This is a genomic window from Neptuniibacter halophilus, from assembly GCF_030295765.1.
In the GTDB taxonomy this organism is placed as follows: Bacteria; Pseudomonadota; Gammaproteobacteria; order Pseudomonadales; family Balneatricaceae; genus Neptuniibacter; species Neptuniibacter halophilus.
Genome location: NZ_AP027292.1, coordinates 1,499,462 through 1,614,804 on the forward strand (window position 1 = coordinate 1,499,462; position 115,343 = coordinate 1,614,804).

At 54.5% G+C, this 115,343-nt stretch carries 97 protein-coding genes, 2 tRNA genes and 3 rRNA genes (1 of these 102 cut by a window edge); 36 read left to right on the forward strand and 66 right to left on the reverse strand.

The window, feature by feature from the left end; all coding sequences use genetic code 11:
- Positions 1 to 45: 45 nt before the first annotated feature.
- A complete protein-coding gene (locus QUD59_RS06985) occupies positions 46 to 1,593 on the reverse strand; it encodes a phosphoenolpyruvate carboxykinase (RefSeq protein WP_286240449.1) in 1,548 nt (515 codons plus the stop codon).
- 163 nt (positions 1,594 to 1,756) lie between these two features.
- Entirely contained in the window at positions 1,757 to 2,629 is an 873-nt protein-coding gene (gene hslO / locus QUD59_RS06990) for an Hsp33 family molecular chaperone HslO (protein WP_286240450.1), read from the reverse strand.
- Between the two features lie 115 nt (positions 2,630 to 2,744).
- Here hslO and QUD59_RS06995 point away from each other — a divergent pair, with 115 nt between their 5' ends.
- The gene (locus QUD59_RS06995; RefSeq protein WP_286241005.1) at positions 2,745 to 3,533 is read left to right on the forward strand and encodes a phosphatase PAP2 family protein; all 789 of its coding nucleotides are present in this window, start codon (positions 2,745 to 2,747) and stop codon (positions 3,531 to 3,533) included.
- Here the strand turns inward: QUD59_RS06995 and hslR are convergent.
- Both hslR and yrfG read right to left on the reverse strand, forming a co-directional pair.
- The gene (gene hslR / locus QUD59_RS07000) at positions 3,530 to 3,940 is read right to left on the reverse strand and encodes a ribosome-associated heat shock protein Hsp15 (RefSeq protein ID WP_286240451.1); all 411 of its coding nucleotides are present in this window, start codon (positions 3,938 to 3,940) and stop codon (positions 3,530 to 3,532) included. The two genes, QUD59_RS06995 and hslR, sit on opposite strands and share 4 nt — an antisense overlap.
- Entirely contained in the window at positions 3,940 to 4,593 is a 654-nt protein-coding gene (yrfG, locus tag QUD59_RS07005) for a GMP/IMP nucleotidase (RefSeq protein WP_286240453.1), read from the reverse strand. The genes hslR and yrfG overlap by 1 nt, the downstream gene beginning before the upstream one ends.
- A gap of 31 nt (positions 4,594 to 4,624) precedes the next feature.
- On the opposite strand from yrfG, the gene nudE reads away from it, so the two are divergent.
- Together nudE and cysQ are read left to right on the forward strand one after the other, a co-directional pair.
- The gene (nudE, locus tag QUD59_RS07010; protein ID WP_286240455.1) at positions 4,625 to 5,185 is read left to right on the forward strand and encodes an ADP compounds hydrolase NudE; all 561 of its coding nucleotides are present in this window, start codon (positions 4,625 to 4,627) and stop codon (positions 5,183 to 5,185) included.
- Positions 5,186 to 5,230: 45 nt separating this feature from the next.
- A complete protein-coding gene (gene cysQ / locus QUD59_RS07015) occupies positions 5,231 to 6,046 on the forward strand; it encodes a 3'(2'),5'-bisphosphate nucleotidase CysQ (protein WP_286240456.1) in 816 nt (271 codons plus the stop codon).
- Positions 6,047 to 6,068: 22 nt separating this feature from the next.
- On the opposite strand, the gene QUD59_RS07020 is transcribed toward cysQ, so the two are convergent.
- Entirely contained in the window at positions 6,069 to 6,350 is a 282-nt protein-coding gene (locus QUD59_RS07020) for a hypothetical protein (RefSeq protein ID WP_286240457.1), read from the reverse strand.
- 281 nt (positions 6,351 to 6,631) lie between these two features.
- Between QUD59_RS07020 and QUD59_RS07025 the strand changes: the two genes are divergently transcribed.
- Entirely contained in the window at positions 6,632 to 7,213 is a 582-nt protein-coding gene (locus QUD59_RS07025; protein WP_286240458.1) for a superoxide dismutase, read from the forward strand.
- Between the two features lie 63 nt (positions 7,214 to 7,276).
- Here QUD59_RS07025 and QUD59_RS07030 read toward each other — a convergent pair whose 3' ends face one another.
- Positions 7,277 to 7,882 carry an arylesterase gene (locus QUD59_RS07030; protein WP_286240460.1) on the reverse strand — a complete coding sequence of 202 codons (606 nt, stop codon included), beginning with the start codon at positions 7,880 to 7,882 and terminating at the stop codon, positions 7,277 to 7,279.
- A 10-nt stretch (positions 7,883 to 7,892) separates the two neighbouring features.
- Between QUD59_RS07030 and QUD59_RS07035 the strand changes: the two genes are divergently transcribed.
- Positions 7,893 to 8,582, forward strand: a complete 690-nt coding sequence (locus QUD59_RS07035) for an ABC transporter ATP-binding protein (protein ID WP_286240462.1) — start codon at positions 7,893 to 7,895, stop codon at positions 8,580 to 8,582.
- A complete protein-coding gene (locus tag QUD59_RS07040; protein WP_286240463.1) occupies positions 8,579 to 11,035 on the forward strand; it encodes an ABC transporter permease in 2,457 nt (818 codons plus the stop codon). The genes QUD59_RS07035 and QUD59_RS07040 overlap by 4 nt, the downstream gene beginning before the upstream one ends.
- A 42-nt stretch (positions 11,036 to 11,077) precedes the next feature.
- On the opposite strand, the gene QUD59_RS07045 is transcribed toward QUD59_RS07040, so the two are convergent.
- Both QUD59_RS07045 and QUD59_RS07050 read right to left on the reverse strand, forming a co-directional pair.
- Positions 11,078 to 11,272 (reverse strand): hypothetical protein, encoded by a 195-nt coding sequence (locus tag QUD59_RS07045; protein ID WP_286240465.1) that lies wholly within the window; start codon positions 11,270 to 11,272, stop codon positions 11,078 to 11,080.
- Between the two features lie 279 nt (positions 11,273 to 11,551).
- A complete protein-coding gene (locus tag QUD59_RS07050; RefSeq protein WP_286240466.1) occupies positions 11,552 to 14,371 on the reverse strand; it encodes a DUF748 domain-containing protein in 2,820 nt (939 codons plus the stop codon).
- A gap of 598 nt (positions 14,372 to 14,969) precedes the next feature.
- Between QUD59_RS07050 and QUD59_RS07055 the strand changes: the two genes are divergently transcribed.
- On the forward strand, positions 14,970 to 15,368 hold the full coding sequence (locus QUD59_RS07055) for a heavy metal-responsive transcriptional regulator (protein WP_286240467.1): 399 nt from the start codon (positions 14,970 to 14,972) through the stop codon (positions 15,366 to 15,368).
- A 4-nt stretch (positions 15,369 to 15,372) separates the two neighbouring features.
- Here the strand turns inward: QUD59_RS07055 and QUD59_RS07060 are convergent, their stop codons facing one another.
- Positions 15,373 to 16,773 carry a sigma-54 interaction domain-containing protein gene (locus QUD59_RS07060; protein WP_286240468.1) on the reverse strand — a complete coding sequence of 467 codons (1,401 nt, stop codon included), beginning with the start codon at positions 16,771 to 16,773 and terminating at the stop codon, positions 15,373 to 15,375.
- Between the two features lie 190 nt (positions 16,774 to 16,963).
- Here QUD59_RS07060 and speB point away from each other — a divergent pair, with 190 nt between their 5' ends.
- The 4 genes from speB to QUD59_RS07080 all read left to right on the forward strand — a co-directional run bounded on the left by speB (position 16,964) and on the right by QUD59_RS07080 (position 22,571).
- Positions 16,964 to 17,920 (forward strand): agmatinase, encoded by a 957-nt coding sequence (speB, locus tag QUD59_RS07065; RefSeq protein ID WP_286240469.1) that lies wholly within the window; start codon positions 16,964 to 16,966, stop codon positions 17,918 to 17,920.
- 80 nt (positions 17,921 to 18,000) lie between these two features.
- Positions 18,001 to 19,407 (forward strand): YjiH family protein, encoded by a 1,407-nt coding sequence (locus tag QUD59_RS07070; RefSeq protein WP_434025545.1) that lies wholly within the window; start codon positions 18,001 to 18,003, stop codon positions 19,405 to 19,407.
- A 79-nt stretch (positions 19,408 to 19,486) separates the two neighbouring features.
- Entirely contained in the window at positions 19,487 to 21,103 is a 1,617-nt protein-coding gene (locus QUD59_RS07075) for a 5-guanidino-2-oxopentanoate decarboxylase (protein WP_286240470.1), read from the forward strand.
- Between the two features lie 16 nt (positions 21,104 to 21,119).
- A complete protein-coding gene (locus tag QUD59_RS07080; RefSeq protein ID WP_286240472.1) occupies positions 21,120 to 22,571 on the forward strand; it encodes an aldehyde dehydrogenase family protein in 1,452 nt (483 codons plus the stop codon).
- An 85-nt stretch (positions 22,572 to 22,656) separates the two neighbouring features.
- Here the strand turns inward: QUD59_RS07080 and rpiA are convergent, their stop codons facing one another.
- Positions 22,657 to 23,328, reverse strand: a complete 672-nt coding sequence (rpiA, locus tag QUD59_RS07085; protein ID WP_286240473.1) for a ribose-5-phosphate isomerase RpiA — start codon at positions 23,326 to 23,328, stop codon at positions 22,657 to 22,659.
- A 158-nt stretch (positions 23,329 to 23,486) separates the two neighbouring features.
- On the opposite strand from rpiA, the gene ilvA reads away from it, so the two are divergent.
- On the forward strand, positions 23,487 to 25,004 hold the full coding sequence (gene ilvA / locus QUD59_RS07090) for a threonine ammonia-lyase, biosynthetic (protein ID WP_286240474.1): 1,518 nt from the start codon (positions 23,487 to 23,489) through the stop codon (positions 25,002 to 25,004).
- Between the two features lie 15 nt (positions 25,005 to 25,019).
- Here the strand turns inward: ilvA and QUD59_RS07095 are convergent, their stop codons facing one another.
- The gene (locus QUD59_RS07095) at positions 25,020 to 25,946 is read right to left on the reverse strand and encodes an RluA family pseudouridine synthase (RefSeq protein ID WP_286240475.1); all 927 of its coding nucleotides are present in this window, start codon (positions 25,944 to 25,946) and stop codon (positions 25,020 to 25,022) included.
- Positions 25,947 to 26,026: 80 nt separating this feature from the next.
- Here QUD59_RS07095 and QUD59_RS07100 point away from each other — a divergent pair, with 80 nt between their 5' ends.
- Positions 26,027 to 26,851 carry a substrate-binding periplasmic protein gene (locus QUD59_RS07100; protein WP_286240476.1) on the forward strand — a complete coding sequence of 275 codons (825 nt, stop codon included), beginning with the start codon at positions 26,027 to 26,029 and terminating at the stop codon, positions 26,849 to 26,851.
- Here the strand turns inward: QUD59_RS07100 and QUD59_RS07105 are convergent.
- The 4 genes from QUD59_RS07105 to QUD59_RS07120 form a co-directional block, all read right to left on the reverse strand.
- Positions 26,830 to 27,330, reverse strand: a complete 501-nt coding sequence (locus tag QUD59_RS07105; RefSeq protein WP_286240478.1) for a hypothetical protein — start codon at positions 27,328 to 27,330, stop codon at positions 26,830 to 26,832. The genes QUD59_RS07100 and QUD59_RS07105 overlap by 22 nt on opposite strands.
- 167 nt (positions 27,331 to 27,497) lie before the next feature.
- Positions 27,498 to 28,895 (reverse strand): TRAP transporter large permease, encoded by a 1,398-nt coding sequence (locus tag QUD59_RS07110; protein WP_286240481.1) that lies wholly within the window; start codon positions 28,893 to 28,895, stop codon positions 27,498 to 27,500.
- On the reverse strand, positions 28,895 to 29,482 hold the full coding sequence (locus tag QUD59_RS07115; protein ID WP_286240482.1) for a TRAP transporter small permease: 588 nt from the start codon (positions 29,480 to 29,482) through the stop codon (positions 28,895 to 28,897). Before QUD59_RS07115 ends, QUD59_RS07110 begins: the two co-directional genes overlap by 1 nt.
- Before the next feature lie 211 nt (positions 29,483 to 29,693).
- Positions 29,694 to 30,677 carry a TRAP transporter substrate-binding protein gene (locus QUD59_RS07120; RefSeq protein WP_286240483.1) on the reverse strand — a complete coding sequence of 328 codons (984 nt, stop codon included), beginning with the start codon at positions 30,675 to 30,677 and terminating at the stop codon, positions 29,694 to 29,696.
- 527 nt (positions 30,678 to 31,204) lie between these two features.
- On the opposite strand from QUD59_RS07120, the gene QUD59_RS07125 reads away from it, so the two are divergent.
- Positions 31,205 to 32,815: a methyl-accepting chemotaxis protein gene (locus tag QUD59_RS07125; RefSeq protein WP_286240484.1), complete on the forward strand. Its 1,611-nt coding sequence runs from the start codon at positions 31,205 to 31,207 to the stop codon at positions 32,813 to 32,815.
- Between the two features lie 84 nt (positions 32,816 to 32,899).
- On the opposite strand, the gene QUD59_RS07130 is transcribed toward QUD59_RS07125, so the two are convergent.
- Together QUD59_RS07130 and QUD59_RS07135 are read right to left on the reverse strand one after the other, a co-directional pair.
- Positions 32,900 to 34,264 (reverse strand): sigma-54-dependent transcriptional regulator, encoded by a 1,365-nt coding sequence (locus tag QUD59_RS07130; protein ID WP_286240485.1) that lies wholly within the window; start codon positions 34,262 to 34,264, stop codon positions 32,900 to 32,902.
- A gap of 19 nt (positions 34,265 to 34,283) precedes the next feature.
- Positions 34,284 to 36,554, reverse strand: a complete 2,271-nt coding sequence (locus QUD59_RS07135) for an ATP-binding protein (RefSeq protein ID WP_286240486.1) — start codon at positions 36,552 to 36,554, stop codon at positions 34,284 to 34,286.
- A 140-nt stretch (positions 36,555 to 36,694) separates the two neighbouring features.
- Here QUD59_RS07135 and pyk point away from each other — a divergent pair, with 140 nt between their 5' ends.
- Together pyk and gshA are read left to right on the forward strand one after the other, a co-directional pair.
- Positions 36,695 to 38,131, forward strand: coding sequence for a pyruvate kinase (gene pyk / locus QUD59_RS07140; protein WP_286240488.1), 1,437 nt, complete (start codon positions 36,695 to 36,697; stop codon positions 38,129 to 38,131).
- Between the two features lie 142 nt (positions 38,132 to 38,273).
- Positions 38,274 to 39,839 (forward strand): glutamate--cysteine ligase, encoded by a 1,566-nt coding sequence (gene gshA / locus QUD59_RS07145; RefSeq protein ID WP_286240490.1) that lies wholly within the window; start codon positions 38,274 to 38,276, stop codon positions 39,837 to 39,839.
- Positions 39,840 to 39,903: 64 nt separating this feature from the next.
- Here the strand turns inward: gshA and QUD59_RS07150 are convergent, their stop codons facing one another.
- Positions 39,904 to 40,305 carry a flagellar basal body-associated FliL family protein gene (locus QUD59_RS07150; RefSeq protein WP_286240491.1) on the reverse strand — a complete coding sequence of 134 codons (402 nt, stop codon included), beginning with the start codon at positions 40,303 to 40,305 and terminating at the stop codon, positions 39,904 to 39,906.
- Between the two features lie 257 nt (positions 40,306 to 40,562).
- Here QUD59_RS07150 and rsd point away from each other — a divergent pair, with 257 nt between their 5' ends.
- Positions 40,563 to 41,036, forward strand: coding sequence for a sigma D regulator (gene rsd, locus QUD59_RS07155; protein WP_286240492.1), 474 nt, complete (start codon positions 40,563 to 40,565; stop codon positions 41,034 to 41,036).
- A gap of 5 nt (positions 41,037 to 41,041) precedes the next feature.
- Positions 41,042 to 42,019, forward strand: a complete 978-nt coding sequence (locus QUD59_RS07160; RefSeq protein ID WP_286240493.1) for a WD40 repeat domain-containing protein — start codon at positions 41,042 to 41,044, stop codon at positions 42,017 to 42,019.
- 61 nt (positions 42,020 to 42,080) lie between these two features.
- Here the strand turns inward: QUD59_RS07160 and QUD59_RS07165 are convergent, their stop codons facing one another.
- Together QUD59_RS07165 and QUD59_RS07170 are read right to left on the reverse strand one after the other, a co-directional pair.
- Entirely contained in the window at positions 42,081 to 42,791 is a 711-nt protein-coding gene (locus QUD59_RS07165; protein ID WP_286240494.1) for an FKBP-type peptidyl-prolyl cis-trans isomerase, read from the reverse strand.
- Positions 42,792 to 42,894: 103 nt separating this feature from the next.
- Positions 42,895 to 43,398, reverse strand: coding sequence for a TIGR02444 family protein (locus QUD59_RS07170; protein ID WP_286240495.1), 504 nt, complete (start codon positions 43,396 to 43,398; stop codon positions 42,895 to 42,897).
- Between the two features lie 22 nt (positions 43,399 to 43,420).
- Between QUD59_RS07170 and QUD59_RS07175 the strand changes: the two genes are divergently transcribed.
- On the forward strand, positions 43,421 to 45,355 hold the full coding sequence (locus tag QUD59_RS07175) for an ATP-binding cassette domain-containing protein (RefSeq protein WP_286241007.1): 1,935 nt from the start codon (positions 43,421 to 43,423) through the stop codon (positions 45,353 to 45,355).
- A gap of 53 nt (positions 45,356 to 45,408) precedes the next feature.
- On the opposite strand, the gene QUD59_RS07180 is transcribed toward QUD59_RS07175, so the two are convergent.
- Entirely contained in the window at positions 45,409 to 46,695 is a 1,287-nt protein-coding gene (locus tag QUD59_RS07180; RefSeq protein ID WP_286240496.1) for an HDOD domain-containing protein, read from the reverse strand.
- A 96-nt stretch (positions 46,696 to 46,791) separates the two neighbouring features.
- Between QUD59_RS07180 and ggt the strand changes: the two genes are divergently transcribed.
- Positions 46,792 to 48,585 (forward strand): gamma-glutamyltransferase, encoded by a 1,794-nt coding sequence (gene ggt, locus QUD59_RS07185; RefSeq protein WP_286240497.1) that lies wholly within the window; start codon positions 46,792 to 46,794, stop codon positions 48,583 to 48,585.
- A gap of 30 nt (positions 48,586 to 48,615) precedes the next feature.
- On the opposite strand, the gene spoT is transcribed toward ggt, so the two are convergent.
- The 3 genes from spoT to gmk form a co-directional block, all read right to left on the reverse strand.
- Positions 48,616 to 50,754 (reverse strand): bifunctional GTP diphosphokinase/guanosine-3',5'-bis pyrophosphate 3'-pyrophosphohydrolase, encoded by a 2,139-nt coding sequence (gene spoT / locus QUD59_RS07190; RefSeq protein ID WP_286240498.1) that lies wholly within the window; start codon positions 50,752 to 50,754, stop codon positions 48,616 to 48,618.
- A gap of 153 nt (positions 50,755 to 50,907) precedes the next feature.
- Positions 50,908 to 51,120: a DNA-directed RNA polymerase subunit omega gene (gene rpoZ, locus QUD59_RS07195; RefSeq protein WP_286240499.1), complete on the reverse strand. Its 213-nt coding sequence runs from the start codon at positions 51,118 to 51,120 to the stop codon at positions 50,908 to 50,910.
- 61 nt (positions 51,121 to 51,181) lie between these two features.
- Complete coding sequence (gmk, locus tag QUD59_RS07200; protein ID WP_286240500.1) at positions 51,182 to 51,796, reverse strand: guanylate kinase; 615 nt, start codon at positions 51,794 to 51,796, stop codon at positions 51,182 to 51,184.
- A gap of 255 nt (positions 51,797 to 52,051) precedes the next feature.
- Between gmk and QUD59_RS07205 the strand changes: the two genes are divergently transcribed.
- Positions 52,052 to 53,443: a peptidoglycan DD-metalloendopeptidase family protein gene (locus tag QUD59_RS07205; RefSeq protein ID WP_286240502.1), complete on the forward strand. Its 1,392-nt coding sequence runs from the start codon at positions 52,052 to 52,054 to the stop codon at positions 53,441 to 53,443.
- Here QUD59_RS07205 and QUD59_RS07210 read toward each other — a convergent pair.
- The 6 genes from QUD59_RS07210 to peaA all read right to left on the reverse strand — a co-directional run bounded on the left by QUD59_RS07210 (position 53,440) and on the right by peaA (position 61,675).
- On the reverse strand, positions 53,440 to 55,392 hold the full coding sequence (locus QUD59_RS07210; RefSeq protein ID WP_286240504.1) for a sigma-54-dependent Fis family transcriptional regulator: 1,953 nt from the start codon (positions 55,390 to 55,392) through the stop codon (positions 53,440 to 53,442). The genes QUD59_RS07205 and QUD59_RS07210 overlap by 4 nt on opposite strands.
- 236 nt (positions 55,393 to 55,628) lie before the next feature.
- Positions 55,629 to 56,969: an alginate export family protein gene (locus tag QUD59_RS07215; protein WP_286240506.1), complete on the reverse strand. Its 1,341-nt coding sequence runs from the start codon at positions 56,967 to 56,969 to the stop codon at positions 55,629 to 55,631.
- Between the two features lie 116 nt (positions 56,970 to 57,085).
- Positions 57,086 to 58,231 carry a quinohemoprotein amine dehydrogenase subunit beta gene (peaD, locus tag QUD59_RS07220; protein ID WP_286240508.1) on the reverse strand — a complete coding sequence of 382 codons (1,146 nt, stop codon included), beginning with the start codon at positions 58,229 to 58,231 and terminating at the stop codon, positions 57,086 to 57,088.
- Between the two features lie 17 nt (positions 58,232 to 58,248).
- The gene (gene qhpC / locus QUD59_RS07225; RefSeq protein ID WP_286240510.1) at positions 58,249 to 58,575 is read right to left on the reverse strand and encodes a quinohemoprotein amine dehydrogenase subunit gamma; all 327 of its coding nucleotides are present in this window, start codon (positions 58,573 to 58,575) and stop codon (positions 58,249 to 58,251) included.
- A gap of 1 nt (position 58,576) precedes the next feature.
- Entirely contained in the window at positions 58,577 to 60,007 is a 1,431-nt protein-coding gene (peaB, locus tag QUD59_RS07230) for a quinohemoprotein amine dehydrogenase maturation protein (RefSeq protein ID WP_286240512.1), read from the reverse strand.
- A 66-nt stretch (positions 60,008 to 60,073) separates the two neighbouring features.
- A complete protein-coding gene (peaA, locus tag QUD59_RS07235) occupies positions 60,074 to 61,675 on the reverse strand; it encodes a quinohemoprotein amine dehydrogenase subunit alpha (RefSeq protein WP_286240513.1) in 1,602 nt (533 codons plus the stop codon).
- 496 nt (positions 61,676 to 62,171) lie between these two features.
- Between peaA and QUD59_RS07240 the strand changes: the two genes are divergently transcribed.
- The 4 genes from QUD59_RS07240 (at position 62,172) to QUD59_RS07255 (ending at position 67,766) form a co-directional block, all read left to right on the forward strand.
- Entirely contained in the window at positions 62,172 to 63,671 is a 1,500-nt protein-coding gene (locus QUD59_RS07240; RefSeq protein ID WP_286240514.1) for an aldehyde dehydrogenase family protein, read from the forward strand.
- A 259-nt stretch (positions 63,672 to 63,930) separates the two neighbouring features.
- Positions 63,931 to 64,788: an HAD-IIB family hydrolase gene (locus QUD59_RS07245; protein ID WP_286240515.1), complete on the forward strand. Its 858-nt coding sequence runs from the start codon at positions 63,931 to 63,933 to the stop codon at positions 64,786 to 64,788.
- A gap of 2 nt (positions 64,789 to 64,790) precedes the next feature.
- Positions 64,791 to 66,011: a glycosyltransferase family protein gene (locus QUD59_RS07250; protein WP_286240516.1), complete on the forward strand. Its 1,221-nt coding sequence runs from the start codon at positions 64,791 to 64,793 to the stop codon at positions 66,009 to 66,011.
- 12 nt (positions 66,012 to 66,023) lie between these two features.
- Positions 66,024 to 67,766, forward strand: coding sequence for a sugar phosphorylase (locus QUD59_RS07255; RefSeq protein ID WP_350227798.1), 1,743 nt, complete (start codon positions 66,024 to 66,026; stop codon positions 67,764 to 67,766).
- A 34-nt stretch (positions 67,767 to 67,800) separates the two neighbouring features.
- On the opposite strand, the gene QUD59_RS07260 is transcribed toward QUD59_RS07255, so the two are convergent.
- Both QUD59_RS07260 and QUD59_RS07265 read right to left on the reverse strand, forming a co-directional pair.
- Positions 67,801 to 68,352, reverse strand: a complete 552-nt coding sequence (locus tag QUD59_RS07260) for a hypothetical protein (protein ID WP_286240517.1) — start codon at positions 68,350 to 68,352, stop codon at positions 67,801 to 67,803.
- A complete protein-coding gene (locus tag QUD59_RS07265) occupies positions 68,345 to 68,695 on the reverse strand; it encodes a winged helix-turn-helix domain-containing protein (RefSeq protein ID WP_286240518.1) in 351 nt (116 codons plus the stop codon). Before QUD59_RS07265 ends, QUD59_RS07260 begins: the two co-directional genes overlap by 8 nt.
- Before the next feature lie 241 nt (positions 68,696 to 68,936).
- Here QUD59_RS07265 and gcvA point away from each other — a divergent pair, with 241 nt between their 5' ends.
- From gcvA to aguB, 4 genes are all read left to right on the forward strand, one after another.
- Positions 68,937 to 69,830: a transcriptional regulator GcvA gene (gene gcvA, locus QUD59_RS07270; protein WP_286240519.1), complete on the forward strand. Its 894-nt coding sequence runs from the start codon at positions 68,937 to 68,939 to the stop codon at positions 69,828 to 69,830.
- Between the two features lie 178 nt (positions 69,831 to 70,008).
- Complete coding sequence (gene aguA, locus QUD59_RS07275) at positions 70,009 to 71,115, forward strand: agmatine deiminase (protein ID WP_286240520.1); 1,107 nt, start codon at positions 70,009 to 70,011, stop codon at positions 71,113 to 71,115.
- Positions 71,116 to 71,150: 35 nt separating this feature from the next.
- Positions 71,151 to 72,242, forward strand: a complete 1,092-nt coding sequence (locus QUD59_RS07280) for a polyamine ABC transporter substrate-binding protein (RefSeq protein WP_286240521.1) — start codon at positions 71,151 to 71,153, stop codon at positions 72,240 to 72,242.
- A 55-nt stretch (positions 72,243 to 72,297) separates the two neighbouring features.
- Positions 72,298 to 73,161 carry an N-carbamoylputrescine amidase gene (gene aguB / locus QUD59_RS07285; RefSeq protein WP_286240522.1) on the forward strand — a complete coding sequence of 288 codons (864 nt, stop codon included), beginning with the start codon at positions 72,298 to 72,300 and terminating at the stop codon, positions 73,159 to 73,161.
- A 64-nt stretch (positions 73,162 to 73,225) separates the two neighbouring features.
- Here aguB and QUD59_RS07290 read toward each other — a convergent pair whose 3' ends face one another.
- Positions 73,226 to 74,089 carry a YicC/YloC family endoribonuclease gene (locus QUD59_RS07290; protein WP_286240523.1) on the reverse strand — a complete coding sequence of 288 codons (864 nt, stop codon included), beginning with the start codon at positions 74,087 to 74,089 and terminating at the stop codon, positions 73,226 to 73,228.
- 101 nt (positions 74,090 to 74,190) lie between these two features.
- Here QUD59_RS07290 and rph point away from each other — a divergent pair, with 101 nt between their 5' ends.
- Positions 74,191 to 74,961 carry a ribonuclease PH gene (gene rph, locus QUD59_RS07295; RefSeq protein ID WP_286240524.1) on the forward strand — a complete coding sequence of 257 codons (771 nt, stop codon included), beginning with the start codon at positions 74,191 to 74,193 and terminating at the stop codon, positions 74,959 to 74,961.
- A 67-nt stretch (positions 74,962 to 75,028) separates the two neighbouring features.
- Here rph and QUD59_RS07300 read toward each other — a convergent pair whose 3' ends face one another.
- A complete protein-coding gene (locus tag QUD59_RS07300; protein WP_286240525.1) occupies positions 75,029 to 75,796 on the reverse strand; it encodes an exodeoxyribonuclease III in 768 nt (255 codons plus the stop codon).
- 177 nt (positions 75,797 to 75,973) lie between these two features.
- Here QUD59_RS07300 and pyrE point away from each other — a divergent pair, with 177 nt between their 5' ends.
- A complete protein-coding gene (pyrE, locus tag QUD59_RS07305) occupies positions 75,974 to 76,615 on the forward strand; it encodes an orotate phosphoribosyltransferase (protein WP_286240526.1) in 642 nt (213 codons plus the stop codon).
- Between the two features lie 25 nt (positions 76,616 to 76,640).
- Here the strand turns inward: pyrE and QUD59_RS07310 are convergent, their stop codons facing one another.
- From QUD59_RS07310 to QUD59_RS07450, 29 genes are all read right to left on the reverse strand, one after another.
- Entirely contained in the window at positions 76,641 to 77,105 is a 465-nt protein-coding gene (locus QUD59_RS07310) for a hypothetical protein (RefSeq protein ID WP_286240527.1), read from the reverse strand.
- Positions 77,095 to 77,997: a PulJ/GspJ family protein gene (locus QUD59_RS07315; RefSeq protein WP_286240528.1), complete on the reverse strand. Its 903-nt coding sequence runs from the start codon at positions 77,995 to 77,997 to the stop codon at positions 77,095 to 77,097. The genes QUD59_RS07310 and QUD59_RS07315 overlap by 11 nt, the downstream gene beginning before the upstream one ends.
- Positions 77,997 to 78,527 carry a prepilin-type N-terminal cleavage/methylation domain-containing protein gene (locus tag QUD59_RS07320; protein ID WP_286240529.1) on the reverse strand — a complete coding sequence of 177 codons (531 nt, stop codon included), beginning with the start codon at positions 78,525 to 78,527 and terminating at the stop codon, positions 77,997 to 77,999. Before QUD59_RS07320 ends, QUD59_RS07315 begins: the two co-directional genes overlap by 1 nt.
- A complete protein-coding gene (locus tag QUD59_RS07325) occupies positions 78,508 to 79,125 on the reverse strand; it encodes a prepilin-type N-terminal cleavage/methylation domain-containing protein (protein WP_286240530.1) in 618 nt (205 codons plus the stop codon). The genes QUD59_RS07320 and QUD59_RS07325 overlap by 20 nt, the downstream gene beginning before the upstream one ends.
- 12 nt (positions 79,126 to 79,137) lie before the next feature.
- Positions 79,138 to 79,665 (reverse strand): pilus assembly FimT family protein, encoded by a 528-nt coding sequence (locus QUD59_RS07330; protein WP_286240531.1) that lies wholly within the window; start codon positions 79,663 to 79,665, stop codon positions 79,138 to 79,140.
- A gap of 80 nt (positions 79,666 to 79,745) precedes the next feature.
- Positions 79,746 to 80,279, reverse strand: coding sequence for a type II secretion system protein (locus QUD59_RS07335; protein WP_286240533.1), 534 nt, complete (start codon positions 80,277 to 80,279; stop codon positions 79,746 to 79,748).
- Entirely contained in the window at positions 80,272 to 81,504 is a 1,233-nt protein-coding gene (locus QUD59_RS07340) for a type II secretion system F family protein (RefSeq protein WP_286240534.1), read from the reverse strand. The genes QUD59_RS07335 and QUD59_RS07340 overlap by 8 nt, the downstream gene beginning before the upstream one ends.
- A gap of 3 nt (positions 81,505 to 81,507) precedes the next feature.
- Entirely contained in the window at positions 81,508 to 83,295 is a 1,788-nt protein-coding gene (locus QUD59_RS07345) for a GspE/PulE family protein (RefSeq protein WP_286240535.1), read from the reverse strand.
- A gap of 11 nt (positions 83,296 to 83,306) precedes the next feature.
- Positions 83,307 to 84,626 (reverse strand): tetratricopeptide repeat protein, encoded by a 1,320-nt coding sequence (locus QUD59_RS07350; protein ID WP_286240537.1) that lies wholly within the window; start codon positions 84,624 to 84,626, stop codon positions 83,307 to 83,309.
- Entirely contained in the window at positions 84,623 to 85,525 is a 903-nt protein-coding gene (locus QUD59_RS07355; RefSeq protein ID WP_286240538.1) for an ExeA family protein, read from the reverse strand. Before QUD59_RS07355 ends, QUD59_RS07350 begins: the two co-directional genes overlap by 4 nt.
- 10 nt (positions 85,526 to 85,535) lie before the next feature.
- Positions 85,536 to 87,098, reverse strand: coding sequence for a pilus (MSHA type) biogenesis protein MshL (gene mshL / locus QUD59_RS07360; protein ID WP_286240539.1), 1,563 nt, complete (start codon positions 87,096 to 87,098; stop codon positions 85,536 to 85,538).
- Positions 87,099 to 87,120: 22 nt separating this feature from the next.
- Complete coding sequence (locus QUD59_RS07365; RefSeq protein WP_286240540.1) at positions 87,121 to 87,456, reverse strand: hypothetical protein; 336 nt, start codon at positions 87,454 to 87,456, stop codon at positions 87,121 to 87,123.
- Positions 87,449 to 88,135 (reverse strand): type II secretion system protein M, encoded by a 687-nt coding sequence (locus QUD59_RS07370; protein WP_286240541.1) that lies wholly within the window; start codon positions 88,133 to 88,135, stop codon positions 87,449 to 87,451. The genes QUD59_RS07365 and QUD59_RS07370 overlap by 8 nt, the downstream gene beginning before the upstream one ends.
- On the reverse strand, positions 88,128 to 88,727 hold the full coding sequence (locus QUD59_RS07375) for a hypothetical protein (RefSeq protein ID WP_286240542.1): 600 nt from the start codon (positions 88,725 to 88,727) through the stop codon (positions 88,128 to 88,130). The genes QUD59_RS07370 and QUD59_RS07375 overlap by 8 nt, the downstream gene beginning before the upstream one ends.
- The gene (pilM, locus tag QUD59_RS07380) at positions 88,724 to 89,647 is read right to left on the reverse strand and encodes a pilus assembly protein PilM (RefSeq protein ID WP_286240544.1); all 924 of its coding nucleotides are present in this window, start codon (positions 89,645 to 89,647) and stop codon (positions 88,724 to 88,726) included. Before pilM ends, QUD59_RS07375 begins: the two co-directional genes overlap by 4 nt.
- Before the next feature lie 244 nt (positions 89,648 to 89,891).
- Complete coding sequence (fabI, locus tag QUD59_RS07385) at positions 89,892 to 90,662, reverse strand: enoyl-ACP reductase FabI (protein WP_286240545.1); 771 nt, start codon at positions 90,660 to 90,662, stop codon at positions 89,892 to 89,894.
- Positions 90,663 to 91,097: 435 nt separating this feature from the next.
- A 5S ribosomal RNA gene (gene rrf / locus QUD59_RS07390) occupies positions 91,098 to 91,213 on the reverse strand.
- A 141-nt stretch (positions 91,214 to 91,354) separates the two neighbouring features.
- A 23S ribosomal RNA gene (locus QUD59_RS07395) occupies positions 91,355 to 94,239 on the reverse strand.
- Positions 94,240 to 94,435: 196 nt separating this feature from the next.
- A tRNA-Ala gene (locus tag QUD59_RS07400) sits at positions 94,436 to 94,511 on the reverse strand.
- A 233-nt stretch (positions 94,512 to 94,744) separates the two neighbouring features.
- Positions 94,745 to 94,821, reverse strand: a tRNA-Ile gene (locus tag QUD59_RS07405).
- Between the two features lie 71 nt (positions 94,822 to 94,892).
- Positions 94,893 to 96,433, reverse strand: a 16S ribosomal RNA gene (locus QUD59_RS07410).
- The 16S, 23S and 5S rRNA genes sit together here with 2 tRNA genes alongside, the layout of an rRNA operon.
- A gap of 611 nt (positions 96,434 to 97,044) precedes the next feature.
- A complete protein-coding gene (tatC, locus tag QUD59_RS07415; protein ID WP_286240546.1) occupies positions 97,045 to 97,854 on the reverse strand; it encodes a twin-arginine translocase subunit TatC in 810 nt (269 codons plus the stop codon).
- Positions 97,851 to 98,222 carry a Sec-independent protein translocase protein TatB gene (tatB, locus tag QUD59_RS07420; protein ID WP_286240548.1) on the reverse strand — a complete coding sequence of 124 codons (372 nt, stop codon included), beginning with the start codon at positions 98,220 to 98,222 and terminating at the stop codon, positions 97,851 to 97,853. The genes tatC and tatB overlap by 4 nt, the downstream gene beginning before the upstream one ends.
- Before the next feature lie 12 nt (positions 98,223 to 98,234).
- Entirely contained in the window at positions 98,235 to 98,486 is a 252-nt protein-coding gene (tatA, locus tag QUD59_RS07425) for a Sec-independent protein translocase subunit TatA (protein WP_286240549.1), read from the reverse strand.
- Positions 98,487 to 98,607: 121 nt separating this feature from the next.
- A complete protein-coding gene (locus QUD59_RS07430) occupies positions 98,608 to 98,937 on the reverse strand; it encodes a phosphoribosyl-ATP diphosphatase (RefSeq protein WP_286240551.1) in 330 nt (109 codons plus the stop codon).
- Positions 98,938 to 99,024: 87 nt separating this feature from the next.
- Positions 99,025 to 100,659 (reverse strand): ubiquinone biosynthesis regulatory protein kinase UbiB, encoded by a 1,635-nt coding sequence (ubiB, locus tag QUD59_RS07435; protein ID WP_286240552.1) that lies wholly within the window; start codon positions 100,657 to 100,659, stop codon positions 99,025 to 99,027.
- 48 nt (positions 100,660 to 100,707) lie between these two features.
- Positions 100,708 to 102,297: a GGDEF domain-containing protein gene (locus QUD59_RS07440; RefSeq protein WP_286240553.1), complete on the reverse strand. Its 1,590-nt coding sequence runs from the start codon at positions 102,295 to 102,297 to the stop codon at positions 100,708 to 100,710.
- A gap of 143 nt (positions 102,298 to 102,440) precedes the next feature.
- Positions 102,441 to 103,064, reverse strand: coding sequence for a thiol:disulfide interchange protein DsbA/DsbL (locus QUD59_RS07445; protein WP_286240555.1), 624 nt, complete (start codon positions 103,062 to 103,064; stop codon positions 102,441 to 102,443).
- Positions 103,065 to 103,177: 113 nt separating this feature from the next.
- Positions 103,178 to 103,783 (reverse strand): c-type cytochrome, encoded by a 606-nt coding sequence (locus QUD59_RS07450; RefSeq protein WP_286240556.1) that lies wholly within the window; start codon positions 103,781 to 103,783, stop codon positions 103,178 to 103,180.
- Between the two features lie 215 nt (positions 103,784 to 103,998).
- Between QUD59_RS07450 and yihA the strand changes: the two genes are divergently transcribed.
- Positions 103,999 to 104,658, forward strand: coding sequence for a ribosome biogenesis GTP-binding protein YihA/YsxC (yihA, locus tag QUD59_RS07455; protein ID WP_286240558.1), 660 nt, complete (start codon positions 103,999 to 104,001; stop codon positions 104,656 to 104,658).
- Between the two features lie 198 nt (positions 104,659 to 104,856).
- On the opposite strand, the gene QUD59_RS07460 is transcribed toward yihA, so the two are convergent.
- The 3 genes from QUD59_RS07460 to polA form a co-directional block, all read right to left on the reverse strand.
- A complete protein-coding gene (locus tag QUD59_RS07460; protein WP_286240561.1) occupies positions 104,857 to 107,067 on the reverse strand; it encodes an ATP-binding protein in 2,211 nt (736 codons plus the stop codon).
- On the reverse strand, positions 107,064 to 108,398 hold the full coding sequence (locus QUD59_RS07465; RefSeq protein WP_286240563.1) for an ABC transporter substrate-binding protein: 1,335 nt from the start codon (positions 108,396 to 108,398) through the stop codon (positions 107,064 to 107,066). The genes QUD59_RS07460 and QUD59_RS07465 overlap by 4 nt, the downstream gene beginning before the upstream one ends.
- 225 nt (positions 108,399 to 108,623) lie before the next feature.
- Positions 108,624 to 111,371, reverse strand: coding sequence for a DNA polymerase I (gene polA / locus QUD59_RS07470; RefSeq protein WP_286240564.1), 2,748 nt, complete (start codon positions 111,369 to 111,371; stop codon positions 108,624 to 108,626).
- A gap of 84 nt (positions 111,372 to 111,455) precedes the next feature.
- On the opposite strand from polA, the gene QUD59_RS07475 reads away from it, so the two are divergent.
- From QUD59_RS07475 to QUD59_RS07490, 4 genes are all read left to right on the forward strand, one after another.
- Entirely contained in the window at positions 111,456 to 111,734 is a 279-nt protein-coding gene (locus QUD59_RS07475) for a DUF2782 domain-containing protein (RefSeq protein ID WP_286240565.1), read from the forward strand.
- 39 nt (positions 111,735 to 111,773) lie between these two features.
- Positions 111,774 to 112,730, forward strand: coding sequence for a homoserine kinase (locus tag QUD59_RS07480; RefSeq protein WP_286240567.1), 957 nt, complete (start codon positions 111,774 to 111,776; stop codon positions 112,728 to 112,730).
- A gap of 102 nt (positions 112,731 to 112,832) precedes the next feature.
- A complete protein-coding gene (uvrD, locus tag QUD59_RS07485; RefSeq protein WP_286240568.1) occupies positions 112,833 to 115,046 on the forward strand; it encodes a DNA helicase II in 2,214 nt (737 codons plus the stop codon).
- Positions 115,047 to 115,101: 55 nt separating this feature from the next.
- On the forward strand, positions 115,102 to 115,343 hold the start of the coding sequence (locus QUD59_RS07490; RefSeq protein ID WP_286240570.1) for a substrate-binding periplasmic protein. The gene runs 478 nt beyond the window's last position; the window shows 242 of its 720 coding nt (coding positions 1-242); its start codon is at positions 115,102 to 115,104; the stop codon falls past the right edge of the window.

The window sequence follows — 115,343 nt, forward strand, 5'->3', positions numbered from 1 at the left end:
AAACCGCGTTATAAAACGCGGTTTTTTTAGTTCACAAAGAGGTGATTACAGCTTAGGACCGGCTGCAACAATCTCTTCAGACACGCCTTCAAACTTTTTGAAGTTCTCAACAAACTGACCGATCAGGTCTTTCGCGGTTGCGTCGTAACCGGCTTTGTCTGCCCAGGTATCACGTGGATTCAGCAGTGCAGAATCAACACCCGGTACCGCAGTTGGTACTTCCAGGTTCAGACCTTCCAGCTTCACGGTCTCCGCATCGTTCAGGGAACCGTTCTGGATTGCAGAGATGATGCCACGGGTCGTCGGGATGCTGAAACGCTCACCTGTACCGTAAGAACCACCCGTCCAGCCAGTGTTAACCAGATAAACCTTAGAACCGAACTCTTCGATACGCTTCATCAGCAGCTCAGCGTAAACGTGTGCCGGACGCGGGAAGAACGGCGCACCGAAGCAGGTAGAGAAGGTAGACTTGATACCGCCACCGGAACCCATTTCAGTAGAACCTACCAGCGCAGTGTAACCAGACAGGAAGTGGTACGCAGCGGCTTCTTTGCTCATGACAGAAACCGGCGGCAGTACACCCGTCAGGTCGCAGGTCAGGAATACAATCGCGTTTGGCTCGTCACCCATGTTGGTTTCGGAGCGCTTCTCAACGTGCTGCAGCGGGTAAGCACAACGACCGTTCTCTGTCAGAGAAGTATCGTCGTAATCCGCCGTACGCTGTTCGTTCAGAGTCACGTTCTCAACGATCGCGCCAAAACGGATCGCATCCCAGATGATCGGCTCATTCTTCTTGCTCAGGTTGATGGTCTTAGCATAGCAACCACCTTCCAGATTGAAGACAACACCTTTACCCCAACCGTGCTCGTCGTCACCAATCAGGTAACGCTCAGGGTCAGCAGACAGGGTCGTTTTACCGGTACCAGAAAGGCCGAAGAACAGCGTAGTGCTGCCATCTTCACCGATGTTAGCCGAGCAGTGCATCGGCAGTACATCTTTCTCAGGCAGCAGGAAGTTCTGCACAGAGAACATCGCTTTTTTCATCTCACCGGCATAGCGCATACCAGCCAGCAGTACTTTGCGCTTGGCAAAGTTGATGATCACGCAGCCATCGCTGTTAGTGCCATCACGTTCCGGATCACATTCAAAACCCGCAACGTTCAGAATCTGCCACTCTTCCTTCGCTTTCGGGTTGTACTCCGCAGGACGGATGAACAGGTTCTGACCAAACAGATTCTGCCACGCAGTCTGCGTTGTCATACGAACAGCTAGGTAGTGGTTAGGATCGGAGCCAACGTGTACGTTGGACACGAAGTGCTCTTTATCCGCCAGGAACTCCTCTACACGAGTCCACAGCGCATCAAACTTGTCAGCATCGAACGGGCGGTTGATCGAACCCCAATCGATGGAATCAGACGTACTTGGCTCTTCAACAATGAAACGGTCCATTGGTGAACGGCCGGTACGTTTACCTGTTGTCACGACCAGGGCACCCGTGTCGGCGAGCGTACCTTCACCATTTGCGATGGCTTTTTCTACCAGTTCAGCAGGGCTCAGGTTTTGGTGTGCAATATTAACAGAATCTTTGGTCATTACTGGGTTCCCTTGGCATAGGCGCCAATAACGTTACCTAATAAGGCGTAAGGCTTGTGTATCATAATTATAAGGAGGCGTATTATGCACAAAAATCACACGATACGCCATTTTTGCAGTCAATTCCCATTCAACTGCGCTGAAAGTCGTCAGAATCCCCTGATCAGTGCAACTGCTCGCTTTGCGAACCCGCACTGCCTTCAGCAAAAAGTGCTTCTACATCAGTCAGATCGAACGGGTAGTGAGCATTACAGAACTGGCAGTTCACATCGATCTGTCCACGCTCCTCAATCACCTCCAGCAGCTCTGCCTTGTCCATCATCTTTAATGAGGCAGCACTGCGCTCCCGGGAACAGGTGCAGCGGAACTGAACCGGGTCAGGTTCGTAGAGGCGACACTTTTCTTCGTGGAACAGACGGAACAGCAGGGTTTCATTATCCAGTTGCAACAGCTCTTCGCTCTTCAGGGTCGCGCCAAGGTAACTGATCCGCTCCCAGTCCTCTTTACCCGTGCCTTTAGCCGGCAGCACCTGCAGCAGCAAACCTGCAGCGCTTTCACCGTCAGAAGCCAGATGCACCTGGGTCGGCAGTTGCTCAGAACTGATAAAGTAGCTTTCCAGACATTTCGCCAGGCTCTCGCCCTCCAGCGGGACGATGCCCTGATAACGATTACCCTGCTCCGGCTCGATGGTCAGTACCACCTGCCCTTTAGGTAACAGTTCCGCAAAGCTGGCATGTTCCGGCAGTTCACCATCAAACCGCGCGATGGCACGCATCTCATTACGATGGTTACACTCCGCCATCAGCACCCGGACATTGCCCTGGCCCTGCGCCTGCAGGATCAGGCGTCCGTCAAACTTGAGGTTGGAGCTGAGCAGGCTGACTGCCGCCAGCATTTCGCCCAGCACCTGCTGAATAAGGACCGGGTAGTCATGGTTTTCAAAACAATCTGCGCAGGTTTGTCGCAGACCGGTCACAACACCGCGAATATCCAGTTCGTCGAACAGGATACGCTGAATCTGATCAGGGTTACTCATCTAAGGGGGTCTTCGGTTGTTCGGTGAAAATTTGCACACCTGGATAGGTATCCAACTCAGTGCGGGTATTTTATCATAGCCGATCCACAATTCGGGATAGTATTAATTGCATACCATGAACGATCTCAGCGTTTTTCGTCAGGGCTGGAACCTTAAAGCCCTGCTGTTCAGCCATCTGTTTGCGTTTGCCTGGCTAGGTTTCTTTCTGACTGACACCGGCTTTAACTTCTGGCGCAGCATCGACCACAACCTGTTCTTTATCCTTAACGGCACCCTCGCCGAAGCGGATAACTGGACCCGTTTCTGGGCCTGGGCTAACGTGCGCATTTTCGATCTGGTGCCGTTACTGATTATGCTGGTCAGCCTGACTTTTCCGGGTTTTGGGATTAAACGGGATCGCCTGCAACAGGCACTGATCGGCTTTATTCTGTTACTGGTGCTCATGTTCCCGATCCGTGAATCGGTTTACGAATACGCCCGGGCTATCGGCCTCAGCGGCGCCAGCCCTTCACTGATGCTGGAACCGGCTTTCCGCTTCAGTCAGATCGTACCCGATATCCCGGCGAAAGATTCCGCCGGCCACAGTTTCCCCGGCGATCATGCGGCGGTGGTTCTGACCTGGGCCGGATTTATGATCCTCAACGCCCGTAGCTGGCTCTCTGTGTCAGCACTGCTGCTGGCGATGCTGTTTATGCTGCCGCGCATTGTTGGCGGAGCACACTGGGCAAGTGACAATCTGGTGGGCGGCGCGTTTTCAGCAATGATCACCCTGAGCTGGGCGTTTAACACACCGATTATGCATAAGGCGACCCTGCTGGCTCATAAGGCGCTGCTGCCTCTGATCCGCCTGATTGCCAGAATTCCGCTGTTGAACCGACTTCCGATTCTCAGCAGCAGCCGTTAACCTTTATCGAAGATTCCCCGCTCGCCATCTTTAAACGAGCGGATCTGTCGCCGCTCCTTTTTATTGGGGCGGTTACGCGGATTCAGACTGCTGCCCATCGCCTTACGCTGGGCAGCATGTTCTTCACGCTTCCTGACGCTGGTTTCGGTCTCTTCATAAAGTTTTTGTGCTTCGCCAGCACCACGGCGCTGATCAGACAAGGCGATCACCACCACCTCTTTCTCATCAAACCCCTGCCGTACCTGCAGAGTCGCACCGATCTCGACATGACGGCTGCACTTAGTGCGCTGACCGTTATAGTGAACCTTGCCGCCATCGATCATCTGTTTGGCAATCGCGCGGGTTTTGTAAAAGCGGGCCGCCCATAACCATTTATCCAGGCGAACCTTTGCATCATCGTGGGTCATTACTTGGGACTAATCTCATTAAAATGCTCAATCGCAGCAAACGCTTCAATCTCGCGCTTCGGCTGCTGACTGTCGGGCTGGTAAATTGACAGCAGGTAGTGGATACCGTACCCGCGGGCGCTCTCCAGTACAGACAAACTGTCGTCCACCAGCAGGGTATGTTCCGGGTTAAACGGTTCAACCTGTTGCAACTGTTGCCAGAACGCCTGATCTTCTTTCGGCAGCCCAAAATCATGGGAACAGATTACCCGGTCTACCAACTGATCCAGCCCGGTTTTCTGAATTTTCAGTGCCAGACTGTCCTGATGGGCATTGGTTACGATCACGGTGCGAATACCTTTTTCCCGCAACGCCGCCAGAAAATCCTGTACGTGAGGGCGAAAAGCGATCTTATCCGCAATCTCATGCTTCAGCTCAGTAATCGGTACTTTCAGCTCCCGGGTCCAGTAATCCAGACAATACCAATTGAGAGAACCCTGCTGTTCTATGATACGCTCGTGTAACCAGCGGCGCGCCTCATCCGGGGCCATCGCGTGGATCTGGGCATAGCGCAACGGCAGATGCTCCAGCCAGAAAAAAGTATCAAAGTGAAGATCAAGCAGGGTGCCGTCCATATCCAGCAGGACGGTTTCTATCTGTTGCCAATCAAACATCGTACAGGCCAGTCAAAGAGGAATGTTCAGTATGCCGGTTAAACCCGAGATTTTGAAGGTCAGCCGAACCGCTCAGAGCCGCTTATTTAAAGTTGAGGAGGTAGAACTGCGTTTCTCCAATGGCGCAGAACGGACCTACGAACGACTGGCGAATCGCGGCCGCGGCGCGGTAATGATCATCCCGGTCACGGAAAACAACGAGGTGCTGCTGATCCGTGAATATGCTGTCGGACTGGAAGATTACACCCTGACCCTGCCCAAAGGCCTGATCGATCCCGGCGAGGATGCACATCAGGCGGCTGACCGCGAACTGAAAGAGGAAGCCGGCTTCGGCAGTCATCACCTGATCACGCTGAAGAAGATGTCATCGGCGCCCAACTACATGGGCCATATGATCACTGCGGTGCTGGCCCGCGATCTTTACCCCTGCCGCCTGCAGGGTGACGAACCGGAAGAGATGGAGGTGGTTGCCTGGCCACTGAACGATCTGCAAAGCCTGCTGCAGGACGAAAACTTCACCGAAGCACGCGCCATTGCCGCGATGTATATGACCCGCGATTTTCTCGCCGGGGAAATCGCAGAAATGATCTAGACTTGTGAATAGAACACACAATAACAAGGGATAAAGGTAGAGATCATGGAACAACAACACCTTGTGGATGCACTGCTCGTCACCTGTCGAAAAGCGGCTGAGGCCATACTCAGGGTTTACCAGCAAAGCGATCATCAGGTGCAGTCAAAACAGGACAACTCCCCCGTCACTGCAGCCGATCTGGCGGCACACAAAATTATCTGCCGGGATCTGGCGAAGCTGACCCCGGATATTCCGCTGCTGAGCGAAGAGGATGCAGAGATCAGCTTTGCTGAACGTAATCAGTGGCAGCGTTTCTGGTGTATTGATCCTCTGGATGGCACCAAAGAGTTTATCCAGCGAAACGGCGAGTTCACCATTAACATCGCTCTGATTGAAGCGAACCAGCCCCTGCTCGGGATCATCTATGTGCCATTAACCGGTACCGCCTACTGGGGTAGTCTGGAGCTGGGCGCCTGGAAACAGAAAACCGGCGAACCCGCTGCGCAGATCCGCAGCCGGCCGTTAGGTGATGAACTGGTGGTAGCGGCCAGTCGCCGACATGGTCAGGAAGCCAATGCCAACCTGCTTAAGCCAATTCAGGATCGCTTCCGTCTGGTTGAAAATCTGGGCATTGGCAGTTCACTAAAGATGTGTCTGATCGCCGAGGGACGGGCCGACTTTTATCCCCGACTGTTTCCGACCAGTGAATGGGATACTGCGGCCGCCCAGGCAATTGTTGAAGCCGCCGGCGGCAGGCTAGTCAATGCCCGGAATCTGCAGCCACTGACCTACAATGCACGGGAGTCTCTGGAGAATCCCTATTTCTTTGCCTGTGGAGACCCCCAGTTTCCGCTGGAGGAGTTGCGTCTGAGCGCCTGAGCGCTCAGACCCATGATTCAGCTTACTCGGCTGCGCAGGACTGAGAACCGCTGCGCACCACCTCTTCTACTTTCTGTTTGAAATCCGGATCGCTGACCTGCCCCGCCATAATCAGCTTCACTTCATTATCGCTGAAATGTTTGTGTACATATTTGGCCAGACACTCACAGCGAGCCTCTGTCGCCCCTTCGCCCTGCATACAGCCTTCTTTGAAAGGTCCGTAGGTGCTGGAAGTCAGCAACTGGGTTTTAACCGCCAGAATCGCCAGCGCAACTAAAGAGATCCAGATTAAAACTTTATACATGGTAAGGCGTCACTTTATTATCGTTATAGGAATTGAAGCCCACCATTCTAGGGGGAATACCCGGCGCTTGCAGCAAACTTTAGTCGCAGCTCTTTAATTCCCCCGGGGTGCCCCAATATAGAGGGTTAGCGCCAGAAAAAAGCACACTTTTTGTACCATGAAATGATCAGACTGGAGTGCTATTATTTCTGAGCTTTAGGTTTTTAACGGTTGTCGGCAGGTGAGCAAGACCAGGCGGACAATCCTGATTATGTCTAAGACTGACAAACAAGGTGACACTTATGAGCTTTGAACTTCCGCCGCTGCCTTATGCAAAGGACGCTCTGGAACCACACATCTCTGCAGAAACTCTGGACTTCCACCACGGCAAGCACCACAACACTTACGTGGTTAAGCTGAACGGCCTGGTTCCTGGTACTGAGTACGAAGGTAAAACTCTGGAAGAGATCATCACTTCCGCTCCTGCTGGCGGCGTTTTCAACAACGCAGCTCAGATCTGGAACCACACATTCTACTGGAACTGCCTGTCTCCGAACGGCGGTGGCGAGCCAACTGGCGCGATTGCTGATGCAATCAACGCTAAGTGGGGTTCTTTCGCAACTTTCCAGGAAGAACTGAACGACAAAGCAGTGAACAACTTCGGTTCCAGCTGGACCTGGCTGGTTAAGAACGCTGACGGTTCTCTGGACATCGTTAACACCAGCAACGCTGGCTGCCCTCTGACTGAAGGCCAGACTCCACTGCTGACTGTTGACCTGTGGGAACACGCTTACTACATCGATTACCGTAACGTTCGCCCTGACTACCTGAAAGCTTTCTGGGCGCTGGTAAACTGGGAATTCGTTAACGCTAACTTCGCTTAATCAGCGATTTTGCGTCATTAAAAAGGCACCCCCGGGGTGCCTTTTTTAGTTATCAGCAAACCATTAATCATCCAGCAGTGGCTGCAGATGGGGCCATACGGTTTCCAGCAGATAAGGCTGGCCTTCTGCACTTGGATGAATTCCATCATCCTGCATCCGCTCCGGCGCCAGAGCCACCTGCTGCATAAAGAACGGCACCAGTGCGACCTCTTTATCCTCAGCGACCTGCGGATAGATCTCGCGGAACTTATCGGTATAGGCAGCACCATAATTGGCGGGCAGTTGTATGCCCAGCAGCAAAACCCGGGCACCGGCATCCTCAGCCATATCAATCAGCCGGTTCAGGTTACGCCGGATCGCCATAGGAGGCGTACCGCGCAGCCCGTCGTTACCCCCCAGCTCAATTATCACAATCTCCGCATCGGTTTGTTGCAACAGCTTTTTAAGACGGGCAATGCCATTTTGAGTAGTATCACCACTAACACTGGCGTTCACGACCGGGAGCGTATAACCCTCAGCACGCATCTTTTCGTCAAGCAGGCTGACCCAGCCCTGCTCCTTATCCATCTGATAGGCAGCGGAAAGACTGTCTCCGAGCACAATCAGGGAACCAGCCTGAACCGGAAAGGTCAGTATTACGAATAAACACAGGGAAATCAGTCGAATCATAGGATTACCAATGGATCAGTTAGCAGATACAGCGATCAGTGCACAGGATCTCGCAAAACATTTCAGGACTCAAGCCGGTACGCTGGATCTGTTCAAAGGGATCAATCTGGAGATCAGACGTGGCGAAAGCGTGGCGATTATTGGCCCCTCCGGTACCGGCAAATCCACCCTGCTGTCACTTCTGGCCGGGCTCGATCAGCCCAGCTCAGGGCGGATACTCCTGAATAATACAGACCTGACCGAACTGAACGATCAACAACGGGCGGCCTTCCGTAACCGCCACATCAGTTTTGTGTTTCAGGCATTCCATCTGTTACCGGATCTGACCGCACTGCAGAATGTTATGCTGCCTCTGCAGATCCGTAACCATAAACAGGCCGAAAGTGAAGCCCGTGGCTGGCTGGAAAAAATTGGTCTGGGCGACCGCCTGCAGCATAAACCGGCTGAACTGTCCGGCGGCGAGCAACAACGGGTAGCCATCGCCCGCAGCTTTGCCACTGAACCCAGTCTGCTGTTTGCTGACGAGCCTACCGGTAATCTGGATGAGCAGACTGGCGAGCAGATTATCCGGCAGTTGTTTGGCCTGAATCAGGAACAGGGCACTACCCTGATCCTGATCACCCATGACCCCTCACTTGCCAAACGATGTCAGCGCTCTCTTCGTCTGCATAACGGTGTTCTGACGGAGATCGAACTATGATCGGCTCCGCCACCCTGAAGCTGGCCGCACAACAAAGCATCAGCAGCCTCAAGCTGAGTGAGTGGCGCGCGCTGCTGATGGCCCTGCTGCTGGCGATCAGTATTGCCAGCCTGATGGCGGTGCTCGGCGAGCGAATCGAGCGTACCCTGATGCGTCAGGGTAGCGAACTACTGGGTGCCGATCTGATCCTAAGCAGCAGCCGACCGCTTAATCCGGCAGCGATTACTCAGGCACAACAGCTGGGGCTGGAACACAGCGAAGTGACCCAGTTGGCCACCATGGCCAATTTTGAGGATCAGTTCCTGCTGGTCACGGTGCGTGCGCTCAGCGCTCCCTACCCCCGTGGCCAGATTGAACTGGATCAGCCTGCAGACGAACTACCCGCCCCGGGGGAAGCCTGGGCTGAAGCGGGCGTATTTGAACGCCTGAATATGCAGCCCGGAGACGCGATTACTCTCGGTAACCAACAGTTTACCCTGAGCCGCCTGATTCAATCCGCCCCGGACCGGGGTCGCGGTTTTATCAGCTTTAATCCACAACTGATCGTGCGACAGGGTGAGCTGGAAAGCACCGGCCTGTTCGGCCCCAGCGCCCGGTTAAGGTATCGCCAGCTATTTGCCGGTGATCCGCAGGCCATTGCCCAGTTCGAGCAGAGCCTGCGCCCCGGCCTTGAAACCGGCCAGCGCCTGATCTCTCTCGGCAGTGAGGAGACCCAGCAAAACAACGCGCTGAGCAAAGCATCCTCCTATCTGCGTCTGGGTGCGTTATTCGCGCTGCTGATATCCGCCATGACCATCTTTCTCAGCCTGCGGCGCTTTACCTACAGCCAGTACAAACGTGCCGCTTTGTTGAAAAGTCTGGGGCTGAGTGACCGGGAACTGCTGAAGCTGTATCTGGCACAGCTGGGTTTCGCCTGGCTGTTTGCCGCCACGCTGGGCTGCGCACTGGCCTGGCTGCTGGAACGCAGCGGTCTGAGTCTGCTGCAGGGGCTATTACCCCAGCCGGTGCCGGAAGCCTCGCCCTGGACCTACGCCAGCGGGCCTCTGCTGGGCTTTTCGATCCTGATCTGTCTCGGGCTGCCGGCGCTGCTGAAGTTACAGCAGAGCAACCCTGCGCAGTTGTTTCAGGGCCAGAGCGGGCAATTACGCTGGGGCAGCAACCTGCCTTATCTGCTGGCACTGATCCTGCTGCTGGCAATGACCAGCCTGTATCTCAACAGCCTGTCGCTGACCCTGCTGCTGGCCAGTGTACTGCTTCTGCTGGGCTCGGCACTTGGCTGGCTTGGTGCCGGTGTCTGCGCCCGGATCGCCCGTCAGTTGGCCAACCGCTACCCGCTGGGACAACTGCTACTGAGCCGGGTGCAGCAACAACAACGCTGGTACCGGATCCAGATCCCTGTCATCAGCCTGCTGTTTGCCCTGCTCAGCATCAACCTGATCGCCCTGAACGATCTGCTCGGTCGCTGGCAGTCCCAGCTACCGGAAGACACCCCGGACCATTTCCTGATCAATATTCAGGAGTGGGAAAAGCCAGAGCTGCAAACCCTGATGGCTAAACACCAGCTCGACAGTGAACTCTGGCCGATCTATCGCGGCCGCCTGACTAAAGTGAATGACCGACCGCTGGCCGAGGTACTGACACCGGAACAGCTGGCACAGCCCTCCCTGAAACGGGAGCTTAACCTGACCAGTGCCACCGGCATCCCTGAGCACAATAAACTGATCGCCGGTGAATGGATGAGTAAAGGCGGCGTATCCATAGAACAGGAGGAGGCCGCAGAACTGGGGCTGGAGATCGGCGACCGGATCAGCTTTGATATTGCCGGCCGTGAGGTCAGCGCCGAGATCAGCAGCATTCGTGCGGTGCGCTGGGACTCATTCCAGCCGAATTTCTACTTCATCTTCTCACCCGGTATTCTGGAGGAGTTCTCCGCCAGCTACCTGACCAGTTTCCATCTGGGAGAACGCAGCGCCGGCGTCAGCCGCGAGCTGATCCAGAATTTTCCGACACTTACCCTGATCGATGTCCGTCAACTTCTCGACCAGTTACAACAGCTCCTGAGCCGGTTGTCACTGCTCTCGAGCCTGCTGATGCTGCTCACCACCGGCGCCGGGCTGGTCCTGCTCTATGTCACCCTGACACAGGAGCTGGAACAGCGTCGCTATGAAAATGCATTATTACTCAGCCTCGGTGCCAGTCAGCGTCAGTGCCGGCAACTGGACAGAATGGAGATGGGTCTGATCGGGCTGGTCAGTGGAGGGCTGGCGGTATTGCTGACGGAGCTCAGCCTCTGGCCGATCCACCAGCAACTATTGAAGCTGGAAGCAACGGTACACCCCTCACTCTGGCTGGTATTGCCAGTGCTGAGTGCGTTGCTGTTTGTGGTGATCAGCAGCGTAAGCCACCGTCAACAGAACCTGAGCCAGAGCTATCAGACCCTGACCTCAAACTAGCTGAACGGAAAAAGCGGCGAGGCTCGCCGCTTTTCTGATCCGCTATCGGTTTTTAAGCGCCATCAGCAGCGCCATATAGAGCCGGCTTTTTTTGTCCTGCGGCTGCTCCTGTACCAGCGCAGATGCAGGCTGTTCAACCGCTTGTGTTTCGATCTGTTTTACCGGTGCGGCATCCACCCGGGGTGCCGCCAGCAAAACCGGAACCAGCAACAGGGCTGGCAGGGTTACAGATTTCATGATGACCTCCGCATAATCAACTATGCGAGATCCTCAAGCAGACAACTCCGTCAGTATAACTTTCCCTCAGCACAGCGACGGGCAGTGTAATCTGCCTCTGTTGTGCGCTGCGCTCTTTGCCCCTTCGAGAAAGGATCTCAGACAACAAACCCATCAAACATGCGTTTGTTTCAGAGCCAGTATAGCAGCAGATCGTACATTTTTTGAACAAACGCTAATTTTCAGAGTAAAAAACAGCGCAGAGGCATGAATAAGGCGGCCGTAGCCGCCTTCAGAGGTTCAGAAGCCCAGCATCACCCGCGGCGCTTCCTGATCCTGCAAGTTGGCTTTCGGGTAACAACTGAACAGACGCTCCACATCAATACCCTGATTCAGCAGTGCCTGTTTAACCTGATCACTACGCGACTCGGCCAGCGCCAGCATACGTTCTTCCAGCTCAGCCTGAAGCGCTGCTTCTTCCAGCGGTTGCTTACTTTTTTCATTATCCTTCAGCAACTGCTCCCAGAGCAGAGGTTGATCGGCCGCCACCGCAAGACCACAAATATTCATGCGAATGCCCTTACGCTCGTTCATCAGCCCGGCCAGCTTCTGCATGTAGGCATCCGATTCACTATTCAGCTCGGCTCCGGCAGGCACAAATTCGACCGGTTGCAGGGTGATAAAAGAACCACTGCTCTGTGCATCCATGACCATCCGGCCAATCGAGATCAGCGCACCAAACGGCTGTAATGCATTACCCAGATAACCAAGCGCAGCGTTTTTCAGGCCTTTACCCGCCAGCTTGTTGATCACACTCTGGTAGCCAAACGACGGGTCATCCAGTGATCCATCCAGCGGAATATCCAGATCGATATTATCCTCATTATCCTGTAACACCATGATCGCGGTACCCAGTGGCATAGACACCTTCTGGTCAAACGAATCACTGCGCGCCTTGTTCTGCGCTTCCACCTGCAGTTTGTTCAGGCGAATATCATTGCTGCCTTTCAGGTTGCGGTCTTTAATGGTGCCCGAACTATCCAGACTTAACTGCCCGCTCTGCAGATAGTAGCCGGTATAGGCCAGTGCATAGGGGCTCATGTGCTGGAGGTCGAGCCCTTTAACCCGTGCCTGCCAGTGACCGCCGTAGTTGCCACTGAACAGTTCAATCGCCCCGTCACCGCTTAACTCAGAAAAGTTACTCTTAGCTTTAAATTCAAATCCGGTCTCGCCTTTGGAGCCTGTGTCCAGTTGTTTCAGGCGCAGATGGTAGAGATCAAGTTTGGTCTTAAAGACCGGCCTGACGCCCTGATCCTGAAACTCCAGCAGATTACTGCCCTGCAACGCCAGCTGATCAATACGTACCCTGAAATCAGACGCCTTATCATCTCCTGCCGAAGCCTTCGCCTTCGCCGGTTGCTGCGGAGCCAGACGGGCCAGCAGCCAGTCCAGATCCGGCAGGCCTCGCTTATCCGACAGTCTTACCCGGCTCTGGCTTGGCCCCAGCGTCAGCCGGGCAATACGCAACTGCTGCAAGTGTTGCAGGGTCAGCTCGTCCACGCCAATAGTCTGCCACTGGGTCAGCGGGGCCTGCTCTCCCTCCACCCGGAGCTTATTCAGCCTGAGCGCTGATACCGCAATACGTTCCGGATGTTGTACCTGAATCCCTTTAACACTGGCACCGGCCACACTCAAAAGCGGTGTCTGCTGATGAGTGAGCTGCAGATCATTAATCGCCAGATCAGGCGCTGTGACGTTCCACGCGGCCATATCCGGGCTGTTAACGGAGCCGCTCAGATCCAGACTACCAACGCCTAACTGCTGTTCTGCCTGAGCCAGCGCCAACTGTTTGAGGCTTACCACCAGTTGTTCCAGTTTCAGAGCGCCGTCAGCCGCCCGCTGCAGATCACCGTTCAAGGACAACTGCTGCAACTGCACGGATTCACCACCACTGGCGGCCACGGACAACCCTGTTGTGTTGAGCGGAGCAACACGCGCCTGCCATGTAGCCAGATCCGGAGTATTAACCGTTCCCTTCAACCCCAGACTAGTCGCTTTAATCTGCTGCCCGGCAACCTGCAAATCCACTCCGGAAGCATTCAGATCAAGCCCCCGGGCCTGTATGTTATTCACCCCCTGCATCTGCAACTGGTCTTTAAGATTCAGTCCGGCCAGACGCAGTCGGGTATCGGCCAGATCCAGCGCCAGCCCCTGCAAGCGGGTATCCCCCTGATGCTCCAGGCTCACCAGTTGCGAACCTTTTAACTTGAGCCTGAGCTGTCCATCCCAGGCCAGACTTTCCTGATTCAGATTAAGATCATCCTGATTGAACCTGAACTGCCGCAGGCGAACAGAACCACTCTGGATGAGCTGGCTTTCGACATTGTTCAGATTGCCTTCGGCCTGAATTTTCAGGTCGAGGTCGATATAACCGCGCAGGGAGGGCAGAAACAGTGCGGTCACGCTGTGCAGGGGAAAGTTATCCAGTTTCAGGCTCAGCTCGGAGCTTTTATCGTCCGGCAGAGGTTTGGAACTGGACGCTAACTGTAATGGCGCGCCGTTAAATTCACCGTCCAGATCAAGCCGGACCGGTTGTTCCTGATCCCAGAGATAGAGGTGGGCAAGCTCACCCTGATTGAGCTGCAGACGATGGGTCAGTCCGGCCATTTCGGCCTGCCACCGAATCCGCTCCAGACTCAGTTGATCTAAGCCAAAACTCCATGCTGAGGGTTCCTCTGACGCAGTGTCTTCAGCGCCTCCTGAGGAGAGACTGTTCAGGTCCAGCGGGCCCAGCCATAGTTGCTCAGCCTGTTCACGGATACCGATATTAATTCCGCTCAGTTGCAGGCTGGACAGACGAATCCGTTTCTCTGTCAGTTGCTGGTAATCGAGATCAACCGCAATTCTTTCCAGCTCCAGCGCCGGTTTACCTTCCGCTGCCGCATGCAGCCCGCGAAGCTCGACCTGCCCACGCAACCAGTCCACCTCCAGCGCCGTCAGACGCGCCTCCTCTGCGCCGTTATCCAGCAGCCAGAGCACGGCCTGATCACGCACCAGCAGCGGGAGGTTATGCAGCAATAACGCAACAACAATCACAAAACAGACTAGAAACCTAAGCATGATCCTTTCGCTCATCTTTTCGCGGATAACAGCGGTTATGATAATCCAGATTCATATACAGGGTAGAGTCTGAACGGCGGGAAAAGCAAAATTCCCTGACCACCGCAATTGGCTTTATTTCTTTAATGATCAATACCTACTATCAATACCTAAATTAACGATATATTCCGCCTATCAAAATTTAACCAGCCCTGATAAAATTCCGCGCCGAATCTATACGATCAGTGGGCCCTGCTACCGTTTACGGCCAGATAGCGTTCGCCGATCAATAAAGACAGTTCTATGCAACTTTAACCACTAAGCAGACGCTCTGTGGCCAGATCCCAAACAAGAAGCGCACAAGTGCTCAACCCTGGGATGAAGTAACCCGCTGTTTACTTCGCCGGCCCGACACAGATACTGCTGCCTGAAATTTGAGGGTGACTTTCATGGCTGATAACGAAAACTTCCGCGACTCTTCTGGCTTTGGCTGGATCCTGATCAATCTGGTAGCACTGGCATGGATTACTATGCCTGCCAGCATCGCTGTAAGCCGCGTGGTACTGTAATTACAGACCACGTCATTGAGCGAACATACTGCCTGTGTTAAACAGGCAGTATGAAACAGCTCAAGATCGGCCAGGTGGCCAAACAGTCCGGCATCAGTGTCGAGACCATCCGATACTATGAAAAGCGCGGTCTGATTCCGGAACCGCAGCGTCTTGAATCCGGCTACCGGGTTTATTCAGAACACACCCTGCAACGACTGCACTTTATCCAACGAGGCAAAGAGCTTGGTTTCTCCCTGCAGGAGATCGGCGAACTGCTCTCGCTTCAGGTCCAGCCTGATTCAAGCTCCGCTCTGGTTAAACAACAGGTCGAACATAAAATCGATCTGGTGCGCAGCAAGATCAGTGAACTGCAGAAAATTCAGCACTCGCTCGAACAACTGTCAGAGCGCTGCTGTGGTGAAGGGCCGGTCTCTGAGTGCCCGATCATCGACTTCCTTCAGCATTGAGCCTTCAGCGCAGCCCGGTTTTGAGACCATGTTTGCGTAGCCTGCGAAACACGGTCGGCTGGCTCAGGCCCAGAGATTCCGCCAACTGATAGGTGGTATCACACTGCTTAAGTGCTTCCTCCAGCAACTGCTTTTCGTAGGCGTCCAATGCCTCATTCAGGCTTCGCCCGGACAGACCTGCCGCCGGCACCACGACCGGCGCCACCGGGGCAGGCATGGGCTCAGCACCGGCCTGAGCATAAACCGGTAACTCGCACTGAATCAGATTGCCCGGGCTGGCCACGTAGAAGCGCTCCAGCAGATTCTCCAGTTCACGCACATTACCTTGCCAGGGATACTGAACCAGTTGCTGCCGGGCCTGCTCATCCAGCACTTTATCCTGCTGATAGCGCTGATTCAGACGCACCAGCACATGATCCAGCAACACCGGGATATCCTCGGGTCGTTCGCGCAGCGCCGGAATCATCACCGGCATCACATTCAGCCGGTAATACAGATCCAACCGAAACTCTCCGGCGACGACCTGATCATGCAGATTCTGGTTGGTCGCACTGACCAGACGAAAATCGATATTGGTAGACGTGGTGCTGCCGATTCGGGTCACGACTCCGTCCTGCAGAACTTTCAGCAGTTTCGCCTGCATCGCCAGCGGCAGCTCCCCTACTTCATCAAGGAACAGGGTGCCCCCATCTGCCTGCTCAATCAGGCCCGGTTTACCCTGCCGTGAGGCACCGGTGAAGGAGCCGGGCGCATAACCAAACATCTCCGACTCAAACAGACTCTCCGGAATCGCACTGCAGTTTACTTCGATAAAAGGGGCTGCCGCGCGCGGACTGAGGCGATGACAGAGCTGAGCAATGGCCGTTTTGCCCACCCCGGATTCCCCCAGCAGCAGCAAACTGGCATCGGTCGGGGCTACCCGCTGCAACAGTTCATAGATCTCTTTTAAGGCCTGACTTTTAAAGCAGAGTTCATCTACCTGTACCGTTTCACCCGCAGGATAACCACGCCGGGCCAGCTTCTGTTGCAGCAACTCATACTCCTGCTGCAGCAGTTGCAGATCGGTCAGATCCTGCGAGAAGCTGATCACACGAACCAGTTGTTCCTGCTCATCAAACACCGGAAAACCTTCCGCCATGACCGTGCGCCCGGTACGGGTCGCCTGCATCAGTTGCACGGGTTTACGCTGTTGCAGTACCTGCGCGGTTACCGAAGGCTTAAGTACCCCTTCCTGCTCCAGCTCATAGATCGATGCACCGAGCATCTGCTCCAGCGAGCGACCATAAATCTGGGCACAATTACTCCCCGCCTGCAGGATCACACCGTTGCCATCGGCAATCATGATGTTGTCGCGGGACTTCTCCAGCACCAGCTCCAACGCTCTTTCGCTAATTGATCGATTCACCTGCCCCTGACCTCTTGCCGCCGCATACTATCAAAAATGAATCATAATTCATTTAAGAATCAAATCCCAGCACACCGCAATTCAATAATGAATCAAAAGATTACAACTTATTGAAAAACAATAAAAAATAAAATTGGCACAGTTCTGGCTAAAACTCCTTATGACAAGAAATTCACATAAGGATAACGCCATGTCTGAACGCCGTTTTAACCAGCCCCTGGGGGGCAACGAGATGCCACGCTTCGGCGGCCCGGCCACGTTTATGCGCCTACCTACCGCCGAACCCTCAGCCGATCTGGATGCGGCGTTTATCGGGGTCCCCTTTGATATAGGCACCTCCAACCGCCCGGGAGCACGTCTGGCTCCCCGTCAGATGCGTGATGAATCGCGGATGCTGCGCCCTTTCAATGTATCTACCGGTGCCGATCCGTTTAACAGCATTCAGGTGGCCGACATCGGTGATGTGCCCATCAATACCTTTAATCTGCAGGACAGTATCCGGATTATCGAAGCGTTCTACGACAAGGTGCTGGAACATAACATCGCCCCTCTGACGCTGGGCGGCGACCACACCATCGCCCTGCCGATCCTGCGCGCACTGAAAAAGAAACACGGCCCGGTTGGCCTGATTCACGTCGATGCTCACGCCGATATCAATGACCACATGTTTGGCGAAAAAATCGCCCACGGCACGCCGTTCCGCCGTGCAGTAGAAGAAGGCCTGCTGGACTGCGACCGTGTGGTTCAGATCGGCCTGCGTGGCACCGGCTACTCCATCGACGAGTACGACTGGTCCCGTGATCAGGGCTTCCGCGTCGTCACGGCCGAGGAGTGCTGGCACAAATCTCTGGAACCCCTGATGGCCGAAGTGCGTGAAAAAGTCGGCGGCGGTCCGGTTCATATCAGCTTTGACATTGACGGCCTCGACCCGGCCTATGCCCCGGGCACCGGCACTGCCGAAGTCGGCGGTCTGACCACGCCACAGGCACTGGAGATCATCCGTGGCTGTCGCGGTCTGGATATCGTCGGTGGCGATCTGGTGGAAGTCTCTCCGCCTTACGACAACAGCGGCAACACCGCCCTGCTTGGCGCCAACCTGCTCTACGAAATGCTCTGTGTTCTGCCTGGCGTGAACTACCAGGGCTAACTTTTTTCGGGCCCGTTAGCTGTCAGTGCATACGGCCGGGCCCGGTTATGCCAAAATAACTACAAGACGAAGGTTAAACCATGAATCAACATCTTGATCAAACGGAAGCAGAGAGCGTACTGCTGACCGACAAGGATGAAACGCACCGCAAGCACAGCCTCTCCACCTACCTGAAGTTCATCATCCCCTCTGTGGTCGGGGTGCTGTTCTTTCTGACACCGGTCATGGTGGATGGCAAAGTCACTATCGGCATGGGCGTGCTCGCTGACGAACTGAAGGCCCTGACCAAGGACTACCTGCCTGCGTTTGCTACGTCCCTGCTGGTGCTGTCAGCACTGGTCTCACTCTATGCTGCACTGCTGAAACCCCGCTGGGCCAGTAAAGACAGCACACTAGTTGAAGTGTTCACGCCTAAAGGCCTGTGGCTGGCCCTGCGGGTCATTGGCGCTGCGTTTGCAGCCATGACTCTGTTCGAGGTGGGCCCGGAGTGGGTATGGAACCGCAACACCGGCGGCGTAATGCTGCTGGATCTGGCACCGGTCCTGATCACCTTTTTCTTCTTTGCTGCGATTCTCCTGCCGTTTCTGGTGGACTTCGGTTTTATGGAGTTTATCGGCACGCTGGTGCGGAATATTTTCCAGAAGGTCTTCCGTCTGCCGGGCCGCTCCTCCATCGATGCGGTCGCCTCCTGGCTGGGTTCCGGTACCGTTGGGGTACTGATTACCACGCAGCAGTATGAGCAGGGCTTCTACTCTCAGCGTGAAGCATCCGTCATCGCGACTAACTTCTCCATCGCATCGATCGCCTTCAGCCTGCTGATCAGCAGCTTTATCGGTCTCGATCACCTGTTTATCCCCTTCTACCTCACCGTGGTTGTAGCCGGTCTGATCGCAGCCGTGATCACCCCGCGTCTGCCGCCGTTGAGCTGGAAAAAAGATGAGTACAGCAGCCGCGGAAAACAGATTAAAGAAGTGGTGCCAAACGGACACTCCCTGTTCTCATGGGGACTGGAACAGGCACTGCGCCGTGCCGCCAACGCGCCGGGTGCAGCAGCACTGGGCCGAAGCTGCCTGCTGAATGTCACTGATATCTGGTTTGGTCTGCTGCCTCTGGTGATGGCGATCGGTACGGTTTCGCTGGCGCTGACTGAGTTTACTCCGGTCTTCACCTGGCTCTCATACCCGTTTATCCCGCTGCTGGAACTGCTGCGCCTGCCAGAGGCAACCGCTGCAGCTCCTGCGATGCTGGTTGGCTTTGCCGACATGTTCCTGCCGGCGGTATTGGGTAAAGGTATCGAGAGCGAGCTGACCCGATTCGTAGTTGCCTGTGTCTCACTGACCCAACTGATCTATATGTCTGAAGTGGGCGTACTGCTGCTGAAATCCAAGATCCCGCTGAACCTGCTGGAACTGTTTATCATCTTCATCCTGCGCACCCTGATCACCCTGCCGATTATTGCGCTGATCGCCCACACACTGGTGTTCTGATCTGACAGAGCAACCCCAGACGCCGCTCCGGGTTCCGGGCGGCGTCAGTCTTAAACCCGACTTTATTCAGGAGATAACCATGACCACTTGCGGAGAGGTTCTGGTAGAACTGCTGGAAGCCTATGGCATCAATACTGTTTTCGGTATTCCCGGCGTACACACCGTAGAACTGTACCGGGGCCTGCCGAACACCCAGATACAACACATCACCCCCCGGCATGAACAGGGGGCCGGATTTATGGCCGATGGCTACGCCCGTGTCACCGGCCAGCCCGGCGTCTGCTTTATTATCACCGGTCCGGGCATGACCAATATCGCCACCGCCATGGGTCAGGCCTATGCGGATTCGATCCCTATGCTGGTGATCTCCAGCGTCAATCATCGCTGTGAACTGGGCATGGGCGATGGCCGCCTGCATGAGCTGCCCGGTCAGCGCGAGATGATCAGCGGAGTCTCCGCATTCAACCATACCCTGATGCGTCCGGATGAGCTGCCTGCGGTACTGGCACGCGCATTTGCGGTCTTTAACAGCGCCCGACCACGCCCGGTACATATTGAGATTCCGCTGGATGTAATCACCGCTCCCGCGGATCACCTCAGCCGTAAACCCGCAGCTCTGCCGCACCGTCCGGGCCCGTCCCCTGCAGCCATCGAACAGGCTGCAGAGCGTCTGCGCCAGGCAACTTCGCCGGTAGTCCTGCTCGGCGGTGGCTGCACGGATGCAGCACAACCGGCACAGCAACTGGTTGAAGCACTGAATGCACCGACCCTGCTGACCATCAACGCCAAAGGCGTACTGCCGCCGAACCACCCCCTGAGTCTGGGTTCCAATCAATCTCTGGAACCGGTCCGGGAGATGGTGAAACAGGCAGATCTGGTACTGGCGGTTGGCACAGAGCTGGGCGAAACCGACTATGACGTGGTTTTTGATGGCGGCTTCGCAATTAATGGTGAACTGATCCGGATCGATCTGGATGCCGAGCAGCTCAACCGCAATTTCCCGGCCGATCTGGCGATTCTCAGTGATGCCGGACTGGCACTGGAAGCCCTCGCACAGACGCTGCAACACACACCTGTGGATAACCAAACCGATGGCCCGGCACGGGTTGCAGCGGTTCAGGCAGAACTGGATCAGCAGTGGCCAGCCGAATGGAGCGCTCAGCAGCAGGTTCTGAAAACCGTGCAGGAGAGCCTCCCCGGCGTGATTATCGCCGGCGATTCCACGCAACCGGTTTACTCCGGTAACCATCTGTATCAGGCCACGGCGCCGCGTAGCTGGTTTAACTCCTCTACCGGCTACGGCACGCTCGGTTACGGTCTGCCCGCGGCCATCGGCGCCAAACTGGCAGCACCGCAACAGCCTGTTGTCGCCCTGATTGGTGACGGCGGCATCCAGTTCACGTTGCCGGAGCTGGCCTCGGCCGTAGAAGCCGGGGCACCGATTATCATTCTGCTGTGGAACAACAGCGGCTATGGCGAGATCAAGCACTACATGGAGCGTCGGGATATACCGACCATCGGCGTGGATATCTACACCCCGGATTTCCAGACCATCGCCCGCGGTTTCGGTTGCCACAGCGAAACTGCCGAAAGTTTCAGCCAACTGGCCGAACTGCTGCAACAGGCCGCACGAAGCGACCGACCTACCCTGATCGAAGTGCGTGAAGACGCCGCGTTTCTGCAAGCCGAAGCCTGAGAACGGAGTAAACAGAATGGAGATTCAACCTAACCATCAGTTGTTTATCGACGGCGAGTGGGTAGCAGCAGAACAGGCCAACCACCTCGAAGTGATAAACCCGGCTACCGAGCAGGTGATAGCCCATGTGGCTGCGGCTTCCTCAGCCGAGGTGGATCGTGCGGTCTGCGCAGCACGCAACGCTTTTGGCCAGTGGTGTAACACTAGTGGCCGGCAGCGTGCGGAGTATCTGCGTGCAATTGCCCGCCAGATCGAACTGCGCGCAGCAGAACTGGCGGCCCTGTCCAGCCTGAATAACGGCAAGCCGCTGTTTGAGGCGGAGATCGATATCGCGGATGCGATCGCTTGCTGGGATTACTACGCCGATCAGGCAGAGCTGCTGGATACCCGGCAGAACAGCCCGGTAGCACTGGCGGCTACCGATTACCAGTCACAGACCCGCCTCGAACCCGCCGGCGTTGCCGCGCTGATCGTGCCCTGGAACTTCCCGTTTGTGACCACCGCCTGGAAGGTGGCGCCTGCGCTCGCCGCCGGTTGCTGCGTAGTGCTCAAACCATCGGAGATCACGCCACTGCTGGAGCTTGAGCTGGGCGTAATCGCACAGCAGGTTGGCCTGCCAGCCGGGGTGATCAATATTATCTGCGGCGACGGCATCAACGTTGGTGCACCGCTGACCAGCCATCCGGGTGTGGATAAGATCTCCTTCACCGGCAGCAATGCCGTAGGCGAAAAAGTGATGCAGAGCGCCGCCACCCAGATGAAAAGTGTCAGTCTGGAACTGGGCGGTAAATCACCGATGCTGGTGTTTGAAGATGCCGACATAGATGCCGCGGTTGAGTGGATCATGGGCGGTATCTTCTACAACTGCGGCCAGATGTGTTCTGCCACCTCGCGCCTGCTGGTCGCTGAGTCGATTGCGCAGCCTCTGCTGCAGCGCCTGAAACAGGCCACTGAGGCACTGCAACTGGGCGGTGCTTTTGATGAAGGCGTACAGATGGGCCCACTGACCAGTAAAACCCAGTATCAACGAGTGCTCGAATACATTCAGCAGGGCCGCGACAGTGGGCTGCAACTGCTGACCGGCGGAAATCCCGCCGAGGGCTTTGCACAGGGTTATTTTATCGAACCCACCATCTTTACCGACGTCCCTGCCGACCATCCATTATGGCGTGAAGAGATCTTTGGTCCGGTACTTTGTGTGCGCAGTTTCAGCACGGAAGAGGAAGCGATTGAGCTGGCCAATGACAGCGAATTTGGTCTTGCAGCAGGCATAATCAGCGCCGATCCGTCACGGGCGCAGCGGGTGGCTGAACAGCTTCAGGCCGGACATATCTGGATTAACAGCCTGCAGGTGGTGTTTGCCGAAACCTCCTGGGGTGGCTTCAAGCGTAGCGGAATCGGCCGGGAACTGGGGCCCTGGGGGATGAGTGCTTATCTGGAGGTTAAGCACATTACCCAACCAACCTGAGCATTCTGATTGTTATACAGCACCATCCGGAGTCTGTATCTTTGCCCCGCACCGCAGGTGCGGGGCTTTTTTGCCTCAGAGAGGATCAGAGGGTGATGGTTTCCACGCCTTCAGGCGTACCCATCAGCACTACATCGGCACCGCGGTTGGCAAACAGGCCGTTAGTGACCACGCCAACAATATTATTGATCTGCTTTTCCAGCTCTTTCGGGCGCATGATCTCCAGATCGTGCAGGTCCAGAATCAGGTTACCGTTATCGGTGACAAAACCCTCACGCCATGCCGGCATACAATCCAGTTTTACCAGTTCGCGGGCCACCTGAGAGCGGGCCATAGGGATCACCTCAACCGGCAACGGGAAGCCCCCGAGAATGTCGACTTTTTTACTGCTGTCGACGATACAGACAAACTCTTTTGCCACCGCCGCAACGATCTTCTCACGGGTCAGGGCACCGCCGCCCCCTTTCACCAGATTCAGACCGGAATCGAACTCATCAGCACCGTCCACATACACCTCCATGGAGGCTACATTGTTCAGATCATAAACCGGGATGCCGTGGCTCTTCAGACGTTCTGCTGTCGCTTCAGAACTGGCGACTGCGCCATCAAACAGGTGCTTGATCTCCGCCAGTGCATCGATAAAGAAATTGGCGGTAGAGCCGGTACCTACACCAACAATACTCTCTTCGTTCAGTTTAGGTTTGATGTACTCCACAGCAGCGTCGGCTACTGCTTTTTTCATCTCGTCCTGGGTCATGATAGGCACCTGTAGGTTGCGGGTTGGCGAGGTTCGCCATGAATGGGTCAATTTGCGCAAATTATACGCAGCTTTTGCCCCCTGTTGTAGACGTAACAGGGGGTTTGGCTTTACCATTTCCGGCCAACTTTTATTCAGACGAAATGCAGGCGATTCAGATGCCAGATCGATATATCAAGAAAATACTCGAAGCCCGCGTCTACGACGTGGCGGTCGAGACACCTTTGGAAGAAGCAAAAGGCCTTTCAGAGCGTCTGAATAACCGAATTATGCTGAAACGGGAAGATGAACAGCCGGTTTTCTCGTTTAAGATCCGTGGCGCTTACAACAAACTGTCGAACCTGAGTGAAGAGGAACGCGCCTGTGGCGTGGTTGCCGCGTCCGCAGGTAACCATGCTCAGGGACTGGCGATGTCTGCCCGCAAGCTGGGTGTTAAAGCCACCATCGTCATGCCGAAAACCACCCCGGACGTGAAAGTAAACAACGTCAAACGTCTGGGCGGTAAAGTGGTACTCCACGGTGATGCGTTTGATGAGGCCTCCGCACACGCCCAGAAACTGGTCGCCGAAAAAGGCATGACCTACGTCCACCCGTTCGACGATCCGGATGTGATCGCCGGTCAGGGTACGGTAGCCATGGAGATCCTGCGTCAGGAATCCGGCCCGATTGAAGCGATCTTTGTACCGGTGGGCGGTGGCGGTCTGGTGGCCGGTATCGCGGTCTACAGCAAGTATCTGCGCCCGGAAACCAGGATCATCGGCGTTGAGTCAGAAGACTCCGCCTGTCTTAAAGCAGCAATGGACGCCGGCAAACGCGTGACACTGGATCAGGTGGGTATCTTTGCCGATGGCGTCGCCGTGGCCCTGATCGGTGAAAACACCTTTGAGCTGGCACAGCGTTACGTAGATGAGGTCGTCACTGTCTCTACCGATGAGATCTGTGCCGCCATCAAGGATATCTATGACGATACCCGTTCTATCTGCGAGCCGGCCGGCGCACTGGGCGTTGCCGGTATGAAGAAATATGTTGAGCGGGAACAGGTTGAGGACAAAACCCTGATCGCGATCGACTCCGGGGCCAACGTCAACTTTGACCGTCTGCGCCACATTGCCGAGCGCTCTGAGCTGGGTGAAAAACGTGAAGCGATCATCGCCGCACAGATCCCGGAACAGCCAGGCAGTTTCAAGAAGTTCTGCTCCGCGCTGGGCAAACGTAATATCACCGAGTTCAATTACCGCTACAGCGATTCCAGCGAAGCGGTTGTCTTCGCCGGCGTACAGCTCAAAGCCGGTGGTGATGGCCGTGAGGAGATGGTCAGCGAACTGCGTGGGCAGGGTTATCAAGTCGAAGACCTCAGCGACAACGAGATCGCCAAGATCCACGTTCGTTACATGGTCGGCGGTCATGCCCCGGAGAATCTGGAAAACGAAGTGATCTATCGCTTCGAATTCCCGGAGCGTCCCGGCGCGCTGATGAACTTCCTCAGCAAACTGGGCGGTAAATGGAATATTTCCATGTTCCACTACCGTAACCATGGTGCAGCCTATGGCCGGGTTCTGGTCGGCATGCAGGTGCCACCCGCTGAACGACCACAGGTTGAGCAGTTCCTCGAAGAGATCGGTTACAACTACTGGGAAGAGACTGACAATCAGGCCTACCAGTTGTTTCTTGGCTGAACGCCTGACACCGGTTCAGTAGCCGCAATCCGGGGGGCAGTGGATACACACACTCCCCTGCGGCAGATTCAGCTCCAGCCCCCAGGCCAGCAGTAACTGATGCCCGGCACCCAGTCGGGCAAAATCTTCCTCCTGCAGCGGCTGCTGTAATCGCTGCAGATAATAACGCCCACCATGGGAATAGATCTTATCGCCAATCACCGGATAGCCGAGATGGGCCAGTGAGGCCCGGATCTGATGCTTACGCCCGCTAAACAGTTCACACTCCAGCAAACTTTTCCCTGACTCACGGCGTAATACGCGAAAGCCGGTTTTACTCAGTTTGGGTTTCGGGTAAGCCTCCGGCTGTAACGGGTCAACCACATAGACCTGACTGCGGATCGCGCTACCCACCTTTTCCGAAAGCTCAACTTCCAGCAGTTGTTGCTCCCACTGCGGCTCCCCGCTGACCCAGGCCCGGTAAAGCTTACGCCTGATCAGTTGCGACAGTTGCGGTTTATAACGCTTATCCGCTGCTTTATCTTTGGCCAGCAGAAGCAGCCCGGCTGTTTCGGTATCGAGTCTGTGCAACAGTTGCGCTTCACAGTACTCGGTCTCTCGCCGCACCAGCGAGATCAAGGTGTTATACAAGTTCCGTGTCGTGCGACTGACCGGCAACAGCGCCGGCTTGAACACCACCATCAACGCGTCATTCTCCCAGAGCAAACGCCACCGGGTATCGGTCTCCTGCTCATAATGCCCGGGCAGTTCCACGTCCACCCGGCTCCCTGAGCAGAGGGGCTGATCAGCCACAGCCACCTTCCCCTCAACCCGTATCCGCCCCTGTTGCCAGAGCTCCGGTAACTGACTGATATGTCCCCGCGCCAGAGATTTCTGTAATAATGCCTGCAAAGAGCGGGTCGCTGTTCCTGCCCGTAATTGCAGCCTGAAGCTATCAGCCATCTGTCTGCTTACCGATTATTCCGCCGTGGCCTCTGTGTCTTGAGCTAAACTCAGAGAATGGCCCTGAAGGTTATCTGTTTATGTCACTAACCAAGAGTTTACATCAGCGCTGGCTGAGTGTTCTGTTTATGCTCTGCTTCTCTGTGCAGGTCTCTGCAGAGTTACTGTTCTATTCCGAGAACTATCCACCGTTCAACTTTAAGGAGAACCATCAGCCACGAGGCATATCGGTGGAACTGCTGGATCTGATCTTCAAAGATATCGACGCCCCCTACAGCATCCGGAATATCCAGATGGTGCCCTGGCCCCGCGGCTATGAACGGGTTCAGCGTCAGGCTGACAGTGTGTTATTTTCCACCTTCCGGACACCGGCGCGCGAAGCGATGTTCAAGTGGGTAGGGCCTATCGCCACCACCCAGAACGTACTGATCGGAAAGGCCTCAGAGCGGTTCCCCCTGACAGATACTGCACAGCTTCAGGGTTATCGGGTCGGTGTTATCCGCAACGACATTGGCGGCCTGCTGCTGGAAGAGATGAACGTGTCGGGCCTGACCATTATTACTCTGTCGGACCCGGATACCGCCGCAAAAATGCTCGATCTGGGCCGTATCGATCTCTGGGCATACGACCTGAATGTAGCCAATTCAATTCAGAATCGGCTGGGGTTACGCTCCGATCTTTATCAGGTGGTACTACCGCTTGGCGAGCCGGGAGAGCTGTACTTTGCCTTTAACCCGGCCACAGATGACCAGATCGTCAACACCTATCAGCTATCCCTTGAACGGGTGAAACAGAAACACAATATGCAGGGACAGAACCTGTTTCAGCAGATTCTGCAACGTTACCACTATCAGTCGCCTGCGCCCCTTCCTGAGGTAAAGGCTCAGGGCATCTCCGGTGAATGATCAAAACGATCACCGAAAAACGCCTGCAGCGTAAACAGCAACAGTGAGCTCAGGCCCCAGATCAGGCCCGTCACCACGCCAAGATCAACGATACCGCGCCAGGGTTGTTCCAACTGATGCACCAGCAGCACCATACCGATAATTCCGCCGGTCAGGCAGTAGGTGACGATCATTCGTTTGCGGACAATGGAGAAGAAGCCCATACAGAACAACGGTGCCAGTATCAGGCGGGGCAAAGTAACATGCTGTGAAAGATAGAGAATGCGTGCCGCAACCCGGGGCGACCAGGCCTGCTGGAAGCCACGGTAGCCTTCGGCAAAACCCATAAACAGCACACAGACCACCAGCGCCAGCCAGTGATACCAGGTGAGTTCATAACTAAAGGTCTGCCAGCCGATCGCGCTTAAACGATAGATCGCACTGCCCAGTAACAGACAGATCCCACTAATCCCCCACAGCGCGGCAATGTAACCCAACACGGCGACTCGATCCCCCAGTAAAAAAGAAGGGCGATTATACCCGCACTGCTGCCCGCAGCCCAATTTTCAACCAAAAAAAACCACCGCAAGCGGTGGTTAAAGCACTAATCAACAGATTAAAGCGGGAGGCGTTGAGGAATGCCTCCCGGACTTTCGGGTTGATAGGGTTAGTATCCTTTCAACTGATCGATATATTCCGGCAGGAACAGCGAGATCTGCGGAACGTAGGTAATCAGCATCAGGAAGCCCAGCAACAGGCAGAGCCATGGCAGACATGCCTTGATAACCCAGACCATGTTCTGCCCGGTTATCCCGGCGGTCACAAACAGGTTGAGCCCCACCGGCGGTGTCAGCATACCGATCTCCATGTTCACCACCATGATGATACCCAGGTGGATCGGATCGATACCCAGCTTCATTGCGATCGGGAACAGGATCGGCGCCATAATCAGCAGGATCGCAGACGGCTCCATAAAGTTACCGGCGATCAGCAGCAGAATATTCATCACAATCAGGAAGCCCCATGCAGGCAGGCCCCAGGCGATAATCGTTTCTGCAATGGTGTGCGGAATACGCTCGGTAGTCAGCACGTGAGCGAACAGCATCGCATTGGCGATAATGAACAGCAGCATCATGGATACTTTAGACGCATCCAGAATCACCTTGCGTACTTCCGGATCGGTAATCGATTTCGGGAATGCCCAGAGAATCTGCAGGCTGTTACGTACCACCGCAGACGGCAGCGCTTCGCCCTCTTTACGCCATGGCGAACCTTTCATCGGGCCGATATCACGATAACCCATCACCGCAATCAGATAGCCGTATACGGCAGCCACTGCAGCAGCTTCGGTTGGCGATGCAATACCACCGTAGATAGAACCCAGTACGATGATGATCAGCATCAGACCACCCAGCGCGATCAGGCCGGATTTAGCCAGTGCCTTGAAGCCCGGGAACGGCTGTGATGGCAGCCCCTTGATCCGCGCCACAATGTAGATCGCGATCATCAGAATCAGACCCATCATCAGGCCGGGGATAAAGCCCGCCATGAACATCCGCGAAGCAGATACTTCCGTTGCCGCCGCATAAACCAGCATAACGATAGACGGCGGAATCAGAATACCCAGAGTACCCGCATTAGCGATAACGCCCGCAGCGAAAGACTGTGGATAACCGGAGCGAACCATGCCGGCAATAACAATAGTACCGATCGCCGCTACGGTTGCCGGGGAAGAACCGGATACCGCCGCAAACAGCATACAGGCCATAACCGAAGCCATCGCCAGACCACCTTTAATATGACCTACGGAATCAACCGCGAAGTTGATCAGACGCTTAGCCACACCACCGGTAGAGAGGAATGCAGAAGACAGAATAAAGAAAGGAATCGCCAGCAACGTATAGTGTTCAGACGTCGCTTCAAACAGTTTCAGGGCAATCGAAGCCAGTGAGTCATTGGAGAACAACAGAATAGTTGTTACCGATGAAAGACCCAGCGCGATTGCGATCGGCATACCGATCAGCATGCAACCAAACAGGGTGATAAAGAGTACCGCGATAGTCATTATTTATCCCCCTCGGTTTTGTTCGCTTTATTTTTGTCCGGATCCTGAGCCAGTGCTGTCTCTTCCAGCTCTTTAGCCAGCTCCATTGATTCCTCAGCTTCATCCGCGAAGTGGAAACCTTCGGCCTGATCGGTCACAACTTTCCAGCCAAGCTGGAGAAAACGCACGATCAGCAGGACAAAACCGATTACCAGAATACTCATCGGAATCCACTTCGGCACCGGCAGATCTTCCAGTTCGATACCGATCATCTTCATCTTGCTCAGGTAGATCCAGGAGCCGTAAAGAAACAGGCCGCAATAAATCAGGCAAAGCCCGACAGCAACCAGAGTGATAAAACGATGGGTGTTGTGCGGCATCATTTTGACAAAAACATCGACACCGATGTGAGCACCCACTTTCACGCCATACGAGGCGCCAAAAAGAACAAACCAGGCTGCCAGCAGAAGAGTGACCTCCTGCGCCCAGTGAATACCGGCGTTAAAACCGAAGCGGGCCACCACTTCAGCGAACACCAGCAAAGTCATTGAAACCAGAAGAACGGAGAGAAAACCCTCTTCCAGTTTTGTCACGAGATTACGTACCATAACGGCCCCCGATGCGACTACTCGTCGTTATCATTATGCTTGCGTTGAACACTACTCACAGGACAGCTCCCGTTGCTTCGGCATTGGATCCGAAGCTCTCCTCTGAGTGTTCCGGGAGGAGAAAACCGGGTGGGAGGAGCGAACGCCCGACCCGGTTTATTGCCTTTACAATTAAGTCACGACAGCCTGAAAAACAGCCTGCCGACAAGACTTAGTTGTTAGACGCTTCAGCAGCCTTGATCAGGTCAGCGCCGATCTCATCTTCGAATTTCTTCCAGACAGGCTTCATCGCTTCAACCCACTGCGCACGTTCTGCGTCAGTCAGGCTCAGCACTTCAGAGCGCTTGGAATCGATGATCTGCTGCTTATCGGAATCCGCTTTCTGCGCAGCAATATCGTTACCGTGCTTGATCGCTTCGTTCAGCGCTTTCTGGATATCAGCCTGCAGGCCTTCATCCAGACCCATCCAGAACTCAGCAGAGGTTACAACCAGGTAGTCCAGAACACCGTGGTTAGACTCGGTGATGAACGGCTGTACTTCGAAGAATTTTTTCGAGTAGATGTTAGACCAGGTGTTTTCCTGACCATCGATCGCTTTAGTCTGAAGCAGGGTAAATACTTCAGAGAATGGCTTTTTCAGAGGTACCGCATCAACCGCTTCGAACTGCGCCTGCAGTACATCAGAAGTCATGATACGGAACTTCTTACCGGACGCATCTGCCGGCGTTTTCAGCGGAGAGCTGGCAGACAGTTGCTTCATACCGTTGTGCAGGTAACCCAGACCCACCAGACCTTTCTTACGCAGGGAGTTCAGCAGCTCCTGACCTTCAGGGCTGTTCTGGAACTTCTCTACCGCAGCCATGTCTTTGAACAGGAATGGCAGGTCGAAGATCTGCAGTTGTTTGGTGTACTTCTGGAATTTGGACAGGGAAGGTGCAGCCATCTGCACATCACCCAGCAGCATCGCTTCCAGTACTTTGTTATCGCCGAATAGCTGAGAGTTAGGGAACACCTTAACTTCTACTTTACCCGCCAGGCGCTCATCAACCAGTTCTTTGAACTTGATTGCCATCTGGCCTTTAGGGGTGTTTTCTGCCACTACGTGGGAGAACTTAATCTCTACCGGGGCAGCAACGGCAGCCTGGGCGCCAAGAGTCAGGGCAAGGGAAGTGACAGCAGCAGTCAGTAAACGCATCTTTGCATCTCCTGTTATTTTGACTTTGTGATTTATCGTTGTTTTGTTTGAAATTCAGAGCCTCTGTTTTAGCAGCAACAGATTTTTTGAATTTGCACCCCAGATAAGAGCAAGATAGAGGCCAACTAACAAAGAAATGCCAAAATAAAATTTTAAGGCATTGATTTAAAAGCAAATAAATCAAATAAATCTTTTCAGGACGCTCAGCAAAGCCTCTGTTATTTTGGCGGAATTCCGCCAAAATCACGCTCCAACGGAGGGGGATCTTCACCCATTACCCGACCAAAAAAAGCACCACAGGCATCCAAACAGACCAAATAGCCGTTTTATTGATCTAAATCCCGCTATCGTCTCAACGGGGGGGTATACGAACTATTGTCTTGGCCTTATGATTAGGAAACGTGCGAACGGGTTACGCAGGTATGCTGCTGGCTTCAGGGCCTGCGGCGCACTCAAGCAGACTGATTCGCAGGTTCCTTAGACCACAACTATGATAACTACGACGTGTTACGAGCAGGAGCTGTGCAGTGAAACTGGAAGGCTTATCCATTCAAACGAAGGTCAATCTATCCCTTGCGGTTGTATTCCTCATCATTCTTGCCAGTTCCCTCACTGCGATCTACCGTAGCGAGTCAGGTCTGGTCGCTGAGGTTGTCACGAAAAATACCACGGATACTGCAGACTCCTACTTCGACAGCATCAACATCCTGATGCTCAGTGGCGCCATGGCCAACCGACAGACTCTGCAGAACAAAATTCTTGCCAACCCGGATGTAATGGAAGCCCGCATCATCAGGGGCGATCTGGTGACTAACGTTTATGGCCCCGGCACCCCGGACTCAAAAATCATGGACGATCTCGACCGTCGTGCCATGCAGGGTGAACACGTTGTAGAAGAGTTTGACGATGAGAAGGGCCACCGCCTGACCGTCGTCACGCCTATGAAAGCGCTGCCAGATTACAAAGGCACTAACTGCCTGCTCTGCCACCAGACCGAAGAGGGCAATGTGCTGGGTGCTGTGCGTGTCACCTACTCTTACGAAAATCTGGATAACACCATCCGCAGCAACCTGATCAGCGTGGCTGTGGCGGAGATTATCCTGTTTATTGTCGGTTTGTTACTGATCAGCTTCCTGCTGGGCCGTCTGGTCGTGCGTCCGGTGAAGAAGATGGGTAAAACGATCCACACGATCCATGAAAACTCCGACCTGAAACTGCGTATCGATGTGAACTCCAAAGATGAGATCGGAGTGATGTCCAACGCCCTGAATGTGATGCTGGAAGATTTCCACGGCAGCCTCAGCAAAGTCAGTTCCACAGTCCACCAGCTCAGCACCTCGAGTACCTCGATCAATGAGATTGCCGATCTGGCAAACAGTGCGGTGAACAACCAGCAGATGCAGACCAGCGCCGTCGCCTCCGCGATGGAACAGATGGAAGCCGCAACACGCAGTGTCGAAGCCAGCGCCGAAAACACCGTTTCGGCCTCTGACCTTGCCCTTGAGCAGAGTCAGGCAGGTACCGCGATCACCCATGAAGCGATCAACGCGATTGAAGCGCTGAAAAACAACATCGACAAGGCACTGGCAGTTATCAACAAACTGGATGAACAGAGCCAGAGCGTTGGCACCGTACTGGAAGTGATCCAGAAGATTGCCGAACAGACCAACCTGCTGGCGCTGAACGCCGCGATCGAGGCCGCCCGTGCCGGTGAGCAGGGCCGGGGCTTTGCCGTGGTAGCCGATGAGGTACGTACCCTCGCCAGCAAGACCCGCAACTCAACCGAAGAGATCAACGCGATTATCGAAGAGCTGCAACAGGACGCCCGCGATGCTGTGGCTGTCATGGATGAAGCTCATGTCAGTGCCGAGGCCGGGGTCGCCAAAGTTCAGGAAACCTCCGACGCGTTGACCAAGATCGCCGAAGAGGTTCGGATGATCAACGATATGAACCATATGGTCTCCTCCTCCGTGAAAGAACAGACCGAGATGGCCAGCAGCGTGGAAGCCAGCGTGCATGAGATCGCCCAGACGGCTGAGCACACCTCATCCCGGGCAGGTAAGCTGAACGATGTAGCCCATGAGCTGAACACACTGGCCAGCCAGTTGGAAGTGATGGTACAGCGCTTTAAGCTGTAATCTCAGACGACGATCAGCAAAAAGCCCCGCTGGCACTGCCGGCGGGGCTTTTTAGTATGCGACAGGTGCGATGCAGTCTGAGCGTTACTTGTAATCGTTCTTATCCAGACCGTACTTTTTCATTTTGTCGTACAAAGTTTTGCGCGGCAGCCCCAGACTGACCAGCGTTTCTTTAATCGAACCGGCGCAACGGGACAGCTCCGCCTGAATCAGCATACTCTCGAACTGCTCTACCTTTTCCGGCAGCGTCATTTCAGCACGGCCGTTCAGTTCGGTGATCGGTTTATTCTCAAAGTCAAAGGTGCAGCCCTCGCCCAGCAGTACATACCGCTCGGCCAGATTACGCAACTCACGCACGTTACCGGGCCAGTCGTGGGTCATCAGGCTGTGCATACGCTCGGCCGAGAGCAGTGGCACCTCGCGCCCGTAAAGCGAAGAAGCGATCAGGGCAAAGTGCTGAAACAGCAGGCCAATATCTTCACGGCGCTCGCGCAACGGGGGGATATCCACCCGTACCACATTCAGACGGTAGTAGAGATCCTCCCGGAACTCGCCCCGCTCGGATGCTTCACGCAGATCCACCTTGGTCGCGGCAATCACCCGGATATCCAGCGGGATCAGTTCATTCGCACCGAGCCGCTCGATCGCCCTCTCCTCAAGTACCCGCAGCAATTTAATCTGCAGGGTCATCGGCATGCTTTCGATCTCATCCAGAAACAGGGTGCCACCGTCAGCATGCTCAAATTTACCAATACGCTGCGCCTTGGCATCGGTAAATGCGCCCTTTTCATGGCCAAACAGCTCTGACTCAATCAGGTTTTCCGGCACTGCACCGCAGTTAATGGCAACAAAGTTTTTGTCCCGGCGGTTGCTGTGCTCATGGATATAACGCGCCATCAGGTCTTTACCGGTACCGGTTTCACCCAGAATCAGAATATCTGCCGGTGTATCCGCAATTGCATGAACCAGCCCGCGTAGCTGAGCCACCACCGGCGTATTACCGATCACCCTTGGGCCGGGTGCGCTCTGCGCTTCGAGCTCCTGACGCAATTGCCGGTTCTCCATAACCAGATTGCGCTTTTCCACCGCCCGGCGAACCACATCCAGCATCAGCTCTGAAGAGAACGGTTTCTCTATAAAGTCATAAGCCCCGTCACGCATCGCGCCCACCGCCATGGTGATATCCCCGTGACCGGTAATCAGAATCACCGGCAGGGTCGGGTCCTGCGTCACCACCCGTTTCATCAGCTCCAGACCGTCGATACCCGGCAGGTTGATATCGGTAATCAGAATCCCGGGCCAGCCGTTGTTGATATAGTCGAGCGCCTGCTCAGCACTCTCCACGGTGGTGACCTCATAGCCACCCAGCTGCAGGGCCTGGCCTGCCGCCAGACGAATATGCTCCTCGTCATCCACCAGCAGAATCGGCAACTGACCGTTATCACTCATGCAAGATTCCTGTATTCACTTAACCTATGGTTTGACCCGTAACATTAGCAGGCGCCGACGCACGGGGTAAACGGAGGCGGAACAGCGCGCCGCCTTCCGGATGATTTGAAACAGAGAGCTGTCCGCCCATACTGGCAATAATCCGATGGGAGATGGACAAACCGAGCCCCAGCCCCTGCCCCGCTTTCTTAGTGGTATAGAACGGTTCAAACACCCGGTCGAGATCCTGCTTCGGAATCCCCGGACCAAAATCCCGTACCTCAATACAGACTTCACTCTCTGATTCCGCCAGACTGATTTTGATCACCGGCATCTCCAGCGCTTCCATCGCCTGCAGGGCATTACTGATCAGGTTGACCAGCACCTGCTCCAGACGCACCGTATCGCCCATCACATAAACCTGTCGCAGGTTGTCCGGCCAGTTCACCTCGGCCTGCACTTTGCTCAGGCGGCCATACATGATCGACATCGCCCCGTCGCGCACGGTTTGCAGACAAACCGGTACCGGTGTGCCGGACGTTTTGCGCGAGAACTCTTTCAGCGGATGAATGATTTTGGCCATCCGATCGGTCAGCAGGCTGATCTGATTCAGGTTCTGCTCCACCGGCTGCATCTGATCACGCTGCATAAACGCCCGGGCGTTATCAGCATAGGTGCGAATCGCCGTCAGCGGCTGGTTCAGTTCGTGGTTGATACCCGCCGACATCTGCCCCAGCACCGCGAGCTTAGCGGTTTGAATCAGTTCGTTCTGGGTATCTTTATGCTTTTCGATCTCATCCCGCAGCTTCAGGTTGGCATCGGTAAGGTCGGCGGTACGTGCTTCGACCCGGTGCTCCAGCAGATCACGGGCATGCTGCAGCTCCTCCTCGTACTGTTTACGCTGAGTAATATCATGGATAGTGACGATAAACCGTTTAATCGCCGCATAATCCATATGCCCGATAATCAATTCAATCGGGAACGACGAACCATCGGCCCGCATCCCCCGGGCTTCGGTAAACAGCTCCTCCTGACGATCATCATCCGGTGCGGTCAGATGCTGCCAGAACAAGGCCCGATCCGCCTGCGAGAGCAGTTTACTGAAATACTCCAGACGGCTTTCATCCTCACTGTAGCCAAATAGTTTTTCAGCCATCGTGTTCATACTTTCGATCCGGCCCTGCGCATCCAGCGTAATCAGACCCGCCTGCGTATTATCGATAATCGCCCGAACCCGCTCTTCGTTAGCCTCCAGTGCCTGGGTCTCCTTCTGCTTGAAGCGGGCCCGTTCGCGGGTGATGCGCTGCCGGGTGGATAAAAACAAGACCAGCAGCACCAACGCAACAAAGATAAACCCGGTGGTCAGCGCCGTGTAGAACATCCTCAGTTTCACCGGTTTGGTACTGGCCAGCACCACCACCGTCAGGCCACTGTCTTCCAGTTCCCGGCTCTGTAGCAGAAACTCTCGCGCCTTGATGCCGTCCAGCGCCTTATTATCGATCTGCTGGCCATCGACCAGAGTAATCAGTGAGCCGCCTTCGGGCCCTGGCTGGCGTGATACGATATCCAGCGCGGTCAGCTTGTGATCACCATAACGCAGGCTTTCGGCGATCCGCTGGACATCCGCCTGAGTCAGCGGGCGCAGGGTTCGGAATTTCCAGTCTTCACGGGTGGAGATAAAGATCACCCCATCCTCGTCGGTGACCAGAATATCCAGATCAGGATCTGTCCAGTCTGACTCAATCTCATTCAGATCGATCTTCACCACCACAACGCCGATAATTTTGCTGCGCAGATGCACGGGGTAAGAAAAGTAGTAACCGCGTTTTTTGGAAATAGTCCCTAACGCAAAGTAGCGGCCCGGCTTACCCACCACAGCATCCTGAAAATAGGGCCGGAAAGCATAGTTATTACCGACAAAGGAACGTGCATCCGCCCAGTTGCTGGCAGCAATGGCGGTGCCCTCCATATTCATCAGATACACATCGGCCGCATTGATGGAATGATTGACCTGCTCCAGATAGACACTCGCCTGCCCGGTATAGAACGGGTCTTCCTGACTATCCAGCGCATCGATCAAAGTGGAATGGGACGAGAGCAGAGCCGGCAGGTCTTTATACCGATCCAGTTTCTGCTGCAAGCTGAGCAGATAACGGTTCAGGTCAGCGCCGGAACGCTGTTTCAGGGTCTGATACCCCTGAGAGCGGCTGATCGTGGTTGTCTGTGCCACCACAAGCACAAAGCTGAAAGCGAGGACAACAAAGAACAGCAGGCGATAACGACGCCAGCGTTGTGAGTGATTGTGGTGCATAAACAAAGCCAGTTAGTGCCGTCAGTCGGTTCGGACAGAGAATTTACCGCAGCAGCCGGGATAAAGCTTAATTTCTTAATCCGAGTCGCTCTATACTAAGGTACTATCGAGCAATCTCATATACGGGGCAAGTTTTTCTCATGCTGAAAAGAACCAAAATTGTTGCCACACTCGGCCCATCGACCGATCAGCCTGGTGTACTGGAGGAAATTCTGCGTAATGGCGTTAATACCGTACGTCTGAATTTTTCTCACGGCAGTGCTGATGACCACCGCGGCCGCGCGGCTGAAGTCCGGAAAACAGCTCGCAAACTGGGCCTGTCGGTTGCCATTCTGGGTGACTTGCAGGGGCCCAAAATCCGCATCGCCCGTTTTAAAGAGGGGCCGATCAGACTGGAAGTCGGCGACCGCTTCGCGCTGGATTCTGAGCTGGGGAATACCGACGGTGATCAGACTCAGGTCGGTATCGACTACAAAGCACTGCCACAAGACAGCTCACCCGGTGATATCCTGCTGCTGGATGATGGCCGCGTACAGCTCAAGGTGATCGAGGTTAACGGCAGCCGCATCGACACCGAGGTGCTGATTGGCGGGCCACTGTCCAACAACAAAGGGATTAACCGTCAGGGCGGCGGCCTTTCTGCGGCCGCACTGACCGACAAAGATCGCCGCGACATTAAAGTTGCCGCCGATATTGATATGGATTACGTCGCGGTCTCCTTCCCGCGCAGTGCTGCGGATCTGCGTGAAGCACGTGAGCTGCTGGATCATGCCGGGTGCCGTGCTGAGATTGTCGCCAAGGTCGAACGGGCTGAAACCGTGGCCAGTGCTGACGCGCTGGATGAGATTATCCTCGCCTGTGACGGCATCATGGTGGCACGTGGCGATCTGGGTGTTGAGATCGGTGATGCCGAGCTGATCGGTGTACAGAAACATATCATCCGCCGTTCCCGCGAGCTGAACCGTTTTGTCATCACCGCCACTCAGATGATGGAATCGATGATTGAAAACCCGATGCCGACCCGCGCCGAAGTATTTGACGTCGCCAACGCCATTCTCGATGGCACCGACGCCGTCATGCTCTCTGCAGAAACCGCGGCCGGCAAACACCCGGTTGAGGTGGTCGCCTCCATGACCTCCATCTGTCAGGGCGCGGAGAAACACCAGTTGTCCCGTCCGGCACCCACCAACATCTCACAGAAACTGGAACGTTTTGACGAAACCATCGCCCGCTCAGCGATGTATACCGCCAATCAACTGGCCGGCGTAAAAGCGATTATCTGTCTGACTGAATCCGGCTCTACGCCTCTGTGGATGTCCCGTATCCGTTCAGGCCTGCCGATCTATGCACTGACCCGTAACGAACGGACTATGCGCCGTACCGCGCTTTACCGCGGCGTTGAGTCAATCTTCTTCGATGCGACCCAGATCGCTCAGGATCGCCTCAACGAAGAGATTCTCGCCGGACTGAAAGCCCGTGGCCTGCTGCAGGTAGGTGATCTGGTGATCCTCACCCGGGGTGCTTATCTCGGCGAAGATGGCGGCACTAACTCCATGCAGGTACTGACCGTCGCCTGAGTATTTCCGCAACGGAGCCCCCGTTGCGGAATTTTTTCCCCTGCGCCGGGTCTGAGCAAAGGCTGTCGTAATCGTTACAGCATTTTACCAACAGCTCAATTATAATGAGCCCCCTCCACAGCGTGATTGAAAGGACGAGCGTTTGTCTTCCACACTTGAGCAGAAGCTAAACTGGCTGAAAGAACAGGGCCATGCCCCTTTGCTGACCAAACTGCAGCACGGGCTGGAGAAAGAGGGCCTGCGGGTCGACCCACAGCGTAAGCTGGCGCAAACTCCGCACCCGGAATCCCTGGGGTCTGCCCTGACGCACGGTAATATCACCACCGATTACTCCGAAGCTCTGCTGGAGTTTATTACCCCGGTTTTTGAACAGTCCTCTGACGCGCTCGCGTTTCTGGCTGACCTGCACCGCTATACCTTCAAGAATCTGGGTGAAGAACAACTCTGGCCCGCCAGCATGCCCTGCATCCTGCCCGCTGAAGCCGATATCCCTATCGCCCGCTATGGCAGCTCCAATGTAGGTACCATGAAGTACGTTTACCGGGTGGGTCTGGAACATCGCTACGGCAAGGTGATGCAGACAATCGCCGGTATCCATTACAACTTCTCCCTGCCCGAGGCGTTCTGGCCGGTGTATCAGGAGTACTGCGAGGATCACCGCGAACTGCAGGATTTCCGCTCTGCCGGCTACTTCAGCCTGATTCGCAACTTCCGCCGTTACTCCTGGCTGCTGATCTATCTGTTTGGTGCATCTCCGGCGCTGTGTAAATCATTTCTGGATGGTAAACCCCATCAACTTCAGGAACTGAGCCCGGACACCCTGTATCTGCCTTACGCCACATCGCTGCGGATGAGCGATCTGGGTTACTCCAACAAAGCCCAGTCCAGCCTGAACATCTGCTTCAACCACCTCAACACCTATGCCAGCTCGCTGGACCGGGCGATTCGTACCCCCTATGCAGAGTACGAAAAAATCGGCATCAAGGTGGATGGCGAGTACCGCCAGCTCAACGCCAACGTACTGCAGATTGAAAACGAATATTACAGCGATATCCGACCGAAACGGGTTACCCGCTCCGGTGAAAAACCGATCCATGCACTGATGACCCGGGGTGTGGAATATATCGAGGTACGCAATACCGACATTAACCCGTTCCTGCCTGTAGGTATCGATCAGCCTCAGGCTGACTTCCTCGATCTGTTCCTGATCAGTTGCCTGCTGATGGAAGAGAAAGAGATCAGCACCGACGAGTGCGAACAGATCAGCGAAAACCACCAGCGTGTGGTCACCCGCGGGCGCGAACCGGGTCTCAGCCTGATTCATAATGACCGGGAACGCAGCCTGCAGGCATGGGGTCACGAACTGCTCACAGAGATCGAGAAAACCGCAGCTCTGATGGATCAGGCAGAAGGCAGCAGCCGTTACGCCGACAGTATTCAGGTGCAGCGGGCGAAACTGGATGACGCCTCCCTGACACCGTCCGCTATGTTGCTGGCAGCGCTGCAGGAATCCGGTCTTGGCTATAACGACTTCATCATGCAGCAGGCAGAGAAACACCGCGAAACACTGCTCGCAGAGCCGATGGATGCGGATATGGAACAGACGCTGATCACCCTCAGCGCCAGCTCATTGCAGGAGCAGGCCGAGATCGAAGCCGCTGATACAATGGACTTTGACAGCTACCTGCAGGACTACATGTCCCACTGAGCCAGGCAGCAGAGATAAAAAAAGCAGGCATCAGCCTGCTTTTTTTTGCTTCGCAGTCGCTGACTTACTGGACCACAAAGCTGGTGAAGAACAGATCCGAGACAAAACCTTCACCCTCTTCTTCCACCAGAATATTCTGCACTTTCTTCAGTGCTTTTTTCGCCAGTACCTGCTGCATCTCCACCGTTTTCACAGAATCGTCTGTCTGTTCGTTCAGCAGAAAAACAATGTCGTTGCGAATATGCGGCATATGCTGGTTAACGGCATGGTGCGCCGCTTCACTTGAGACCTGAATGGTCACTTCACACTTCACAAAACGGGTTTTACCGACACCCCCAAAGTTGGTTACAAAGGGCTTCAGCTCAATATAGCTGACATAGTCATCAGCAGTTTTGGCCTCCTCTTCAGCCCAGGTCAACTGCACGGAAAACGTCATAAAAATCAACAAAACCAGTCGTTTAAGCATCACATATCCCAATCATCCAAACCAACTTGCCTGAGTATAACCCGCCCGCCCTCAGGCCGCCAAAGGCTGATCGCGAAAAAACATCAACCCGTACAGATTGCTTTATATCAGTTGAATCCACAAAAGCCCGGTTTTTCCACCCCCTGCGGTTGCACCCTGAAACAGCTTAGGAATATGATGGGCCTGACAATAACAATAACCCCTGATGTAGCGGGCGGAATACGGCCCCATCAGTCAAGGTAGCCCAGGAGCGCATGATGTTAGAAAAATGCAAGAGCGCTAAAGAGCGTTGGGGTGGTGTCAGTGAAATTATTGATACCTGGCTGGAAGAACGCCAGACCCTGATCAGCCTGTTTGTACATCTGCCGGAGCAGCAGATCAATCAGGAACTCAACAACAAAGTTCAGGCTTTTTGTCAGGTTTTAATGGATTACCTCTCCTCCGGACACTTCGAAGTCTATGAACAACTGTTGCGTGAAGGCAGCGACTTCGATGACGGTAGCCTCGAAGAAGGTCAGTCCCTGCTACCCAAGATTCAGATCAGCACCGATGTAGCGCTGGACTTCAACGATGACTTCTCCAATCTGCTGGACCCTACAGTGCAGAAAATTCGCGAATTTTCCGAGCGCCTTTCCACACTGGGCGAAGCACTGGAAGAACGATTTGAACTGGAAGATCAAATGATCGCTGTCCTGCATACCTCCCATCGCGAGATGGTAGAAGAGGCCTAGTACGGATGCTGAAACAGTTTGCAGCAATCGGGCTAAGCAGCAGCCTGCTGCTCCTGAGCGGGTGCGACAGCGGCGACACACCCGCGCTGTGGAAAGAGTATGCCCTGACCGGCGCCTACACGGCCGCCATCTCCGAACAGGGCAACTATAGCGCGATTGGTTCCTTCAACCACGGCGGCAGCCTGTGGCAGACCAGTAACCACGAACGCCTGTATAACTGGAACCATCAGCAGGATGGTTTCTCTATCATCGCCGCCAGTGCCTTCTCCCCGGATGAAAAATACGCTGCAACCGCAGACCAGCAGGATCTGGTGCTCTGGGATGTCCGTACCGGTAAACCCGAGTGGTTCTGGAGCTCTCCGGCTGAAATCATGCAAATGGATCTGTCCGTCAACGGCGACTTTGCCCTGCTCGGTCTGGCCGACCATACCGCCGTCTATTTTGACGTTAAAAACGGCGGTATCCGCCGCACCTTCCGCCATGATGCCAGAGTACGCAGTGTCGATCTGAGTCAGGATGGTCGTCTCGCCCTGACCGGGTCGGATGCCTATAAAGCCAGACTGTGGAGCGTCGAAACCGGCGAGATGCTCAAGCAACTGGAGTTCAGTAATGTAGTGGACACCGTTGCGCTGTCTCCTGACGGCCGCTATGCGTTCTGTTCCGGTAGTCTGGATAAAGCCGTCATCTGGGACCTGACCAGTGGTCAGACCCTGCACACCCTGAGTGATATCGCCAGCTTCTTCCAACAGCGCGTCAGCTACCTCAGCGCCCGTTTCTCTGCGGATAACAGTCAGCTTCTGACCGGCACAGCCGCGGGTCTGGTACAGCTCTGGGATGTCCAGTCAGGCAGTGAACTGCGTCGTTGGCGGGTGCATCGCCGTGATCCTTATGGCCCGGTTCACGCCGGCGTCTATGCGGTGGGGTTTGGACAGGGTAAATACTATGCTATCAGCTCCAACGGCATCATGAACGAGCTGCAATAAGCCGCTTTCAGATAGCAAAAAGGCCGGATCATCCGGCCTTTTCAGTCTTTAAAGCCTCAGCTTACTCAGCCGGCTTTTCAGCTTCTTCGCCTGGATTAACCTTGAGCAGTTCCACTTCAAACACCAGCGTCTCGTTCGGGCCAATCGCATTGCCCATACCGCCCGGGCCATAAGCCAGATCAGACGGGATCACCAGACGGGCTTTACCACCCTCTTTAACCAACTGCAGGCCTTCGGTCCAGCCCGGGATTACACCGTTCAGCGGGAAAGAAACCGGCTCGCCACGGGAGTAAGAGCTGTCGAACTCAGTTCCGTCGATCAGCGTACCGCGGTAATGAACCTTAACGGTATCAGCCGCTGTCGGGCTGGCACCATTACCGGCAACCAGTTGTTCATACTGAAGACCTGATTCGGTCGTTTTAACGCCTTTTTTCTCGCCGTTTTCTTTCAGGTAAGCCTGACCCTTTTCAAGGTTATCAGCGCTTAGTTTTTCAAATGCCTTTTTCTGCTCTTCCATCTGCTTCTGCTGGAAGCCCATCATCACTTCCCGCACCTGCTCCGGGGTCATCTTTGGCTCTTTACCCATGTAAGTGGTTTTTGCCGCTTCGATGAATGCTTCAAAATCTACATCCGGTACCGACTTCAACTGCTCACCCACCATCAGGCCAACACTGTAGCTAACTTTCTGCTCTTCAGTTTTCAGCTCCAGGGCAGAAACTGTCTGAGAAACCAACGCGGCACCCAGAGCAACCGCCAGCAAACTTTGTTTCATAGGTAATATCCTTGTCTGTTATTCAATGGACTATGCCGGTCAGAGGGAGCGGCCTGCCAGTGTTAGTACCTGATTAAACCGCAAAGTTCAGTGACAAACCACCTTAATCCGAGGGATTTGCCCTGCAGAGCGCCAGACTGGCCTCATGCAATGGCGCCAGCAAAGCACTCAGTTGTTCATCTTCCGGCACCTGCCGCTGCTGCAGATAAACCCTCAGATTTGCAGCGACCAGCGTCATGTCAGCGCTTAACACCGGCTGCTCAGCCACCTGCTCAAATAACAGCGCCAGCTCCACCTGCTCACAGGCCAGTTCTGCCTGCCTCAGTTTGTCGTAACAGGTTTCCAGTCCGGCTTTTTCCGCCTTCATTTCACGCATTTTGTAACGTAACGCCCGTAATGGGTGGCTGATCGTTTCCTGCCAGTCCTGTGCCTCACCGGCAAACTGCTCAGGCTCCAGCCGAATTCCCCGGGAGCCGGCCCAACAGGCAAAAATCAGACGATTGATACTCAGCCCGTACCGGTTTTGCAGGTTCAGGCAGGCCGGCTCCACCGAGGGCTGTTGATAAAAATTCAGGGCATACTGCCAAAGAGCATTATTCAGTTGCATCGGTATGATAAAATCCGCCGCCATGATTCAGTTTCAGCAGGTCAGCTTACAACGCGGCCACAATCAATTACTAGAGCAAGCCGATCTTACCCTGCACTCAGGCTGGAAGGTCGGTCTTGTTGGTGCCAACGGGGCGGGCAAATCCTCCCTGTTCAAACTTATTCTGGGCGAGCTTCACTGCGACAGCGGAGATCTCGATCTGCCCGGAGGGCTGCGTATCGCCCATATGGCGCAGGAGGTTCCCAGCTCGGATCGATCCGCGCTGGATTATGTCCTCGATGGCGATACCGGTCTCCGCCGTATTCAGCAGCAGCTTGCGGCTGCCGAAGCTGCCCACGATCTGCATCGTCTGGGCGAGCTGCATGCGGAACTGGACAGCCACAACGGCTACAGCGCCCAGTCCCGTGCCGCCCAGCTACTCGCAGGTCTGGGTTTTGCCCATCAGGATATGGAGCGCTCGGTGCGTGAGTTTTCCGGTGGCTGGCGTATTCGCCTGAATCTGGCTCAGGCGCTGATGTGCCCGTCCGACCTGTTGCTGCTTGATGAGCCAACGAACCATCTGGATCTGGACGCCACCATCTGGCTGGAGCAGTGGCTGCGTCAGTATCCGGGGATGCTGATCCTGATCTCCCATGACCGGGATTTCCTCGACAATGTGGTCAGCCATATCACCCATATCGAACACAACCGGCTGCATCTGTATAAAGGCGGCTACTCCGCATTTGAACGGCAGCGCGCCGAACGTCTGGCCCAGCAACAATCCGCTTTTGAGAAACAGCAGCAACGGATCGGGGAGATCGAGGACTTTGTCCGCCGCTTCCGCGCCAAAGCGACCAAGGCCAAACAGGCTCAGAGCCGCCTCAAAGAACTGGAGCGGATGGAGAAGATCGCTCCGGCACACGTCGACAGCCCTTTCAGCTTCCGTTTTTGCGCCTCAGATAAGATGTCATCACCTCTGCTGACCCTCTACGAGGCACAGTGCGGCTATCCTGAACGGATCATCCTGGACGGTGCTTCACTGACCCTGACACCCGGTTCCCGGATCGGCCTGCTCGGACCGAATGGGGCGGGTAAATCCACGCTGGTCAAAACACTGGTGGGTGAACTGGGGCTTTGCGGCGGGGAACGCCATGAGAGTGAGAACCTGCAGATTGGTTACTTTGCCCAGCACCAGTTGGAGGCGCTGGATATGCACGCTTCCCCTCTGCTGCATATCAAACGAATCAGTCCGCAGGCGTCAGAGCAGGAGGTTCGCGATTTCCTCGGCTCTTTTGGCTTTTTCGGGGATCGGGCACTGGAACCTGTGGAAAACTTCTCCGGGGGTGAGAAAGCCCGGGTGGCGCTGTCGATGATCGCCTGGCAGAAACCTAATCTGCTGCTGATGGACGAGCCGACCAACCATCTGGATCTGGAAGTCCGTCATGCCCTGACCATGGCCCTGCAATCATTTGAGGGTGTACTGATTCTGGTTTCGCATGACCGCCACCTGCTGCGCAATACCGTGGATGAGTTCCTGCTCGTCGCCAACGGTAAGGTCGAGGACTTTAAAGGCGATCTGGATGATTACCAGAACTGGCTGCTGGAAGAAAAACGTCAGGCACAACGTGCCGAAGCCGAGGCCTATGCCCAACCGGAAAACGAAAAACGCTCACTCTCTGCGGCAGAACGTAAAGAGCAAAAACGTCTGGCTGCGGAACGGCGCAATCAGCTCAGGCCGCTGAAGAAGCAACTGGAAAAACTGGAATCCGCAATGGAGACACTGCACACCCAGTTGGACACGGTGGAGCAGAAACTGGCCGACAGCAGCCTGTATGAGGAAGCCAACAAAGATCAGTTGAAAGAGCTGCTGCAACAGCAGGCCAGTCTCAAACAACAGGCCGAACAAACCGAGGAGGCGTGGATGGAGCAACAGGAAGCGCTGGAAAACCTCGAAGCGGAACTCAATGAACCGGAGTGATGCAACACTTAAAAAGTCCGCCAATGGCGGACTTTTTAATGCTCACAGCGATATCAGTCACCCAACTGTTTAGTCAGGGTTTTAATATCCTCATCATTACGCATCAACTGACGCAGCAGTTTAGCCACATCTTCCGCTTTCAGTCCCAGTTCTGCATAAAGCTCAGCCGGCACTTCATCTAGCGGGCCATCACTCAGCCCCTGCTGACGCAGCAATCGATTGCTCAGATAGAGTAACTTAACGTAGCCGGCATGATCGCCGCTGTAATCAGGCTCATTCTGATGACGAATCGCGGTGCTGACCGACTCTGGCAGATCCCAGCTTGAGAGCAGCCAGCTACCAATCTGCTCACGGGTCACGCTGAGTACCTGTTTCTCAATATAATCCAGTGCAAAGTGAGGATTGGCCTCAATATAACGGGAGAGCAGGGCAAAATGTGGCGGGAACAGATGCGCCAGTACCAGATAACCGAAGTTGTGCAGCAGCGCTGCCAGATAAACCAGTCCGGGCTGTGGTCGATCCGCAGTCTCCGGCATCGCCCGGCACAGTTGTTCAGCAAAGCTGGCGTTATACACGGATTGCAACCAGTAAGGTGTCGCACCCCGCGGCCCGTCTTCCGGTACCTTGAGCATCTTACCCATCGCCGTACCCAGCGCCATATTGATCACCAGATCAAAACCCAGCACCCGGATCACTGCATCATCAATTGAACTGACGTCGCCCGGCGCAGCATAGTAAGGCGATGCAGCCCAGCTCATCACCTGAGCCGAAAGGCTCGGATCAAGCCGGACCACGGGAACCAGTTCACTCACTCCGGCTTCCGGGTCCGAACGCAGTTCAACAATTTTTTTCAGGGTCGGCGACAGGGAGGGCAAACCCAGCGTATCTTCCAGTCGCTGCTGTACCCGCAGTGCAGTAAATCGCTCCACCGCCCGGCTGATCACTGCAACATCATCGCCCTCAGGCTGATTCGCATCGATCTCATCAGTCGTCAGCGCCAGGCTACAGCGGTCTGCCGCCCTCAGTTGTTCCGCAATCGCCGCAAAACTGAGCCCGGAGTGCGGTTCGATCAACTCAAACTGATCCACATTCAGGCATTCAGGTGCGACCAGTAACTTCAGGGAGAGCAACTTAGCCTGCCCTTCAGGGTATTTCAGCGCATCCTGACCAAAATAGCGTCTGGCGTCTTCCCCCCTGATCGGCTGCAACTGACGTCCGGTCTGCTTCCAGATGGCAACAAGGTTCAATAACGATGTGGCGGGGAGCAACGCGAGCACCTTCCCTTCCGCATCATGCAAGAGCACCAGCCTGAACTGCTGCAACTCACCACTATTTTCCAAAACTCGTACACCGACTGACAATTTACTCTCCCCAGACCTGGCCTTGGTTTATCCTACAGAGTAGATTATTCACAACAGATAGGGAAAGCAAAGCTCTTGAGCAATAATTCGCGTATTGAAGCTATGGTTAATCTGAAATCCTTCGCAAAAACAGGCCTGCTATGGGTTTGCCTGCTGTTTTTAGCTCTGAGCTTGCCGCTGGCTGCAGTTGAAGAAGATCTGGCACCGGAACATGCCACCGGTCAGCAACACAACCAATCCGTTCAGGCTGATAAGGCTCTGGTGGTCACGGCCCATCCTCTGGCGACCCGTGCCGGGTATGAGGTTCTGCAAAACGGCGGCAGCGCCGCAGATGCCGCCGTGGCCATTCAGGCGATGCTGACGCTGGTTGAACCCCAGTCTTCCGGCATCGGCGGTGGGGCATTTATGCTGTACTGGGATCAGCAAGCCGGCCGGCTTCATGCCTATGATGGCCGCGAAACCGCCCCTGCCAGCGCCGACGCTAAGCTTTTTTACCGCGATGACAAGCCGATGTCGTGGCCGGACGCACTGGTAGGCGGGCGCTCTGTCGGCACACCCGGCGTCCTGAAACTGCTGGAGATGGCCCAGACGCATCATGGCAAGCTCCCCTGGGCTGCGCTGTTCCGCGCTGCCATTGATCAATCCCGGGCCGGTTTCAGTGTCGGCCCACGCCTGCATCAGTTGATCGCCAGCGGTATCAATCCGGGGCTGGATCGCTATCCGCAGGCGCGGGACTACTTTTTCACCCCAGCCGGTGAACCTCTCCCTGTTGGCTACCTCCGTCAGAACCCTCGTCTGGCCGACTCTCTGGAGCAGATCGCAGAGTCCGGCACTGATGCGTTCTATCAGGGCCCGCTGGCAGCGGCGATGGTCGATCGCATCCGCCAGGTCAGCGATAATCCCGGGCGTCTGAGTCTGGAAGATCTGGCCAGCTATCAGGCCGTGGAGCGTGAACCGCTCTGCCTGCCCTATCAGCGTTTCAGGGTGTGCGGTTTCCCGCCACCGACCTCCGGTGGCGTTACCGTACTGCAGATTCTGAAACTGCTCGAAGGTTTCGATCTGAGTCAGCCAGATCCCCTTTCGCCGCGCTTTAATCACTTATTCACCCAGGCTTCGCGACTGGCCTTCGCTGACCGTGGCCGCTATCTGGCGGATCCGGATTTTGTCGATGTACCGGTTGCCGGACTGCTCGACCCGACTTATCTGCAACAGCGTGCTGCGCTGATTCATGCACAGCAGGACAGTGGCCAGGCACAACCCGGCGTTCCCGAAAACAGCGAGCTGAGCCGGGCCGATGATCAGTCACCGGAACTCCCCTCAACCAGCCACTTCGTCGTGGTCGACCAGTGGGGTAATGCGGTGTCCGTCACCAGCAGTATCGAGATGGCGTTTGGCTCAACCCTGATGGCCGGTGGATTCCTGCTGAATAACCAACTGACCGACTTCTCCTTTGTCCCGGAACAGGATGGGCGCGCCATCGCTAACCGGGTTGAAGCCGGCAAGCGCCCGCGCAGTTCCATGGCTCCCTTTATGGTGTTTGACGAACAGGGCAGGCTCTACGCAGCCATCGGCTCACCCGGTGGCAGCCGGATCATCAATTATGTTGCCCGTAGCCTGTTGCTGATGCTTAACAGCGACCTGCCCCTTCAGGAGGTGGTGAACCAGCCGCATGTGAGTAACCGTAACGGCCAGACCGAGCTGGAAGCAGGAACAACGGCAGAACAACTGGCCAAACCACTGGCTGAGATGGGCCATCAGATCAAAATTCGCGACCTGAACAGTGGTCTGCATGGCTTCAGGCGTCTGCCTCAAGGGGGTTGGGAAAGTGCGGTGGATAACCGCAGAGAGGGTCAGGCCCTCGGGGAATAGACAACCGCGTGGATCTTATACCCGCCGGGCTCAGGCCCGGCTGATCCGGTTAACGCTCTTCAGGCCGCGCAGTTTCTTCATTACCCGGGCCAGATGGATCCGGTCGGTAACGGTCACTTCCATATGCACGTTGGCCAACTGGCCTTCGTGTTCGCTGATATCAATCGCCAGCACATCTGCCCCAACGCTGGAAGCAGAGGTCGCCAGCTCGGCAATTATCCCGCGATGGGATTCGACCTCGGTATTCAGATTCACGCTGAACTCCTCATCCAGCGTATCGGACCATTCCAGATAGATACATTTTTCCGGATCATCGCGCAGATAACCGATATTCCGGCAGTCGGTCTGGTGAATCACCAGACCACGACCGGTACTGATATGGCCGATAATCTTATCGCCGGGAATCGGCAAACAGCACTTGGCATACTGCAGCACCATCCCCTCGGTGCCCTTGATCGACATCGGTTTCTGGCGGCGGTTACGTTCGCTTTCGTCGCTGACTGCAGCCTGAGGATCTTCCTCCGGTCGCAGACGGCGGGCCACCACATACGCCATGCGATTGCCCAGACCGATATCTTCCAGCAGATCATCCAGCGTCTGCAGCTCCGCTTCCTGCAACAGCTCACGCAGTTTAAACGGATCAATATCGTTCAGGGTTGCACCATAGTTGGCGAGGAACTGATTCAGCAGACGCTGGCCCAGCTCCACCGACTCGTGACGCTGCTGATTTTTCAGATAGTGCCGGATCGCTGTACGCGCTTTACCGGTCACCACAAAGTTCAGCCAGGCCATGTTCGGCTGCGCGCTTGGGGTGGTGATGATCTCTACGGTCTGACCATTTTTCAGCGGCTGAGACAAGGGCGCCAGACGGCGGTTGATTCGGCAGGAGACACAGGAGTTACCCACATCGGTATGCACCGCATAGGCGAAATCCACGGCGGTGGCACCGCTTGGCAGCTCCATGATTTTCCCCAGCGGGGTGAATACGTAGACTTCATCCGGAAACAGGTCGGTTTTTACGCTGTCGATAAACTCCATCGAGTTACCGGCACGCTGATGCATCTCCAGCAACCCCTGTACCCATTTCCGGGCGCGCTTGTAGTTACCCAGTGCGCTTTCTGAGGCATCGTTGTCATCGTCGTTTTTGTAGTGACTGTGCTCGGCGATCCCCTGACTGGCCACCACATCCATCTCCTGTGTACGGATCTGAACTTCGATGGTGATATCCCGCGCACCAAACAGATCGGTGTGCAGAGACTGATAGCCATTGGCTTTAGGAATCGCGATATAGTCTTTGAATCTGCCGTGGACCGGCTTATACAGATTATGCACTGCGCCCAGCGTGCGGTAGCAGTCATCCACCGAGTCGGTGACGATGCGGAAGGCGAAGACATCCATAATCTCGGCAAACGATTTTCGCTGCGCCTTCATCTTTGAATAGATACTGTAGAGGTGTTTTTCGCGGCCCGTGACATGGCCATGCAGCCCCTCCTGCTGCAGTCGTTTCTCGATAGTTTCCTGAATCGAGCTGATCACATCCTTGCGCTGACCACGGGCCTGAACCACCGCCCGTCGGATATATCTGGCGCGCATCGGATAATGGGCCTGAAACGCGAGATCTTCCAGTTCCATCTGCACATCGCGCATCCCGAGTCGGGCGGCAATCGGTGCGTAAATATCCAGTGTTTCACGGGCGATACGGCGCTGCTTGTGCGGCGGCATAGCGCCCAGCGTTCGCATATTGTGCAGACGGTCGGCAAGTTTAACCAGAATAACCCGGATATCCTCTGCCATCGCCAGTACCATCTTCTGGAAGTTACTGGCCTGAGCTTCCGCCTTGGTCTCAAATTCCAGATGGGTCAGTTTGGAAACCCCATCGACAATGTCTGCCACCGGCTTACCAAACTGCGACTCGATCCCCTCGTAGCTGATCTCGGTATCTTCGATCACATCATGCAGCATCGCCGCCATCAGGCTCTGATGGTCCATCCGCAACTCGGCCAGAATATTCGCCGCTGCCAGAGGGTGAGTTACATAGGGTTCACCGCTTTTTCGCTTCTGCCCGTCATGGGCCTGCTCAGCGTAGAAATAGGAACGACGCACCTGCTGGATCTGTTGTGGATCCAGATAATCATTCAGGCGTTGAGAAAGTGCGTCAATTGTAGGCATTGCCCCTCCAGACTTCAGGCGCTAAGTAACCGGTAAACTCTGATGATGCCGTATAACGGCAGGCAGGAAAAGATTTTCGGGTGAAAAAAGCAGGCCGCCAAAACACAAACGCCCCGCTGAACAGCGAGGCGTTTGCAGACGGGAAAAGATCCCTTAGTCCTGGTCGATTTCGTCCAGAACGTTACGGGTGGTGTGACCCTCAGCGATCTCACGCAGCGCAACCACGGTTGGCTTGTCGTTTTCCCACTCTACTTTGGGTTCTTTACCGCCAGTCGCCAGCTGACGTGCACGTTTAGCAGCAACCATAACGAGCTGGAAACGGTTATCTACGTTTTCCAGGCAATCTTCAACGGTAACTCGAGCCATGGGGGTAACCTCAGAAATTAGGGGTGTTTAAAAGACCGCGCAGTGTAACCTTTAGCCAGCTTTATGACAAGAGTTGAGCCAGCAGCTCCGCCTGCTGTTTCTGCTGCTTACCAATCTGCAGACGCTGAGCCAGAAATACCGCGTGCAGCTCCTCCAGTGCAGTGTCGAACTCATCATTAATGACCAGATAATCGTACTCGCCATAATGGCTCATCTCGCTGGCCGCCTCGGACATACGCAGGGCAATCACATCCTCACTGTCCTGACCGCGACCGGTCAGGCGCTGCTGCAGCGCTTCACGGGAGGGCGGAAGAATAAACACAGAGCGACAGTCCGGCATCAGACGACGCACCTGCTGCGCCCCCTGCCAGTCGATCTCAAGAATCACATCCAGCCCCTGCTCCAGTTGCTGTTCAACCCAGCGCTGTGAGGTGCCGTATTTATTGGTGAAGACCTCGGCAAATTCGAGAAAGTCGGCATCCTCAATCATCTGATTGAACGTTTCCATGGAGACAAAGTTGTAATCCACGCCATCTTGCTCACCCGGACGCATCGGCCGTGTGGTGTGTGATACGGAAACCACAATCTTTTTGTCTTGTTCCAGCATAGCTTTCACCAGGCTGGTTTTACCGGCACCCGAAGGTGCAGAAACTACGTACAAAGTGCCTTTAGCCATTCTCTTTCCCGTTATCTGAATAAAGCGGCGCGGGATGCGTTCCCGGTGGCCATAGTATAGTTTTTTTGCCCGCCACCGGCACCCCGGCACAGCCGCTTTGGCCGATAAAGCTGTGAATAACTCCGCAAGTTATGCAGAAAAACCCTAAACAATCTCAGGAACCCGCCGTTAGCCACTGTAATAACGGGATTTTCCGTTAGAAATCGTATATGATCTGATCAATTTAATTACAATCATGCACGACGGTTACTATTGATGCGCTGGATTTCAGCCTCAGCAAGTTTTGTTACAGCTCTGCCACGACTTCACCAGAAGTCTCTGGTAGCTCTAGCCACCACGCTGCTTTTGGTGGCCGCTTTTCTGCCCTCTTCTGACAGCCCCTATTCAAGCACGCCCCTGCCTCTGGATCATCTGGTCGACAGTGTCATCCCTGAACCCGAGGTAATGGAGCTTAGCCGCAGCATGCTGCGCGCGCCCTGGGCCTTCGATAAAGTGCCCAGTGGTGAGACCCTGCTGGTGCCGGCACCGGGTCAGGGTGCTAACAGTTATCAGTACATAGTCCGCAAAGGCGACACGCTGGGTAAGATCTTCGAACGTCTGCAGTTACCACAGAAAACCATGTACGAACTGCTGGAAACTGACCTTAACGTCCTCGCTCTGGACAACCTGATGCCCGGCCATACGCTGGTCTTCGAAAAACAGGATCAGGCACTGCTACGTCTGGAGCTGCAGTTCAGTCTCGCGCATAAAGTGGTTTATCAGCGCAAAGATGACGGCTTCGAATTTGAAGAAGTTCGTCTCGAAGGTGACTGGAAAGAACAACTGGTCAGCGGCGAAATCCTCTACAGTTTTACCGGCTCCGGCCAGAAAGCCGGTCTCACCCAGGCAGAAGCCCAGAGTATTACGCAGGTTCTGAAAGAGCGGGTCGATTTCCGTCGCGATATTCAGAAAGGCGATAAATTCGAAGTGCTGGTATCTCGTCAGTTTATTGATGGCGAAGCCACCGGCAACACCAAGGTTCAGGCGATCCGGATTAAGAACCGCCACAATATCAGCGCCTTCCTGTTTGAGGACAACTATTACGATGAGAAAGGCCGTAATCTGGAAAAAGCCTTCCAGCGCTATCCGTTTAACGGCAACTACCGTCTCAGTTCTCACTTCAACCCGCGCCGCCGGCACCCGGTTACCGGTCTGATCCGCCCCCACAACGGTACCGACTTTGCCATGCGTAAAGGCTCCCCGGTGGTATCAACCGGCGACGGCGTGGTCAGCCGCGTGGTTCGTCATAAATACGCCGGCCTCTATATCGAGATCAAACACGGTCAGAGCTACAAAACGCGCTATCTGCACCTGAACAAATCTTACGTCGTCAAAGGGCAGCGGGTTAAACGCGGGCAGAAGATTGCACAGTCCGGTAACTCCGGTCGCTCTACCGGGCCACACCTGCACTTTGAACTGCATAAGAATGGTCGTCCGGTAAACGCCATGAAGGCGAAGATTCCGATTGCCGTCTCGCTCACCGGTAAGAAGAAAGCGGCGTTCAAACGCCAGTTGGATCAGTATCTGGCACGCCTCGAAGCGCCAGAGAACGAGCAACTGGCGCTGAATCAGTCTGAAAAGTCCGGCACCGGCCAGACTACGCTTTAGCCCTCCAGTTGTTTCAGCTTGCGGTACAGGGTGGCACGGCTGATGCCGAGCGCGCTGGCCGCTGCTGAGATATTTCCCTGATTCTGTTCTACCACCAGCTTAACCCGCTGCAGTTCCGTGTCTTTGAGTGTACCGGCAGGATTGACGCCGGCTGTTGAGATCGGTGCAACCGGGGCCAGACTACACCCGGTAGTCAGCTCTTCCAGAAAATCATCGCTGATGTGATCGGTATCGATCAGAGATTCGTCCGGCTCCATAAAGGCGATCGCAACACGCAGGGTGGTTTCCAACTGGCGGATATTACCGGGCCAGTGGTAATCCAGCAGTTGCTGCATCAGCCCGGGAGCGATCTCAAGATAGCGCCCATCCGGAACCAGCTGCTGCAGGAACTGGTTGATAAACTGCGGTTTATCCGCCCGTTCGCGGAAGGCCGGCAGCCTCAGGCAAACGCCGTTCAAGCGGTAGTAGAGATCCTCACGGAACTTACCTTCCGCCACCAGCGCTTTCAGGTCACGGTGCGAAGCGCAGATCACCGCAATATCCAGCGCCACCTCATCCCCGGCACCCAACGGCGAAATAGTCCGCTCCTGCAAGACCCTCAGCAACCGGGCCTGTAATGCCAGAGGCATATCACCAATCTCGTCCAGAAACAGCGTGCCGCCCTGTGCCTGTTCCAGACGACCGGTCATACCGCCCTTGCGGGAGCCGGTAAACGCACCTTCCCGGTAGCCAAACAGTTCGGATTCGATCAGCCCTTCAGGTATCGCAGCACAGTTTACCGCCACAAACGGGCCGGCACTGCGTCGACTGTCGAGATGAAGAGATTTCGCCATCACCTCTTTACCGCTACCGGTTTCACCCTGAATCAGTACCGGCAGTTCGTGGGAAAGCGCACGGCTGCCCATACGCACACCTTTCTGCAGACGCGGGTCCTGCCCGGCCAGATCACCCAGACCGGGTGCCCGGACCGGTTTAGCTTCCGCCTTCGTCCGGGTTCGTTTAATTGGTTTATCCAGCTCCACCGGCAGGGAACGGGGAAAATGTAACAGCTCACAGGCAAAGTCAGCACTGCGGGTATGTAACTGACCACGCCCTTTCCGGTGCAGATCGGTCAGCAGAACCTCAGGCCTGACACCAAACAGCTCTTCAAGGTTTTTACCCAGTAGCTGCGGCCGCTTACGTCCGAGTAACTGGCAGATCTGTTCGTTCGCTGCGATCACTGTGCCATCGGATTCCAGCGCGATCAGCCCCTGCCATGAGGAGCGCAGGTATTCGGGCCGGGTATGTACGCTGAGCACGATATGTTGCTGAAACTGCCCGGAAAACATCCGATTTTCGATGGAGCGCACCGCCTGCTGCACCAGACTGAGGTTGGGCGGCAGGATTCGGTTATCGGTTGGCGACGTCAGATCCAGCACCCCCACCAGCTCACCCTGAGCATCACTGATCGGAGCCGAGCAGCAGGAAAGATAACCCACCTGATCAAGGAAGTGCTCACGCCCGGTAATCATGACCGGGCTTCGCTCTACCAGCGCCGTGCCCACCGCATTGGTTCCGCGTACCTGCTCGCTCCAGTTAGCCCCCGGCTCCAGCGCGTAACGGGTGGCGGAATCCAGATGCCGCTTGTCCCCTTTCACGCCGAGAATCGTGGCGTCTGCATCTGCCAGCATCACCAGACCACCCTCGGCGGCGAAATAATCCACCAACTGGCTGATCTCCGGATGTGCGGATTCGATCAACCCGCTGTGACGTTCTTTCAGATCCGCCACCCGATCTTTGGAAAGGTTTTCCAGATCAAGCGGCGCTTTATAACTCAGGCCCGCGTCGATACTTCGCTGCCAGGAATCCTCAATCTCACTGCGCAGTACCCCGCTGGGGACCTCACCCTGTCGCAGGAACTGCCGGCGTGCATCCTCCACGCTCAGTTCCGCTGTCTGTCCTAATGCCATTGTGCGGGCCTCTTGTTATTGTTGTGGGGTCTTTGCGCCCCTGCCGCTGCATAAAAATAAGTATATGTACTTATTTACCTTATGACTGCTCAAGATTCAATCAACCTTGTTTCATACTATAGAACGAAAAAAGCCACGGTACTGGAAACAGCGACCGTGGCAAAAACAGCGGAGAAAGACAGATAGGGGTTCCGCCAGTGTTGAAGAGAGAGGAAACGACTGACTCTTCAGTGCGCTTAATAGAAGTACATCAGTACCGCCTGCATATAGAGGTTGGTGTCATCGTTACCCTGATTGGCAATCACAGCACTGCCATCCGGGTTGTAGATACCCACCATCGGACTGAAGACCCAGTTATCGTTAATTGTCCACAGTGCGTACAGATCCACCTCGGTTCCGGACAGATCCGCTGCATCATCTTCTTTACCAAAGTCCCAGTATTGCGCACCCAGTGTCAGATCTTCACGGGGCTGCAAGGTCAGCTCCAGACGGTTAACCGTGTTGCCTGAGTTGGCCGGGCCTGCATAGTTTGATGCAACTTCACCCTGAAACCAGGTACCGAAACCACGGGTGAAACCGAAGAACAACGGATCGAATGCTTCATTATCGGTGGTAGCGCTGTCATCCCCGGAGAATTCGGCATAACGGTAGTTCAGGTTAGGCGTCCAGGGCAGATCCGCAAAGGTCCAGCCCGCTTCCACATACCAGGCATTACCTTTGTTCTTAACACTGGTATCGCCACCGCTCTGATCAACGTATTCAAAGGAGAGAAAGAGGTTTTCCACACCCAGACTGCCCTGACCCCGCAGACTGACCACATCCATGCCGTCGCGCTGATCCCAGAGTCCCAGCCCGGTACCGGCCTCAACATCGAGCACTTTCAGATAGCTCAGACCCAGCGTGCCTTTAGCATCATCCACCAGCTCCAGATTGATACCCCCCAGCTCTGTATCCTGATGGTAGGGGTTGTCGGATTGCAGCCAGAACAGATCACCGCGCAGCGGGCCTTCCGGGTCCAGACGCAGGATTGCGGTGTTATCAAAACTCTTCTGACCCGCCAGATAATAAGCACCGCCACGGTTCACACCCGCATCCGGCAGGCCCAGGTTATCGAGATTACCCAGACTGATCGCATCGCCGGCAATCAGGAAACCATCGCCGAGCATAAAATTCTGCCGGCCCACCGAGAGATCCAGCAGACCGGATTCACTCTGCCAGCCGACAAAGGCATTCTCCAGCCTGAACTCACGCTCATCACCGTTGGTATAACCGCCCGCATCGCCATCGCCCCAGGTACCGAGACCGATAACCCCCAGACCACCATAAACGCTGCCGCCGGTGAGGCTCTGGCGTCCTACCAGATCGGCTTTGATGTAAGCTTCCTGCCAGTCATTACCCCCCTGAGTGCCAATGTAATTTTCATCCGTAGAGAACAGTCCGGCCATGGCCTCGACATTAAACTCCACGCTTTTACCATCCTGATTATGGATCTCTGCTGCCTGTGCCTGCAGGGCGCTGCCCAGCAATAGCGCCCCGGCCAGGGCAGGTTTAACGTATGCGTGATGTGGTTTTTTCATTGTTATTTTCCATTTTCAATCGCAGTTAGTCGGCTTTTCTTTGGCAAAAGCCGGCCCGGGGCGGTGCCATCAGGCACCACCGGAAGGGCTCAGTTTTTAAGGGTTTAAAAGAGGGGTTAGCGGATAAACACCTGCGCCGTCGTGGTCGACATATCGCCGCCCGGCAGGGTGATGGTGTCGAGACGCTCAAGGCTGTCGGCGTCAAACACCGCTACGTGATTGTAAGTACCCGCCAGATAGATCTTACTGCCGTCATGGTTGACGGTGATGCAGTAGTAGGAGTGATCCAGTTCGGCAGCTTTCAGCAAAGTCTGCTTCTCGATATCGTACTTCGCCAGACGGTTCAGCACCCCGTACATGATGTTGGAATCTTTCGGCGAACGGGTGCCGGTAAAGTAGATCTCGGTGATCGGTCCGAAGTCACGGGTTTCAGTGGCCCCGGTCTGCAGGTTGATGTTGAAGTAACCGTAGATCCAGTCTGCCGTATTCAGGTCTTCAGAACCTTCCTGAAAACGCGCCGTAGTGTAGAGAATGGTAAAGTCCTCAGTCGGCGTCTGCACCGCCCAGACGTTCAGCACGTCTGGCTGCACATAGCGTTCACGCTGCCAGTTACGGCTGGGCACTGCCACTTCGTACTCACCGGTATTCACATCCATTTTGTAGATGTCCGCACCGGCCATATACAGCCCACCATCTTTACCCACCTGCATCGCCGTCACGATCCGGGGGGATGGCAGCATACGAACCGGCTTGGCGTTTTTGCCTGCGCTGGTGTCGTAGACCGCCAGCCGGGTTGGCTGCACCCGGTAATGATCACGTTCCAGAATGGTTGGGTTCTGCACCGCATACAGCTCTTTGCCATCGTAACTCAGGGCAAAGGAGTAGATGGTTTTCGTCCGCTCTTTGGCTGACTGCGCCATGCGGGCATGGAAGCTGACTTCACAACTGTCCAGATCGATACCGTAGATATCTTCATAGCCATTGTTCAGTACATACGCCGTTTTATTATCCGGAGCCATCTGCAATGCCCCCGGCCCGAAACGGCCCGGCATATCGCAGGTTTTGAACAGCTTGTCGGTTTTCAGATCGACCACATGTAACTGGTTCGGGTAGTTTGCCACCACCATATACTCATTACCGGACTGCAGCGTTTTATTTGCTGCCGCCTGCGCCGGAACAGAAGTCAGCGCGGCAAAACCAAACGTCGCGCCGACCAGAGCCGTTGTCATGCTGCGACGAAGTTTATTGTTGTTGTTTTTCATCCTGTGCATCCTTCTGATTAGTCTTTATCTGCCGGGAATACGGTCCCCAGGTTGCGCCAGTTCTCGCCTGATTGATGCGCATCCTTATTCCAGTCCGGATAGGTGTTCATCATGTCCGGCACCTGTGCAGGCCACCAGCAAGGATCAGCGCAGCCATACAGATCGGATTCCATCGGCTGACAGAGGGAGGTAACCGAACCAAAGGCATCGATCTCCCAGCCCGGATCGGTGGTTGCAGTACAGCCGGCGAGGGATGACATCGCCACGACTTCTTCTACCTGGCCTTCACCTACGGCTTTGTCCAGGATGCGTGCTTTATTATTAAGAGGCTTGAGATGTTTCATATCAGTGAGCCCTCCGAGGAGAAATATAACTGTCGATAAAGGCCGGGTTCTCGGCCATGATGCGGCTGTAGACTTCGATACCGAAGTCCACCCAGTCACGCATCAGTTCGCAGTAGTGATAAACGGGATGAGTCGGGTCTTCATAACGGGCGTAGCTTTCGTGGTAACAACCACCGGAACAGAGGTTACGGATCCGGCAACTGGAACAGCCGGTATTGGTGCGATCCAGACGCTGCTCCAGGAATGAACCCAGACGCTCTTTATCCACACCTTCCTGAACCGAACCAAAGGTATCCAGATCGGAACCGGTAAAACGGTGACAGAGATTCAGGCCGCCTTCGTGATCCACCGCCAGCATGGCAACACCTGCACCACAGGGCAGCGCTTTTTTATTGCCCTCATGCAGATCGGTGATCAACTGATGCATATTGGAGAAACCGATATTCCGGTGCTCCAGTGCAGCCTCCAGATACTCCCGCCCCAGCGCCTTCATGTTGCTGAACACTTCGACCAGCTCAGTGTCACTGAGGTTGTAGTAGCTGATATCACCGGACGTTACCGGGGCAAAACCCACTTCGGCAAACCCCAGCTCGTTGAACAGGTGATCCCAGATGCGACGGATATCGGTAATCCCTTTGGTCAGGGTGACCCGCGCTCCGACCGGGCGGGCGTTAAACCGTTCCAGCAGCATCCGTGCCTTACGACTGACCACATCATAAGTTCCCTGACCACCGACAGTGATCCGGTTCTTATCGTGAATCGCCTTCGGCCCGTCCATACTGATAGAGATACCGAAACGATGCTGGTTCAGCCAGTCAACGATCTCCTCTGTCAGCAGGGTGGCATTGGTGGTCATGGTAAAGTCCACCGGCTTACCCAGCTCGGCAAAACGCCGCTCCGAATAGGCCACCACATCCTTGATCAAAGGCAGATTGGACAGCGGCTCCCCGCCAAAGAACACCACGTTGTAGCGGCTCTCGTCGGGGGACTCCTGAATCAGCATTTCGATCGACTGGATCGCAGTGTCCAGCCCCATCTTCTTGCCGGCAGACGGCTTATCCAGATCTTCCTTGTAGCAATAACTGCAGCTCAGGTTACAACCGGTATTAACGTTCAGCACCACCGTATTCAGCGGAAATTCGGTTACCTTCTTCAGGCCGATTTCCGGTGTCAGCGGTGATCCGTCACTGACCAGTTCAAGCGCGATCAGCTCTTTCAGCGTATCCGCAATCTGCTCGGCCGGGAACTGACGCTGCAGTTCCGAAACCAACTGTTCTGCGGTCTGCTGTTCGCTACGCAGGGTTTCGATCAGTTGCAGGGTCAGGCTGTCCAGCTCAAACAAACTGCTGGAGGGGATATGAAACAGCAACTGTTTCGCATCCACTTCCACCAGATGCAGATTCTGTTCAACCAGATTTAATTGGGCGCCCATAGAACAACCCTCCTCACTTATTCTTATTCTCTGGCGGCAACGCCGCCCCGTGATTGGGTGTATCTGTTATGGCAACGGCGGGTTATTCCAACGCTGAACCGTCACGATCAACTGGCCGTCGGCAGTCAGGGCCTGACCCTTCTCATCCACGGTCGCAACCACTTTCAGGTTACCGGCGTTGTTTGTCGACATCCGGCGTTCCGGGTTAGGTCCGGCAGCGGCGGTGGTAAACACCCCGGTTTTCGGATCCATTTTGCCGGTAAATTTCACGTCGTCATCGGCTGCCGCCTGCTCATCAAACGGCTCTACATGCCACGCAGCCGGAACAAAGCCGATGCGCATATCGTCATCGGTACCCGCCTTACCATCGGCACCATTCATCCAGGCTTCGGCCTGGAAGTAAGCGTTGTACTTCGGCGTTGAACCACCATTACCACCGACACGGCCTACACTGAAGTCCGGTACAACCTTAACGCTGCCGATCTGATCAAAGACATTGATCGCGGCACCGTTAGCCTTACCTGCTTTCACCTGACGGCTACCCAACTGAGCATCGTCACTGGCCTGAACCTGAACCACCAGCTTGTTGGTGTCACGGTACAGCACCTGGTTGACTTTCAGCCCTTTACCCAGAGCAACCTCTTTGCCCAGACCGGTACCGACCAGCGTCAGAACCTGCGTCGAACCGGCACGGATATACTCAGGCTGAACCGCCAGCAACCTGGCGCCACTGCCTTCACGCACTGCAGTGAAGTCCATACCTTTCTCATCATGGACCGCTTCAAACATACGCCCGGTCAGTTCATTGCCGTCTTTGGAAGCCGCAAAGACCTGACGCATCTTCACGCCATCGATTTCAAGATTCGCACGCCACTCATAACCGGTATAAACAATCGCGCTACCTTTACCGGTAAAGGCGCTGCCATCGGCATATTCACCCTTAACGCTGACCTTGTAGAGATCGTTCTTACCACCGGAAATGGTCATCACACCGCGCAGATCGCCTTTACCCGGCATCGTCGCACTGAAGCTCCAGTTACCATCCATCGGTACTTTCTTCGCTTTCTGCCAGTTCTCCCAGGCTTTAGATTCCAGCCCCAGATCCTTACCCAACTGCGGCACGGTCTGATTCAGTGCAATCTCCATCCAGTCACGGTCACGTGCCAGCGCCTGATACTCAAGCGTTGGCCACTGACCCAGATGGAAGTGCACCAGATGCTCCCATTCCGACTGCGGGCGACGCTGCAACATCACGCGGGCACCGGAGTGACAGCGGGCACACATCTCCGTGAACTCCTGAGAATCGAAGGATTCCATGGTATTAAGACGGCGCTCCATAGCGTAGCGGGCGCCTTCGGTTTCTTCCGGAGCCAGACCCTGACGGTCAGCGAAGTACTTCACCAGCGTACGGCGCTCTTCATCGGTAATCTGCAGATTGTGCATCAACTGCATACGCGCGATGCTCATCAGCCACCCTTCCGGTGTTTTACGCTGATGGCTCATACGGCTGAACTGGGCGGGTTCTGCCTGCTCCTGCGTGTGACAGGCCAGACATTTATTCTTGATGATGGATTCGGCGTCGGCTGCCTGCACTGACGATGCCGGTAACATCGCCCCCGCCAGCATCACGCCCCCCATCCAGGTGGATAGTTTCGTATTCTTCTTCAAGGCCAGACTCCTTTTTATGTTTATTCTGCGGTGGTACGACCACCCAATAGTGCTAACCTGACATCCTTAACGCACACCCCGTGCCAAAACCAACAACCCCTTATATTTCAATCAGATAACAAAATAAGGGGTTTCACTTATCAGTAAAACACTGTTTTATTCCGCAACACTGCTGTTCAGTTCTGCAACACTTCCGCCATGATCAGCGCCAATACGGGCTGCGCGGCTGTCTCAGCGAATGACTTATTTTTTGACACCCTGTCTCAGTCTGAAACAGTCAAATACACCCTTCGCCTCCCCCAGCCTATAAGAAACTCATTTGTTTTCATGTAGTTATATAGAACTAATTCTGTCTGGCACAGCCTTTGCGATAGCTCTGGCAGCAAACGCAAGAACCCTGCTGGTGAAGCGGTGTCAGCCAACCTGAATTCGGCAACATCTTCTCGCAGTAAGGGTTTGCCTTTATAAGATCGACATAACAATAAAAGGTCACTTTATGAATTCAGCTACATTCACCCCCTCACCTGAAGCCACCGCTTTTATTCAACGTGAACACCGCTTTCTGGTAGGCGACCAGTGGCTCAGTGCAGCCGACGGGCGCACCATCGACGTCGTCAATCCATCCGATGGCGAGGTGATCACCCGGGTACCGGCTGCCGGTAAAGCAGAGATGGATCTGGCCGTACAAACCGCCCGACAGACCTTTGACGACTCCGCCTGGAGTCGGATCAAGCCGGTTGATCGACAAAAACTACTCTGGGACTTCGCTGATCTGATCGAGAAAAATGCAGGCCTGCTGGCTGAGATCGAAGCGATGGATAACGGTAAAAGCGTCGTCATCGCTGAGCATGTGGATATCCGGCTGGCAGTCGACTTCCTCCGCTATATGGCTGGCTTCGCAACCAAAATCGAAGGCCGCAGCGTAGATGTGTCTGTACCCTTTATGCCGGATGCACAGTTCCACGGTTACACCCGACGTGAAGCGGTGGGGGTTGTCGGTGCAATCGTCGCCTGGAACTTCCCGCTGTTGCTGGCCTGCTGGAAACTGGGCCCGGCTCTGGCTACCGGTTGTACCGTGGTTCTGAAGCCCGCCGAAGACACCCCGCTGACCGCACTGAAACTCGGCGAACTGGCGCTGGAAGCCGGCTATCCGCCGGGCGTGGTGAACGTCGTTACAGGTTATGGTCAGGAAGCGGGTGCGGCACTGACGGCGAATCCAGATGTGGATAAGCTGACCTTCACCGGTTCGACCGACGTCGGTAAATTGATCGGTAAAGCCGCCATGGACACCATGACCCGGGTCACCCTTGAGCTGGGTGGTAAATCCCCGACCATCGTCCTGCCGGATGCCGATCTGCAAAGTGCAGCCGCCGGCGCGGCTAACGCAATCTTCTTTAACCAGGGACAGGTCTGCTGTGCAGGTTCTCGCCTCTACGTTCACAAGAAACACTTCGACAACGTCGTGGCCGATATCTCTGATATTGCCAACAGCATGACACTGGGTGCAGGCCTCGACCCGAATGCGCAGATGGGCCCACTGGTTTCCGCGAAGCAGCAGTCACGGGTCTGTGGTTATATCGAACAGGGCATCAGCAGCGGAGCCCGCCTGACTGCCGGTGGCGGTGCCGCCGACCGTCCGGGCTTCTTCGTTAAACCGACCGTGATGGTCAACGTCGATCAGAACGCCAGCGTTGTACAAGAGGAGATCTTCGGCCCGGTACTGGTCGCGATGCCGTTTGACGACATCGATGAAGCGGTGCGTATCGCCAACGACAGCCAGTACGGACTGGGTGCCAGCATCTGGTCCAACAACCTGTCAGAAGTTCATCGCATGATCCCACGTATCAAGTCCGGCTCTGTCTGGGTCAACTGCCACACCGCACTCGACCCGGCGCTGCCATTCGGCGGTTACAAACAGTCCGGTCTCGGCCGTGAAATGGGCAGCGATGTCATCGAACACTACACCGAAGTGAAGTCGGTTCTGATGAGTATCTGATAGCCACCAAACCACAAAAAAACCGGAGCCTGACTCCGGTTTTTTATTGCCTGATAAATACAATAAATAACAGCATTCGGACCAGATTTTCTGCTTGATCACTCCCTCCTGCTGATTCCGGCACGGTTTCTGCTGAACCTTAATAAAACGAGGTTAATCACCTGAACACTGCGTCTGCGGGATGACTTTTGCACCACAAAGGTGCACCGCATAACACCCGGCAGGTTAACGCACAAATTTGGTGGGTCTGAACGGGAACATGAGCGAAAGATTACTGATCTATACCGATTTAGATGGTTCTCTGCTGGATCATTACAGTTACGGCTTTGCTCCGGCGGCAGAGCTGCTCGGCCGTCTGGCTGAGCATTCGGTGCCGGTTATTCCTGTGACCAGTAAAACCCGTGCGGAGCTGATTCCTTTGCGGGTAGCGTTGTCTAATCCACATCCATTTGTTGTTGAGAATGGCGCAGCCGTTTTTATACCTGAGTACTATTTCCCTGAGCCTGTTTCGGGATGCGAAGTCTATGGCGATTTTTTGTGTCAGCGGTTTTCTGAACCGCGTGGTGTCTGGCAGCAGCTTCTGATAGAACTTAAGCCGCTGTTTACAAACGAGTTCATTAGTTTTTCTGAAGCCGGGGTCAGCGGCATTATTGAGATGACTGGGCTCTCTCCTGCATCGGCTGCCCTCGCCAACCAACGGGATTTCAGTGAGCCGGTTTACTGGCTCGGCAGCGAGAATCGTAAACAGCAATTTATCCGGGCTGCTCAGCGTCATGGGGCTAACGTACTTGAGGGTGGCCGGTTCCTGCATATCACCGGTCAGTGCGATAAAGGCAAAGCTTTAAACTGGCTGAGTGAACGCTATCGCCAGTTTAACCCCGGCAATCACTTTACTACCCTCGCCGCAGGGGACAGTCAGAATGATCTGGCGATGCTCAGCGCGGCGGATCTCGCCGTGTTAATCCGCTCTCCCGTACACCCTCCTCCGGTTCTGGAACACCCTCGGCTGAACATCACTGAAGCGATGGGGCCGGATGGCTGGAACGAAGCCGTGTCACGGCTGGCGGCACCCTTTCTCAGATTTTCCGATTCAGATTACCCACAGGGTAAGGAGTAGTTATGGCTGATTTTTATCAGAACGGCATCATTACCACCCTGCACAACCTGTCACATCGTCCGGTTGAGGATCTGGAGCAGGATCTGCTCCGTTTCAGCCAGAAACGTCCTCTGGGGATTATTCTGCCTTCGCTGTTTTCCGAACTGGAGGGGCCTGCGCTGGGCAATATTATCGATGAGATCAGCCGGGTGCCCTATCTGAATGAGATCGTGATCGGTCTGGATCGGGCCGATGAAGCACAATTCCGGTTCGCCCAGTCTTTCTTCAGCAAACTGCCGCAGCATCACCGTATTTTATGGAACGATGGCCCCCGGCTACGGGCACTGGACGCGGAGCTGCAGGCACTGGATCTGGCGCCAAAGGAGCCCGGTAAAGGCCGTAATGTCTGGTATTGCATGGGGTATGTGCTGGCTTCAGGGCGGGCAGAATCTGTGGCTCTGCACGATTGTGATATCACTACCTACACGCGGGAGCTGCTGGCGAGGCTGATCTATCCTGTAGCGCACCCTCAGTTTAACTACGAGTTCTGCAAAGGGTTCTATACCCGTGTGGCCGATGGCAAGATCAACGGCCGCGTCAGTCGCCTGCTGGTCACGCCTCTGCTGCGATCTCTGAAGAAAATTTTACCCGGCAGTCACTATCTGGAGTATATGGACAGCTATCGCTATCCGCTTGCCGGTGAGTTCTCCTTCCGCCGCGACGTGCTCAACGACATACGCATCCCCAGCGACTGGGGACTGGAGATCGGCGTGCTCTCAGAGATGCACCGCAACTATTCAAATAACCGTCTCTGTCAGGTGGATATCGCTGATCGCTATGATCACAAGCATCAGGATCTGTCTCTGGATAACGTCAATGCCGGTCTGTCGAAAATGTCGATCGACATTACCAAAGCGCTGTTCCGCAAGCTGGCGACTCAGGGGCATACCTTCAGCAGTGAGAGCTTCCGTACCCTGAAAGCGACCTATTACCGGATCGCGCTGGATTTTGTCGAAACTTACCATAACGATGCGCTGATGAATGGCCTGAAACTGGATATTCATGCCGAGGAGGAAGCCGCCGAGATGTTTGCCCGCAATATTATGATTGCCGGCGATGAGTTCCTGAACCACCCGATGGAGAAACCGTTTATCCCAAGCTGGAACCGGGTGGTCAGCGCGATGCCGGATGTGTTCGACCGTCTGATCGAGGCCGTCGAAGCTGATAACAAAGCCTTTCTCTGAGAGGGCCGCTCTGTGAATACTGCAATGGAACAGCTCAACTATACCCTGCAGAGCCATCTGCAGCTTATTTATGAGCAGATAGAGGGCGTGGACATCACTGAGCTGGCTGAAGAGCTGATCAGCCTGATGCGTCTGGAGCAAGTCACCGCCGCACCCGTTCCCCATCAAAACCACTGGGATCAGCGGGATGTCATTATGATCGGTTACGGTGACGCGCTGCATCATCCGGAGGAAACGCCCCTGCAAACCCTGTATCGGTTTCTGCACAACCCGTGCGAAGGGCTGATCAGCGGGGTGCATATTCTGCCGTTTTTTCCCTACAGTTCAGACGATGGCTTTGCCGTAACCGATTTTTACAACGTCCGCGATAGTGCAGGAACCTGGAGCGATATAGAGACGATATCGGCTGAATTCCGGTTAATGAGCGATTTAGTACTCAATCACTGCTCATCCCGGAGCGAGTGGTTCGGTAACTTTATACAAGGCCGGGGCACTGGCCATGATTATTTTTTCACGGCAGACCCGGCATCTGATCTTTCTGCGGTGGTGCGTCCCCGTACCAGCCCGCTTCTGCATCCGGTAAAAACCGAACAGGGGCTGCAGCATGTCTGGTGCACCTTCAGCCAGGATCAGGTTGATCTGGATTTTCGCAACCCGGCGGTTTTGAAGGAGTTTGTCCGGATTATTCGCCTCTATCTCGATCACGGGGTGAATATCTTCCGGCTGGATGCGGTGGCTTTTCTGTGGAAGGTTCCCGGCACCAGTTGCCTCAATCTGGCTGAGACCCATGAGATTGTCCGCCTGCTGCGCACACTGATCGAATACGCCTGCCCAACGGCAATGATCATTACCGAGACCAATATTCCCAGCCGCGAAAATCTCTCCTATTTCGGTAACGCTAACGAAGCGCACTGTGTGTATAACTTCTCGCTGCCGCCTTTGCTGCTGCATGCCCTGATCACCGGCAATAACCGCTATCTGCGGCAGTGGATGATGAGCATGCCCCCGGCTCAGGATGGCACCGCCTTCTTCAACTTTATCGCCTCCCACGATGGCATCGGCCTGCGCCCGGTAGAAGGCATTCTGTCCGATGAAGAGGTAGATGAGCTGATCGCTACGATGCAGAACTTTGGTGGACATGTCTCATGGCGCGCACTGGACAGCGGGATCAACAAACCCTATGAGATCAATATCGCCCTGTTCGATGCACTACAGGGTACCGTGCAGGGTAAAGACAATCTGGCTGAGGCACGATTTATCTGTGCCCACACCATTATGCTCGCGCTGGAGGGTATTCCGGGTATCTATTTCCAGAGTTTGCTCGGCAGCCACAACGATTATGAACGGGTGAAAATGACCGGACACTTCCGCTCAATTAATCGTCACCATTGGCAGTACCGCGATCTCGAGCAGCAACTGAGCGATCCCGAAAGCCACCACGCCCGTATCTTCAGCGAACTGAAACGACTGATCGCCATTCGCATTCGCCAGCGCGCGTTTCATCCCAACGCCACCCAGTTCACCCTGCATCTGGGCGAGCAGATCTTCGGCTTCTGGCGCCAGAGTATCGACCGGCGGCAAAGCATATTCTGCCTCAGCAATATCAGTGACCAACCCGCCACCCTGCAACTGTCTGACCTGAATCTGATCAGCACCAACGACTGGCATGATCTGCTCACCCAGCAGCCCTGCCCGGACCTGCAGGCGACAATGGAGCTGAAGCCCTATCAGAGCTTGTGGTTATCGAATATGTAGGCGAGCAGCACTGCAGATTATCTGCTGAATCTTTTCATGAATGGATGAGGTCGACAAACTCTCTGAACTTCTCTAACTCGCCTTCACGCTCAGCCCAGATCTGAAGCTCATCCAGACTGTACTGACCCGCCTGATCTCTGGCAACCCACGATGCCTGGGCCAGCCCCTGCCGGTCATCCCAATGAAAGTAAGCAGCCAGCCGGTCTTTAATACAATCCTGCGGAGTGATCAGCGAGAAGGTTCCCAATGGAGTGGCTAAAGTAACCCATTCCTTTATCGGGTCATCTCCTGCTGACAGCGGGCCCGAAGGAAACTCAACCACGAAAGGCGATTGAGGATGTTCATAGTAACGACCGACGGGTGTAAAACCGATGACAGCCATCGCCTCCTTCAGGGCTACGTTTGGCACGTAAGACCGATCAACAAAGTCGAGGTCATCCGATTGATAAAAATTGTTGGAGTAAATGGAAACGCAAGCCCCGCCCACCAGTGTCACATCAATACCCTGCTCTGCCAGATGCGAAGCGATCAGCCCTGCCAGATCCCGGGCAATGATTCCGGGATGGATGACATCCCGTTTACCCATCAGTTGCGACCCTTGTTAACGGTTTTTCCGGCTTGCGCGGGCGGCGGCGATTGTTGAGCAAAGCGTCCCTGAGCTCTTCCGGATAAAACTCCAGTACACGGTTAATCATGGCCTTCAATTCTTTAAGGTAAACACACCTTGGGTTAAGTGCATATACTCTGGATCGCCCCACATAACGGCTGTAGAGAACCCCTGCCGTTTCGAGCTTCTCTGCCTGTTTCTGAATAGGTGTCAGGGGAGCATCAAAGAACGCAGCAATCTGGCGTGGATAACCCTCATTCCGCGCCACCAGAAACACCAGCACACGTTCTTTATTTATATTGCCCAACAGCGCTTCTAACATATTGCTTACTCACTACACAGAGATTTGGGGTGAAAAGTAAATTCAGCCAAACGACCTATTAAAAGGCTCATATGAACTTATAATAGATTCATATGATCTAAAAAGAAAATCAAAAGACCGTTTCAGATGCCTGTGCAGCACCGGAAGCGCTTCTACTTTCCGGCAAACAGGGATGTTCAAATATCGGCTCAGGCGTTACTCTCAGGAATCCATTATTGAGTAGCCAGCAACTGTTTGTCTGATGCGCCGTCTTCCTCCTCTGAATCCACTTCGCGCCTTTGAAGCCGCAGCCCGCCACCAGCACTTTGGTCAGGCCGCTGATGAGCTGTGTGTAACGGTCAGCGCTGTAAGTCATCAGGTAAAAGCGCTGGAAGATCACCTCGGTGTGAAACTGTTTGCAAAACAGGGCCGCACCGTCAGCCTCACAACGGCCGGCAGGAATCTGCTGCCGGCGATTCAGCAATCGCTGGATCTGATCGCCGAAGCCTGCGAGCTGACCATGAAACCGGGCCTGAGCGGACGGCTGACCCTGTCTGCACCGCCAGAGATCACCTCTAAGTGGCTGATCCACCAGATCGGCAGCTTTGCTGACCAGCACCCGATGATCGATATCAGCCTGCTGGAACACTCCAGCGATGCGCAGACAATCAACTCGCAAGCGGATATCACCATCATCTACGATGCCGGTAATGCCGACTGGGACCGCTACTGGGTAACCCCAATTGGCGATCTGGAATTTTACCCGGTGTGCAGCCCGAAGCTTCTGGAGCAAGGCCCTCCTCTGCGGCAGCCGGATGATCTGCGGGGCCACCGTTTGTTGCACGATGATCAGAGCGGCAAGACCTGGGCCACCTGGCTTGGAGCCCACGCGCCGGATGTGCTCAAAGCGCCACAGCACCTGAACTTTGCCCACGCGGGCCTCTCGCTTGAGGCGGCCATCGCCGGGCTCGGCGTGGCAATGGGCGATAAGATTATTGCCAGTGCCGACCTGCAGTCCGGTGCGCTGGTAAGGCCTTTCTCTGAGCGTGTGCACTCGCTGGGTAACTACTATCTGGTCGCCGAAAAACGTAAAAAAGCGGATGCTAAAATTCAGTTGTTTACTGACTGGCTCATGCAGCAATTACACGATTTATAGCCCCAGACAGACCCCAAAGCCCAATCATAAAACTCTATTAAAATCATATAGCTAGTAAATATCGTTGAATATTTCTTAACGATTAACCCGTCTATTTTCAATAGACGCTCCTCCCCCCCGCTGTTTAGTTTGAATTGCACACAACCTGTTCAACTCAAACAACAAGAAGCAGAGAACTATGGCACGAACACTCAAGACAACTCCACGTCAGGACGGCTTTCGCATGCCGGGCGAATTTGAACCCAAAAAAGGCTGCTGGCTGGGCTGGCCTGAACGCCCGGATGTATGGCGCAACGGTGCCAAACCAGCGCAGAAAGTCTGGGTGGAGGTCTGCCGGATTATCGCCCGGAGCGAGCCCGTAACAGTGTGCGCCTCCGCCGCACAGTATGAAAATGCGCGCAGCATGCTGCCACCGGGAGTCCGGGTCGTGGAGATGTCGACTAACGATTCCTGGCTGCGCGATTCCGGCTGCGCCTTTCTGGTTAATGATCAGGGCGATGTACGTGGCACCGACTGGACCTTTAACGCTTACGGCGGACTCGATGGCGGGCTCTACTTCCCCTGGGATGCAGACGACAAAATTGCACAAAAAATGCTGGAGATTGAAAACCTCGACCGCTACCGCGCCCCCCTGATCGCCGAGATGGGCGGTATCCAGTGCGACGGTCAGGGTACCGTGCTGACCACCGAGCAGTGCCTGCTCAACCCAAACCGTAACGCGCATCTGGGCAAAGCCGAGGTAGAACGGCTGCTGTGCGAATACATGGGTGCCGAGAAGGTGATCTGGCTGCCACGGGGCTGCAAGTTCGATGAAACCGACGGTCATATTGATGACCTGGCCTGCTGGGTTGCGCCCGGCGAGCTACTGCTGCAGTGGACCGACGATGAAACCGATCCGCAGTACGAGATCTATCAGGAAGCCTACGCGATCCTCAAAAACAGTACCGATGCGAAAGGCCGTATGATCAACATCCACAAACTCCCCCAGCCGAAAGCGCTGGTATGGAGCGATGAAGAAGCCGAAGGGCTGGATCAGATCGCCGGTACCCATGTCCGTGAGGCGGGCACCAGAATCTGCGCCTCCTACATCAACTATTACGTTGGTAACAAAGTACTGCTGGTGCCGAGTTACGACGACCCGATGGATGAACCGGCACAACAGATACTGCGTGAACTGTTCCCTGAACACGAAGTGGTCGGCCTGAAAAACGCCCGGGAGATCCTGCTCGGTGGCGGCAACGTCGCCTGCATCACCCAGCCTCAATACGCTGGCCCCGCGAAGTAACCGCTTACCCCATCGGCAAAGACGGAGAAAAACAGATGAAAAAAGCATGCCACCAACTTTTGCTGGGTTGCACATTGCTCACCCCGCTGGCTCATGCAACCGAAAACCAAACCCTGAATATCTACAACTGGTCCGATTACATCACCGATGAAGCGATTGAGCACTTTGAGGCCCGCACCGGTATCAAGGTCAACTACGATGTTTACGACTCGCAGGAGATGGCAGAAACCAAAGTCTTACTCGGCGACAGCGGCTACGATCTGGTCGTTGCATCCGGCGCCTTCCTGCAACGCCAGATACAGGCGGGTGCCTTCCAGCCACTGGATAAAAGTCGCCTGAAAAACTATGCCAATCTGGATCCTAAAGTCCTTGAGATTGTGGCCAGCTACGACCCGGAAAATCAGCACGCCATCCCTTATATGTGGGGAACCACCGGCATCGGCTACAACGTTGCTCAGGCTAACAGGATACTCGGAGACACCACGCCTGACAGTTGGAAAACCCTATTTGAGCCGGAGGTCATCAGCCAGTTCGCTGAATGTGGCGTCGCGATTGTCGATGCCCCCACTGAAGTCAGCGCCGCCCTGCTGAAGTACCTTGGCAAAGACCCGAACTCAGAGTCCCGCGAAGACCTTAAACAGGTAGAGGAAAAGCTCAGAGCCATCCGCCCTTATGTGCAGTACTTTGACAGCTCCCGCTATATCAACGATCTGGCCAATGGCGAGATCTGTCTGGCACTGGGCTGGAGTGGCGATGTATTCACCGCCAGCCTGCGTGCTGCCGAAGCTGACAACGGTATTCAGGTGGATTACGTAATTCCCAAAGAGGGCGCACAGGGCTGGGCGGATACGTTCAATCTGGTCGCGGACTCCGGCAATGCCGAGGCAGCCTATGCCTTCCTCGACTACCTGATGGAGCCCGAGGTAATCGCCGGAATCAGCGACTATATCTGGTATGCCAACGCCAATCAGGCAGCGACACCGCTGGTCAATCCCGAGATCACCGGTCACCCCGGTATCTACCCGACTGCCGAAACCCATAAAAACCTGTTCGGCGACCGCGACCGCAGCGCCAAGTACAAACGCATGCTGACCCGTATGTGGACCCGAATCAAAACCGACAAATAATCCCTCCGGGGGAGATCACCCTACTCCCCCGGCGCTGTATAGAAAGGTATAACCCATGAGCAATACGGTTAAGTTTGCCACGGTGCAATTAGCCATCGACTGGCAGCAGGACAAAACGCTGAAAAAAATAACCGCCGCAATCCGTGAAGCGGCTAAGGAAGGCGCGCAGGTAATTGTTCTGCAGGAGCTGTTCCTTACCCCCTACTTCTGTAAAAAGCAGGAAGCGAAATATTTTGAGCTGGCTCAGCCACTGCAAGGCCACCCGGTAATCGCCCAACTCAGTGAACTGGCCGCAGAACTCAAGGTGGTGCTGCCGGTCAGCTACTTTGAGAAAGACGGTAACACCTTCTTTAACTCGCTGGTGATGATCGACGCCGACGGCAGCGTGCTGGATAACTACCGAAAATCCCACATCCCGGACGGCCCCGGCTACAGCGAAAAGTTCTACTTCAGCCCCGGCGATACCGGCTTTAAAGTCTGGAAAACCGCCTATGGTACCTTCGGCGCCGGCATCTGCTGGGACCAGTGGTTCCCGGAACTGGCACGCAGCATGGCACTGGCCGGTGCCGAAGCGATCTTCTACCCCACCGCCATCGGCTCCGAACCACAGGACCCGACGCTGGACTCCCGCGACCACTGGCAGCGCACCATGCAAGGCCACTCTGCCGCCAATCTGGTACCGGTCATCGCCGCCAACCGCACCGGCATCGAAACCGATGACGGTATCAGCACCACCTTTTACGGCTCCTCCTTCATCACCGACCACACCGGCAAAAAACTCGCCGAAGCACCGCGCGATGAGGAAACCATCATCTACGCCGAACTGGATCTGAACGCCTGCGCCAAAGCCCGCCATAGCTGGGGCCTGTTCCGCGACCGCCGCCCCGACCTCTATCAGCGGGTATTGCAGTTGAGCTAATCCCGCGCATAAAAAAACGCCCCTGGATTGGGGCGTTTTTTTTGTATCTGGATCGGGCAGGGGATCATTCGATATTCTGGATCTGCTCGCGCATCTGTTCGATCAGGACTTTCAGTTCTACCGCGCACTGGGTGGTGCTGGCGACGATCGATTTGGATGAGAGGGTGTTGGCTTCGCGGTTGAGTTCCTGCATCAGGAAGTCTAGGCGGCGGCCGATCGGGCCTTTCTGTTTGAGTACGCGGCGAACCTCCTGCACATGGGTGTCGAGGCGATCCATCTCTTCATCGACATCGGCTTTCTGAGCCAGCAGGGCGATCTCCTGTTCCAGACGCGACTCGTCCAGTTCCTGTTTCAGCTCGGCCAGACGCTGTTGCAGGTTGTTGCGCTGGTTTTCCAGAATCTGCGGCATTTTGCTCCGCACTTCGGCGACGATTTCGCTGATGGAGTCGAGGCGCTGGTTGATCAGGCCGGAAAGCTCCACACCTTCGCGACTACGACCTTCGATGAGGTCATCCAGTGCTTTATCAAACAGGGCACGGGCTGAATTTTTCACCAGCTCCATATCCAGTTTTACATCCTGCAACACGCCCGGCCAGCGCATCAGCTCCAGAGGGTCGACCGGTTGATGTGCTGCGAGCATGCCCTGCAGGGTTTCTGCGGCATGAATCACTTCGCGGGCGTAGTCTTCATTCACTACCAGTTGCTGAACTTTGGCTTCCGGGTTGAAGCGCAGGGTGCACTCCACTTTGCCACGGCTCAGGGTTTTACGCAGTTTTTCACGCAGGCTTCCTTCCAGCTCCTTGAGGTTTTCCGGCAGACGCATATGCGGCTCGAGGTAGCGATGATTGACGGAACGGATCTCCCAGCTCAGGGAGCCCCAGTCGTGTTCCGCTTCCTGGCGGGCAAATGCTGTCATGCTGCGTGTCATATGGTCCGATCTCTATTAAAATACTCAACATTCTGAATTGTACCAGTCTCTCCCGGTTGTGCCATGCCGGGTCAGACCTGAATTATTGATAAAGGACAGGCATGAGTTCATCTATCTCAGAACAGCTGCAAAACCTCGGTATTAAAAAGCACCGCCCAAGCGGCCGTGAAAATGACCAGATGCGTGAGGTTAAGATCACCCGTAATTTCACCAAGCACGCAGAGGGCTCTGTTCTGGTTGAGTTTGGCGACACCAAAGTTCTCTGTACCGCTACCATAGAGCGTGGTGTACCGCGTTTCCTGCGTGGCAGTGGTCAGGGCTGGGTGACCGCCGAATACGGCATGCTGCCCCGCTCCACCACCACCCGTAACGCCCGTGAAGCAGCAAAAGGCAAACAGGGTGGACGTACGGTTGAGATTCAGCGTCTGATCGGCCGCTCCCTGCGTGCGGCGCTGGACCTGAACAAACTGGGCGAGAACACCATCACGCTGGACTGCGACGTACTGCAGGCAGATGGCGGTACCCGTACTGCGTCTATCACCGGTGCATTTGTCGCGCTGCAGGATGCGATCAATGAGCTGAAGAAAGATAAAAACGGTGCCATGAAGGGTGATCCCGTTAAGCAGGCGATCGCGGCGATCTCTGTAGGCATCTATGAAGGCGAGCCGGTACTGGATCTGGATTACGCCGAAGACAGCAAAGCCGAAACCGATATGAACGTGATCATGACCGGCAACGGCGGCTTTATTGAGGTTCAGGGTACCGCGGAAGGCGCACCTTACTCTCAGGAAGAGCTGAACGCGATGCTGGATCTGGCGCGTAAAGGCGTCGGCGAACTGCTGGAGCTGCAGAAGAAAGCACTGGCAGAATAATCTGCCCCACTCGCATAAAAAAAGGAGCCGCTGGCTCCTTTTTTGTATCTGCTGATCCCTGTCGGGATCAGATGTCGTAATCAATAATCAGTGGCGCATGCTCGCTGAAGTGCTGATCACGGAAGATGCTCGCATTTTTGATATTTTTCCGCAGGTTGGCGGTAGTGATCTGGTAATCCAGACGCGCGCCTTCATTCAGTTTACGGGCGCGGTTGTAATCCGGCCACCAGGTGAACTGCCGCTCTGCTTTATTGATCTGGCGGAACGCGTCGACGTAACCCATCTCATCGAGAATCTCTGCCATCCATTCACGCTCTTCCGGGAGGAAGCCGGAAACGGTCTGGTTAGCGTACCAGTTACTCAGATCAACGGTTTTATGCGCGATATGGGTCGTACCACAAAAGATAAACTCGCGACGTTTACGCAGAGTCTTGCTGAGGTGCCCCATAAAATCGTTCATAAACTGGATCTTCTCTTCCTGCGCTTCCTCACTTTTCAGACCGGAAGGGATGCTGAAGGAGGACACGCTGACATGCTCAAAGTCCGCCTGAATAAAGCGGCCGTGCTGGTCACACAACTCAAAGCCCAGACCGGTCATAATCGCCTTGGGAATCTCACGGGAGTAGATCGCTACGCCACTGTAATCATCTTCCCAGGCATCAAAGAAGTAGGGATAGTAGCCATCCGGATGATAGCGTTTGTCATCAAGCTGGTACTCCTTGGCCCGGATATCCTGCAGGCAGACCACATCTGCATTCTGCTGGACCATCCAGTCGAAAAAGCCATTATCGGTAGCTTGTTCAATACCCTGTGTATTGAAAGTGATGACGCGCATAGAGCCAGTTCCTATCTGCAATCAAACGATAGCCAAGAAGATGTTTAACAAAGGTCGAATTGTATAGTGAAGTGAGCCAAATTGAAATTTTTTACCGTATTACGCGAGAATGGAGCCAGACCGCAAGCACTGGTAGAATAAGCGCAGTTTTTTAGCCCTTTCCCAGCGGAGATTATCATGCAGGATTACCAGCGCGAATTTATCGAATTTGCTATTCAACAGAACGTACTCAGATTTGGTGAATTCACCCTGAAATCCGGTCGCACCAGCCCTTATTTTTTCAATGCCGGCCTGTTCAATACCGGTACCGCACTGGCAAAACTGGGCCGTTTTTATGCGCAGGCAATTAAAGATTCTGGCGTAGATTTCGACGTACTGCTGGGCCCTGCTTACAAAGGCATTCCGCTGGCCACCACTACCGCTGTTGCACTGGCTGATCAACATGGCGACGACGTCCCTTACGTCTTCAATCGCAAAGAAGCCAAAGATCATGGCGAAGGCGGTAATCTGGTCGGCGCACCGCTGGAAGGAGGCGTGCTGATTATTGATGACGTGATCACAGCAGGTACTGCGATCCGCGAAGTAATGGAGATCATCGATCAGGCCGGTGCAAAACCTGCCGGTGTGGTGATTGCACTGAACCGTCAGGAGAAGGGTAAAGGCGAGCTGTCTGCGATTCAGGAAGTCGAGCGCGACTACGGCATGCCCGTTGTCAGCATCGTCAGCCTGGCGGATCTGATTGAATACCTGAGTGAACAGGGCGATATGGATCAAGAACTGGCAGCCATTCAGGCTTACCGCGACAGCTACGGTATCTGAGTGCTCCCTGCATCCGGGCAGATGATTACTGTTCTGCCCGGATCACGATGCCTCGCGAGGCACCATCTAACCCCGCTCCGCCGCAGTACCCAACACTCTCAATCGACCAGAAATTCCCCGTATCGGCACTGACTGTGCGGTAGTAAACCTCCGCCCGGCAGCCCCGCAACCCCGCCAGATTAAACTGTTCAGCCGCCGTTGGGCCGGGCCAGTAATCCAGCGCAGTGGGCAGGCTCCCCACCGCCGCAGAAGCGCTGCAGCCGGTTTCAGAAGCTTCAAGACAGGCCAGTTCCAGTTCAACACCGGTCTGGGCCGCCGCGAGTGCCCGGGCAGCCAGAAAATCCTGAGAGGTGGCATTCTGGCTGAGGCCAAAAAAGCGCGCCATGCCTACAATAATCAGCGCCAGTACCGTGATCACAAAGATCGCTGAGACCAGCCCGAGACCTTGCTGAGACCTGACAAACCGGGTGTATGCTGAATTAAGGGGCATTTTTCACCTGCACTTCAAACTGTACCCGGATATTCTCCCGGGTCTGATCCGCAACGCCCAACTCCTGATCCTCCACCAGCAGATCGAACAATACCAGACCATTGCGCTGCAAGGTTGCCTCCAGATAGCGAAACGGCGAGTTATCCACAGGGCTGACAATATCGCTGGCCAGCAGAATCCGTTGCGGCTCAACCAGATTGGCGTAGAGGGTAGCGGCGGTGGGTTGCGACTCAGCAAAACTGTAAGCACTACCGTCCTCACCCTGGAAGCGATACAGATCGGTTCCTACCAGACAGAAACTCACCGGCTCATCGACAATAAAGTAGCGATAGCTGGGAGAGCCTGCCGGAAAGCTGTGTGCTGCTGTCAGGTTCAGGGTTACACTGCCGGTGGCCGAGGCCAGCGCATTACTGGCACTCATCAGCGGCGAGATAATAGACCAACTGTCCAGATCGTAGATTGGATTGAGGTCGGATGAGCGGCCGATATCATCTCCCCCCGGATTCACCTCATCCTGTCGGTTGGTATCGAGCGGATAGACCGCAACCCGCCCCCGCTCCGGCTCTTCAGCAAAAGGAACACTGCTGAAACTGCTGGCCGCGGACGATACCGTTACCGGTACAGAGTCATAACGGGAAGCCGCCAGCGCCGGGATAAATTCCAGACAGGTGCCTGCCGCATTAATACGAATACTGTTAGGCAGCGCATTGCGTATCTCCCGGGTCATCCTGTCTACCGCTACCCGTGCTGCAGCAGAGAGCTGGTCACGCCGGGTCAGATCCGCAAACCCCTGCATGGTACTGCCGATAAAGCTCACCGTTACCAGCGAGATTACCGACAACAGCGTGATGACCACAATCAGCTCAATCAGAGTGAAACCACGCTGGCTCATCAGTAGTTCCCCCGCAGGGCGGTAAAGACCACCGCGCTCTGTCCGGTGTTCTGCGGCGGGGTGACTGTTACCGTGACCTGTTTCACACGCTCGTTATCGGTAAAGAAATCACTGCCCACATAGTTCACTGAGACCGCAACCTGATAACCGGAATAAGCATCGATCCCACCCGGCGTGGCCACCGCATTAAACAATCCCACCGCGCTCTCACTCAAACCGTTAAAATCATCCACATCATCAAAGCTGGAACGGGTTTCACCGCTGTCCGGCCCCAACGAGGCTGCGGCAGTACAGGGAGCGCATACCGGTCGTCCTCCCACCGGGGTGAGCTCATCGTAGCGCAGGTTAAGGATCTCCTCGAGATAGGCCTGTCCCAGATAGGAAACCCGGGTCTGCCACATCACATCGGCGCTGTGCCGGGCAATCGTCCCCCAACCGGCAATGGCTGCAGTCAACGCAATCGCAATGATCACAATGGTGATGATCATTTCGACCAGAGAGAACCCCCGTTCAGCGGCAACTGGCTTCATAGGCGTATCCGCTCAGAGAGAGACAGAAATCTTTACGACTGTCATTGAATTGCAAACTGCTGTTGACCGTCTGGGCAGCTCCGGGGAAATCTGCTGCAACGCTCAGGCTGACATTGCGTCTGGCCCGAATCATGTTGCCCAACGGGTCATACATCACCACCAGATTATCATCCGTACCCAGAACACCGCTTACATTGCCCCCGGCGGCAAGAGACACCTGATAACTGAGACTGACCTCACCGGGAATCGTTTCCTTAAGCTGTGGAGGGGTTACATCCGCAGGCGTGACAGCATCGCTGGTATCCTGATCCAGCAGAATACTGATCTGCCAGCGGTCACTCGCGGTGCGCTGTAACACCCAGTAAACAGAGCCGGCATGTTGTGCCAACGCCACCTTCTGCGCCAGTTTCAGAGAGCCCAGTACCGAGTTACGCAGGGAAACCGTTTCATAACTGGACAGGTTGGTAAACCGGGGAATAGCGATGGCCGAGAGAATGGAGATCAGAACGATCACAACGATGATCTCAACCAGCGTAAAACCACGCTGGTGAGATCGCGAGCAGCGCCGCGCCGACGATGACGGAAGGGAGCTGCTCATAGGAAAGGGGCATTAGCCATCAGTACCGGTGGCGCTGACATTACCGGTATCCGTTTCATAGGTAATCACGCGATCTTCAGAGGTTGAAGTGTTCTGTCTGTAGTAGGTGTACGCACAGTCCGGACCGTTCGAAGAAGCCTGATATTCAACACCTGGGGTCGTTGCCGGATCTGCTGTGGAAGCCACCGGACGGCTGCCCTGAAGTACGCTGTCCCATACCTCAACACAGTCGGCAGCCTGCGGAGCCGCCAGATTAGCCGGAGCTGAACCATCTTCACCCACCGGATAACCGGAATCATTCACAACCACGGAGGCACCATCCAGTGAGACCGATGCACCAGAGGCAGCATTCTCAACTACGGCTTTGGCTTTAGCCAGCGCAACACCGGAAGCCAGACCACCCGCAGCACCTTTAACCGCAGCATTGTGCGCATCTTCGGTTACATTGATAAAACGCGGCAGGGCTACAGCAGCCAAAATACCCAGCAGTGCAATTACAACAACAAGCTCAATAATGGTAAAACCCGTTTGTCTGTTCATGGCGACCCATGCTCCTGGTAACTCTTTGTAATTTATTTAATTTTTAACAAAAAGGCAGGCACAAGTATAGTGCCGACCCATCAATCAGGCTGCCAATCAAACCGGAAAACCGGTTGTAATCTGGCCTCCAGCACCATTCCATGGTCCCTTTCGGGCTGTTGCATCTGAAGATCCAGTTGCAACACTAAAATATCCGTTTCGCTGAACTGGTTGCTAATCCCCTCAGTACGAAGGGCCTTGTACACCAGCCAGTGTCGGTCTGTAACGAAATACCAGCGTTGTCCGGGTAGCGTTTTGAGTTCCGCTTCAACTACCTCACCGGCATAGTTATCCGGCGTTTCATAGATCAGGCCGGCAGGGTTCTGCATCCGCAGCGCAGTTCGGCTTTGGCTCTCCCCGGCCGCATACCATTCTGCCACTTTCAGGGTTATCTGCGCCTGCATTTTCAGACGAGCGCCCTGAAACGAAACCCGTTCAACGTCTTCCGCCATCTGCTCGAAGCGTTTATACGCAACCGTCATCAGCAGCGCAATGATAAACGTCAAAACAACCACTTCCAGCAGGGAGGCGCCGCGTTGACAGCGACCACCCGGCCGTGTGTTTACCTTAGCCATTGATGGTGGTACTCAGTTCCCACAATGGCAGGAATACACCCAGTGCCAGCACCAGCACCATCGCCCCAATGGCGATAATCAGTATCGGCTCAATGGCGCTGGTGAGGTTTTTCAGATCGTACTCTACCTCCTGCTCATAGAAGCCCGCGGCTTCTTCCAGCATCTGATCGACCCGTCCGGTTTCCTCACCCACCGCCAGCATCTGCATCACCAGCGGGCTGAACATCCCGGCCTGATGCGCGGTCTGGGTAAAGGACTCACCCCGCTCAATCCCCTGACGCATTCCGGCAACCTTCTGACCGATATAACTGTTGCCCACCGCATTGGCCACAATCGATAAGCCCTGTTCGATCGGTACCCCGGCCTTGAGCACAATACTGAAGGTACGGGAGAAACGCCCGAGGGTGATTCGATAGAATATCGGCCCGACGATCGGAAATTTCAGTTTTTTCCTGTCCCAGGTCAATCGCCCGGTCTCGCTTCGCTTCCAGCGTATAAACAGGATGATCGCCAGCACCAGAACGGCCAGCATGCTGTGCCACCAGTTTACGGTAAAATCCGAAATAGCGATCAGTACCTGAGTCTGCCAGGGCATCTCACCGCCAAAACTGTCAAAGACCGATTTAAACGCGGGAATCACAAAGACGTTAATAATCGCGATAGCAATCGTAATGGCGATCATCACAAACATCGGGTAACGGGTCGCCTGCTTGACCTGCTTAACGGTCTGCTGTTCCAGCTCCAGATAGCCGGCCATCTGCCGGAATGCCAGATCCAGTTGACCGGTGTTTTCACCCACATGAATAATACTGACATAAAGCTCAGTGAACACTTTGGGGTGCTTACGCATCGCCGACGAAAGCGCGTTACCCTTCTCCAGATCATCCGCCAACTGGCTCAGGGTTTCAGACAATAGCGGGTTCTGCACCGTATTCGCCAAACCGCGCATCGCCCGGGTAATTGGCACACCGGCTTTGGTCAGGCTGAACATCTGGCGGCTGAACATGATCAGCTCATCCAGAGTAATTTTCTGAAACAGGCGAATCTGGGTTGATTTTTTCTGGCTCTGTTCGGTTCCTGCCGCTGCAGTAACCTGTTCAATATTGACCGGAATAATCCCCTCAGACGAGAGCTGAGAAGCCGCCATAGACGCGGAAGCCGCCTCCACTCGTCCGTTAACTTCGGCGCCCTCTCGATTACGTCCGCGATAGCTGAAATGAGCCATGATTTACTCCAGCTCTAATCCGCTGCTGATGCCGCCGGCCGAAGACGGGTTGGCTGCGGTCGCTGCCGGCGCATCCAGATAAGCAGATTCATCCAGTTGCTCGGTCACCCTGAAGACTTCATCCAGCGTGGTAATCCCCTGAATCGCCAGCTCCAGAGCACTGTATACCAGCGGCTGATAATGCGGATCAGTTTTTGCCGCCAGGGTAAACGCCGCGCTATCGTTGCGCCGAAGCGCGTCCGCCATCGCCTCATTCAGCTCCAGCAGTTCAAAGATACCGGTACGGCCCTTATAACCGGTGTTGTTACAGTAGGTACAACCGCGGCCCTTTTTAAGTTCGATATCATCCAGCCCCAGCTCCTCCTGACGGGCCTCCAGCCAAAGCTGCTCCTGACCACTGGGGTGATAGTGCTGTTTGCAGTTATCACAGATCTTACGGATCAGGCGCTGTGCCAGAATCCCGTTCAGCGCAGAGGCTGCCAGATACCCTTCGATGCCGATATCGGTTAGCCGCATGGCGCTGGAGACCGCATCATTGGTGTGCAGGGTCGAGAGTACAAAGTGACCGGTCATCGCCGCACGCAGGGCGATTTCAGCGGTTTCCAGATCACGAATCTCACCCACCAGCAGAATGTCCGGGTCCTGACGCAGTGTGGCCCGCAACACGGTAGAGAAATCCAGACCGATATTCGGCTGAACCTGAACCTGATTGATACGCGGAAGCCGATACTCGACCGGGTCTTCAACCGTGATGATCTTTTTCTGATGACTGTTCAGCTCATTCAGCGCGCCGTAGAGCGTCGTTGTTTTACCGCTACCGGTCGGGCCGGTGACCAGTAAAATGCCATGGGGCTCATGAATCAGCCGGCGCAGTCGAGGCAACATTTTCTCTGGCAGACCCACTTTATCCAGCCCGATGATACCTCCGGACTGATCCAGCAGACGCATCACCACCGATTCACCGAACTGGATCGGCAGGGTCGAGATACGCACATCCACACTGTGCCCGGACACATTGATATTAAAGCGCCCGTCCTGAGGCAGACGCTTTTCAGAAATATTCAGCGAAGCCATCAGTTTCAGACGCAATACCAGCGCCGAGGCGATTCGCTTCTCTTTCATTACATGCTCATGCAGCACACCATCGATACGCTGACGGATACGCAACACCGTTTCGTCCGGTTCGATATGAATATCCGACGCACCCACCTGCACTGCATCCTCAAACAGGCTTTTCAGCAGTTTGACCACCGGCACATCAACTTCATCGGTAGCCGTCAGTGCCGCCAGATCAAAGGCGTCATCAGCGATCTCTTCGTTGAGCTGATCCGCCAGATCCTCGATATCACTGGTTTTGCGGTACAGCAGATCCATCGATTGCAGCAGTTGTCCTTCCGAGACCACCGCCAGTTCAATCGGCTTCGACAAGACCCGCTGCATCTCATCGAAGGCAAAGATATCCATCGGATCGGGCATCCCCACCAGAAAGTGATCCACCTCCTCTTTCAGCACCAGCGCGCGGAAACGGCGGGCCTGGGTTTCAGGGAGCCGCAGTACATCCTCCTGATTGAAAGAGTAATGGGTCAGGTCCACCAGCGGGATATTCAGTTGTTGCGAAAGGAATTCGAGGAACTGCTGCTCCTCGACATAGCCCATATTAACCAGTGTCTTACCCAGCTTCTGCCGGGTCTGTTTCTGCCGGTCCAGCGCCTCCATCAACTGCTGTTCGCTGATGACGTTATTCTGGACCAGCAGGTCACCGATTCGGATTTTCATCTTTGGCGCGGCCATGCACCCTTCCCCTAACGACCCGCCAGCGCTTGCAGGCGCTGCCGGGCATAATTTTTCAAATTCTGCGCCATCATCGGGATCTGCAATCCACTCTGATAAGCGTTACGCGCTTCCGCATAGCGCTGTGCCTGCTCCAGCGCGTAGCCCATACCGATCCACCAGCGCGGCACCTGATTATTTTGCTGCAAGAGCTGGTAATAAACCCGGGCTGCAGACTCATAAGCCCCCTGCTGCTGATAAGCACTGGCAAGCAATTCATGGTATTCCGGATCCGCCTTCAGCCCGGGCCGGTTTGGCATCAGCAATGCCTGAGCCTGCGCCGGCTGCCCCTGACTGATCCACAACCGTGCCTGCAGTTTCTTCAGCGCTGCGTCTTCAGGGTGTCGTGGCAGACTTCGGTCCAGTAATGCCTGCGCAGCAGCGGTATCCCCTGCAGACAGTTGCAGCGTAATCAGCAACACTCGCGCTGCCAGCATCTGTTTCGGTTGCTTACGAATCTCTTGCCAGAGGAACGCTTCTGCCTGCTCAAGCTGACCTTTATTCACCAGACTACGGGCACGCTGAGCCACTTTTGCATCACTCAACTGCTGAATCGATTTGCTGACCGGTTGTGGTGTGCGCTTTATCGGTTCAGCTTCTGACTGCACCTGCAAAGCGGCACCATTACGTAGCGTTTCCTTCTGTACCGCCACCGGCTTCGCCACCTCAGAATCCGGTTTCTCCATCACCACAGGGTCTGATGGCACAGAGGCCTCCTCTGCAACCGCAGGGATCACCCCCAGAATCAGAGTGCTCGGGTTATGCTGAACTTTGAACGAGAACTGACTGCCCCGACGGGTACTCAATGTAAGAATCTGGCGCTGGTCCAGACTGCGGATCTGCAGGTCAGCAACCAGTTGACTACTGATCACTGGCAACGGCGTATTCAGGGCAACATCTTCAAAGGCGACTTCGATCTCAGTGGCGCTCTGATTAAGCAACTGGATATCTGCAGCCCCGTTGAGGCGAACTACCAGATCGCCGGCCTGATCACTGCCCGCCCACTGGATCTGCTCAATCACCACCGGCTCAGGCTGTACCGCCGGAGCGGGGGCCACCGCTGCGACAGGTAGTGCTCGATTATTATCAGCCAGCGCATACTCCTGCCACAGCAGCCATCCCGTGGTGCAGATAGCCAGCAGACCGATCCCCCAGAGGATCAGACGCGGCAACGGGTTCGGTGCAGGCGGTTCGATAGGCTGGGCGGCTTTCACCCCTTGCTGGTTAGCAGCAGCGGTGGAACGCTCATTACGCCGCTCCAGATCCCGGAGCATGTCGTTAACCAGACTCATAGACCCACTCCGGAATAAACCAGATACCCGGTCAGCAACGCCAGTGTCGCCACACCTGCCCAGAGCAGCGGTTGCAGCTCTCGTGGCCGGGTTAAGCCCTGAGTATCATCAATCGCGTGCAGCACATGACGTTTATCCACTTTCAGATCGCCTTTCCCGTAGGCTGACATCAGCGCTTTATGGCTGAGGATGTTGATCAGTCGTGGAGTGCCGGCTGAGGCCTGAGCGATTTTTTTTGCCGCATCGCGCTTGAACAGAGACAGCCCCTGAAAACCCGCGAGCTGAACCCGCTGATCGATATAGTGCTGGACCGATTCCTGATCCAGATGGCTAAGCTGGTAGCTGAAGGTAATACGTTGCAGCAACTGACGCAGGGATTTGCGGCTGAGCAGCTCATCCAGTTCCGGCTGACCGAACAACACCACCTGAAACAGCTTGGCGGATTCGGTTTCCAGATTCGTCAGCAGGCGCAGTGCTTCTATCGTATCCGCCGGCGTGGCCTGCGCTTCATCGACCAGCAATACCACTTTTTTCTGCTGAGCTGCCAACTCGATCAGACGATGATTGATCGCATTCAGCAGTTCAAACTGTTCAACCCCCTCCGTCGGCACGCCGATTTCCTGAGCAAAACTTTTACGAAACTCATCCGGGTTGAGGTTGGGGTTGGGGATATAGGCGGTGACGTATTCATCGCCGTCCAGTGCGTTAAGCAATTTACGACAGAGCAGGGTTTTGCCCGTGCCAACCTCACCCACCACTTTGACAAAACCGTCACCACCGGCGAGCGCTACCAGAATCAGATTCAGCGCTTCATGGTGGGTCGGCAGGTTAAGAAAAAAATGGGTATTCGGCGTCAGGCTGAACGGCAGTTCATTGAGACCAAAATGCTCCGTATACATCATGGGCCCCTTAAGCGTCCGGAGCCGTCATCAGATTACGGAAGGAGCGCAGGCTACGCTGCAGCTCATCCTGCAGGCTGTCATGGTTAGCCAGTACCGGACGCAGCAGAATCACCAGTTCTGTCTTGCTTCCGGCCTGACGATCCTGACGGAAGAGTTTACCCACGCCCGGCAGGTCGCCCAGCCCCGGCGTTTTCGCCTGAGTATCGCTGTCGGTAGACTTCATCAGACCACCAATCACGATCACCTGGCCACTCTCCGCCCGGACGATACTATCGGACTCACGTACAGAACTCAGTGCCAGAGGGATATTAAAGTCATCACTGCCGATACTGATTCGTTTCTGCTGATCCACCACCTCAGATACGGTGGGATGGATATGCAGTACGATATCACCGGTTGCACTGATCTGTGGTGTGACATCCAGCGCAATCCCGGAGAAGAACGGCGTCAGCTCAATACTTGGCGAGTTGGTCGTGCTGGTCCCCGTGGTGGTGGTGTTCTCCACCTCGGTAACGAAAAACTCATCAGTACCCACCTTGATCACCGCCTTCTGGTTATTCACCGTCGATACCCGGGGGCTGGAAAGCACCTGCACGTCGCCCTGACTCTGCAATAACTGGATGACCGCAGTAAAATCACCGATGCTCAGATCCGCCGTGAAAATACCCGCAATGTCGTCTGCATTAGACAATGTCTGAGAACTCTGGGAGAAGAGCGCCGTATTACCCTCACCCGGCTCCCCGAGGATCGACCAGTTCACACCGGACTGAAAACCGCTGTTCAGGGTCACCTCAAGAATTTTTGCTTCAATCACCACCTGACGGTGCAGAATCAGTTCAGCCTGAGACAGGTAGTCGCGCACCGTCGCCAACTCACTGGGCAGCGCACGCACAACCACCACACCGGTCTGCGGTGTAACCACCACTTTACGTCCTTCTCCGGTCACAATTGTCTGCAAGGTGCTGCTCAGATTGCCCCAGAAATTAGTCGCTGTTTTGGTACTGATGCGGGTACCGATCACCTCTTCACTGGTTGAGTTGGTCCCTGCTGCCGTTACCGAGCCCGCACTGACCTGTGTATCGGAAGTGCCGTCGCGCTGAATATCCAGATAGTTGATCTGGAAGATCTCCGTTTGCAGAGAAGCCGGCAATACCTGATACAGATTACCGGAACGACTGTACTCATAACCGTAAACCCGGTGTACCGCCTGCATCACTTCATCCACTGAGACATCCTTCAGGCTCAGCGAGATACTGCCACCCACCTGTTCATGGACGATCATGTTGTAACGGGTGTCCTGTACCAGCCCCATAAAGAAATCACGGGCCGGTAATGCTTCGGCGGTGATATCAAAACGCTCCTCATCCAGCGCAGGCTGCTGCAGACTGAGCGGGGGCAGCAGTGCCGGGGCTAACGGTGGTGGAGCCGGTTCGGAACGTTGCGCATTCTGCTCAATCGCTTCCTCCAGTGCGGCAACACCCTCCTGATGGGTTGATGAACCCGCCACCGGCGGCATCCCCTGACAACCTGCCAACAGCACCACCGCCGTTACCAGGAAAACCTTACCCATCCAATTTTTCATGCTTAATGACCTACTCACCACGCTTAACCTTGCTGAATCCCTTACGCTCACCTGCCGCGATAAACTGCTCGCCGCTGCCGGTTGCCAGAGTTACACCTGCCGTATCAATGGCCAGTACCAGAGCACCATCGACGCGATCACCTACCACTACCTGCTGGCCGTTAACCACCGCTGAGTTACGCTGTTTACCGGTTGTCAGACCATTCAAAGTAAATATCTGCTGCGCTTTAACCGCCGCGGCACTCTGGTAAATACCCGGCGCCGGTCGGGTCGGATCTGCTGGCAAGGTTTCTGCCCACAGGGGAGCAACCGGTAACAGCAGTAAGCCCGCAATGAATTTACGCACCTAACCACCCCGCTTCTGAACTTAGGGTATGCACCCGCAGCTTAATACTGGCCTGAGGGTAAAGCTCAACCTGGTAATCCAGTTGATCCCAGAAAAACACCCCATCCAACTGCTCTATACGCTGCAGGTAGTTATACAAACCCTGATAACTGCCTTTCAATTCCAGCTCAAAAGGGTGTAGGTATAACACCGCTTTTGGCTGATCAGACGGGTCTGTTGACCCGGTCTGCGTATCCGTGGGCTCAGGCTCCAGCTCCATGGTTTCAACACCCAGTGTTTTAATACTCACCAGCTCAACGCCGGTGTCAGCAGTTAACACGGATCGGAGTAAACCGAGCATCTGATCAGGCGACACCAATTGATCGGTCGATTCCTTAATTTTCTTGTCTGCCGCCGCAAGCTCAGCCCGTAATTTCTGCAATTGCTGACGTGCCGCGATATTCGGATCTACCGGCTCCTGACTTTGTAACAGATCCAGCACCTGCTGCTGACTGCGAATGCCGGTTTCCAGCTCCGCCAGTTCCGCAGGTAGTTTTTGCAATTTGATCAGAGCAGGTTCCAGTAGCAGTACATAGATCAACGCCAAAGGCGCCAGCGTCACTGTCACCAGCACCAGTCCGCGCTCACGCTTACTGAGACCTGCCCATTTGTCTGACCAAACCTGCCAGCGTCTATTCATAATTGATCAACTCAGCGTTCGCCTGGAACCGCACTCCGGATTCCAGCGCTTCAACATTTAACCCGCTCACCCTCATCTCACGAAACTCCTGACGTCGGGCGATTTGTTCAAGCATCAGTGGTACTGCCGGGCCATCAACGGCCCCGCCCTGCATCACGAACTGACGCGTTTCTGCATCCAGCGTAAAAGCGGTGAACCAGCTCTCCGGCTGTGAGCTGTCCGCCAAAGCAAAAAGATAGGGGCTGAAGCCATTCTGCTGAACCGGTTTCAGGTGCTGAAAGAAGCGTAACAGTTGCTGTCTGCCGGCTATCTCTTTGTTGAGCCTCTGCTGCTCCGCCTCAATTTCAGGGCGCACCTGTAAATTCTGATACCGGGCCTGTTCGGTAGCGACCTCAGCAGTCAGCGCCTGGCGTTGCTTATTTAACTGCTGAGCATCCGACTGCAGGCTATTGGCATAGAGTGTGAGCACAACAGAAATCAGCAACAGCAGGGTCACAGACACGGAAAAAACAGACACCGCTCCGCTAAAACTCAGAGGGTCGAAACGGTTACGCTTTTTAACCCGCTGATAAAGGTTGATCCGCTGTTTCATCTCGCCCCCCTGACCGGCAGCTCTGTACGCAGAGCGGCAGCTACCGCCACAGTTGTCTTCTGCTGCAATGCCTGACTGAGCTCGATTCGGGACTCAATCAACGTATTCAGGTTCAGGGAGTGGATATCTAATGGCAGATTGAAACGGAGCTCTTCCATCAGTGCTGACTCATCCTGTACCGGCATCACCAGCAAACGCACGCATGGAGGTTTGCCGACCTGACTCTCGTAATAATCCAGTGACCGTTGCAGCTCGAGCACGGCCGCTGAGGCGCTTTCCGGGCCAGACTCACGGGTATAGCTGAGATGACGGGTAAAATAGAGAGCCGAATCTGACAACAGGTTAACCGAGCTGTTGCGGCTGTCGATAAAGAAAACAGCCAGTCCCGCTTCGCTGTCAGCCAGATCTTCGGTGAGATTCAGCAGAGCCAGTTCAGGAACATCGACCACCTCAGGGTTAAGACCAATCTCTTCACACCAATCAACCAGCCGGTCTACTTTAGACTGTTGCGCGACCACCACATAAACCATACTGCTGCGGCCACGGTAGGCATCATCGGGAAGTTCAAAATAGTCCAGCACCGCCTCTTCGATATCGAAGCTCACCAGATCCTTCACACGCCAGCGCAAAGCCTGCGTCAGTTCCTCTTCGGGTACATCAGGGCGTTCAACCAGAAGTAACTGGTAGCTGTTATCCGGTAATACCAGCACGGTTCTGCTGGCACTGAGGTCGTTGGCGTCAACCGCCTCTTTAAAGCGACGAACGTCAGACAAGGGGTCTCTGGAATCGATATGCAGGCAACAGGTCAGCTCTGGCTGGCTGGAGGAGTCACGGACGTGGGCTAATGCCACACCTTCACCGGTCCAAACCACCGAAGTTAACCCCTTAGCTGCCGCTTTTGGCCGGAACAGTGAACGCAACCTATCTACTCCTGCGGTACCCGCACTGATAAAGCTTACAATGTACCGGCACCGCCGTTTTCCATCAAGCGTCAGGGCCATTCGCCCTGACCTGACTCAAACAGAAACAGCCCGCGTCGGTAATCCCTATAAGTTACCAGAACTTAGCCCGAATAAAGAGCCTGAAAAAGTGCTTATTTGGTAGAAGATAACCGGGGCAGAGCACCCCGGTTTTGTCAGAAGAGCAGACTACGGAAGGATCGGTTTAACCGACAATACAGACACCATGATCCACATAGTGAACAGTGCCGGTTACACCGCGGGAGAGATCACTGAGGTAATACAGCGCAGCACCACCCACTTCTTCGATCGTGGGTAACTGATGATCCACTGCCTTCTGCTTGTTGTATTCCAGCATCGCATCGAAATCCTTGATGCCTCCCGCTGCTCGCGTCGGGATTGTACCCGGAGAGATCGTGTTCACCCGGATATGATCCGGTCCCAGATCGCGAGCCAGATAGCGTGTCGACGCCTCCAGCGCGGCTTTAGCGCAACCCATGATATTGTAGTCACCGGTCGCCAGCGCACTGCCGAGATAAGAGAAGCTGATCATAGAGCCCCCTTCCTTCATCAGCGGTCTGGCGAAAGCCGCCATCTCGATAAAGGAATAACAGGAAACGTCCATTGCCTGCAGGAAACCTTCCCGGGAACACTGAGAGATCGGCGCATGCAGATCTTCCAGCGGACAGAACGCCAGAGAGTGAATCAGCCCATCGAGACTCCCCCACTCTTTTTCAATTTCAGCAAAAACCGCCGCCATCTGACCGGGTACAGTGACGTCCAGCGGTAAAACAATGCTCGCCTCCAGCTCATCAGCCAGCGGCCGTACGAAACGCTCTGCCTTCTCGTTGAGATAGGTTACCGCAATCTCAGCGCCCTGCTCGCGCAGCTTCCTGGCGCATCCGTAGGCAATACTTTTATCGTTAGCGATTCCGACTACGAGTATTTTCTTACCCGTCATTAACTGCTGTGACATCCCGACACCCCTGTAAAAACCCTATAGTTCTCACCTATTTTACGCATATGCGTAATACAGGGATATGACAAACTCATCAGTCTGTAAAAAATTGGAGCCATGGCAACTGTGCAATACGCTTCGCTATTGGCACCCTACGGAAACTGTTAACTACGTAGGCTGGGTTAGCGTAGCGTAACCCGGCGCTTCGTCGGTGGCGTTGGCAGGAATGGGAGCTATCGGTGCAATACGCTTCGCTATTGGCACCCTACGGAGTCTGTTAACGCGTTAGGCTGGGTTACCCGGTGTTTTGCAGGCGGCTGTCTGTGATGACCTACCATGATCAGAAACGCGGTTGCTGACCCTGCGGGCGCCGTTGCAGTGACCGAAGATCATCGGGTCCAATAACGAAAAAACCCCTACCGCGTGTGCGATAGGGGTTCTTCGTAATTAGATGCTTGGCGATGACCTACTCTCACATGGGGAGACCCCACACTACCATCGGCGATGTTGCGTTTCACGTCTGAGTTCGGGATGGAATCAGGTGGTTCCACAACTCTATGGTCGCCAAGCAAAACTGTTACAACTCGGATCTGATTCTTCTTAGTATTTGATTTAGAGTTTTGACTGCTTTCTACATACCGTCAATTCGTTACTCTCTATCGTCGTGCTTTCGCACTTACAAGTCACTTGCCAAACGCCTTGGGCGTTATATGGTCAAGCCTCACGGGCAATTAGTACGGGTTAGCTCAACGCCTCACAGCGCTTCCACACCCCGCCTATCAACGTCTTAGTCTTAAACGGCCCTTTAGGGGACTCAAGGTCCCAGTGAGATCTCATCTTGAAGGAGGCTTCCCGCTTAGATGCTTTCAGCGGTTATCCCGTCCGAACATAGCTACCCGGCAATGCAATTGGCATCACAACCGGAACACCAGAGGTTCGTTCACTCCGGTCCTCTCGTACTAGGAGCAACTCTTCTCAAATCTCAAACGCCCACGGCAGATAGGGACCGAACTGTCTCACGACGTTCTAAACCCAGCTCGCGTACCACTTTAAATGGCGAACAGCCATACCCTTGGGACCGGCTTCAGCCCCAGGATGTGATGAGCCGACATCGAGGTGCCAAACACCGCCGTCGATGTGAACTCTTGGGCGGTATCAGCCTGTTATCCCCGGAGTACCTTTTATCCGTTGAGCGATGGCCCTTCCATACAGAACCACCGGATCACTAGAACCTACTTTCGTACCTGCTCGACGTGTCTGTCTCGCAGTCAAGCACCCTTCTACTCTTGCGCTCATTGCATGATTTCCGACCATGCTGAGGGTACCTTCGTGCTCCTCCGTTACTCTTTGGGAGGAGACCGCCCCAGTCAAACTACCCACCACACAATGTCCCCGATCCCGCTTAGGGACCTGGGTTAGAACCTCAATATTACCAGGCTGGTATTTCAAGATTGGCTCCACCTTATCTGGCGACAAGGTTTCAAAGCCTCCCAGCTATCCTACACAAGTAATATCAAAGTCCACTGTGAAGCTGTAGTAAAGGTTCACGGGGTCTTTCCGTCTAGCCGCGGGTAAACTGCATCTTAACAGCTATTTCAATTTCACTGAGTCTCGGGTGGAGACAGTGTGGCCATCGTTACGCCATTCGTGCAGGTCGGAACTTACCCGACAAGGAATTTCGCTACCTTAGGACCGTTATAGTTACGGCCGCCGTTTACCGGGGCTTCGATCAAGAGCTTCGCTTACGCTAACCCCATCAATTAACCTTCCGGCACCGGGCAGGCGTCACACCCTATACGTCCTCTTTCGAGTTTGCAGAGTGCTATGTTTTTAATAAACAGTCGCAGCCACCTGGTATCTTCGACCGCCAACAGCTTAGAGAGCAAGTCTCATCACCATCAGCGGCGCACCTTCTCCCGAAGTTACGGTGCCATTTTGCCTAGTTCCTTCACCCGAGTTTTCTCATACGCCTTAGTATTCTCTACCTGACCACCTGTGTCGGTTTAGGGTACGGTTAGTCACAACCTGAAGCTTAGAGGCTTTTCCTGGAAGCATGGCATCAACCACTTCAGTCCACATGGGACCTCGTCATCAGTTCTCGGTCTTAAGCGCCCGGATTTACCTAAGCACTCAACCTACTACCTTAAACGCGGACAACCAACGCCGCGCTGGCCTAGCCTTCTCCGTCCCCCCATCGCAGTTGTGAGCAGTACAGGAATATTAACCTGTTTCCCATCGGCTACGCTCTTCAGCCTCGCCTTAGGGGCCGACTCACCCTACCTCGAATAGCGTTGGATAGGAACCCTTGGTCTTCCGGCGGGGAGGGTTTTCACCTCCCTTATCGTTACTCATGTCAGCATTCGCACTTCTGATACCTCCACCCTGCCTTACGGCTTGAGCTTCAACGGCTTACAGAACGCTCCTCTACCATGCCATAAATGGCATCCGCAGCTTCGGTGTCATACTTAGCCCCGTTATATCTTCCGCGCGGGCCGACTCGACTAGTGAGCTATTACGCTTTCTTTAAAGGGTGGCTGCTTCTAAGCCAACCTCCTAGCTGTCTAAGCCTTCCCACATCGTTTCCCACTTAGTATGAACTTTGGGACCTTAGCTGGCGGTCTGGGTTGTTTCCCTTTCCACGACGGACGTTAGCACCCGCCGTGTGTCTCCCATGATTGCACTCATTGGTATTCGGAGTTTGCATCGGGTTGGTAAGTCGGGATGACCCCCTAGCCGAAACAGTGCTCTACCCCCAATGGTGAGACATGAGGCACTACCTAAATAGTTTTCGAGGAGAACCAGCTATCTCCGAGTTTGATTAGCCTTTCACTCCTATCCACAAGTCATCCGCTGGCTTTTCAACGACAGTCGGTTCGGTCCTCCAATGCGTGTTACCGCATCTTCAACCTGCCCATGGATAGATCACTCGGTTTCGGGTCTACTCCTAGCGACTGGACGCCCTATTAAGACTCGGTTTCCCTACGGCTCCGCAAACGCTTAACCTTGCCACTAAAAGTAAGTCGCTGACCCATTATACAAAAGGTACGCAGTCACCGTCCGAAAACGGCTCCCACTGCTTGTACGTACACGGTTTCAGGGTCTATTTCACTCCCCTCACAGGGGTTCTTTTCGCCTTTCCCTCACGGTACTGGTTCACTATCGGTCAGTCAGGAGTATTTAGCCTTGGAGGATGGTCCCCCCATATTCAGACAGCGTTTCACGTGCGCCGTCCTACTCGATTTCACGGTATATAAGTTTTCGCATACGGGGCTATCACCCACTATGGCCACACTTTCCAGAGTGTTCTGCTAACTACAATACCGCTTAAGGGCTGGTCCCCGTTCGCTCGCCGCTACTTAGGGAATCTCGGTTGATTTCTTTTCCTCCGGGTACTTAGATGTTTCAGTTCCCCGGGTTCGCCTCCTATAGCCTATGTATTCAGCTATAAGATACCTGTAAACAGGTGGGTTTCCCCATTCGGAAATGCTAGGATCAAAGCCTGTTTGCCGACTCCCCTAGCCTTATCGCAGGCTACAACGTCCTTCATCGCCTCTGACTGCCAAGGCATCCACCGTGCACGCTTAGTCACTTGACCATATAACCCGAAGGCGTCTGGATCACAGTAACTTGTAAAAGTAACGATAGATTTCGCCGAATTGGCGCATGTAGAAAATCTACATGTCAAATCTAAATCAAATGAATCAAATCCAAATTGTTAAAGAGCGTTTAAAGCAAAAGCTTTAAAAGATAAGGCATCAGTATGCGTTATGTTTTAAAACTCTTAAGAGTAATGGTGGAGCTATGCGGGATCGAACCGCAGACCTCCTGCGTGCAAAGCAGGCGCTCTCCCAGCTGAGCTATAGCCCCTTTACTTGGTCTTTTTGCTTTATGCTGCGTTCTCCTGGTCGCTTACTCAGTTACAACCCATCGAGGGTTGCGCCTTCGTTCGCTCCGGCGGACGCCTTGCCTAAAGGCAAAAATTCCTGCGTAAAGCCTCCTAGCCAAACTTGCCAGGGCACGTATTTTTGCTCAATCAAGGCAAGTTCTAAGGACGCATAGCCTGCTATGCGACGTGAACTTAACGCTGAGTGAGTAAAAATTGGTAGGCCTGAGTGGACTTGAACCACCGACCTCACCCTTATCAGGGGTGCGCTCTAACCAGCTGAGCTACAAGCCTACTACGCTTTTGCTCTCTTCACTTTCTGATCAGATAATTCGTGTGAACGCTTGCCGAGACGCGGCATTCGTTAAGGAGGTGATCCAGCCCCAGGTTCCCCTAGGGCTACCTTGTTACGACTTCACCCCAGTCATGAACCACACCGTGGTAACCGCCCTCCCGAAGGTTAAGCTAGCTACTTCTGGTGCAATCCACTCCCATGGTGTGACGGGCGGTGTGTACAAGGCCCGGGAACGTATTCACCGCGACATTCTGATTCGCGATTACTAGCGATTCCGACTTCATGGAGTCGAGTTGCAGACTCCAATCCGGACTACGACCGGTTTTCTGAGATTAGCTTACCCTCGCAGGTTCGCGGCCCTCTGTACCGGCCATTGTAGCACGTGTGTAGCCCAACTCGTAAGGGCCATGATGACTTGACGTCGTCCCCACCTTCCTCCGGTTTGTCACCGGCAGTCTCCTTAGAGTTCCCACCATTACGTGCTGGCAAATAAGGACAAGGGTTGCGCTCGTTACGGGACTTAACCCAACATTTCACAACACGAGCTGACGACAGCCATGCAGCACCTGTCTCTGCGTTCCCGAAGGCACCAAGCTATCTCTAGCAAGTTCGCAGGATGTCAAGAGTTGGTAAGGTTCTTCGCGTTGCTTCGAATTAAACCACATGCTCCACCGCTTGTGCGGGCCCCCGTCAATTCATTTGAGTTTTAACCTTGCGGCCGTACTCCCCAGGCGGTCTACTTATCGCGTTAGCTGCGCCACTAAAAGATCAAGTCCCCCAACGGCTAGTAGACATCGTTTACGGCGTGGACTACCAGGGTATCTAATCCTGTTTGCTCCCCACGCTTTCGCACCTCAGTGTCAGTATCGGTCCAGGTAGTCGCCTTCGCCACTGGTGTTCCTTCCTATATCTACGCATTTCACCGCTACACAGGAAATTCCACTACCCTCTACCGTACTCTAGACTGGCAGTATCAGGTGCAGTTCCCAGGTTGAGCCCGGGGCTTTCACATCTGACTGACCAATCCACCTACGCGCGCTTTACGCCCAGTAATTCCGATTAACGCTCGCACCCTCCGTATTACCGCGGCTGCTGGCACGGAGTTAGCCGGTGCTTCTTCTGCAGTTAACGTCACAGGATGCAGGTATTAACTACACCCCTTTCCTCACTGCTGAAAGTGCTTTACAACCCTAGGGCCTTCTTCACACACGCGGCATGGCTGCATCAGGCTTGCGCCCATTGTGCAATATTCCCCACTGCTGCCTCCCGTAGGAGTCTGGGCCGTGTCTCAGTCCCAGTGTGGCTGATCATCCTCTCAGACCAGCTAGAGATCGTTGCCTTGGTGAGCCATTACCTCACCAACAAGCTAATCTCACGCAGGCTCATCAAATAGCACAAGGTCCGAAGATCCCCTGCTTTCTCCCGAAGGACGTATGCGGTATTAGACCAAATTTCTCTGGCTTATCCCCCACTACTTGGTAGATTCCTACGCGTTACTCACCCGTCCGCCACTCGTCAGCAACTAGCAAGCTAGTCCTGTTACCGTTCGACTTGCATGTGTTAGGCCTGCCGCCAGCGTTCAATCTGAGCCATGATCAAACTCTTCAGTTTAAATCATATGTGTTACCAGGAATGTGGTAACGGGCTCTAGTACTAAACAACCGGATAACATTCTTAAGAACGTTAAACCTATTTGTAAATCGCTTAAATGAATTCACTTGGTTGCTTGTCTAGACAAGTAAATGTTGCGTTGTCTCAACAAGCGCCCACACGAATTATCTGATCAAATTGTTAAAGAGCGTTGCTTGATGTTTCGTCTCAAGCGAGGCGCATATTCTACTTTGCGCTCACTCAAAGTCAACCGTTTATTTTGCAATTTTGTAAAATTTTTTACTCAGCAACCGGACTTTGAATCCTGCTCCGTAAGCACCGTTAAAACCCAATGGATTCAAGTACTTACTAAGCACCTTGTTTAGCTCAATCAGCCCCGTTTCGGCGGCCTCCCTAAGCAAGGACGGCGAATTCTACAGAGATCTGAAAAAGGGTCAACACCCTGTCGTAAAAAAACTGAAAAAAACCGTAAAAAAGTGCCATCTCGGCCCTTTTTGATCACTAAACAATCAGCGCTGTTCGTTATCTGTACAGAGCGGGTGGTTTTACGGCGGGCAGAAACAGAAAAGGCGCCTGACGGCGCCTCTTTGTTTAACACTTATACTCTGCAATCAGCGGTTGTTTTCCTCTTCATCAATCGCCTGCTCGAATTCTTCTTCTATATCTTCTTCATCTTCACCCTTTCGCACGAAGATGATCGCCAGAATAATTCCCGCCTCAAACAGCAACCACATCGGTACTGCCAGCAGGCTTTGGGAGATTACATCCGGTGGGGTCAGTAACATGCCCAGGACGAAGCATGCAACGATGACATAAGCACGCTTGTCGCGCAGCCCCTGAACAGTCGCCGCACCGGTCCAGATCAACAACATGGTTGCAATCGGAATCTCAAACACGATACCAAAAGCGAAAAACAGCTTGAGTACAAAGTTCAGGTAACTACTGATGTCAGTCATTACCGCTACGTTCTCAGGCCCAACACTGGTAAAGAAACCGAAGATCAACGGGAAGACGACGAAATAAGCAAACGCGATGCCGGCATAAAACAGGAAGATGCTGGAGATCAGCAGAGGTACCGCCAGCCGTTTTTCGTGCTTATAAAGCCCCGGTGCAATGAAGCCCCAGATCTGGTGCAGTACAAATGGCATGGCCAGGAAAATGGCCAGTACCAGCGTCAGTTTAAACGGTGCGAAGAAAGGAGATGTGACGTCGGTCGCTATCATGCTGGTGCCTTCCGGCAACAACGCGGTCAGCGGAGCTGACAGATAGGTATACAGATCGTTAGCAAAATAGAACAGGCCGAGGAAAACCACCAGGACCATCAGTAATACGTGTACCAGCCGCTGGCGCAGCTCTACCAGATGACTGATCAGCGGTTGCTCCTGATCCTGCTCCGGCATCTCGGGACGATGTTCGCTCATTGTTTCTCTGGGTTCGCTTGATCTTTAGGGGACGGCTCAGTGGCAGAGGCTTTACTGGCAGGCGGTTCATCGGGCGATACTCCTGCTTCTGCAGCAGGCGGCGGCTCCACATCCACAGGTGCACGGAACGGCTGACTCATCTCATTCAGCTCCTGCTCCAGCTCCTCTTTCTTAATAGCCGTGGTGCGCTTCAGCTCCTCCACCCGGAGTTCTTCACTGATTTCAGACTGTATGGATGACACGGTGCGTCGAATACGACCAACCCAGAGACCAACCGTTTTAACGGCCAGGGGGAGTTTATCCGGCCCCAGCACCACCAATGCCACTACAGCCACAATCAGCAGCTCAGCAAAGCCTATATCAAACATGCGGGCTGCCTGTTACTTTTCCGGCTTCTGCTCGTCTTTTACGTCAGCTTTTTTCGCGTCGGTAAAATCGGCATCTTCCTGCTTGAGCTGTTTCGGATCCGCCTTTTCTTCAGCCTTTTCCTCGTCGCTCATCGCTTTCTTGAAGCCTTTGACTGCTCCGCCCAGATCACTGCCGATGTTTTTGAACTTTTTGGTGCCGAAAATCAAAATGATAATGGCCAGAACGATCAAAAGCTGCCAGATACTGATACCACCTAAACCCATTTTTATTCTCCGTTTCACATGGCAGGAACCCGACGGCCTGCTAAAAAATAAAAAGATATAACTGCACTGTTGCAGCTCAGACTAGCGTGAACGCCAGATCGGAGCCAGCTTCAGCGATGCATCATTTACTACGCGATGCTTTCTCTTCAAGGCCTGACAGATCAAAACGTCTTGCCAGTTCATCCAATACTACCTGCGGCTGTTCACCTAAATGTGACAGGGCCACCAGGCTGTGAAACCACAAATCGGCGGTTTCATAAATCAGGTCGCTGTTGTCACCACTTCGTTCTGCATCTTTGGCCGCAAGGATTGTTTCGGTCGCTTCTTCGCCGACCTTTTCAAGAATCTTGTTCAGCCCTTTAGCGTGCAGGCTGGAGACGTAAGAGCTGTCCGGCGATGCACTTTTACGCTGTTCCAGTACTTCACCCAGTTGTTTTAATACATCACTCATACGTTCTCTCACTACCGTTAAAGCCAGTTAATGTTGCGGAAGCATACCCGAACCCTATAGTTTCGACCATACCCTGAAATGCAGAGGTCAACCGCGCCTTAGCAACAGTACCAGCCCCACTGCCCCCAGCGCCCAGCTTGCCGCAGGCAGTTCACACAGCCATTCCAGCAGTACCGGATTTCCGGCAACAAAGGCACTGGCCAGAAGCAGCAGGCCCAGATTTCTCTTCTGACTACGCTTACTCTGCAGTTCATCACGGGCCTGCTGGTAGGCGCGTATATCCCGCTGACGGCTGTTGTCCAGATTGCGCAACTGGCTCAACGCATCAAACACAAGCTGTGGCATGTGTGGCATCTTTTCCAGCCAGTCCGGTGCCTGCTGCTTGATACTGCGGTAGACCCCTTTCGGCCCCATCCGTTCCTTCATCCAGTCTTCCAGGAATGGCTTGGCGGTTTTCCACAGATCCAGATCGGGATAGAGCTGGCGTCCCAGCCCTTCAATATTGAGGAGTGTTTTCTGTAGCAGTACAAGCTGCGGCTGCACTTCCATATTAAAACGCCGCGCGGTCTGGAAGAGACCCAGCAGTACCTGACCGAACGATATCTCTTTCAGCGGTTTTTCAAAAATGGGTTCGCAGACACTGCGGATCGCCGTTTCAAATGCATCTACATTAGTATCCGCCGGTACCCAGCCTGAGTCGACGTGCAGTTGCGCGACCTGACGATAATCCCGTTTAAAGAACGCGAGGAAGTTACGCGCCAGATAACTCTGATCTTCCGGTGTCAGGGAACCGATGATGCCGAAGTCTACCGCAATATACTGCGGAGCCGACGGGTTCTGCCGGGAGACAAAGATATTCCCCGGATGCATATCTGCATGGAAGAAACTATCGCGGAACACCTGCGTGAAGAAGATCTCGACACCCCGCTCCGCCAGCATCTGCATGTTGGTATTCTGTGCCTGAAGCTGTTCTACCTCGGCGACAGGAATGCCGTGGATACGCTCCATCACCAGTACGTTAGCGCGGGTAAAATCCCAGTAGATTTCCGGCACATAGAGAATATCGCTGTTCTCGAAATTCCGCCGTAACTGGGAACCGTTTGCAGCCTCTTTACGCAGATCGAGCTCATCAAAGATGGTCTGCTCGTATTCAGACACCACTTCCACCGGACGCAGGCGTCTCCCTTCCTGCCAGACATTGTGTACCAGACGAGCCAGGGTAAAGAGCAGATCCACATCCTTACGGATCGTTTTACCGATCCCCGGACGAATCACCTTCACCACCACCTCACGCCCGTCGCGCATGGTCGCTTTATGCACCTGCGCCACCGACGCCGAAGCCATGGGTTCAACTTCAAATTCAGCAAACAGTTCAGATACCGGCTGCTGCAGGGCCTGCTCAATTATCGCCTGAGCCTGAGCACCCGAAAAGGGCGGCACCCGATCCTGCAATCGTTTCAGCTCCTCCGCCAGATCATCCGGCAGCAGATCACGGCGCGTGGACAACATCTGACCAAACTTTACAAACACGGGCCCCAAAGCTTCCAGTGCCAGCCGAACCCGGACGGCTTCAGGCTGACGGGCCGGAATAAACAGACGCCAGGGCAGCAACCAGAACAGCAAACGGGCATACCAGGGCAGAGCCAGCCCCAGAAACAGCGTATCAAGACGATAACGGGCAAAAACCTGAACAATTTTCAGAATACGTGAAAGACGCTTCACTGCGTGGAAACCTTGTTTCTATGAATAGTTTGTGGGGCTGAACCGGACTTACTTGATCCGTACCAGGTTACGCCCCTCTTCTTTCGCCTGATAAAGCGCTTCATCGGCACGGGTAAAGACATCATCCAGAGAATCTCCCTCTCTGATTTCAGTCACACCGAACGACATTGTAATCCCCACGGGCTTGCCATGGAAATTAAACGGGCTGTCCTGCAGAGCCTGACGCAACTTGTCCATTGCCTGCTCGGCTTCTGCTACAGAAGTGGATGGAAGGATAACAACAAATTCCTCGCCACCAAAGCGGGCCACAAAATCAGTAACCCGAATAATTTTGGTGACAACTTTAGCGACCAGACGAAGCACTTTGTCGCCGGCCAGGTGGCCATAGGTATCGTTTACTCTCTTGAAGTAGTCAAGATCAGCCACCACCACCGAAAACGGGGTACGATAGCGAGACCAGCGCTCATATTCCTGCGCCAGATGCTCATCATAGGCAGCCCGGTTAGGTAAACCTGTCAGTGGATCGGTACGGGCACGGAGACGCTCCTCCTCCATATGGGCTTTGACCTTGCGGGTCTCCTGCTCCATCTGCTCGACTTTGCCGATCAGATCTTCATAACGCCCCTGCAGACGGGTTTCACGCTCTTCTTCTTTGCGTTTGAAGTTATCCATCGCCCGAACCAGACCCGACAACTGCTGGGACACCGCTTTTTTCAGGTCACCGATATCGTGGGTATTCTTCACGGTCTGATGCAGGTTTTTCACATCCCGGCGTACCTGAATATCCAGTTCACGCTGGTGTTTACCAACCGCCTGCTGTTCCTCCCGGCTATCGGCGACGAAGGTTTGCACCTCGGTCAGCCGGGAACTGAGTTCCAGCAGGTAGTTTTCAAAATCTTCACTGGTGTTACTGGTGGCCTTGATCACCAGTTGGACAACCTGATGTACGATCTCGGCCAGATGCGGTAATTCGAAGCCCTGCTCAATCCGCTTCACCAGTTCGCGTGCATTCGGTGTTTCTTCTTTCGGCACAAACAAACCGCTGATCAGTTCCAGCAACTCGGCACCGATCCGCTTCAACAGGATCCGGACTTCATCACCCAGCGCTTCACTGCTGGCCGTGGTGTCCAGCGAGAAATCACTCTCGCTGATCTCATGATTATCTTCCGTGCCGGTTTCAATGTGACTCTGCAGCTCGATCAGCTCAGACAGGACAGACGGCAGCTCATAGATTTTTTCTTCAACTTCATTACTGCGCCGTTCAAGCGCATCAAGGAGATTCTGTGAGCCTGCGTTCTGGACCTGCGTTCGCAACATACGAACCCAACGCAGCAGTGACTGGACAATCTGACGGACATTTTTGGTGCGAAGGTCTTCGCGGTTCTGGATCTGCTTTTCAACGCGGCGGCTGATTTTTTTCAGAAAACCAATGTTTTCTCCGGCGGGTTCCTGCAGAAGTGACTTTAACGTAGAGATCTCACTGTCCAACTGGGGGTTCTCACCCTCCAGCGCGATCGCCATGTAGCTGGAAAGCTGCCGCAGATGCTGCTCAGCATCTGCACTGTCACGCTCTTTCCGTTCCAGCTCATGAGCCAGTTCCCGATACTTTTTCTTCCAGTCTACCTGATCTACCGCCACGCTAATGCCCCGGTGTCCGCAACTAACATTCCGCAAGCTTCATGGTAGTCGAACTCTGTTTGAGGCACTAGGCTTTAAATCAAGCAGAAACGAAAAAACGCCCGAGGATGGGCGTTTTAATTGACTAAAGGATAAGAGCCGGGTTACTGAGCCTGGCTGCGCTCTTTTTCGACCAGATAATTAACCACATCAAGCATCTGCTTCTGACCGCCCGCCATACCTGCGGTTGTCCGGTATTTGCCGTTAACAATCATCGACGGAACACCTTCAACACCATAGCCACGGAGTTTAGAGTCACCCTGCTTCAACTTCATGTTGACCGCAAAGGAGTCATACATTTTGTTGAACTGTCCGGCATCCACACCCAGCTTCGCATAAAAATCGGCAAAGTCTTCCTGGCTACGCAGACGACGACGCTCTACGTGCACCGCGTTAAAGGTCGCTTCATGGGTTTTATCCAGCGTCTTCAGCAGTTCGGATGCATAGTACGCCCGGGCCATCGGCTCCCAGCTACGACCGAACACCACCGGTACACGAACAAAATTAACATCATCCGCTTTATTCTCAGTCCAATGGCTCAACAGCGGTTCGAAGCTGTTACAGTGTGGGCAGGGATAACCGAACATCTCAACCACTTCCACCTTGCTCTGATCCGCAGTGCGAACCGGCGTTGAGATCTTCACATAATGCTCGCCTTCCCGGTACTCCTCTGCCTGCGCCAGCATCGGCAGGAACAGGGCAATCAATACTAATCCCAGTTTTTTCATACTCTCTCGCTCCGAACACAATAAGACGGTGGGTAGACCCGGCTCTGTCGCTTAAGTTCCACCCACCCATAAAAAAAGCAGCTTACGCTGCCTTTTTTGAATCCGGACTGAACTTACTTGCTCAGTCCCTGAATGTAGCTTGCTACCGCTTTGATCTCTGCATCGCTCAGTTTAGCCGCGATATCCTGCATCATCTGCTGCGGATCATTGTTACGCTCACCTTTACGGAACGCCATCAACTGCTTCTCAGTGTAAGCGGCATGCTGACCGCCAATCGCTGGGAAGCCGGCCTGAGCATTACCCTGACCTGTTGGTGAGTGGCAAGCAGTACATGCTGCTACGCCTTTGGCAGCAATACCACCGCGGTAGATTTTCTGACCCTGCTCGACCAGATCTTTTGCAGCATGACCGACAGTGCCGTTCTGCTTAGCGAAGAAAGCAGCGATATCAGCGATATCCTGATCGCTCAGAGGATCCAGCAGACCCGTCATCTCAACTACCGGACGATCGCCAGCTTTGATGTCGTTCATCTGCTTGATCAGGTATGCTTCGTTCTGACCCGCCAGTTTAGGGAAGTTTGCGATCGCGCTATTGCCGTCAGCACCGTGACAGGCAGCACAAACAGCCGTTTTGCCTTTACCTGCAGCAGCATCACCTGCTGCGTGAGCTACACCAGTGATACCAATGGTCACCAGCAAGCTAATCAGTAGTTTATTCATCGATGAACCCAGACTCTTGCTATTAAAATTGTTGGACGGCCCGGTGCGGACATTGCTGCCAACGCGGTAGACCGATCTTATCCTCACTTCCCTGCGGACTAGAGCTAAAGCCTGATCGCAGGTAAAATTGGCGCAATTATAAACCAATATCCACACAAACTGGAACGGCAATCTCAGTTCCTTTAGTAGCGATTCCCAAAAAAGCGACCCAAACTATGGCTTCAGATCAAATAACCGTTCACTACAACAGCGCCCGTTTCAATAAAAGTGCGGCCAAATTACACCAGTGTCCGGCCGATGTGGGTGCGGAGGTTGCTTTTGCCGGCCGTTCCAATGCGGGTAAATCCAGTGCAATCAACACCCTGACCAATAACAATAAGCTGGCACGGACCTCAAAAACTCCCGGCCGTACTCAGCTAATCAACTTTTTTGACCTTAACGTCGAGAATATTCGCATTGTTGACCTGCCGGGTTACGGCTATGCCAAGGTCCCGGTGGCGATGAAACAGCACTGGCAGCAGCATCTGGATGAATACCTGCAGAAACGCCAGTGCCTGCAGGGCGTGGTACTGGTGATGGATATCCGTCATCCGATGAAGGAGTTTGACCAGATGATGGTCGACTGGTGCCTGACTGCGCAGATGCCACTGCATGTGCTGCTGACCAAAGCAGATAAGCTGAAAAAAGGCCCGGCACAGTCCACTAAGTTACAGGTGCAGAAACAGCTACGCGCCGTGCTTGGCGATCTGGTTACCGTGCAGACTTTTTCCGCTCTGAAAAAACAGGGTGTTGATCAGTTACGCCAGCAACTGGACTCCTGGCTGATACCGGAAGAGGACTTCAGCGACGCGGAACTGCCTGCCGACGCCGAATAAAAGAAAGCCCTGGGAAACTTAGGAAGGGGAACTTTCAATTTCTCAGGGCTTTAACGCATGCTTGTTGTAGAGAGTCACCACCATGGCATGGAGATAAAATCAGTGACTCCAACAATACTGACCCGCCTGTAACGGAAAAGTTCCCGAGCCATTCAAAATTCAGCAGAAGACTCCCGGACGGTTCTCTCCCACCGTGGTTTAAGGCTGCTGACGCTCAAGCAGACGCGCTGAACGGCGCATAATGTCGTCCAGTTTAAAATCCGCCACGTGCTCCTGAAACCACTGCCGCGTGACATTGTCGCCTATCTCTTCAACGGTCATTTCCAAACCGGAGATATCCCCCTGCTGCGCCAGCAGGAATATTTTTTCAGCCTGATCCGCAGTCAGCAGCAGTTCTGTCAGGCCGGCTCCGTTATGCTCTGCTGACTGCGGCGGCTTATCTGTAATATCAACACGCAGGTACCGGGCCATCGCCGACAACAGTGCACTCTGGCAAACCGGCTTGGAGATAATTTCCTCGCATAAACCGGCATTATCACGCAGGTCAGAGTCCTGTACCGAGGCCGTCAGTAACATAATCGGGTAACTGCGCTGCGGGTATCGCCGACTAATCTCTATCAGCAACTGGTGGCCATCCATAACGGGCATCTTCAGATCGGTCAGGATCATATCCGGCACGGAATGTTCCAGCAGGGCTAACGCCTCCTGACCATCATTAGCCTGCAGGAACTTAAATGGCTGACCGGCCAGATACGTCATCACCAGATCTCTGTTGTAGGGAATATCATCCACCAGCAACAGGGTTGCCGGGGCAAAACGGTATTGCTTATCGGCCCTGGCAGCCAGTTCATCCTGAAGCGGGTCCCGATCAGTAATTTCTAGATCAGGAATCGTCACAATAAAGGCAGACCCCTGCCCCGCGCCTTCGCTCTCGACCCGAATATCCCCCCGAAGTAACCCCACCAGCTTCTGGGTGATCGCCAACCCCAGCCCCGTCCCGCCATATTCTGAAGCCTGCTGACCTTTAACCTGTTCAAAAGCGCTGAAGATGGCTTCCTGCTGATCCTTAGGTATCCCTTTGCCGGTGTCACTGACACTGAGCACTAACGTAACCCGTCTCTCCTGAGGCCTCAGATCATGAGCCTCCAGATTCAGCGTAACCTGCCCGTCTGCGGTAAATTTAATCGCGTTGGAACAGAGGTTCATCATCACCTGCTTAAGACGAAAGGCATCACACAGCAGGTAATCAGGCAATCCTTCGGAGCAGTGAGTCACCAGCCGGAGATCACTCTCGGCAGCACGTTGCTCAAACATGGCCCGTACCTCCTGCAACAGCTCCCGCGGTGAAAACGGGGTGTATTGCACCTCCATTTTGCCGGACTCAATTTTAGAAAAATCCAGCACCTCATTAATCAGCGCCAGCAGTGTATTACCGGCCGAATTGATCGAGCTGAGATAATTAAGCTTTTCTGCGGAGGTCTCACGGGCATGCAGAATTTCAGAAAAGCCCAGTACAGCATTCAGCGGGGTGCGCAGTTCATGGGACATATTCGCCAGAAAGCGGCTTTTGGCACGGTTTGATTCCTCGGCTTCAACCTTGGCAGCCAGATACTCACAGGTTCGCTTTTTAACCTCCTCTTCCAGATGGGCCTTGTAGCTTTCAAGATCTGTCACTTTATCCCTGATCGCGGCCTGTAGCTGCTGCAGGCTTCTGGCCAGATCACCGATTTCATCTACTGAGGACACATCCACCGTTCGCGTGTAATCACCGGCACTGATCGCCTTCGAGGTTTCCACCAGCTTAACGATAGGCCGGGTAATCTGCCGGGTAACAAAGTAATAGGTTAAACCCAGTGCCAGCATAAAAAAGATCAGGAACAGCGTGGCCGCTTTCTGCAGTAGCGTCTGTACGTGCTGGCGCAACTCATAATCGTGAAACCCCACGATCACTGTACCGATCGGTTCATAGCGCTGATCGATATAGATCGGATCACCTACCCAGTAATATTCCCCTTCATTACTGATACTGCCATTGCGGATACTGCTGATATTCAGCGCTTCCCGGATCGGCTTGCCCACCAGCCTGATATCATTATGCGCCATCACCCGGTCATCCTGATTAAGCACTATGATTTCGATCACACCGGATGAATCATGGTCTTCATATAAGCGTCTGGCATTGATCGACTGTACCTTAAGCACCCAATCAATATTGTCACTGCTCTGCGCAAGGCTCCTGATCTCTTTCAGCATCGGCGCCACAACATTGCTTGCTGCCGTTCTCAGGTTCTGAACATGTTCACTGCGGACCTCTTTAATAAACACCGCAGTACTGGCACCGAGAACCAAAAAAATCACTCCGGAGACAATCAGCATCAGACGGCCAAGTATTTTAGATTCCCTGATCATTGGGCTGACAACACCTTTTCAATCTCCGCTGCCGCCTGATCCAGCGTGCGCTTAACATCGGCACCATAAAAAATCTGATTAAACGCCACCGAAATCCTCTCTCCCACCCAGGGGAACTCCGGCATCCCCGACTGAATACTGGAATTGGTCCCGGACTCAAAGATCCAGTCCACGGCATCCAGCAGCCCTGCTGCTTTAAGGCGGGAAAAATAGTCAGAACGCCAGACATTCTGCCGCGCAGGAGAACCACCGGTATTCAGCAGTTTGGCCGTGGGTTCGCTGGTCACCCACTGAATAAAAAGCCAGGCGGCCTCTTTATGTTCAGAGTGCGCATTAATTGCAAACGCCCAGGCCCAGGGCGAAGTCTCCCGGCTAACCGGCCCTCGTGGCAGGCGCGCCGCATCCCACTGATCCCAGATCGGCGATTTCGCCGGGGTATCGATCTCATTAAAAAAGTGGGAGGCCAGAAATGCCGAGGCCAGCCGCCCCTCTTTGAACATCTGCCTGATTTCATAAAAATGCAGGAGCTGACTATTCGGCGGGTTGCCATAACCGGTAACCATATCGCGGTAGGTCGTCACCGCTGTCACCGCCTCCGGCGAATTGAATACCGGCCGCTTGTCCCGATCCAGAATCTCACCTCCGTAGGCACGGATCGCAGGGATAACGGTCCAGGTATTCAGACCGGCACCGGCCCGGGTACGGCTGGCAAATGCGTAGATGTTATTCATCCCCGCCGCATCCATCGCTGCCTGCAGTTGTCGCTTCGCTACCACGACCTCTTCGTAGGTATCCGGTACCGGAATAGCGAAACGCTTAAACAGGTCTTTCCGGTAAAACAGCACAGGCGCAGAAAAATCAAAAGGGATCGACAGCAACGTATCGTTGATCGTGCATAAACGCAGGCTGTTCGGACTGAGATCCTCAAACTGATACCAGTGCGGATCGGTTAAGCGGGAATCATTAAGAAAGGGCTGCAAAGGCAGCAGCCAGTTGTTCTGATAGGCGCGGCCAAGAAACGTCACCCCGATGGGAACCACATCATAAACACCGCTTGCCGAGGCCAGATCGATCTCCCGGCGTTTGCGCATGTCAGACTGCTCCGCCCGGATATAACCAACCTTTATCCCGGTCAGTGACTCAAACACAGGCAGAAAGGGTTCAAGTGCCGAGAAAGCCGGCTGGGCATCCGCTAAAACCGTCAGTTGGGTTCCCTGAAATTGTTTCCAGTCAATCGTGGCTGACTGCCAGTCGCGAAGATCAACCGGTTCACGACTCTCTGCCAGGCAGGGAATAGCTGCAAACAGCAGTAGCAAGAGGATGTGTTTCATCGTTACTAACGACTCCACCGCAAAGCTCAGAAATACCCTTCAATACTAGTTAACGTGATAGCAAATGCCAGCCGGCCCGTCCGGGGCAACGCCAGCCCGGCCATCACATCACCCGTAAGGGTATTCAGACCTGAGGTGCCCGACCGCTACTGCGTGGCCAGAGGCACCCGATATTAAACTGAAACCGGCTCTGACAGCCGCCTTCAGTATCTAAGAAACAGCCGCTTAATGCGCCTGCTCCCAATTGTCACCGACACCGGCTTCTACCAGCAAGGGTACATCCAGTTCAGCCGCCGACGCCATCCGTTTTTTCACCTCTTCGACAAAGGTATCAACCTGCGCTTCAGGCACCTCGAACACCAGTTCATCGTGCACCTGCATGATCATCCGTACATCAAACCCGGACTCCGCCAGCCACTGATCAACCTGAACCATCGCCCGTTTGATAATGTCGGCTGCGGTTCCCTGCATCGGCGCGTTGATCGCTGTACGCTCTGCTGCCTGACGGCGCATGGCATTTTTTGCCCGGATCTCCGGCAGATACAGACGGCGACCGAACAGGGTTTCAACATAGCCCTGCTGCTCCGCTTTGGCACGGATATCATCCATGTAACGCTGTACGCCCGGGTAGGTTTCAAAGTAATGCTCGATGTACTGCGCGGCGTCTTTACGCGCAATCCCCAGTTGCTTGGCCAGACCAAAGGCTGACATGCCGTAGATCAGACCGAAGTTGATCGCTTTGGCACTGCGGCGCTGATCGGCCGTCACCTGATCCAGCTCGACCTTAAACACCTCGGCTGCGGTGGCACTGTGAATGTCAGCCCCTTTGGAGAACGCATCCAGCAGCCCCTGATCCTGCGACAGGTGAGCCATGATTCGCAGTTCAATCTGGGAGTAGTCCGCCGCAACGATCTTACACCCTTGCGGTGCCACAAAAGCATGCCGGATTCTCCGCCCTTCCTGAGTCCGCACCGGAATATTCTGCAGGTTAGGGTCGGTTGATGAGAGCCGCCCGGTAGCAGTGACCGCCTGATGATAGGAGGTGTGGATGCGCCGGGTCACAGGATTGATCATCTGCGGCAGTTTATCGGTGTAGGTCGATTTCAGCTTACTCAGGCTGCGATGTTCCAGAATCAGTTTTGGCAGCGGATACTCCAGTGCCAGCTCCTGCAGCACCTCTTCCGCGGTGGAGGGTGCGCCTTTCGGCGTTTTTTTGATAACCGGAATGTTCAGCTCTTCGAACAGGATCTGCTGTAACTGTTTCGGCGACCCCAGATTAAACTCCTTGCCCGCCACATCGAACGCTTCCCGCTCCAGTTGATCCATCCGTTGCGCCAGTTCCACACTCTGCTCGCCGAGCAGGGTAGCGTCCACCAGCGCACCGTTACGTTCAATCTTCGACAGTACCGGAATCAGCGGCTTCTCAATATCGGTGAAGACCTGTTCCAGACCGGGCTCCTGACTCAACTGCGCATGAATCGCCTGATGCAGGCGTAGAGTAATATCCGCATCCTCCGCAGCATAAGGCGCGGCCTGCTCTAGCTCGATCTGGTTGAAGGTGAGCTGCTTCTTACCTTTGCCGGCAATCTCTTCAAACTTGATCGTTTTCAGACCCAGATAACGTTCTGCCAGAGTATCCATATCGTGACGACTTGCCGTGGAGTTCAGCACATAGGACTCCAGCATGGTGTCGTAGGCGATACCGCGCAGCTTAATGTCGTAACGCGCCAGCACGTTCATATCGTACTTCAGGTGCTGACCGACCTTAAGATGGGTTTCACTCTCCAGCAGCGGTCTGAGTTTTTCCAGTAATCGCTCGCGGCTGATCTGCTCCGGTGCGCCCATGTAGTCATGCGCCACCGGCACGTAAGCCGCCTTACCGGCTTCCACCGCAAAGGAGACGCCCACCAGTTCCGCTTCCATATAATTAAGGCTGGTGGTTTCTGTATCAAAGGCAAACAGCTCGGCTGTGGATAACTTATCCAGCCAGGTATCCAGCGCGGCTTCGTCCAGCACGACGTCGTACTCAACCGCAATCTTTTCTGCCACCACCGCGCTGTCAGTTTCGCCGTTCTCCGCCCCTTCCAGTTCACTGATCCAGGTTTTGAACTCGAACTCTTTATACAGTTCGATCAGGCGTGCAGTATCCGGCTGTGGCTTCTCGATATCGGCCACCGATTCATGTAACTCAACATCGGTTTTAATGGTCGCCAGCAGGTAGGAAAGCTCCGCTTCCTCGCGGTTTTCCTCCAGCTTTTTCGCCATGCTTTTCGAACCACGGAAACTCAGATCTGCAATCTTATCAAGATTGGCATACAGATCTTTCAGTCCGCCAATCCCCTGCAGCAGCGCCAGAGCCGTCTTCTCGCCAACCCCCGGCACACCCGGAATGTTGTCTACTTTGTCGCCCATCAGGGCAAGAAAATCGATAATCAGTTCCGGCGGAATACCAAACTTCTCTTTCACCCCCTCCACGTCCATCAGGGTGTCAGTCATGGTGTTAATCAGCGTGACATGCTGATCCACCAGTTGCGCCATATCTTTATCCCCGGTGGAGATCAGGGTATCGATCCCCTGCGCGCTGGCTTCGCGCGCCATTGTGCCGATCACATCATCGGCCTCAACCCCCTCTTCAACGATCAGTGGCAGACCCAGCGCTTTAACAATATGATGGATCGGCTCCACCTGACTGCGCAGATCATCCGGCATGGGCGGGCGCTGCGCCTTGTACTCGCTGTACAGTTCGTCACGGAAGGTTTTACCCTTGGCATCGAAAATGACCGCCACCGGGCTTTCCGGATACTGTTTAATCAGACTTTTCAGCATCGAGGTGACCACCCGGATCGCGCCAGTAGGCACACCGGCTGAGTTTCTCAGGTCGGCTTGTTGAGAGGCGAAAAATGCACGGTATAAATAAGAGGAGCCGTCGACTAAAATGAGGGGAGAATTGGTGGCTTGGCGCTGTTCGCTCATCAGGGTACCCGGGTTGGTTATTCTTCAAGGGTCAGATCATAGTCGATATGCACCGTCGCCTAAACCAACAAACAGGGAATTGAAATGAAAAAGTTACTCCTAGCCGCTCTGCTGATGAGTGCTCCACTAGTCCAGGCGGAGGTTCCACCACTGGTCGACGAGAATGATCCGCAGATCACCATTCACCATGACAACAACAAGACTTATTACGAATACCGTATTAATGGTGAACTGCGTGAGATCAAAGTAGTGCCGAAGAACGGCCCTGAATACTATCTGGTGCCGGCACCGGGCGAGGGTGAATTTATCCGCGCCGAAGAGTCTCAGATGCTGATTCCTAAATGGGTGCTGTTCCGCTGGTAAGCGGAACCTCCTCCAATACGACACAACCGAGTACCCCCCTTGGCCGTTTATACACAACTTACCCAAAGCGACCTGGAACAGCTTCTGTCCGATTACGATCTCGGCCGGCTGGTCAGTTTTAAAGGTATCGAAGGCGGTATTGAGAATACCAACTACTTTGTCACCCTTGAGCAACAGGGAAAACAGAGTGAGTATGTACTCACTTTGTTCGAAGAGCTCAGCTACGAAGAGCTGCCCTACTTTATCGAACTCTGCCAGTGGCTTTCTGAGCGAGAGATCGCCGTGCCCTATGCGATCCGGGATCGCAACGGCATTGGCCTGAAAAAGCTGAAACAGCGCCCGGCGGCATTGCAGCCGAGACTGTTTGGCGACCATGTTCAGCAAGATGAACTGACTCCCGCCCACTGCGCCTCTATCGGTCAAGTGCTGGCCCGTTTTCATAGCGCTGCCGAAAGCTTTTATATGAAGCGTCAGGCCCACCGTGGTGTTTTCTGGTGGCGGCGGGAAAGCGAACTGATCGCGGATAAACTGCCGGTTGCCGATGCGGCACTGCTGCGCGAAGAGGTGGCTGCATTCGACCAGTTGCGTGCCCGACCCGGTGATATCAAACTGGGTACCATCCACGGTGACCTGTTCCACGACAACGTACTGTTTCAGGGCACCGAAGTCAGCGCCGTACTCGATCTGTACAATGCTGCCACCGCCTATCAGCTATTTGATCTGGCCATTGTTGCCAATGACTGGTGCTGTAATCCCGACGGCTCTATCGACAGCAAACGGGAGCAGGCTCTGCTGGAAGCGTATGGTGCCGTCCGCCCGTACACGCAGGATGAATATACCGCCTGGCCGATTCTGGCCCGCAGCGCAGCCATGCGCTTCTGGCTGTCACGCCTGATTCCGTGGCTGGATGAACACAGCGAACAGAAACTGAAAGATCCGGACGAACTGAAACGGATTCTGCTTTATCGCCGCGAACATCCGGGCACCCTGCCCTGATCTCACCCCCGGGGAAGAGGCCGTAAATCAACACTGCCCTCTTCCCGTTCCAGCCGTTATAATCCTCAACTGATTATTTATACAGTAAATGAAAGAGCAGCCATGGACGTAACCCACATTATCGATTCCCTGAACGATGCGCAGCGCAGCGCCGTCACCGCCCCGGTACAGAACCTGCTGGTTCTGGCAGGCGCCGGTTCCGGTAAGACCCGCGTACTGGTGCACCGTATCGCCTGGCTGATTCAGACCGAGGGTATCTCCCCTTACTCCATTATGGCGGTGACCTTTACCAACAAAGCAGCCAAGGAGATGCGCGGTCGAATTGAGGATCTGCTGGGGCTCAACCCTCAGGGGATGTGGGTAGGCACGTTCCACGGTCTGGCGCACCGGTTGCTGCGGGCACACTGGCAGGATGCGGGTCTGGCGGAGAATTTCCAGATCATGGACAGCGATGATCAGTTGCGTCTGATCAAACGTCTGGCCAAAGAGATGAATCTGGATGACAAACGCTGGCCGGCCCGTCAGTTCCAGTGGTACATCAACGACAAAAAAGACGAAGGTCTGCGGGCTAAGCATATCGAGCCTCGCCACGACCTTAACGACCGCCAGATGCTCGCTATGTATGAAGCCTATGAGCAGGCCTGTGAACGGGGTGGTATGATCGACTTCGGCGAGTTGCTGCTGCGTTCACTGGAGCTGTTCCGGGATAAAAACCCGGCTCTGCTGAGCCACTATCAGGAGCGTTTCCGTTACATTCTGGTGGACGAGTTTCAGGATACCAACAGCATCCAGTACGCCTGGCTTCAGTTGCTTTGCGGTGGCCAGCAGAAACTGATGGCGGTGGGTGATGATGACCAGTCAATCTATGGCTGGCGTGGCGCCAAGATCGAAAATATTCAGAACCTGAATACTCACTTCCCGGGCACGGAAACCATCAAGCTGGAGCAGAACTACCGCTCCACTGAAACCATCCTGCGTGCCGCCAACGAAGTGATCCGCAATAACCAGGGACGTCTGGGTAAGGAACTGCACACCGATGCCGGTGAAGGCGAACCGATCTCCCTCTATGCAGCCTTTAATGAACAGGACGAAGCCCGCTTTATTGTCGATCAGATCGGCAAATGGGTTCAGGACGGTAATCTGCGCCGCGAGTGCGCCATCCTCTACCGCTCCAACGCCCAGTCCCGTGTACTCGAGGAAGCCCTGATTCGGAGTGGCGTTCCCTATCGGATCTACGGCGGACAACGCTTCTATGAACGTCTTGAGATTAAAAATGCGCTGGCCTACCTGCGTCTGCTCAGCAACCGTGATGACGACACCTCCATGGAGCGGGTGATCAACGTTCCGACCCGGGGCATCGGCACCCGCACCATCGATCTGATTCGTGAACACGCCCGCAGTCAGGGCATCTCCATGTGGCGCGCCAGTAACGAGATCGTTGAGCTGAAGCGTCTGCCTGCCCGCGCCAGCAATGCACTGCAGGCGTTCCTTGACCTGATCAATCAGATGGCTCAGGACACCGAAGACACCCTGCTGCACGAACAAGCCGAGCATGTGATTCAGCACTCCGGGCTGATCGAGCACCATAAAAAAGAGAAAGGCGAAAAAGCCCAGTCCCGGATCGAAAACCTTGAGGAACTGGTCACCGCTGCCAAACAGTTCAACAGCCAGTGGGACGAGTTTCTCGATGAGGAGTTTAATTCCCCGCTTTCTGCATTCCTCGATCAGGCCGCGCTGGATGCCGGCGATGCCCAGGCCGACGAATATCAGGACAGCGTACAGTTAATGACCCTGCATTCGGCCAAAGGTCTGGAGTTCCCACAGGTTTTCCTTGCCGGCGTTGAAGAGGGGCTGTTCCCGCACAAAATGTCCATCGAGGAGCCGGGCCGGCTGGAGGAGGAACGCCGCCTCTGCTACGTGGGGATCACCCGCGCCATGCAGAAGCTGTTTATCACCTATGCCGAATCCCGTCGCCTGCACGGTCAGGACAACTATAACCGGCCCTCCCGGTTTATCGCCGAGATTCCACCTGAGCTGATGGAAGAGGTTCGCCTCAACGCCAGCGTCAGCCGTCCCATGACCAGCCGCTACAACGAACCTCAGGGCAGCAGCCTGTTCGGCAGCAGCTCGCTGAGTAACAGCGATGTGCCGGAAACCAATCTGGCGTTGGGCCAGCGCGTGCTGCACAGCAAGTTTGGCGAAGGCACCGTGCTTAACTTTGAAGGCTCCGGCAATAAAGCCCGGGTGCAGATCAACTTCGACTATGAAGGCAGTAAATGGCTGGTGGTCGGGTTTGCTAATCTGGTGCCGCTATAACCCCGGTTTGCCTATAATAAGCACAGGTGTAAACCGCTCTGCTGATGACTTGAATATGTATAAATGGCTTATAACGGCTCTGCTGGTCTGGTGTGCTTCGGCCCTCGCCGGGGAAACCATTCAGGTTCCCACCTACGACCAGCACCGCCCACCGACCGCAATGCTGATTGATGGTGAGCCCCACGGCATCTACCCGGATCTGCTACGGGCAATTCTGAAACGGGCCGGGCTGCAACCTAAACTGATTCCGGTACCGCCGCTGCGGCGACGTATGGGCTTCGAACAGAACCACTTCAG

What these genes read in the sequence shown, in the direction of transcription:
- QUD59_RS06985 (WP_286240449.1), bottom strand. Translation starts at nt 1,593, where the DNA reads ATGACCAAAGATTCTGTTAATATTGCACACCAAAACCTGAGCCCTGCT.
- hslO (WP_286240450.1), bottom strand. Translation starts at nt 2,629, where the DNA reads ATGAGTAACCCTGATCAGATTCAGCGTATCCTGTTCGACGAACTGGAT.
- QUD59_RS06995 (WP_286241005.1), top strand. Translation starts at nt 2,745, where the DNA reads ATGAACGATCTCAGCGTTTTTCGTCAGGGCTGGAACCTTAAAGCCCTG.
- hslR (WP_286240451.1), bottom strand. Translation starts at nt 3,940, where the DNA reads ATGACCCACGATGATGCAAAGGTTCGCCTGGATAAATGGTTATGGGCG.
- yrfG (WP_286240453.1), bottom strand. Translation starts at nt 4,593, where the DNA reads ATGTTTGATTGGCAACAGATAGAAACCGTCCTGCTGGATATGGACGGC.
- nudE (WP_286240455.1), top strand. Translation starts at nt 4,625, where the DNA reads ATGCCGGTTAAACCCGAGATTTTGAAGGTCAGCCGAACCGCTCAGAGC.
- cysQ (WP_286240456.1), top strand. Translation starts at nt 5,231, where the DNA reads ATGGAACAACAACACCTTGTGGATGCACTGCTCGTCACCTGTCGAAAA.
- QUD59_RS07020 (WP_286240457.1), bottom strand. Translation starts at nt 6,350, where the DNA reads ATGTATAAAGTTTTAATCTGGATCTCTTTAGTTGCGCTGGCGATTCTG.
- QUD59_RS07025 (WP_286240458.1), top strand. Translation starts at nt 6,632, where the DNA reads ATGAGCTTTGAACTTCCGCCGCTGCCTTATGCAAAGGACGCTCTGGAA.
- QUD59_RS07030 (WP_286240460.1), bottom strand. Translation starts at nt 7,882, where the DNA reads ATGATTCGACTGATTTCCCTGTGTTTATTCGTAATACTGACCTTTCCG.
- QUD59_RS07035 (WP_286240462.1), top strand. Translation starts at nt 7,893, where the DNA reads ATGGATCAGTTAGCAGATACAGCGATCAGTGCACAGGATCTCGCAAAA.
- QUD59_RS07040 (WP_286240463.1), top strand. Translation starts at nt 8,579, where the DNA reads ATGATCGGCTCCGCCACCCTGAAGCTGGCCGCACAACAAAGCATCAGC.
- QUD59_RS07045 (WP_286240465.1), bottom strand. Translation starts at nt 11,272, where the DNA reads ATGAAATCTGTAACCCTGCCAGCCCTGTTGCTGGTTCCGGTTTTGCTG.
- QUD59_RS07050 (WP_286240466.1), bottom strand. Translation starts at nt 14,371, where the DNA reads ATGCTTAGGTTTCTAGTCTGTTTTGTGATTGTTGTTGCGTTATTGCTG.
- QUD59_RS07055 (WP_286240467.1), top strand. Translation starts at nt 14,970, where the DNA reads ATGAAACAGCTCAAGATCGGCCAGGTGGCCAAACAGTCCGGCATCAGT.
- speB (WP_286240469.1), top strand. Translation starts at nt 16,964, where the DNA reads ATGTCTGAACGCCGTTTTAACCAGCCCCTGGGGGGCAACGAGATGCCA.
- QUD59_RS07070 (WP_434025545.1), top strand. Translation starts at nt 18,001, where the DNA reads ATGAATCAACATCTTGATCAAACGGAAGCAGAGAGCGTACTGCTGACC.
- QUD59_RS07075 (WP_286240470.1), top strand. Translation starts at nt 19,487, where the DNA reads ATGACCACTTGCGGAGAGGTTCTGGTAGAACTGCTGGAAGCCTATGGC.
- QUD59_RS07080 (WP_286240472.1), top strand. Translation starts at nt 21,120, where the DNA reads ATGGAGATTCAACCTAACCATCAGTTGTTTATCGACGGCGAGTGGGTA.
- rpiA (WP_286240473.1), bottom strand. Translation starts at nt 23,328, where the DNA reads ATGACCCAGGACGAGATGAAAAAAGCAGTAGCCGACGCTGCTGTGGAG.
- ilvA (WP_286240474.1), top strand. Translation starts at nt 23,487, where the DNA reads ATGCCAGATCGATATATCAAGAAAATACTCGAAGCCCGCGTCTACGAC.
- QUD59_RS07095 (WP_286240475.1), bottom strand. Translation starts at nt 25,946, where the DNA reads ATGGCTGATAGCTTCAGGCTGCAATTACGGGCAGGAACAGCGACCCGC.
- QUD59_RS07100 (WP_286240476.1), top strand. Translation starts at nt 26,027, where the DNA reads ATGTCACTAACCAAGAGTTTACATCAGCGCTGGCTGAGTGTTCTGTTT.
- QUD59_RS07110 (WP_286240481.1), bottom strand. Translation starts at nt 28,895, where the DNA reads ATGACTATCGCGGTACTCTTTATCACCCTGTTTGGTTGCATGCTGATC.
- QUD59_RS07115 (WP_286240482.1), bottom strand. Translation starts at nt 29,482, where the DNA reads ATGGTACGTAATCTCGTGACAAAACTGGAAGAGGGTTTTCTCTCCGTT.
- QUD59_RS07120 (WP_286240483.1), bottom strand. Translation starts at nt 30,677, where the DNA reads ATGCGTTTACTGACTGCTGCTGTCACTTCCCTTGCCCTGACTCTTGGC.
- QUD59_RS07130 (WP_286240485.1), bottom strand. Translation starts at nt 34,264, where the DNA reads ATGAGTGATAACGGTCAGTTGCCGATTCTGCTGGTGGATGACGAGGAG.
- QUD59_RS07135 (WP_286240486.1), bottom strand. Translation starts at nt 36,554, where the DNA reads ATGCACCACAATCACTCACAACGCTGGCGTCGTTATCGCCTGCTGTTC.
- pyk (WP_286240488.1), top strand. Translation starts at nt 36,695, where the DNA reads ATGCTGAAAAGAACCAAAATTGTTGCCACACTCGGCCCATCGACCGAT.
- QUD59_RS07150 (WP_286240491.1), bottom strand. Translation starts at nt 40,305, where the DNA reads ATGCTTAAACGACTGGTTTTGTTGATTTTTATGACGTTTTCCGTGCAG.
- rsd (WP_286240492.1), top strand. Translation starts at nt 40,563, where the DNA reads ATGTTAGAAAAATGCAAGAGCGCTAAAGAGCGTTGGGGTGGTGTCAGT.
- QUD59_RS07160 (WP_286240493.1), top strand. Translation starts at nt 41,042, where the DNA reads ATGCTGAAACAGTTTGCAGCAATCGGGCTAAGCAGCAGCCTGCTGCTC.
- QUD59_RS07165 (WP_286240494.1), bottom strand. Translation starts at nt 42,791, where the DNA reads ATGAAACAAAGTTTGCTGGCGGTTGCTCTGGGTGCCGCGTTGGTTTCT.
- QUD59_RS07170 (WP_286240495.1), bottom strand. Translation starts at nt 43,398, where the DNA reads ATGCAACTGAATAATGCTCTTTGGCAGTATGCCCTGAATTTTTATCAA.
- QUD59_RS07175 (WP_286241007.1), top strand. Translation starts at nt 43,421, where the DNA reads ATGATTCAGTTTCAGCAGGTCAGCTTACAACGCGGCCACAATCAATTA.
- spoT (WP_286240498.1), bottom strand. Translation starts at nt 50,754, where the DNA reads ATGCCTACAATTGACGCACTTTCTCAACGCCTGAATGATTATCTGGAT.
- rpoZ (WP_286240499.1), bottom strand. Translation starts at nt 51,120, where the DNA reads ATGGCTCGAGTTACCGTTGAAGATTGCCTGGAAAACGTAGATAACCGT.
- gmk (WP_286240500.1), bottom strand. Translation starts at nt 51,796, where the DNA reads ATGGCTAAAGGCACTTTGTACGTAGTTTCTGCACCTTCGGGTGCCGGT.
- QUD59_RS07205 (WP_286240502.1), top strand. Translation starts at nt 52,052, where the DNA reads ATGCGCTGGATTTCAGCCTCAGCAAGTTTTGTTACAGCTCTGCCACGA.
- QUD59_RS07210 (WP_286240504.1), bottom strand. Translation starts at nt 55,392, where the DNA reads ATGGCATTAGGACAGACAGCGGAACTGAGCGTGGAGGATGCACGCCGG.
- QUD59_RS07215 (WP_286240506.1), bottom strand. Translation starts at nt 56,969, where the DNA reads ATGAAAAAACCACATCACGCATACGTTAAACCTGCCCTGGCCGGGGCG.
- peaD (WP_286240508.1), bottom strand. Translation starts at nt 58,231, where the DNA reads ATGAAAAACAACAACAATAAACTTCGTCGCAGCATGACAACGGCTCTG.
- qhpC (WP_286240510.1), bottom strand. Translation starts at nt 58,575, where the DNA reads ATGAAACATCTCAAGCCTCTTAATAATAAAGCACGCATCCTGGACAAA.
- peaB (WP_286240512.1), bottom strand. Translation starts at nt 60,007, where the DNA reads ATGGGCGCCCAATTAAATCTGGTTGAACAGAATCTGCATCTGGTGGAA.
- QUD59_RS07240 (WP_286240514.1), top strand. Translation starts at nt 62,172, where the DNA reads ATGAATTCAGCTACATTCACCCCCTCACCTGAAGCCACCGCTTTTATT.
- QUD59_RS07245 (WP_286240515.1), top strand. Translation starts at nt 63,931, where the DNA reads ATGAGCGAAAGATTACTGATCTATACCGATTTAGATGGTTCTCTGCTG.
- QUD59_RS07250 (WP_286240516.1), top strand. Translation starts at nt 64,791, where the DNA reads ATGGCTGATTTTTATCAGAACGGCATCATTACCACCCTGCACAACCTG.
- QUD59_RS07260 (WP_286240517.1), bottom strand. Translation starts at nt 68,352, where the DNA reads ATGGGTAAACGGGATGTCATCCATCCCGGAATCATTGCCCGGGATCTG.
- QUD59_RS07265 (WP_286240518.1), bottom strand. Translation starts at nt 68,695, where the DNA reads ATGTTAGAAGCGCTGTTGGGCAATATAAATAAAGAACGTGTGCTGGTG.
- gcvA (WP_286240519.1), top strand. Translation starts at nt 68,937, where the DNA reads ATGCGCCGTCTTCCTCCTCTGAATCCACTTCGCGCCTTTGAAGCCGCA.
- aguA (WP_286240520.1), top strand. Translation starts at nt 70,009, where the DNA reads ATGGCACGAACACTCAAGACAACTCCACGTCAGGACGGCTTTCGCATG.
- QUD59_RS07280 (WP_286240521.1), top strand. Translation starts at nt 71,151, where the DNA reads ATGAAAAAAGCATGCCACCAACTTTTGCTGGGTTGCACATTGCTCACC.
- aguB (WP_286240522.1), top strand. Translation starts at nt 72,298, where the DNA reads ATGAGCAATACGGTTAAGTTTGCCACGGTGCAATTAGCCATCGACTGG.
- QUD59_RS07290 (WP_286240523.1), bottom strand. Translation starts at nt 74,089, where the DNA reads ATGACACGCAGCATGACAGCATTTGCCCGCCAGGAAGCGGAACACGAC.
- rph (WP_286240524.1), top strand. Translation starts at nt 74,191, where the DNA reads ATGAGTTCATCTATCTCAGAACAGCTGCAAAACCTCGGTATTAAAAAG.
- QUD59_RS07300 (WP_286240525.1), bottom strand. Translation starts at nt 75,796, where the DNA reads ATGCGCGTCATCACTTTCAATACACAGGGTATTGAACAAGCTACCGAT.
- pyrE (WP_286240526.1), top strand. Translation starts at nt 75,974, where the DNA reads ATGCAGGATTACCAGCGCGAATTTATCGAATTTGCTATTCAACAGAAC.
- QUD59_RS07310 (WP_286240527.1), bottom strand. Translation starts at nt 77,105, where the DNA reads ATGCCCCTTAATTCAGCATACACCCGGTTTGTCAGGTCTCAGCAAGGT.
- QUD59_RS07315 (WP_286240528.1), bottom strand. Translation starts at nt 77,997, where the DNA reads ATGAGCCAGCGTGGTTTCACTCTGATTGAGCTGATTGTGGTCATCACG.
- QUD59_RS07320 (WP_286240529.1), bottom strand. Translation starts at nt 78,527, where the DNA reads ATGAAGCCAGTTGCCGCTGAACGGGGGTTCTCTCTGGTCGAAATGATC.
- QUD59_RS07325 (WP_286240530.1), bottom strand. Translation starts at nt 79,125, where the DNA reads ATGAGCAGCTCCCTTCCGTCATCGTCGGCGCGGCGCTGCTCGCGATCT.
- QUD59_RS07330 (WP_286240531.1), bottom strand. Translation starts at nt 79,665, where the DNA reads ATGAACAGACAAACGGGTTTTACCATTATTGAGCTTGTTGTTGTAATT.
- QUD59_RS07335 (WP_286240533.1), bottom strand. Translation starts at nt 80,279, where the DNA reads ATGGCTAAGGTAAACACACGGCCGGGTGGTCGCTGTCAACGCGGCGCC.
- QUD59_RS07340 (WP_286240534.1), bottom strand. Translation starts at nt 81,504, where the DNA reads ATGGCTCATTTCAGCTATCGCGGACGTAATCGAGAGGGCGCCGAAGTT.
- QUD59_RS07345 (WP_286240535.1), bottom strand. Translation starts at nt 83,295, where the DNA reads ATGGCCGCGCCAAAGATGAAAATCCGAATCGGTGACCTGCTGGTCCAG.
- QUD59_RS07350 (WP_286240537.1), bottom strand. Translation starts at nt 84,626, where the DNA reads ATGAGTCTGGTTAACGACATGCTCCGGGATCTGGAGCGGCGTAATGAG.
- QUD59_RS07355 (WP_286240538.1), bottom strand. Translation starts at nt 85,525, where the DNA reads ATGTATACGGAGCATTTTGGTCTCAATGAACTGCCGTTCAGCCTGACG.
- mshL (WP_286240539.1), bottom strand. Translation starts at nt 87,098, where the DNA reads ATGGGTAAGGTTTTCCTGGTAACGGCGGTGGTGCTGTTGGCAGGTTGT.
- QUD59_RS07370 (WP_286240541.1), bottom strand. Translation starts at nt 88,135, where the DNA reads ATGAATAGACGCTGGCAGGTTTGGTCAGACAAATGGGCAGGTCTCAGT.
- QUD59_RS07375 (WP_286240542.1), bottom strand. Translation starts at nt 88,727, where the DNA reads ATGAAACAGCGGATCAACCTTTATCAGCGGGTTAAAAAGCGTAACCGT.
- fabI (WP_286240545.1), bottom strand. Translation starts at nt 90,662, where the DNA reads ATGTCACAGCAGTTAATGACGGGTAAGAAAATACTCGTAGTCGGAATC.
- tatC (WP_286240546.1), bottom strand. Translation starts at nt 97,854, where the DNA reads ATGAGCGAACATCGTCCCGAGATGCCGGAGCAGGATCAGGAGCAACCG.
- tatB (WP_286240548.1), bottom strand. Translation starts at nt 98,222, where the DNA reads ATGTTTGATATAGGCTTTGCTGAGCTGCTGATTGTGGCTGTAGTGGCA.
- tatA (WP_286240549.1), bottom strand. Translation starts at nt 98,486, where the DNA reads ATGGGTTTAGGTGGTATCAGTATCTGGCAGCTTTTGATCGTTCTGGCC.
- QUD59_RS07430 (WP_286240551.1), bottom strand. Translation starts at nt 98,937, where the DNA reads ATGAGTGATGTATTAAAACAACTGGGTGAAGTACTGGAACAGCGTAAA.
- QUD59_RS07445 (WP_286240555.1), bottom strand. Translation starts at nt 103,064, where the DNA reads ATGAAAAAACTGGGATTAGTATTGATTGCCCTGTTCCTGCCGATGCTG.
- QUD59_RS07450 (WP_286240556.1), bottom strand. Translation starts at nt 103,783, where the DNA reads ATGAATAAACTACTGATTAGCTTGCTGGTGACCATTGGTATCACTGGT.
- yihA (WP_286240558.1), top strand. Translation starts at nt 103,999, where the DNA reads ATGGCTTCAGATCAAATAACCGTTCACTACAACAGCGCCCGTTTCAAT.
- QUD59_RS07460 (WP_286240561.1), bottom strand. Translation starts at nt 107,067, where the DNA reads ATGATCAGGGAATCTAAAATACTTGGCCGTCTGATGCTGATTGTCTCC.
- QUD59_RS07465 (WP_286240563.1), bottom strand. Translation starts at nt 108,398, where the DNA reads ATGAAACACATCCTCTTGCTACTGCTGTTTGCAGCTATTCCCTGCCTG.
- polA (WP_286240564.1), bottom strand. Translation starts at nt 111,371, where the DNA reads ATGAGCGAACAGCGCCAAGCCACCAATTCTCCCCTCATTTTAGTCGAC.
- QUD59_RS07475 (WP_286240565.1), top strand. Translation starts at nt 111,456, where the DNA reads ATGAAAAAGTTACTCCTAGCCGCTCTGCTGATGAGTGCTCCACTAGTC.
- uvrD (WP_286240568.1), top strand. Translation starts at nt 112,833, where the DNA reads ATGGACGTAACCCACATTATCGATTCCCTGAACGATGCGCAGCGCAGC.